Raw genomic sequence first — 113,379 nt, forward strand, 5'->3', positions numbered from 1 at the left:
CCGACGCGCGCGGCCAGACGCGAACCGCGTCCGGCCTGCTGCGCGTGAACGCGCCGGTGGCGCTGGGCCAGTTCCGGCTCAACGCGCTGGTGCAGGAGTTCCTGCGGCGCTATCCGGAGATCGAAATCGAGCTGATATTGAACGACCGCATGGCCGATCTGGTGGAAGAGGGCGTGGACGTCGCGCTGCGGCTGGGCGGCGATCTGCCACCGAACGCCATCGCGCGCAGGCTGGGCGCATCGCCGCGCTATCTGGTCGCCGCGCCGTCCTACCTGAAGGGCCGCGCGCCCCTGCGCCGGCCGGAAGACCTGGCCGCGCACGACTACATCCGCTACGCCTGGCTGGCCAGCGGCGACAAGGTGGAACTGGGCGACGGGGCGCGGACGGTGGCGGTCGAAACGCGTGGCCGCTTCCGCGTCAACAACGCGCTGGCGATAAGGGAAAGCCTGGCGCTGGGCGCCGGCATCGGCCTATGCCCGGCGTGGCTGGTGCAGGACCTGCTGGATGCGCGCAAGCTGCGGCGCGTGCTGCCGAAGTGGCGGGGGACGCCGCAGGAATTGAACCTGCTCTACCCGTCGCGCCGCTACCAGCCCCTGCGCGCGCGGCTGTTCATGGACTTCGTGCGGGAGCGCCTGGCGGGATTCGAGGGTTAGCCGCGCCGCTTCGCGGCGCCCGCGCCATCGCCATTCACTCCCTGCCACGGAACGGTTTGTCATTCTTGAACTGGCAGGGGCCCGGCACTTCACGGACGTCGGTCCCGCGGCACACGCCTTTGCCGTGCCGCTGGCCGTCCGCGTTCGCCGGCCCGCGGAAGACGATGCCGTCCGCCGCCGGCCATTCGATGCCGCCGCGCAGCCATTTTCCGCTGAGCGTGAGCGCCGTCTTCGCGGCGGTGAACTCGCCCGCGCCATGCATGCTGCCGTCCTCGAACTCGCCCACGTAGCGGCCGGCGGTGGTCAGCAGCTCCCCCTTGCCGGACGGCTTCATATGATCGACCCGGCCCTTGTACGAGATCGCCTCGCTGCCGGCCGGGAAGGTCACCTCGCCTTGGCCGCGCGCGATGCCGCGTTCGAATTCGCCTTGGTACACCAGGCCGCTGTCGCTAACCAGCTTCCCCCTGCCATGCGGCAGCCCCCGCGCGAAAGCCCCCTCGTAGTAGGAGCCACTGGGCATGGTCATTTTTCCCACGCCTTCCGGCTTGTTGTTGGCGACCGGGCCGGCGTACAGCGTGCCGCTGGGGTACTCGAGCCCGGCGCCGCTGGTCTTGGCGTCGTTGGCCAGATCGCCCAGCAGTTCGAAATTGTCGAGCAGCAGCGCTTCGGTATCGCGCAGTGGAGGCTTGCTGAACGCCACCGCGCTGCGCAAGGCCGACAGCGCCTCCATGGGTTTGTTCATGCGTATCAAGGCGCTCGCCAGATGGCTGAACGTCTCAGGGGCCCGCGTGTAGATGGACGCGGTATCGAAGCCCGCCACGGCTTCCTCCAGCGGTTCGCCGGCCGGCAGCAGCCGATACACCATGCCCAGGCCGTGGTAGGCCGCCGGGTAGTCGCGGTCGATCCCGATCGCGCCGCGGTAGTGGCCGCGCGCCTCGCGCGCCAAGGGCAGCCAGCCGGCGTCGCCCATGTCCTTCATGTGCTCGGCCTGCCACCGCAGCAAATCGGCGCGCAAGGTCAGCAGCCTGGGATGCCTGGGGAAGCGCTTCCCCAGTTCCGCGATGGTGGCGCCGCTTGCCATCCCGTGCAGCAGGGGCAGGACTTGGGCGTCGGCGTCGTCCGGATTGAGCTCGCGATTCTTGACCAGCAAGTCTTGGATTTCCTTACGCGAAAAACTGCCGTACGAGGGCAGGATGCGCGCGAGGTTGGCATAGAGTCCCGGCGTGTCCAGACGGGTGACGACGGGATCGACCTTGGGGAAGTTGAACGAAGTCTTGGCCGTCAGTATCCGCACCGCCAGGCGGCGGGTGACGTAATAAATGATGTCCTTGTTCAGCTCTTCGTAGGACTTGTTGAACGCCAGCTCGGCCGCGCGGTCCTGGCGATAGCCCAGGTTGATCATTTCGATGTAGTTGCCGAGGGCGGTGCGCAGCGCGGGCGTGGAGTTGAAGTAGTGCACCGCGTAGTAGGCGGACGAGTAAAACTTCCCCATCTCGTATCGATCGTTGTTGTTGTCGCTGTCGAGCGCCAACTCGGTCGTATTGAAGATCTTGCGCGTGTCGATCGCGGCCCGGCCGGTCAGGCTGTACAAGTCGTTATCCCGGCTGCCGCCGTTGATCGTCACTCGGTCGCCCAGCCTGACGCTGGGGCCGTCGATATTGAAGGTGGCCCAGTAGTCGGCCATCCCCTCGTCCACCCAGCGCGGATAGGCCTGCGTTTTTTCGGTGAGGCGCACCATGAAGTGAAAGTACTCGTGCAGCAGGGTGGTGCGCGCCCAGCTGTCCGTTTTGTCCTCGCCGGCGTAATCGCTGATGTTGGCCAGCGCGGAGTAGCCGTCCAGCTCCATATGGAACACGCCCGCCCACAGCTTGGGCAGCCCCAGTTGGGCGAACGCGTCCTCATTGCCGATGGCGATGATGGTCAGCGGTTTGGACACCTTCAGCGCCTTCATGCCGCCCACTTCGGTTCTGAAGTAGCGCAGCGCCTCCAAGTCGTTCACCACCTGCCTGGCGGTCGCCTCCGGCTGCTCGGTGATGACGCTGAAGTTCGGGGTGTCGACCTTGATCCAGCCGCGCTTGGCGAGGGCGTTCAAGTCGGCGGCGCCGGCGGACGAGGAAAGGCAGGCGGCGCACAACAGCGCGCAAAGGGAACGGAGGGGGGGGGGCATGTTCGAAGTTGAGAAATAGGCAACCTCGAATGCTATCACCAACAGTTGAGGAATGGGCCAACTTGAGATCACGGAATGTGATCCCAAGTTCAAACGCGGCGTGGGGCCTACTTCTTCCTGCGCTCGTGCTGCCACAGCACGTCGCTGCCGCCGGCGTGGCGGTTCAGCACGCGGGCCAGCACGAACATCAGGTCCGACAGCCGGTTCACGTACTGGCGCGGATGGTCGTGGATGGTTTCGGCCTTGCCCAGGCCGACGATGGCGCGCTCGGCGCGGCGGCAGATGGTGCGGCACACGTGCGCGATGGAGGCGGCGCGCGAGCCGGCCGGCAGGATGAACTCGGTCAGCGCCGGCAGCGTCGCGTTGTACCTGGCCAGCAGCGCGTCCAGCTTCTCCACGTGCGCCTCCAGGATCATCTGGTGGCCGGGGATGCACAGCTCGCCGCCCAGGTCGAACAGGTCGTGCTGGATGCCCACCAGCTCGTCGCGCGTCTCGTCCGGCATGTCCTCGCACAGCAGCAGGCCCAGGTGCGAATTGAGCTCGTCGACGTCGCCGATGGCGTGGATGCGCAGGCTGTCCTTGCCGGTGCGGCTGCCGTCGCCCAGGCCGGTGGTGCCGTTGTCGCCGGTGCGGGTGGCTATTTTTGAGAGTCGGTTGCCCATGATGATCGTCCCTTCTTCTAGAATGCAGCGAGCATACGATATATCCCTGCCCGGCGCTCGGGATTTCGCACGCTCGTGCGGGGATAGACCTACAATCACCCGTACAATCAGGGCGTTAACCGGTGAACAACATGACCACAGCCAAATCCGATCCGACCTTCCGCCCAGAACGCCAGCGCGAAGTGGCCGAGGCGCTGCGCGCGGTGCTGCCGCCGTCCAGCGTGCTGTCCGACCTGGAGGACACCCGCCCCTACGAGTGCGACGGCCTGTCGGCCTACCGCCAGCCGCCCATGGTGGTGGCGCTGCCGGACTGCGAACGGCAGGTCATCGCGGTGCTGGACGTGTGCCGCCGGCTGAACGTGCCCATTGTGCCGCGCGGCGCCGGCACCGGCCTGTCCGGCGGCGCCATGCCGATCGCGGACGGCGTGGTGCTGTCCACCGCGCGCCTGAACCAGATCGTGCGCATGGACGCCTATTCGCGCACGGCGGTGGTGCAGCCCGGCGTGCGCAACCTGGCCATCTCCGAGGCGGCCGCGCCGCACGCGCTGTACTACGCGCCCGACCCCTCGTCGCAGATCGCCTGCACCATCGGCGGCAACGTGGCCGAGAACTCGGGCGGCGTGCATTGCCTCAAATACGGCCTCACGGTGCACAACGTGCTGCGCGTGCGCATGGTCACCATCGACGGCGAGGTGGTGGAGCTGGGCGGCGAGGCGCTGGACGCGCCCGGCCTGGACCTGCTGGCCGCCTTCATCGGCTCCGAAGGCATGCTGGGCATCGTCACCGAGGTGACGGTCAAGCTGGTGCCCAAGCCGGCCAGCGCGCGCGTCATCATGGCCTCGTTCGACGACGTGGTCACCGGCGGCAACGCGGTGGCCAGGGTGATCGCGGCCGGCATCATCCCGGCCGGGCTGGAGATGATGGACCGCACCTCGTCGCGCATGGTGGAGCCCTTCGTGAAGGCCGGCTACGACACCGACGCCGCCGCCATCCTGCTGTGCGAGGCGGACGGCACGGCAGAGGAGGTGGACGAGGAGATCGCGCGCATGACGGCGGTGCTGGAGGCGGCCGGCGCCAGCGCCATCCAGGTGTCGCAAAGCGAGGCGGAGCGGCTGCGGTTCTGGTCCGGCCGCAAGAACGCCTTCCCGGCGGCGGGCCGCATCTCGCCGGACTACTACTGCATGGACGGCACCATCCCGCGCAAGCACCTGGCGCGCGTGCTGACCGGCATCGCGCAAATGGAGGGCAGGCACGGCCTGCGCTGCGCCAACGTGTTCCACGCGGGCGACGGCAACCTGCATCCTTTGATCCTGTTCGACGCCAACCGGCCGGACGAGCTGGAACGCGCCGAGGCCTTCGGCGCGGAGATCCTGGCGCTGTGCGTGGAGGTGGGCGGCACCATCACCGGCGAGCACGGCGTGGGCATCGAGAAGATCGACTCCATGTGCGTGCAATTCACCGCCGCCGAGCTGGAGGCCTTCTTCGGCGTGAAGCGCGCCTTCGATCCGCCCATGCTGCTCAACCCGAACAAGGCCATCCCCACGCTGAACCGCTGCGCCGAATTCGGCAAGATGCGCGTCAGCGCGGGCCTGCTGGCGCATCCCGACCTGCCGCGTTTTTAACGGAGCCACCTTGCAAGCGATCCTGGAACAATACCGCGCCCAGATAGTGGCGGCCACCGAGGCGAAGTCCCCGCTGCGTCTGCGCGGCGGCGGCAGCAAGGACTGGTACGGCGACGAGCGCGCCGGCGCCGTGCTCGACACGCGCGCCTACAGCGGCGTGGTCGATTACGAGCCCACCGAGCTGGTGATCACGGCGCGCTGCGGCACGCCGCTGGCGGACATCGAGGCGCTGCTGGCGCGCCATGGCCAGATGCTGGCGTTCGAGCCGCCGCGCCATGGCGAGGCCTCGACCATAGGCGGCGTGGTGGCGGCCGGACTGTCCGGCCCGCGCCGCGCCAGCGCCGGCGCCGTGCGCGACTTCGTGCTGGGCGCGAAGCTGGTCAACGGCAAGGGCGAGCTGCTCAACTTCGGCGGCCAGGTCATGAAGAACGTGGCGGGCTACGACGTCTCGCGGCTGCTGGCCGGGTCGATGGGGACGCTGGGCCTGATCGCCGAGGTGTCACTGAAGGTGCTGCCGCTGCCGGTGCGCGAGGCCACGCTGCGCTTCGCGATGGACGAGATCGAGGCGCTGCGCCGCCTGAACCAGTGGGCCGGCCGGCCCTTGCCGCTGTCGGCCAGCTGCTGGCTGGGCGGCGTGCTGTATCTGCGCCTGTCGGGCGCCGAGGCGGCGGTGACGGCGGCCGTGGCCGGGCTGGGCGCCGAGGCGGGCGGCGTGGCCGTGGGGGAGGAGGACGCGGCCGTGTTCTGGAGCCGCCTGCGCGACCAGGCCAACGTCTGGTTCGAGGGCGGCGCCTTGTGGCGCCTGTCCGTGCCGCCGGCGGCCAGCGCCATCATCCTCAGGGGCGAGCAGCTGATCGAGTGGGGCGGCGCGCAGCGCTGGCTGAAGGCCGACACGGCCGACACGGCGAGCGCCGCGGACATCCGCCGCGCGGTGGCGGCGGCCGGCGGCCACGCCACGCTGTACCGCGGCGACAAGCGCGCCGGCGTGTTCCACCCCATGGCGCCGGCCGTGGCGCGCATCAACCAGCGCCTGAAACAGGCCTTCGATCCCGCAGGCATCTTCAACCCCACACGGACCTAGACGGCATGCAGACCAACCTGGCGGACTTCATCAAGAACACGCGCGAAGGCGACGAGGCCGAGGCGATCCTGCGCGCCTGCGTGCACTGCGGCTTTTGCACGGCCACCTGTCCCACCTACCAGCTGCTGGGCGACGAGCTCGACGGCCCGCGCGGCCGCATCTACCTGATCAAGCAGGTGCTGGAGGGCGCGCCCGTCACGGCCAAGACGCAGACCCACCTGGACCGCTGCCTGACCTGCCGCAACTGCGAGAGCACCTGCCCGTCCGGCGTGCAGTACGGGCGCCTGGCCGACATCGGCCGCAAGGTGGTGGAGCAGCGCGTGCAACGCCCCCTGTTGGAGCGCGTGCAGCGCTACGTGCTGAAGGAGGCCTTGCCGCGGCGCTGGCTGATGACGCCCGCGCTGCGCGCCGGGCGGCTGTTCCGGCCCCTGCTGTCCAGGGATTTGCAGGACAAGCTGCCGCCCGCCGCGGACGCCGGCCTCTGGCCGCGGCGCGAGCACGCGCGCCGGATGCTGGTGCTGGACGGCTGCGTGCAGCCGGGCATGGCGCCCAACATCAACGCGGCCGCCGCGCGCGTGCTGGACGCCCTGGGCGTGCGGCTGCTGGCCGCGCCCAAGGCCGGCTGCTGCGGCGCGCTGCGCTACCACATGAACGACCAGGACGGCGGCCTGGACGACATGCGCCGCAACGTGGACGCGTGGTGGCCGTACGTGTCCGGCGAGGGCGGCGCGCCGGTCGAGGCGATCGTGATGACGGCGTCCGGTTGCGGCGTGACGGTCAAGGAATACGGTCATCTGCTGGCGCACGATCCGGCCTACGCGGACAAGGCGCGACGGATATCTGAACTGACGCGCGACCTGTGCGAGGTCATGCCGGCGTTCGAGCAGGAACTGGCGCGGCGCATGGGGGGCAAGGTGCGCGAGCGCATCGCCTACCATCCGCCGTGCACGCTGCAGCACGGGCAGCAGATCCGCGGCAAGGTCGAGGGCCTGCTGCGCGCGGCGGGCGTGGATGTGGTGCTGTGCGCGGACAGCCACCTGTGCTGCGGCTCGGCGGGCACGTATTCGATGCTGCAGCCGGAGTTGTCGCGCCAGCTGCGCGAGCGCAAGGTGGCGAACCTGGAGGCCACGGGCGCGCGGGCCATCGTGTCGGCCAACATCGGCTGCCTGACGCACATCCAGTCCGGCACCGAACTGCCGGTGCGGCACTGGATCGAACTGGTGGACCAGGCGCTGGCGGGCCCCTAGGGCAACCGGGCGGGGAGGGGGCTGGGGGCGTGGCCGCCGTCCTCGGCCAGTTGCGCGGCGCGCCGCCACGCGGGCGTGGGGGCGAAGCCGGCCGCCCAGTCGAGCACCTGGTCCGCCGGCATGGGGCGCGCGATGCCGTAGCCCTGCGCCAGCGTGCAGCCCAGCCGCAGCAGCTGGGCGCCGTGCTCCACCGTCTCCACGCCCTCGGCGATCACGCCGCGGTTGAAGGCGCGCGCCAGACTGACGACGGCCGACACCAGGTGCAGGTCGTCGCGGTCGATCAGCATGTTGCGCACGAAGCTCTGGTCTATCTTCAGCGTGTCCGCCGGCAGCCGCTTCAGGTAGGACAGCGACGAGTAGCCGGTGCCGAAATCGTCCAGCGCGAAGCGGATGCCGATGGCCTGGCATTCGAGCATGATGGCGCGCACCTGGTCGATGTCCTGCAGCGCCGACGATTCCAGGATCTCCAGCTCCAGCATGCTCGGCGGCACCTCGGGGAATTCGTCCAGGATGGTCCTCAGGCGCGCGACGAAGTCCGGTTTCTGGAAGTGGCGGGCGGCGATGTTAACGCTAACCACCCAGTCCGCGTGAAGGCCGCGCCAGGCGTCGAGCTGGCGCAGCGCCTGCCGCAACACCTGATCGCCGATGTCGGCGATCAGGTCGGAGTGTTCCACCACGGGCAGGAAGTCCGCCGGTCCCACCACGCCGCGCCGCGGGTGGTTCCAGCGCAGCAGCGCCTCCATGCCGACGATGCGGCCGGCGCGCATGTCGAGCTTGGGCTGGTAGTACAGGCACAGTTCCCCGTTGCGCAGCGCGCCGCGCACCTCGGTGCGGCGGTTGTGGTGGGTGCGCACCTGCTCGTCGAGCTCCGCGTCGAAGTAATGCACCTTGTTGCGGCCGGTGAGTTTGGCCTGGTACAGCGCCTGGTCGGCGTGGCGCAGCAGGCTGTCGGCGCTGATGTCGCCGCCGGCGTGCAGCGCCACGCCGGCGCTGGCGGACACGGACAGCGCGCGCGGCCCGGCGCGGTAGCCGTCCGCCATCAGCAGCATCAACCGCTCCAGCGCGCGCTCCACGGCGGCGCGGTCGGGCAGGTCGGGCAGCAGCAGCACGAATTCGTCGCCGCCCAGCCGCGCCGCGTAGTGCCGGGGGCCGGCGAAGTCGTGCAGGCGGCTGGCGGCTTGCTTGAGCACCTCGTCGCCCAGCGCGTGGCCGCCCTGCTCGTTGACGCGCTGGAAGTGGTCCAGGTCGAACAGGCACACGGCCAGCAGCCCGCCGCCGTCGCGCGCCAGCGCCAGTTCCTGCTCCAGCTGCGCGGCCAGCGCGGCGCGGTTCGGCAGGCCGGTCAGCACGTCGTGCTGGCTTTGCCAGGACATCTGCTGGATCAGCTGGCGCTTCTCGCTGACGTCGCGGAACACCAGCACCACTCCCTCGACCGCGTCCTCGGCGCGGTCCGGATCCAACCCGCCGCCGCCGCCGCGGCGCCGTATCGCCGCCGCCGTGTATTCGATCACATAGCTGACGCCCTCGCGCTGGCGCAGCGTCTGGTTCTTGGCGCGCACCACCGGGCCGCCGGCGCGGATGTCGCGCATGGCGTTGGCCAGCGTGCGCGAGCCGAAGTTGTTGGACAGCGTGAACACCTGCTCCAGCGGCAGGCCGCAGGCGCGCGCCCCGTGCCAGCCGGTGAGCGCCTGGGCGGCGTCGTTCATGCTGTCGATGCGGCCGTCGAGGCCGGTGGTGATGACGGCGTCGCCGATCGACGCCAGGGTCACCTCGATGCGCTCCTTCTGCTCGTGCAGCGAACGCACCAGCGCCTGCACCTGGGCGGCCATGCTGTTGAAGGTGGTGGCCACGGCGCGCCACTCGGCCGAGCCGCGCACCGCCATCCGCACGGCGTGCTCGCCGTTCTGGAAGCGCGTGGTGGCCTCGTCCAGGCGGCGCAGCATGCGGCGGTTGGCGAAGATCAGCAGGCCCAAGAGCGTATAGATGATGACCACGTTCAGCAGCGACAGCTTGGCCTGCTGCAGCAGCGCGCGCCAGACCCGGTTCAGCGGGTGCACCGGGTGGTACCACAGCGTCAGCGTGCCGGCCGCGCCGCCGGCCAGCGGCACGCGCAGGCGCTGGTGCAGCGGCTGCAGCCCGGCCAGCGGCGCCAGCCAGTCGGGGTAGTCCGGCAGGGCTTGCCGCGGCGGGGGGGCGGCGGCCAGGTCCGGGCCGTCTTCGCGGCGCCAGCGCGCGTGGGCCAGGTCGGCGTTGCGTTCGAAGGCGCGGTTCAGCAGGGCGGCGGCGGCGGCCTGTCCGGAGCGGCCCGTCAGCTCCGGCAGCGTGGCGGCGAGGTTGGCGGCCAGCTGAGCGGCGCGTTCCTCGTAGCGCAGGCGCGCGTCGGCGGATTCGGTCTCGATCAGCAGCGAATAGCGCGCGCCGATGACGACGGCGATGACGGCGAAGATGGGGATGAACAGGCGGGAATAGCTTCCCATCCGCATCCAGGATGACGAGAGTGTCCCCAAGAATGGCATAGAGGTTCCGCTGGGCTGGCAACTGTTGTCATTATTACTTAAAAGTTAATTCTTGGACACTGCTGTTACACAGTTTATACAATGAGGGCCGCCGCGCGCCCGGCCGCGGGGGGAAATCCCGGGCTAGCGCTCGGCCCATTTCTCCATCACCTCCGCCGCCTGCGGCATCAGCTCCAGGAACAGGTCCACCAGCTCCGGGTCGAAATGCAGGCCGCGCTGGGCGCGCAGGTAGTCGCAGGCCTGCTCGACGCTCCAGGCCTGCTTGTACGGGCGCACCGAGGTCAGCGCGTCGAACACGTCGGCGATGGCGACGATGCGCCCGGCCAGCGGGATGGCCTCGCCCCGCAGCCCGGCCGGGTAGCCGCTGCCGTCCCATTTCTCGTGGTGGGTGCGGGCCACGTCGTAGGCCATGGCCAGCATGCCGATCGACTCCGCGCCGATGATGTCGGCGCCGATGCTGGGGTGGGTCTGCATCACCGCCCACTCCTCGGGGTCCAGCCTGGCGGGCTTTTGCAGGATGCGGTCGGGGATGCCGATCTTGCCGATGTCGTGCATGGGGGCGGCGTTGAACAGGTCGTCCACGTCGTCCTCGTCCAGGCCTGCGGCCTGGCCCAGCATGCGCGCGTAGTGGCTCATGCGGATCACGTGCAGGCCGGTCTCGTTGTCCTTGTACTCGGCGGCCAGCCCCAGCCGGCGCACGATCTCCAGCCGGCTGGCCTTGAGCTCGTCCATGCGCACCAGCGACAGGTGCAGCTGCACGCGCGCCTTCACCACCGCCGGGCTGACCGGCTTGGTGATGTAGTCGACCGCGCCGGCCTCGAAGCCGTCCACCTCGTCGGTGGCGTCGGTCAGCGCGGTGACGAAGATGACCGGGATGGCGGAGGTGGCGGGGTCCGCCTTCAGGCGCCGGCACACCTCGTAGCCGGTCATGTCGGGCATCATCACGTCCAGCAGGATCAGGTCCGGCTGCTCCTTGGCAGCCAGTTCCAGCGCCCGCGGGCCGTCCTTGGCGAACAGCAGTCGGTAGCGCTCCTGCAGGATCTGGCGCAGCAACTGCAGGTTGGTGGTTTCGTCGTCCACCGCCAGGATGGCGGGCTGGCGTTTCGCTGGTTTGGCTGTGTCGCTCATGTGGGGCTCCCGGCGGATGGCGGCTGGCAGGACGCCAGCAGGGCCTCCAGCCGCGCGTGCGCCGTGCTGAAATCGAAATCGTCGACCGCCTGCTGCAGCTCGCTCACGCGCTGCGGATCGACATGGCCCGACAGCGCCCGCGCCAGCGCGTGCATGGTCTGGTCGTCGAAGCTGCCGCTGTCGATCGATTGGTGCAGGGTGGTGGCCAGGCCGCGCACGCGGGCCAGGTCCAACGATACCGCATGCGCGGCCGCGGCGGCGTCCGCCTGGCCGGCCGGGGCCGTCCTGGCGCCGTCGCCGCCGGCGGCGGCCAGCGCGATGGCGATGGCGCCGCAGGCGGCCGCCATCTGTTCGGCCACGGCGTGCAGCAGCGGCCCGAGGTCGGGCGGGGCGGACGCGGCGTTCCCGGCCGCGCCCCCGGCGTCGCCGCTGGCGCTGTCGGCCGCCTGCAGGGTCTGCCAGGCGTGCTCCAGCTGGCCCAGCGCGGCGGCCAGCTGTTCCAGGCCCAGGTTGCCGGCCGCGCCCTTGACCTGGTGCGCCAGCGCCGCGCCGTCGGCGTGGCGCTCGCCGGCGGCCAGCGCGGCCAGCTCCTCGGCCACGCCGCCGCGCTCGGCGGCGAACATGCGCAGCGAGCGGTGGTAGACGTCCTCGTGGCCGGCCCAGCGCCGCAGCGCCAGCGCGCCGTTCAGCACCTGCGGGCCGTCCGCCGCGCCGCCCGGGCCGGGCGCCTCGGCGATCTCCAGCCCCAGCACGCGCGCCAGTTCGCGCGACAGCACGTTCATGTCCACCGGCTTGGGCGCGAAGCCCTCCATGCCGGCCTCGCTGGTGGCCTCGCGGTCCTTGTCGAGCACGCTGGCCGTCATGGCGATGATGGGCACCCGGGGCCGGCCGCGCGCGGCCTCGTCGGCGCGGATGCGGCGGGTCGATTCCAGCCCGTCCACCGACGGCATCTGCACGTCCATCAGGATCACGTCGAAGCTGCCCTCGGCGGCCAGTTGCGCCGCCACCGCGCCGTCGCTGGCGGTGATGATGGTGTGGCCGCGCTTGCCCAGCAGCAGCGTCAGCAGCTCCAGGTTCTGCGGCACGTCGTCGGCCGCCAGGATGCGCAGCGGCGGCAGCGCCAGCGGCGTGGCGGTGTCGCGCCGCAGCCAGGGCTGGGTGGTGGCCGGCGCCAGCGGCAGCACCACGTGGAAGGCGCTGCCCTCGCCCTCGACGCTGGCGGCCCAGATGCGTCCGCCCATCAGCTCGGTCAGCTGCTTGCAGATGGTGGTGCCCAGGCCGGTGCCGCCGTAGCGCCGGTTCATCGACGCGTCGGCCTGCATGAAGGGCTCGAAGATGGACGCCATGCGGTCGGCCGGGATGCCGATGCCGGTGTCGCTGACGGTGAAGTGCACCACGTCGCGCCCGTCCTCGGTCTCCTTCTCCACGTCCAGCTCCACGCTGCCCTTGCCGGTGAACTTGATGGCGTTGCCCAGCAGGTTGGTCAGCACCTGGCGCACCCGCAGTTCGTCGCCGTGCAGGCCGTGCGGCAGCGCGCTGCTGTAGGCGATGGTCAGCGTCAAGCCCTTGGCGCTGGCGTTGCTGCCCATGGTCGAGGACAACTCGTCGATCAGGGCCAGCAGGTTGTAGTCGTTCAGCTCCAGCTCCACGGCGCCCTTGTCCAGCTTGGCCGTGTCGAGGATCTCGTTGAGCAGGCGCAGCAGCGAGCGCGCCGAGTTGCGCACCGTGTTCAGGTGGCGCCGCTGGTCGGCCGCCAGCTCGCCCTGCAGCAGCACGTCGGTGAAGCCGAGGATGGAGTTCATCGGCGTGCGGATCTCGTGGCTCATGTTGGCCAGGAAGGCCGAGCGCGCGGCGGCGGCCTGCTCGGCGCGCTCCTTGGCCGCCCGCAGGTCCTCCTCCATCTGGCGCCGGCCGCTGATGTCGAGGATCACGCCGTCCAGCCATTTCACCTTGCCGCGCTCGTCGAAGATGGCGCTGCCGTTCTCCCACATCCAGCGGATGCTGCCGTCGCGGTGGCGCAGCCGGTATTCCAGCACGAAGGGCTCGCCGGCGGCGATCGCCGCCTCCAGCCCCTGCGCCACCTGGGCGTGGTCGTCCGGGTGGATCAGGTCGCTATACGTGCGCCGCGGCGGCGTGCCCAGGAACTCCTCGGGCGGGTAGCCGGTCAGCGTCTCGACGGCGGCGCTGATGAACACCATCGGCCAGCCGGGCGCCATCAGGCTGCGGTAGGAGATGCCGGGGATGTTGCCGATCAGGGAGCGGAACTGCTGCTCGCTGTCGCGCAGCGCCTGCTCCATCGCCTTGCGCTCGCTGATGTCGGTGACGAAGATCACGTACAGGTCGAGGTTGGCCAGCCGCGCGTGGCCGTAGGCGTTGCGCACCGGCACCCGCGCGCCGCTCTTGTGCACGCCCAGGATGTCCTGGCTCTCGCCTATCATGCCCTCGCGCCCGTCCTTCAGGTAGCTGAGCAGGCCGTCGCGCAGGGAGCGCACCGGGTCGGCGATCAGCACGCGCACGTGCTTGCCGAGGATCTCCTCGCGCTTCCAGCCGAAGATGCGCTCGGCCGAGGCGTTGAATTCGCGGATGGTGCCGTCCGACTCCACCGTGATGACGCCGTCGACGGCGGTGGCCAGCAGCGCGCGCATCCACGATTCGCTTTCGCGCAGCTGGAAGAACAGCGCGCGGTAGCGCAGCAGGCCGTTGGCCGACACCACCAGCAAGGTGAAGGCGGCGGTGATCAGCGAGATCGCCAGCGCCAGGAAGGGTTCGTTGGCGATGCCGCTGGCCGCGTCCGGCTCGACCCGGCCGACGAAGCGCGCCGCCGCCATGCCGGTGTAGTGCATGCCGGCGATGGCGCAGCCCATGGTGACGCCGGCGATCAGCAGCCGCATGCCGCCGCTCAGGCGGGCGCGCATGGCCGACAGGCCGAAGCGCACCCACAGCGCCAGCGTGGCCAGCGCCACCGCCACCAGGATGGACAGGCCGAACATATAGGGGTCGTAGCGCAGCTCGAGCGTGCTGCGCATGGCGGCCATGCCGGTGTAGTGCATGGCGCCGATGCCGGCGCCCACCAGCACGCCGCCGGTCAGCAGTTGCCAGCCGCCGATTTCCTTGCGCCCGATGATGGACAGCGCCACCGCCGACGCGGCCACGCTGGGCAGCATGGACCAGATGGTCAGGCCGCGGTCGTATTCGACCGCCGTGCACAGGTTGAAGGCCAGCATGCCGATGAAGTGCATGGACCAGACGCCGCTGCCCAGCGCCAGGCTGCCGGTCAGCAGCGAGGCGCGGCGCAGGCTGGGCATGGTGGCGTTGGCCGCCTGGCCCGCCATCTGCAGTCCCATCCACGACGAGAAGCTGGCCACCACCACCGACAGCACCACCAGCCACGGATCGTAGATCCCGTAGGTGAGCAGGGACGGATCGGCGGGCGGCGAAAACAGCTGCGCCAGATAGTCGGTAACCTTGTTCATGGGCTCGCGCTGTTCGGTGACCGTCCGCGGCCGGGAAGGGCCGGGGACGGGTGCGGCGTCACTATTCCGCCAACAGTTTCTCGATGTCGGCGCTCATTTCCTCCGGCTTGGTGGTGGGCGCGTAGCGCTTGTAGACCGTGCCGTCCTTGCGCACCAAGAACTTGGTGAAATTCCATTTGATGCCTTCCGTGCCCAGCAGGCCGGGCGATTCCTTTTTCAGGTGCTGGTACAGGGGATGGGCGCCGTCGCCGTTGACGTCGACCTTGGCGAACATGGGGAAGCTCACGCCGTAGTTCTTTTCGCAGAAGGCGCCGATGTCGTCGGCCGTGCCCGGCTCCTGCGCGCCGAACTGGTTGCAGGGGAAGCCCAGCACCTCCACGCCCCGGTCCTTGAACTGCCGGTAGACCGATTCCAGGCCCTGGTACTGCGGCGTGAAGCCGCACTTGCTGGCCGTGTTGACGATCAACAGCACCTTGCCCTTGTATCGCGACAGGTCGGCCGGCTGGCCGGACAGGGTGTCGGCCTTGAAATCGAAGACGGTGGTCATGGTGTTCCTTTCAGACGATGTTCAGGTGCTCGGTGCCGGCCGCCAGGTCGCGCGTCTTGGCGGCCTTGCCCTCGAGCTTGATGGCCAGGCGCAGGTCGTTGACGGAATCGGCGTTGCGCAGCGCGTCCTCGTAGCTGATCTTGTCGGCCTCGTACAGGTCGAACAGGGCCTGGTCGAAGGTCTGCATGCCCAGCTCGCGCGACTTCTTCATCAGTTCCTTGATCTCGTGCACCTGGCCCTTGAAGATCATGTCGGCGATCAGCGGCGAGTTCAGCATGATCTCGATGGCCACCGCGCGGCCCTTGGCCTCCTTCAGCGGAATCAGGCGCTGCGAGATCATGCCCTTCAGGTTCAGCGACAAGTCCATCAGCAATTGCTGGCGGCGCTCCTCGGGGAAGAAGTTGATGATGCGGTCCAGCGCCTGGTTGGCGCTGTTGGCGTGCAGCGTGGCCAGGCACAGGTGGCCGGTCTCGGCGAAGGCGATCGCGTGGTCCATGGTCTGGCGGTCGCGGATCTCGCCGATCTGGATCACGTCCGGCGCCTGGCGCAGCGTGTTCTTCAGCGCCACTTCCCAGTCCTCGGTGTCGACGCCGACCTCGCGCTGGGTGATGATGCAGTTGCCGTGCGGGTGCACGAACTCCACCGGGTCCTCGATGGTGATGATGTGGCCGTAGCTGTTGGCGTTGCGGTAGCCCACCATGGCCGCCAAGGTGGTCGACTTGCCCGAGCCGGTCGCGCCCACCATGACCACCAGGCCGCGTTTGGACATGATGACGTCCTTCAGCACCTCCGGCAGGCCCAGCTCCTCCAGCTTGGGGATGGAGGAGTTGATGGTGCGCAGCACCATGCCGACCGAGCTCATCTGCACGAAGGCGGACACGCGGAAACGCCCCAGGTCGCCCGGGCTGATGGCGAAGTTGGCCTCCTTGGTCAGCTCGAAGCCGGCGGTCTGCTTGTCGTTCATGATGGAACGGGCCAGGTCCGAGGTGTGGGCGGCCGTCAGCGGCTGGGCCGACACCGGCGTCATCTTGCCGTCGATCTTGATGGCGGGCGGGAAGCCGGCCGTGATGAACAGGTCCGAGCCCTTTTTGCTCACCATCAGGCGCAGCAGGTCGAACATGAATTTGGAGGCCTGGTCGCGTTCCATGCTTTATCCCGGGAAGTTGTCAGGTATCTTGGCCGCGTTGCGGGCGGCGGCGGACGATATCACATTCCGGCGCACCAGGTCGGTCAGGTTCTGGTCCAGGGTCTGCATGCCGACGTTGCTGCCGGTCTGGATGGCCGAGTACATCTGGGCGATCTTGGCCTCGCGGATCAGGTTGCGGATGGCCGGCGTGCCGACCATGATCTCGTGCGCGGCGACGCGGCCGGCGCCGTCCTTGGTCTTGAGCAGGGTCTGCGAAATGACCGCCTGCAGCGACTCGGACAGCATGGCCCGCACCATTTCCTTCTCCTCGGACGGGAACACGTCGACGATGCGGTCGATGGTCTTGGCGGCCGACGAGGTGTGCAGGGTGCCGAACACCAGGTGGCCGGTCTCGGCGGCCGACAGCGCCAGGCGGATGGTTTCCAGGTCGCGCAGCTCGCCGACCAGGATGGCGTCCGGGTCCTCCCGCAGCGCCGAGCGCAGCGCGTTGTTGAACGACAGCGTGTGCGGCCCCACCTCGCGCTGGTTGATCAGGCACTTCTTGGAGTCGTGCACGAACTCGATCGGGTCCTCGATGGTGAGGATGTGGCCGTACTCGTTCTCGTTGAGGTGGTTGACCATGGCCGCCAGGGTGGTGGACTTGCCGGAGCCGGTCGGCCCGGTCACCAGCACCAGGCCGCGCGGGCGCAGCGCGAACTCGGCGAAGATCTTGGGCGCGTTCAGCTCTTCCAGGCTGAGGATCTTGGACGGGATGGTGCGCAGCACGGCCGCCGCGCCCCGTTCCTGGTTGTAGGCGTTGACGCGGAAGCGCGCCAGGCCCGGAATGGCGAAGGAGAAGTCGCACTCCAGCATCTCCTCGTAGGACTTGCGCTGGCCGTCGTTCATGATGTCATAGATCATGCCGTGCACGTCCTTGTGCTCCAGCGGCGGCAGGTTGATGCGGCGCACGTCGCCGTGCACCCGTATCATCGGCGGCAGCCCGGCGGACAGGTGCAGGTCGGAGGCCTTGTTCTTGACGGAGAATGCGAGTAATTCGGAGATGTCCATTTATAATCCTGTGCCTGCGCGGTTTTTGCGTGACGGGCGCCGTCCCGCGGGCCGGCGCGCGCGCGGGCGAGCCTACCCTCAGCCAACTTCCCGCTCGACGATTATGTCCAGAATAGCCCAGAACTTGCAAGCAGTCCTACAGACAATTGTTGCCGCCGAGCACGAAGCGGGGCGCGCGCCCGGATCGGTGCAATTGCTGGCCGTGTCCAAGACCTTCGGCCCGGAGGCGGTGCTGGAGGCGGTGCAGGCCGGCCAGCTGGCGTTCGGCGAGAACTATGTGCAGGAGGGCGTGGACAAGATCCGCGCGCTGGCCGCCGCCACGCCCACGCCCGACCAGGCGCTGGAGTGGCATTTCATCGGACCCATCCAGAGCAACAAGACCCGGCCGATCGCCGAGCACTTCGACTGGGTGCACACGGTGGAGCGCGACAAGACCGCGCGGCGCCTGTCCGACCAGCGGCCGGCCGGGCTGGCGCCGCTGAACGTCTGCATCCAGGTCAACATCAGCGGCGAGGCCAGCAAGAGCGGCGCGGCGCCCGGCGAGGCGCTGGCGCTGGCGCGCGCGGTGGCCGCGCTGCCCCGGCTGCGGCTGCGCGGCCTGATGGCCATCCCCGAGCCGGAGCACGATCTGGACCAACAGCGCGCGGCCTTCCGCCGCGTGCGCGAACTGTACGATACCCTGCGCGCCGAGGGGCTGGCGCTCGACACGCTGTCGATGGGCATGTCCGGCGACATGCGCGCCGCCGTCCTGGAAGGGGCGACCATCGTGCGCGTCGGCAGCGCCATCTTCGGCGCGCGCACCTACCACAAGGAACCACAATGAAAATCGCATTCATCGGCGGCGGCAACATGGCCGCCGCCCTGATCGCCGGCCTGGCCGGCAAACTGACCGCCGGCGCCGACATCCACGTGGTGGACCCCAACGGGGCCGCGCTGGAGAAGCTGCGCGCGCAATACGGCGTGTCCACCTCCGGCGCGCTGCCGGGCGCCCGGCACGCGCCGGGCGAGCCCGGCGAAGGTTCGGCGGCCGGCTACCAGGCCGTGGCCAGCGCCGACGTGATCGTGCTGGCGGTCAAGCCGCAGAGCATGCGCGAGGTGGCCGAACAGCTGCTGCCGCTGCTGCCGGCCAAGGCCGACGCCGCGGCGCCGGCCGGGCCGCTGCTGGTGTCGATCGCGGCGGGCATCCGCGCGGCCGACCTGTCGCGCTGGCTGGGCGGCTACCAGGCCATCGTGCGCTGCATGCCGAACACGCCGGCGCTGATCGGCATGGGCGTCACCGGCATGGCGGCCTCGGCCGGCGTGAGCGCGGCGCAGAAGGCGGCGGCGGACGCCATCATGAAGGCGGTCGGCACCACCGTCTGGCTGGACAGCGAGGACTTGATCGATCCGGTCACCGCCGTGTCCGGCAGTGGCCCGGCCTATGTGTTCTATTTCATCGAGGCGATGCAGCGCGCGGCCGTGGAAATGGGCCTGGACGCCGAGCAGGGCAAGCAGCTGGCGCTGGCCACCTTCACCGGCGCCGCGCAACTGGCGGCGCAATCGGACGAGCCGGTCTCGCTGCTGCGCGAGCGCGTCACCTCCAAGGGCGGCACCACCCACGCGGCGCTGACCAGCATGGCCGCCGACGGCGTGGCCGACGCCATCGTCAAGGCGATGAAGGCGGCCGCCGCGCGCGGCAGGCAGCTGGGCGACGAACTGGGGCAGGCCGGCTAGGGCGGGATAGGGCAAGACGGGCAAGGCAGGGTGGAGGCGGCCGTCAGAACACATGCCGCATGCCCACCGTGGCCAAGCGCCGCGTGCCGCCCGGCAGCATGGCCTGGTAGCTTGCCAGGCTGTCGTTGCGCAGCCGGGAATAGACCAGGTATAGATTGCTGCGCCGCGACAAATAATAATAGTAGCCGGCCGCGACTTGGCTGGCGCCGGCGTTGGCGCGGGCGTGGTCGGCCTTGCGCACATAGCCGGCCGCCAGCGTATGGGGGCCGAGCGGCATGCTGGCGCCGAGCAGCAGGTCGCGCGTGTCCAGCGCGCCATCGTTGCGGCTGCGCGCCGCCACCAGCCAGGCGCGCACGGGGCCGAAATCGTAATTGCCGCCTATCAGCGTGCTGCGCGCCAGCCGGGCGCCCGCCGCGTCGTTGCTGTCGTGCAGGGCCAGCTGGACATTGAGCGGCCCGGCCGCGTAGCCGACATCCATGCTGACCTGCCGCAGCGCGCCGCGGCCGGCGGCGCTTTCGCCGGCGGCGTAGGCCAGGTCGCCGTACCAGCCGTTCAGCGGGGGCAGCGAATATTTCACCGTGTTATCCATGCGCACGCCGGAATCGGCGAACAGCCGGGTGGCGTCGCCCGGCCCCTTGGCGCCGAACGGGTCGTTGGTGGCGATGGCCCCGAAATAGGGCGTGAACATGCGGCCGGCCTTGATGCCGCCCCAGGGGCCGGACAGGCCGACCCAGCTCTGGCTGCCGAAGGCGCGGTCGGCGAAGGCCGAGGCGCCGGTGTCCACATCGATCTGCGCTTCGAGCGCGAAGCTGGCGCTCATGCCGCCTCCCAGGTCTTCCTCGCCGCGGAAGCCGAGCCGGGGCCCGGCGTGCCCGCCGCTCTCGAGCCGCAGCGCCGAGGCGCCCGCATTACGGTCGGCCACCAGTCCCAGGTCCAGCACGCCGTAGATGACGATCCCTTGCTGGGCCATGGCCTGCGCGCAGGTCAGCCCCAGCCCCAGTATCGCCGCCGCGCCCGCCTTATGTGCGTCCATGCCAGCCTCCTGGAAGTGAGCGGTATCCGGTCTATCCGTTGTACGCCTGCCGGCGCCATGCATCAACGACTTATCAACGACTTCTTGATATCCGGTGGCGAAATGCTGCACTTTGGTAACGCTCGGCGGGGCGGCTAGTGGGGCGGGGCGAACCGCGGTATGCTGGTCGGCGCCTGCCGCGGCTGGCGCTGGTGGGCCATATCGATGCGGTGTACGTGAACGTGGATGTGGCCACGCACATGCTGGCCAACGAGATGCGGTTGCCCGGCGGCTTACGCTTCGATCCGGACCTGCCGCACGCGCGCTGCGACTTCCGCCTGTCGACCTTGCTCCATCCGGAGGTGGTGCGCCAGTTCAGCCAGTTCCCGCGGCGCGAGCGGAGCTGGCCGCGGCGGCTGCGCGTCAAATACCAGATAGGCGGGACCGGCGCCCCCTGAGCGCGGCGCCGGTTGCCCCGCCCGCTTGGGCCACGTCCTCAGCGGCGGGTGATCAGCATGCCCAGCGCGAGGCCGACGGCCGCGCCGCAGCCCACGGCGATCCAGGGATTGTCGTGCACATAGCCGTCGGCGGCCTGGGCGGCCAGCTTGCCGCGCGCCAGCACGCTGTCCTCCAGCTTCAGCAGGTCGGTCTTGGCGTTGCGCAGCGTTTCCTGGAACTGGCCCTTGGCGTGCTCGATCTCGGCCGGGCCGTCCTTGACGGCCGAGCTCAGCCATTGTTCGGCGTCGCTGACGGCCTCGCGCAGGTGGCTGAGCAGGCGTTCACGGTCGGCGCTGGAGTCGCTGCGCAGTTGCTGCGGGGAACCCGCGTTCGGGTTTTGCGGGGTGGTCTGGTCCATGGCTTGCCTCCTTCGGGTTGGATGGGGGAGGGCCGCGTCAGCGCAGTGCGTAATCCAGCGCGATGCCGGCGAACACGGCCGCTCCCAGCCAGTTATTGTGCCGGAACGCGGCAAAGCAGGGCGCACGTTCGCGGCCGCGTATCAGCGTGTAGTGGTAGAGCGCGCACGCGGCCGCCACCGCCAGGCCGGCGTGGAACCACAGGCCCAGCCCGAAATGGCGGCCGGCCGCCAGCAGCATGCCCAGGTTGACCGCGTAGCACAGCATGATGGCGGCCACGTCGGCGCGGCCGAAGGTGATGGCCGAGGTCTTGATGCCGATCTTGAGGTCGTCGTCGCGGTCCACCATCGCGTATTCGGTGTCGTAGGCCACGGCCCAGAACACGTTGGCCGCCAGCAGCCACCACGCCACGGCCGGCACCGCGCCCTGCACGGCGGCGAAGGCCATCGGGATGCCGAAGCCGAAGGCGATGCCCAGGTAGGCCTGGGGAATGGCGAAGAAACGCTTGAAATACGGGTAGGTGGCGGCGATGACGACGGCCGCCACGCTGAGTTGCCTGGTCAGCGCGTTCAGCGGCAGGATCAGCGCGAACGACAGCGCGGCCAGCAGGCCGGCGATGGCCAGCGCCTCCTTGCCGCTGACCCGTCCGCTCGTGATGGGCCGTTCGGCGGTGCGCTTGACGTGGCGGTCGAAGTCCTGGTCGGCGTAGTCGTTGACGGCGCAGCCGGCCGAGCGCATCAGCAGGGTGCCGAGGCAGAAGATGAGCAGCAGGCGCCAGTCCGGCACGCCGCCGCTGGCCAGCCACAGCGCGCCCAGCGTGGGCCACAGCAGCAGCACGGTGCCGATGGGTTTGTCGAGCCGCACCAGGCGGAAGTAGAGCTGCAGCTTGTTCATCGCGATGACGTGAGGGGGAAAACCGCGATTATAGTATGGCGGCCGCGGGCCATCGCGGGCGTGGCCGCTAGTCGCAGCCCAGCGGCGAGACGCCGGGCAGGCGGCACTGGGCCACGGCCTCGCAGACGGCGTCGATGGCGGCCTTGCGGGTGAAGCTCTTGCGCCACACCATGACCACGCGGCGCGACGGTTCGGGCTGGTCGAAGTGGCGGAACTGCAGCATGCCGTCGTGGCTGTTCATATCCGGCACCGAGGCGCGCGGCAGCACGGTCAGGCCGATGCCGCTGGCCACCATGTGGCGTATGGTTTCCAGCGAGGAACCCTCGAATGTGCGCTGCATGCCGTTGCCGGGCGAGGAGAAGCGCGCCATCTCGGGGCACACCTCCAGCACCTGGTCGCGGAAACAGTGGCCATTGCCCAGCAACAGCATGGTTTCCGTCTTCAAGTCCTCGGCGGGGATGGTCTTGCGCGCGGTCCAGGCGTGGTTGTGTGGCATGGCGACGACAAAGGGCTCGTCGTACAGCGCGTGCACGGCCATGCCGTGCTCGGGCAGCGGCAGCGCCATGATGGCGGCGTCCAGCTCGCCCTGGCGCAGCATCTCCAGCAGCTTCACGGTGAAGTTTTCCTGCAGGATGAGCGGCATTTGCGGCACTTTGGCGATCATTGCCTTCACCAGCGGCGGCAGCAGGTAGGGGCCGATGGTGTAGATCACGCCCAGCCGCAGCGGGCCGGCCAGCGGGTCCTTGTTTTGCTTGGCGAGTTCCTTGATGGCGGCGGTCTGTTCCAGCACGCGCTCGGCCTGGGCCACGATCTGCGCGCCCAGCGGCGTGACGGAGATCTCGGCGCCGCCCCGTTCGAACAGCACGACACCCAGCTCGTCCTCGAGCTTCTTGATCGCAACCGACAGCGTTGGCTGGGCGACGTAGCAGGCTTCGGCGGCGTGTCCGAAGTGTTTCGCCCGCGCAACAGCGACGATGTATTTCAGTTCGGTCAGTGTCATGAACCTATTTGAACACAGGCAATCGCGGGGCGCAATGCCGGTGTTGCCTTTGTATCTACGCAAGAAAGCGTGGTGGCGCGGGGCAACGCTTATATATAATGGGCCGCATGGGCCGCCTTGGCGGCCGGCGAACAGCGAGGCGCGCATGTCATCCACTTTTGGCCACGACGAGGCCCAGGCCTATATCCACAAGCTGTTGACGGTGATGCACCAGACCGGCGGCTCGGACCTGTTCATCTCCGCCGACTTCCCGCCCAGCATCAAGTCGCAGGGCGCGATGAAGCCGCTCAGCCAGCAGCGCCTGACGGGCGAGGTGACGCGGGCGCTGGCGATGTCCATCATGAACGACAAGCAGCGCGCCGAGTTCCAGGCCGAGATGGAATGCAATTTCGCCATATCCCTGCCCAACGTGTGCCGATTCCGCGTCAACGTCTTCGTACAGCAGCAAAACGTGGCGATGGTGATCCGCACCATCGCGTCCGAGATCCCCAATTTCGAGAAGCTGGACCTGCCCGAGGTGCTGAAGGAGGTCATCATGACCAAGCGCGGGCTGGTGCTGGTGGTGGGCGGCACGGGTTCGGGCAAGTCGACCACGCTGGCGGCCATGATCGACTACCGCAACAGCAATTCGGCCGGCCACATCATCACGGTGGAGGACCCGGTCGAGTACGTGCACAAGAACAAGGGCTGCCTGGTCACGCACCGCGAGGTGGGCGTGGACACGCACTCCTGGCACAACGCGCTGAAGAACACGCTGCGCCAGGCGCCGGACGTGATCCTGATCGGCGAGATCCGCGACACCGAGACCATGGAGCACGCCATCGCGTTCGCCGAGACGGGCCATTTGTGCCTGGGCACGCTGCACGCGAACAACGCCAACCAGACCATGGACCGCATCATCAACTTCTTCCCGGAGGAGCGCCGCAACCAGCTGCTGATGGACCTGTCGTCCAACCTGCGCGCCATCGTCTCGCAGCGGCTGATCCGCACCGAGGACGGCAAGGGCCGCAAGGCCGCCATCGAAATCCTGCTGAACACGCCCACCATCGCCGAGATGATCTTCAAGGGCAACTTCCAGGCCATCAAGGAAATCATGCACAAGTCGCGCGAGCTGGGCATGTGCACTTTCGACCAGGCGCTGTACGAACTCTATAATAAGGGCTACATCGCGTATGAAGAGGCGATACGCAATGCCGACTCGGCCAACGGCCTGCGGCTGCAGATCAAGCTGCGCGGCGACCGCAAGGAGCCGGACGCAGGCGGCGGCGCCAGCACCGCCGGCGAGCTGAGCATGCAGATCGAGGAAGAGGAAGAGGAAGACGAAGCGCCTGGCAAGCAGTGAGTTAGCAACCGTAAAAGGATTTATGCCGTCATTTGAAGAAAAACTCTGCGACCGCGCCGCCCTCAAGGCGCGCGTGGCCGCGCTGCCGCAGCCGGTGGTGCTGACCAACGGCGTGTTCGACATCCTGCACCGGGGCCACGTCACCTATCTGGCGCAGGCGCGCGCGCTGGGCGCCTCGCTGGTGGTGGCGGCCAACACCGACGCCTCCGTCAAGCGCCTGGGCAAGGGCGACGACCGGCCGCTGAACGCCTGCGAGGACCGCATGGCGGTGCTGGCCGCGCTGGAATCGGTCAGCCTGGTGGTGCCGTTCGACGAGGACACCGCGCTGGAAGTGGTGGAGGAATGCCGGCCTGGCATCTACGCCAAGGGCGGCGACTACGACATGACGGCGATACCGGAGGGGCGCGCCGTGCTGGCCTACGGCGGCCGGGCGGTCGCCATCGATTTCGAGCACGACCGCTCGACCACCAAGCTGCTGGCCAAGGTGCGCACTTACGGCGGCTGAGGCCTCACTTCTTCTTGAGGACGGTGATGCGGCCGTCGGCCTCGAGGAAAATGCATTGCATTTCCGACATGTCGCAGTCCTGTTCGCGCATGGCCTGGTCGATCTCCTCGCGGGCCACGCGGTTGCTCTTGAGGACCGCCTCGAAGATGTCCCCGTCCCGTCCCAGCAGCACGGCGCTGCCGTCGATGATGGCGGCCGCCTTGCTGCTGTGGGAGGTGACGAAGGCGATGGCGACGTTGAGCGCGATCAGCGTGCCCGCCAGGACGAGTCCGCCCGGCACCGACTCCTCGCCGCCGGACAGCGAGTTGGACACCGCCTCGCTGAGCAGCATCACGACCAGCAGGTCGAAGGGGGTGAACTGGCCGACCGTGCGCTTGCCGGAAAAGCGCACCATGACCAGCAGCGCCCCGTAAATGATGGCCGCCCGCGCCATGAGCTCCCACCACGGCAACTCCATCTCGAACATGACCGCCTCCACGAATAGCTGATCCGTCCTTATACGACGACCCCCCGCCGCGCGCCCACACCGTAGGCGGCCCACTGCTCACGCCGCTTTGGGGTCAGACCCCTTTTGCGGTTGACGCCGCTTGACCGCGGCCGGATGGATTACTTTTTCGGGGCGGGCAGCATGTCGATCACGCGACGCACTGCTCGCGGCGATATGCCGAAACGGCGCGCGATCGCGCTGATTGAATGCCCCCCGGATAGGAAGGCATGTCGGATCGCCTCGTTTCGTCCATGTAGACGCAAGTCGCGTTGCGCCGCATCGGTTGACGAGGGCAACGCGATAGTCGTCGCTGGACGCGGCAGTAAATCGGCCAACGGGTCGCCATGCCCGATCCCTCGCAACACAAACTCAGCGTATGCCAGCCGTCGAGAGGCAAGGTCGCCCTTGCCAAACTGGCTGAGCATCCATTCCGCGTGGAGCCAGGCTGGCGCGTTGACCTTGCCGGCGAAGGCGGCGTAGCTGCTCCAGCGCCAGGCGACCGGGTGCGCCGTCAGCCTCGCGCGCACCGGATTCAGCGAAATATATCTCGAGGTTTCAAGCAAATGCGCCTCGCGTTCGATCGGCAACGCGTAGTAGCGACCCTGGATGACGTGTCCGGTCAGCTCATGGCGCCAATTGAATTTTTGGCAGTACTTGCCGTTGAGGTAGGCCATCCCGGCGGCGAGATTGGCCTGCGGCGTTTCGACCAGCAAATGAAAGTGATTCGGCATTTGACAATAGCTGTGGACCAGGAAGCCATATTTATCCACGGTTGTGCCAAGCACATCTTGCCAACGCAGGTAATCGTCGTCCGCCCGATAAATCGCCGCGCCACGGTTGCCTCGGGAGGTAACGTGGTACAGGGCGTTGGCGAATTCGTTGCGGGGCGATCTGCTCATGCGCCCAACTTAGCAGCGTGCCATCGCGTCGCGTTGACCATGCTCACGCGAAGGCGCAGCTTGCCGTCAATCAAGCGGCGTCAACAGCGCATGGGGTCTGACCCCAAAGCGGCGTGAACAATAAGTCAGGCGCCGCCGGCGTAGCCGTTCTGGCGCCAGGCTTCGAACACCACCACGGCGACCGTGTTGGACAGGTTGAGGCTGCGGTTGTCGGGACGCATGGGCAGGCGGATGCGCTGGCTCGCGGGGAAGCCGTCGCGCAGCGCCGGATCGAGGCCGCGCGTTTCGGATCCGAACACGAACACGTCGCCGGGCTGGAAGCGGGCCTCGGCGAACGGCGAGGAGCCGTGCGTGGTCATCGCGTACATGCGCGCCGGGTCCGGTTGCAGGTCGGCCAGGAAGGCGTCCCAGCTCTTGTGCACCTTCATGCTGGCATATTCGTGGTAATCGAGGCCGGCGCGCTTCATCTTGCTGTCTTCCAGCGGGAATCCCAGCGGTTCGATCAGGTGCAGCCGCGCGCCCGTGTTGGCGCACAGGCGGATGACGTTGCCGGTGTTGGGCGGGATCTCGGGGTGGACCAGGACTACGTGAAACACTTTCTTCTCCTTCACTATATATAATGCGGCGGCGTGCGCGCGAACACCAGGCAGGTGACGCGCGCGGCGCCGTAGCGCTTGAATGTGGCGGCCAGCGCGTTCAGCGTCTCGCCGCTGGTCATCACGTCGTCCACCAGGCCGATGTGGCGACCCTCCACCAGCGCCCGGTCGCGCAGCGCGAACGCGCGGGCGACGTTGGCGCCCCGCGCCGATGGTTCGACCAGGCTTTGCGCGGCGGTGTCGTGCACCCGCACGGCCAGCCTCGGATGCAGCTCCACGCCCAGCGCCCGCGACAGCGGCCGGGCGATCTCCAGCGCCTGGTTGAAGCCGCGCCCGGCCAGCCGCTTCGGCCCCAGCGGCACGGGGCACAGCAGGGCGGGGCGCGCGAAACCGGGCGCGGCCAGGGCGGCGTCCGCCAGCGCCCGGCCGAACAGCGCGGCGAGCGCCAGACGGCCGCGGAATTTCAGTTGCAGCACCAGCCGGTCCAGCGGCAGCGCGTAATCCACGGCCACGAAGGTGGCGTCGAAGGCGGGACGGTCGGTGACGCAGCGTCCGCACAATCGGGCGCCGGCCGCCCCGTCCGCGCCCTCGGCCAGCGGATTGGCGCAGACCCGGCAGCGCGGACGCGCGCAACGCAGGTGCTCGGCGTGGCAGGACGCGCAGGCGATGCGCCCGCCCGCCGCGCCGCCGCACAGCACGCATTCGCCGGGCAGCAGGACGTCGGCCGCCGCCCCCAGCGCCGCCAGCAGGCGCGCGCTCCACGGCGCGGCCGCGTCGTCCGGTGGAACGGTCGGCATCGCGTATCCTCCCAACCATGTAAACTGCCGCCATTATCTCATTCGCGAAGCGATACCATGCAAGTGCCTGCCAAACCGCCCAAATTGAGCGCGCCCATCGACCTGGAGCGCGTGCGCGCGCTGTTTTCCCGCCCCGAACGCGTCCAACCGTCCGATTTCCTGCGCCGCGAAGTGGCTTCCCGCATGCACGACCGCCTGGACCTGGTGCGGATCACGCCGCGGCGCGTGCTGGACGCCGGCTGCGGCGAGGGTGCCGATTTGTCACTATTGCAGAAAAAGTTCGCCGCCGCCCAGATCGTCGGCATCGACGCCTCCGAGGCGATGGCGCGCGCGGCCAGGGGGCCGGCCGCGCGCGGCCTGAACCAGCTGCTGAGCAGGCTGCTGCCGGCGAAGACCGGCGTCGACCTGCTGTGCGGCGACTACGCCGAGCTGCCGCTGCCGCTGCACAGCGTGGACCTGGTGTGGTCCAACCTGGCGCTGCACTGGCATCCGCAGCCGGACCGCGTGTTCGCCGAGTGGCGCCGCGTACTGGCCGTCGACGGCCTGCTGATGTTCTCCTGCTTCGGCCCGGACACCTTCCAGGAGCTGCGCGCCGCCTTCGCCGATGTGGACCTGGCGCCACATGCGCTGCCTTTCGTGGACATGCACGATTTCGGCGACCAGCTGGTGGAGGCGGGCTTCTCCACGCCGGTGCTGGACATGGAAAAGATCACCGTCACCTACGACGGCGTGCAGGCGCTGCTGGCCGACGCGCGCGCCTGGGGCGGCAACCCGCTGAGCACCCGCCGCAAGGGCCTGCTGGGCCGCGGGGCGCATGGCAGGCTGCTGTCCGCCCTGGAGCGCCAGCGCCGCCCGGACGGCAAGCTGGGCCTGACTTTCGAGGTGGTCTACGGCCACGCCTTCCGTCCCGCGCCGCGCGTCACCAGCGCGGGCGAGTCCATCATTCGCTTCGATCTTCCGCGAAAGCCCAATAAATAAGCACGAATAAGCGTAATATCGCTGCGCGTATGTGGCAAATATCGCCAAAGCGGTCGGCAATGCACTTGCGTAATGGATAATCTTCTTGATGCGTCCAAGGGATGTTGTCTATAATCCTTGACTAATTTTGCCATCATTTCGCCTGGTTTCCAGGACCCGGCGAGGGATTTTAGGTGTTGTAGCGTACGGCGGCTATTCAGAACATCGGACGGCTGCCTTTAAAAAATATTTTATTTCTTGGGTGGTTGGGGAAAACATGAAACATGCAAAGCGATTTCAATCGTTGATGCTCGCGCTGTCGATGACGGCCGCCGCCGTCCCCGCGTGGGCGGCGGAGGCGGCGGCAGCGGCATCGGAATACTCGAAGGCGACAGGCGGCACCGGCGGTCCCATCGCCAACCAGCTGAACCTGGCGCCGCCGGCAACGGCGATCGCTGCGGACATCTACAGCCTGCACAACCTGATGATGTACATCTGCCTGGCGATCTTCGTCGCCGTGTTCGGCGTGATGTTCTATTCCATCTTCAAGCACCGCAAGTCGCTGGGCCACAAGGCCGCCTCCTTCCACGAATCGACCGCCGTTGAAATCGCCTGGACCATCGTGCCCTTCCTGATCGTGATCGGCATGGCGCTGCCCGCCACCCGCACCGTGGTCGCCATGAAGGACACCGCCAACGCCGACGTCACCATCAAGGCCACCGGCATGCAGTGGAAATGGGGCTACGACTACCTGAAGGGCGAGGGCGAGGGCATCAGCTTCGTCTCCAACCTGTCCACCCCGCGCGCGCAGGTCGGCCAGCCCGGCCAGGCCGCCACCGAGAAACGCGGCGAAAACTACCTGATCGAAGTCGACAACGAGGTGGTCGTGCCGGTCAAGAAGAAGATCCGCATCGTCACCACCGCCAACGACGTGATCCACGCCTGGATGATCCCGGCCTTCGGCGTGAAGCAGGACGCCATCCCCGGCTTCGTGCGCGACACCTGGTTCCGCGCCGAGTACACCGGCGTTTATCGCGGCAATTGCGCCGAACTGTGCGGCAAAGAGCACGCCTTCATGCCGATCGTGGTGCGCGTCGTGACCTCGGAAGAGTACAGCGCCTGGGTCGACAAGAAGAAAAAGGAAATGGCCGCGCTGGCCGACGATCCGACCAAGACCTGGACCATAGACGAGCTGAAAACCAAGGGCGAGAAGGTCTACACCGCCAACTGCGCGGTCTGCCACCAGGCGACCGGCAAGGGCGTGCCGGGCGCGTTCGCCGCGCTGGACGGCTCCGAAAACGTGAACGGCCCGAAAGCCGATCAGATCCACGTGCTGCTGAACGGTAAGAAGAGCGGCAAGTTCCCGGCTGAAATGCCAGCCTGGAAACAACTGTCGGACACCGATATTGCGGCTGTCATCACGTACACCCGTAATAGCTGGTCGAACAAGCCGGCCGAAAACATCGTTCAACCAGCCGAAGTCCTGGCTGCACGCAAGTAATTAGGAGCTGCACATTATGAGCACGACTGTCGATCACGCACACGATCACGCCCATGGCCACGACCATGGTCACGACCACGATCACGCACACGATCACCCCAGCGGCTACCAGCGCTGGCTGTTCGCCACCAACCACAAGGATATCGGTTCGCTGTACCTGTGGTTCTCCTTCATCATGCTGCTGTCCGGCGGCGTGCTGGCGCTGATGATACGCACCGAGCTGTTCCAGCCCGGCCTGCAGTTCTTCCAGCCCGAGTTCTTCAACCAGCTCACCACCATGCACGGCCTGGTGATGGTGTTCGGCGCCATCATGCCGGCCTTCGTCGGCTTCGCCAACTGGATGATCCCGCTGCAGGTGGGCGCCTCCGACATGGCGTTCGCGCGCATGAACAACTTCTCGTTCTGGCTGCTGCCGCCGGCCGCGCTGCTGCTGGCCGGCTCCTTCTTCGTGCCGGGCGGCGCCACCGCCGCCGGCTGGACGCTGTACGCGCCGCTGTCGACCCAGATGGGCATCGGCATGGACATGGGCATCTTCGCCATGCACATCATGGGCGCCTCGTCGATCATGGGCTCGATCAACATCATCGTCACCATCCTGAACATGCGCGCGCCCGGCATGACCCTGATGAAGATGCCGATGTTCTGCTGGACCTGGCTGATCACCGCCTACCTGCTGATTGCCGTGATGCCGGTCCTGGCCGGCGCCATCACCATGACGCTGACCGACCGCCACTTCGGCACCTCGTTCTTCAACGCCGCCGGCGGCGGCGACCCGGTCATGTACCAGCACATCTTCTGGTTCTTCGGCCACCCCGAGGTCTACATCATGATTCTGCCGGCCTTCGGCATCGTGTCCCAGATCATCCCGGCCTTCGCCCGCAAGCCGCTGTTCGGCTACGCCTCGATGGTGTACGCCACCGCGTCGATCGCCATCCTGTCGTTCATCGTCTGGGCCCACCACATGTTCACCACCGGCATGCCGGTGACCTCGCAGCTGTTCTTCATGTACGCCACCATGCTGATCTCGGTGCCGACCGGCGTGAAGGTGTTCAACTGGATCGCCACCATGTGGAAGGGCTCGATGACCTTCGAGACCCCGATGCTGTTCGCCGTCGGCTTCATCTTCGTGTTCACCATGGGCGGCTTCACCGGCCTGATCCTGGCCGTCACGCCGATCGACATCCAGCTGCAGGACACCTACTACGTGGTGGCCCACTTCCACTACGTGCTGGTGGCCGGCTCGCTGTTCGCGCTGTTCGCCGGTTTCTACTACTGGGGTCCGAAGTGGACCGGCTTCATGTACAACGAGACCATGGGCAAGCTGCACTTCTGGGCGTCGCTGATCACGTTCAACATCACCTTCTTCCCGATGCACTTCCTGGGCCTGGCCGGCATGCCGCGCCGCTACGCCGACTACCCGGCGCAGTTCACCGACTTCAACTCGATCGCCACCGTCGGCGCCTTCGGTTTCGGCCTGTGCCAGGTGTTCTTCCTGTTCTTCGTGGTGCTGCCTTCGATCCGCGGCGGCAAGCCGGCGGCCGACAAGCCATGGGACGGCGCCGAGGGCCTGGAGTGGACCGTGCCGTCGCCGGCGCCGTTCCACACCTTCGAAACCCCACCGACCGTCAAATAAGCGGGGCGCACCATGAGCGATCGGAAAAAACCCAACAACCTGAAGCTGGCCCTGACCCTGGGTTCGATCGCCGTGGTGTTCTTCGCCGCGGTGTTCGTCAAGCGCAGCCTGATGGGATGATATGAGCGATAGCGGCGGTAACCGTAGCGACAATCTGCGGATGATGCGCAAGCTGCTCGTCATCGCGGTGATGATGTTCGGCTTCGGTTACCTGTTGATCCCGGTGTACAAGCATATTTGCGAAGTACTCGGCATCAACAACATCACCCAGAAGGACGGCACGGCCGGCCTGGAAGCCAACACCCAGGTCGACACGAGCCGCAAGATCACGGTGGAACTGGACAGCAATGCGCACGGGCCGTGGCGGTTCCGCCCCACCCAGCGCAGTGTCGAGGTCCATCCGGGCGAGTTGGTGACGGTGGTGTACGAGGTGGTCAACATCCAGCCGCGCACGGTGCACGCGCAGGCGATACCGAGCTACGCGCCGACCAACGTCTCGGCCTACTTCAAGAAGATGGACTGCTTCTGTTTCAAGCAGCAGACCCTGAAGGCGAACGAGGCGCGGCAGATGCCGGTGGTGTTCTACATCGACCCGAAGTTGCCGCGGGATGTAAAGACGTTTACGCTGTCCTACACGTTCTTTGAGATCGCCGGTCTGGACCAGACGGCGTCGCGTTGACGATGGAACAGAAGAAGGAAGAGGGTCAACCCGGAAAGAAGCACGCTTCTTTCATGTACTCGATGAAGGCGGTGGCGTGGTCGTTCTTCGGCCTGCGCCGCAAGCGCGATTTCGACCAGGACGAGGCCAAGCTGAATCCTGTGCACGTGATCGTCGCGGCCCTGCTGGGCGCCGCCTGTTTCATCGGTTTGCTGATAACAATAGTGAAGTTCGTAGTGGCTAAGTAAATTCTAGGAGATGATGATGAGTTCTCATAACGCGGCACCGTACTACTTCGTGCCTGGCCCTTCCAAGTGGCCCATGCTGGGCGGCATGTCGCTGCTCCTCACCATGATAGGCGCCTCCGCGTGGGTCAACGACGTGTCGTGGGGCCCGGCCGCCAACATCGTCGGCGTGCTCTGCACGCTGGTGGTGCTGTATTTCTGGTTCGGCGACGCCATCAAGGAATCCGAGGCGGGCTTGTACAGCAAGCGCATCGACCACTCCTTCCGCTGGTCGATGGGCTGGTTCATTTTCTCCGAGGTGATGTTCTTCGCGGCCTTCTTCGGCGCGCTGTTCTACGCCCGCACCATTACGCTGCCATGGCTGGGTGACCTGGACCATAAATTCATCTGGCCGGACTTCGCCGCGCAATGGGGCAACACCCCGGCCGGCGTGATCGAGCAATTCACCGCGATGGGCCCGTTCCCGATCCCGACCATCAACACCGCGCTGCTGTTGACCTCGGGCCTGACGCTGACCATCGCCCACCACGCGCTGATCGCTGGCAAGCGCGCCAAGACCGTGACCTGGCTGGCCGCCACCGTGCTGCTGGGCGCCGTGTTCATGGGTTTCCAGGTGTACGAGTATATGCACGCGTACAGCGAACTGAACCTGAAGATGACCTCGGGCATCTACGGTTCCACCTTCTTCATGCTGACCGGCTTCCACGGCTTCCACGTGACCATGGGCGCGATCATGCTGGCGGTGGTGATGTTCCGCGTCATGAAGGGCCACTTCACGCCCGAGCACCACTTCGGCTTCGAGGGCGCCGCCTGGTACTGGCACTTCGTCGACGTGGTGTGGCTGGGCCTGTACGTCGTGGTCTACTGGCTGTAAGGGTATAATCCGCGGCGGTTCCACCGCCGCGCAGTGTCAGCCGCAAAAGAAAAGCCGCGCGCGGGATGGTTCCGCGTGCGGCTTTTTTGTTGGCGCGGGCCGAGGGGACAGACCCGCGATCCGGGACGCTGGCCGTCGCGACGGCGCGTGGCGCGGACGGTCTGTCCCCGGTTTAAGCTAGCGGATGCCGGTCGGCTGGATATAGCCCAACTGGTTGGCGATCAGGATGGCGGCGAACAGCAGGATGGAGAACGCCACCCGCAGGCCCAGCGAGCGCGCCATGCGCGGGTCCGCCTTGTCCTTCTGGCGCATCATGTGGTACAGGGCTGAGCCCAGGCTGCCCAGGATCAGGAGGAAGGCGATGGCGACGACGATTTTCATGATGTGCGGTGTAAGGAAGAAGGCTTCATTGTAATGCGTATCGCCTTTCGTTTTAAACTGATCCCCTTCATCGCCACCGTGCTGCTGGTGGCGCTGGGCGTCGCGCTCGGCCAGTGGCAGGACCGGCGCGCGGCCGAGAAGACGGCGCTGGAGGCGCGCCTGCGCGCCGGCGCCGAGGCCGGCCCGCTGGTGCTGGACGGCGCGCCCGTGCCGGCCGAGCGGGCCGAGTTCCGCAGCGTGCGCGTGACGGGCCAGTTCGTCGCCGGCTGGCCCATTTACCTGAACAATCGTCCGTATCGGAACCGGGCCGGTTTTTATCTGCTGATGCCGTTTAAAATCAGCGGTTCCGGCATGCACGTGCTGGTGGCGCGCGGCTGGCTGCCGCGCGACGCGGCCGATCTGAACAAGATCCCGCCCTACGGCACGCCGGCCGGCACGGTCACGCTGGAGGGCGTGGCGCGCGCCAGGTCCGGCCACGTGATGCAGCTGGGCGAGGCGCCCGCGCTCGCGCCGGGGGCGGTGGTGCAGAACGCCGGCGCGGCCGAGGTGGCCGCCGCCAGCGGGCTGGCGCTGCTGCCCTTCATCGTCGAGCAGGCCGCGCCGGCCGGCGCGGACGACAGCGGCATCGTGCACGACTGGCCGGCGCCCGCGCTGGGCGTGGACAAGCACAAGGGCTACGCCTTCCAGTGGTACGCGCTGGCGGCGATGGCCTTACTCTTTTTCGTAGTGACAGGATATAAACGTGGAACCAAGCCTGGAAAATAAAGCCGACGTGAGGAACGACGCCGAGCGCACCCGCAAGGGCCGCTGGAAGCTGCTGGCCGTGCTGGCCGTGTGCGCTGCGCCGATGATCGCGTCCTATTTCACCTATTACGTCATCAAGCCCGAGGGCCGCACCAACTACGGCGCGCTGCTGGACCCGCGCCAGCATCCGATTCCGCCCATGGCCAGCGCCACGCTGGACGGCAAGCCGGCCACGCTGGAGGGTTTCAAGGGCAAGTGGGTCATGCTGAAGGTGGGCGGCTCCGACTGCCAGCAGGCCTGCCAGGACCAGCTGTTCTCGATGCGCCAGCTGCGCACCATGCAGGGCAAGGAGATGGAGCGCGTCGAGCGCGTCTGGCTGATCACGGACAACGAGCCGCTGGACACCTTGCTGCTGCGCGTGAACGACGGCACCCGCATGCTGCGCGCGCCGGCCGACGTGGTGCAAAAATGGCTGCCGGTGGAGCGGGGTGGCCAAGCGTCCGACCATATCTACCTGATCGACCCGCTGGGCAACCTGATGATGCGCTTCCCGAAGAATCCCGAGCCGGGCAAGGTCAAGAAGGACATCGGCAAGCTGCTGAAGGCCTCGGCCATCGGCTGACGGGGGACCGGCATGCACACCACCATCGCCCAACTCGCGATCACCGGCCTGCTGGTGGCGCTGCTGCCGCTGTCCATGGTCTGGGTCTCGTCCGACGAGAACAAGTACCGCAAGCTGGTCTGGATCAGCGTGTTCCTGACCTTCGACCTGATCGTGTTCGGCGCCTTCACCCGCCTCACCGATTCCGGCCTGGGCTGCCCGGACTGGCCGGGCTGCTACGGCCTGGCCAACCCCTTCCTGGCGCACGAGGAGATCCGCGCCGCCGAGGCGCTGATGCCGACCGGCCCGGTCACCATGTTCAAGGCCTGGGTCGAGATGATCCACCGCTACCTGGCCATGGCCATCGGCGTGCTGATCATGGCCATGATGGCCACCGCCTGGCTGCAGTGGACCAGGCATCGCCGCCCCGGCTTCGAGCCGGCCATGCCGACCGCGCTGTTCTTCTTCGTCTGCCTGCAGGGCGCGTTCGGCGCCTGGACCGTCACGCTCAAGCTGCAGCCGGTGATAGTGACCATTCACTTGCTGCTGGGCATGGGTTTGCTGGCCATGCTGGGCTGGATGGGCTGCCGCCAGGACCGCGTGCACGCCGAACTGCAAGGCGTGTTCGTCCCCGCCTCCGCGCCGCCGCCGGTGCTGAACGCCATCCGCTGGCTGGCCGTGGCCTCCGCCGTGGCGGTGTTGATACAACTGGCGCTGGGCGGGTGGGTGAGCACCAACTACGCCACGCTGGCGTGCACCGAGTTCCCGCTGTGCGCCGGCAAGCTGGTGCCGGAGATGGACTTCGAGCACGGCTTCCACCTGTGGCGCGAGCTGGGCAAGACCGCCGCCGGCCACTACCTGCCGTTCGAGGCGCTGACCGCCATCCACTGGGTGCACCGCAACTTCGCGCTGGTGGTGGTGGCGCTGGCCGGCTACACCGCCCACCGCGCCTGGGGCGTCGCCGGGCTGGCCGGGCTGGCGCGCTGCGCCGCGCTGCTGCTGGCCGCGCAGGCCGCCACCGGCGTGGCCACCATCTACCTGAACTTCCCGCTGGCCATCGCCGTGCTGCACAACGGCGGGGCGGCGCTGCTGGTGCTGGTGCTGGCCATGCTAAACTATAGGGCTAAGCATCAATTCGACACGGCCCAGCAAGGCGCGGACGGCTCATCGCGCCGGCCCGCCACCACTGCGCCAGCCAGGCACCCGCAATGACGACCCAGACAGTTACCCATAAATCGAGCAACCGCATCTCCCAGTACCTGGCGCTGACCAAGCCGCGCGTCACGCAGCTGGCGGTGTTCTGCGCCGTGATCGGCATGTTCCTGGCCAGCGAAACGCTGCCGGACTGGCGCGTCGTGCTCGCGGCCACGGCCGGCATCTGGCTGCTGGCCGGCGCCGCCTTCGCCGTCAACTGCCTGGTCGAGCGGGAGATCGACGCGCGCATGGCGCGCACCGCGCGCCGCCCGATGGCGCAGGGCGAGCTGTCGGTGACGCAGACCGTGGTGTTCTCGGCCGCCATCGGCGGCCTGGGCATGTGGGTGCTGTACGCGCTGGTCAACCCGCTGACCATGTGGCTGACCTTCGTCACCTTCGTCGGCTACGCCGTCATCTACACCATGATATTGAAGCCGGCCACGCCGCAGAACATCGTCATCGGCGGCCTGTCCGGCGCCATGCCGCCGGCGCTGGGCTGGGCCGCGATCGCCAACGACGTGCCGATGCAGGCCTGGCTGCTGGTGCTGATCATCTTCATCTGGACCCCGCCGCACTTCTGGGCGCTGGCCATGTACCGCCGCGACGACTACGCCAAGTCCGGCCTGCCGATGCTGCCCGTCACGCACGGCATGAACTTCACCGGCTTCCACGTGTGGCTGTATTCGATCGCGCTGGCCGCCACCACGCTGCTGCCGTTCGCCGTCAAGATGAGCGGCTTGATCTACCTGGCCAGCGCCGTGGTGCTGAACGCCATCTTCCTGTGGCACGGCTGGCGCGTCTACCGCCACTACAGCGACCTGGTGGCGCGCAAGGCCTTCACCTGGTCCATCGTCTACCTGTCCCTGTTGTTCGCCGCGCTGCTGGTGGACCATTACATCAAGATTTGAGCGCCATGAAAAAACTGATCGCCATGCTCTGCATGGCAGCTGCCCTGGCGGCCTGCGACAAGGGGCCGGCCAAGCAGAGCTTCATCAACACCGACCTGACGGGCCTGAGCTACGCCGAGAAGCTGTCGCTGAACGACCATACCGGCAAGCCGGTCACGCTCGACACCTACAAGGGCAAGGTGCTGGTGGTGTTCTTCGGCTACACCCAGTGCCCGGACGTGTGCCCCACCACGATGGCCGAGATGGCCGGCGTGATGAAGGAGCTGGGGCCGCGGGCGGACCAGGTGCAGGTGCTGTTCATCACGCTGGACCCGCAGCGCGACACCAGGGAACTGCTGGCCCAGTACGTGCCCACCTTCGACAAGCGCTTCGTCGGCCTGTACGGCGACGCCGCGCAGACGGCGGCGGTGGCCAAGGAGTTCAAGGTCATCTACAACAAGGTCGAGGGCAAGACGCCGGACAGCTACACCATCGAGCACACGGCCGGCAGCTACGTGTTCGACAAGAACGGCAAGATCCGCCTGTTCCTGCGCCATGGCCAGGGTCCCGGCCCCATCGCGCACGACCTGAAGCTGCTGCTTTCCTGATTGCCGTTTTTCGAACTTAGCTGCTAAGCTGGGCCCCGACATCATCTGATCGGGGATTCGCATGGAAAAACGCTTTCAACCTTACACGCGCCTGGCGGCCATCGTCTTCCTGGTCATCGGCTGCCTGGCCGTGCTGCATCCCTTCCTCCCGGCCATCCTGTTCGCCTGCGCCATCACCATCTCGAGCTGGCCGCTGTACCTGCATTTGCTGAACCGCTGCAAGCAGCGCAGGACGCTGGCCGCCGCCATCATGACGGTGTCGCTGGTGTTCGTCATCATCCTGCCGATGGCGCTGGTGACCTGGAACATCGCCGACCACGCGGGCGAGGTGATCGAGCACGCGCGCGAGTCCATCGACAGCGGCACCATCGCGCCGCCGGCGTGGCTGAGGGACATTCCGCTGGTGGGCGAGGCCGCCGACACCTATGTGCGCAAGGTGATCGGCAGCAAGGACGAGCTGATGGCGCTGGGCAAGCGCTACATGGAGCCGGCCCGCAAGCTGCTGCTGGGCGGCGGCCTGGTGCTGGGCAGCGGCGTGGCCCAGGTCAGCCTGGCCGCCTTCGTCTGCTTCTTCCTGTACCGCGACGGTCTGGCGCTGGTGGCGGCCTTGCGCACCGGCATGGACAAGATCATGGGCGAGCACGCGCCCGAGGTGGCCGACACGGTCGAGCGCACCGTGCGCGGCGTGATGTACGGCCTGCTGGGCACCGCGCTGGCGCAGGCCGGCGTGGCCGCCATCGGCTTCCTGATCGCCGGCGTGCCCGGGGTGGCGCTGCTGGCCGTGGCCACCTTCCTGTTCTCGCTGGTGCCGGTCGGCCCGCCGCTGATCTGGGGCGGCGCCGCCATCTGGCTGTTCAACCAGGGCAGCACCGGCTGGGCCATCTTCATGGCCGTGTGGGGCATGTTCCTGATCAGCGGGGTCGACAACGTGGTCAAGCCCATGCTGATCAGCCGCGGCAGCAGCCTGCCCTTCCTGCTGGTGCTGCTCGGGGTGATGGGCGGCGTGCTGGCCTTCGGCTTCGTCGGCCTGTTCATCGGCCCGACGCTGCTGGCCGTCGCGCTGGGACTGCTGAGAAACTGGACCGACGCCACGCCCGCCTGACGGGTTCGGCCGCCGGCGCTTATACTGGCGTTTGTTTTATACAGGGGGAAAAAACATGAAAGGCGTCGTTTTCACCGAATTCATGGAACTGGTCGAGTCCCGCATGGGGCTGGACATGCTCGACCGCATCATCACGGAAGCGGACCTGCCCAACGACGGCGCCTACACCTCGGTGGGCACCTACGACCACGCCGAGCTGGTGCGGCTGGTGGTGGCGCTGTCGAACGCCACCGGCATGGACATCCCGGCCCTGGTCCACCTGTTCGGCCAGCACCTGTTCCAGCGTTTTTCCGTCACCTACCCGATGCTGTTCCAGGACGCGCACACGGTGTTCGACTTCCTCAGCCGCATCGACGACGTGATCCACGTCGAGGTGCGCAAGCTGTACCCGGACGCCGAACTGCCGACCCTGCCGTGCGAGCGTCCCGCGCCGGGCGAGCTGGTGTTGCTGTACAGCTCGCCGCGCGGTTTCGCCGACCTGGCCGCCGGCCTGATCGACGGCTGCATCGCCCACTTCAAGGAACCCATCCGGGTCACGCGCACCGATCTGGAGAAAGAGGGTAATCTGCACCGTACCCGCTTCCACCTCGTCTCGGCAACGGCATGACCCCTTCGGATTTCAGCAACAACGCGGCCGTCGACGCCCCGCGGGCGCCGCCGTCCACCGTCGCCTCGCGCAGCCTGCTGCGCGAGCGGGCCGCGCGCAAGGAGGCGGAAACCCTGCTGGAGCAGAAGAGCCGCGAACTGTACGACATCAACCAGAACCTGCGCCGGCTCAACACGCACATCGAGGAGAGCGAGGCGCGCTACCGCACGCTGGTCGAGCTGATCCCCGACGCGATCTGGATCCACACCGACGGCAGGATCGTGTTCATGAACCCGGCCGCGCTGCACCTGTTCGGCGCGCGCGCCGGCGACGAGCTGCTGGGCACCGCGGCCATCGACCGCGTGCCGCCGGAGTCCCGGGCGCAGATGGCCGAGGGCACCTACCACGACATCGCCGCCGCGCAGCTGATGCCGCGCAGCGCGCTGCAGGTGCTGCGCTGCGACGGCGAACCGGTGGACGTGGAGTACTTCGGCTGCCGCATCTGGTTCAACAACGCCGATTCCGTGATGAGCGTGGCGCACGACGTCACCGAGCGGCGCCTGCACGAGAAGGCCATCGAGCACCAGGCCACGCACGACCAGCTGACCGGCCTGCCGAACCGCGCGTTGTTCCTGGACCGGCTGGCGCACGCCATCCCGCGCGCCGAGCGGCGCAAGGAGCGCATCGCCGTGGTGTTCCTGGACCTGGACAAGTTCAAGCAGGTCAACGACACGCTGGGCCACGCCATCGGCGACGAGCTGCTGCGCACCGTGGCCGACACCCTGCGCCACTGCGTGCGCGACTTCGACACCGTGGCGCGCCTGGGCGGCGACGAGTTCGTGCTGCTGCTCGACAGCCCGCTGGGCGACACCACGCCCGGCATGATCGCCGAGCGCATCGGCGCGCGCCTGGCGCGGCCGGTGATGCTGGCCGGGCAGGAGCACGTGATCACCGGCAGCATGGGCCTGAGCCTGTTCCCCGACGACGGCAACGATCCGGAGAACCTGCTGCGCCAGGCCGACATCGCCATGTACCGCGCCAAGGAGGCCGGCCGCAACGGCTTCCAGTTCTTCACGCAGGAGATGCAAAGCCGGCTGGACGCGCGCGTGACGCTGGAGCGGGGCCTGCTGCGCGCGCTCGAGCGCGACGAGTTCGTGCTGCACTACCAGCCGCAGGTGGACCTGGCCAGCGGCCGCATCGTCGGCCTGGAGGCGCTGCTGCGCTGGCAGTCGCCCGAACTGGGGCTGGTGCCGCCGATGCAGTTCATCCCGGTGGCCGAGGAGAGCAACCTGATCACGGCGATCGGCACCTGGGTGCTGGACAAGGCCTGCGCCACGCTGCGCGCCTGGCGGGACGCCGGCCTGCCCGTGGTGCCGGTGGCGGTGAATGTGGCCGCGTCGCAGTTCGCGCACCAGGACCTGGAGGCGACGCTGCGCGGCGTGCTGGAGAAGCACGGCGTGGACCCGGCGCTGATCGAGTTCGAGCTCACCGAGAGCCTGTCGATGGAGGACCCGGAGGCGTCGATCGCCATGATGCACAGGCTGAAGGCGATCGGCATCGCGATGGCCATCGACGATTTCGGCACCGGCTATTCCAACCTCAGCTACCTGAAGCGCTTCCCGGTCGACAAGCTGAAAATCGACCAGTCGTTCACGCGCGGCCTGGTCAACGACGCCGAGGACCGCTCCATCGTCACCGCCGTGATACGGCTGGCCCACAGCCTGGGGCTGCGCACCATCGCGGAAGGGGTGGAGACGGAGGGGCAGCTGCGGCTGCTGGCGGCGCAGGGCTGCGACGAGATCCAGGGCTACTACTTCAGCCGTCCGCTGCCGGAGGCCGGCATCGTCGCCATGCTGCGCGACGGGGTGACGATGACCTTGGACGTATTGCGGTAAACCAGCATTGCGGCGCGGGCGCGACGCTCGTATGATGAAACCGCTGCCCGCACCACAACTCATACAAAGGGAGACATCATGAACAAGCTCGCCGCCATCGCCTTCAGCATGGGCGCCCTGTGCGCCGCCACGGCGCAGGCCTCGGACAAGCCGGAGGACGCCATCGCCATGGTCGAAAAGGGACGCGCCTACCTGGCCAAGAACGGCACGCCGGCGCTGATCGCCGAGATCAACAAGAAGAATCCCGACTTCGTCGCCGGCGACCTGTACCTGGTGGTGCGCGGCATGGACGGCACCATCCTGGCCCATCCCGTCAATAACAAGCTGGTCGGCAAGAACATGACGCCGTTGCCGGACGCCGACGGCAAGCTGTTCCGCCAGGAGATCCTGGACCTGGCCAAGAACAAGGGCAAGGGCTGGGTCGATTACCGCTTCAACAACCCGGTCAGCAAGGACATCGAGAAGAAATCGACCTACATCCTGCGCCAGGGCGACGTGATCCTGGAATCGGGCATCTACAAGGGCAAATAAGCGGGGGCCGGGGCCCCGCCCCGGGTCAGTCCTGCTCGTCCGACTCGCGCCGCGGCTGGCGCGGGATCACCTTGACCAGCAGGATGCGCGGCCCGTTCATCTTTTTGACCACGATGTCGAACTCGTGGAACTCCACGCGCTGTCCCTGTTTCGGGATGTCGCCCAGCTTCAGCATCACCAGGCCGCCCACGGACTCGATGTCCTGCAGGCCCATCTCCTCGTTCTCGATGTCGATGCCCAGCGCGCGCTCCAGCGACACGATGGGCAGGCTGGCCTTGCCGATCAGCGCGCCGTCCTCCTGCTTGAGCCAATCGTTCTCGTTGAGGCGGAACTCGTCGTGGATCTCGCCCACCATCGCGCCCAGCAGGTTGTCCAGGGTCAGGAAGCCGATCGGGCGCTTGCCCTTTTCGCCGATCAGCGCGAAGTGCGGCGCGCCGTCCTTGAAGCGGCGGAACAGCTCCAGCGCCGGGGTGCGGGTCGAATAGGTCTCCACCGGGCGCAGGAACTGCGCCATCGACGTGATCGGCTTGCCGGACTGCTGGGCGAAAAAGATGTCCTTCAAGTGCACCATGCCCAGCACGGCCTCGCCGTCCTCGTCGTAATACGGATAGCGGCTGAAGCGGTTGCGCAGCACGGTCTGCATGTTCTCGTCCAGCGGCTTGGACGCGTGCAGCGCGATCACCTCGTGGATGGGGCGCATCAAGTCGGACACCTGCAGCTGGCTGAAGTCCAGCGAATGGGCCAGGATGTTGCGCTCCTCGTGGTTGAACTTCTCGCCGGGCTGGCTGGTGCGCAGGATCAGTTTGAGCTCGTCGGTCGAATAGTGCGAATCGCCATGGCCGCCGGCGCCGGACAGGCCGGCCAGGCGCAGCACCATGTTGGCGCTGGCGTTGAGCACCCAGATCGCCGGATACATGGCCCAGTAAAAGCCGTACAGCGGCAGCGCGCTCCACAGGCCGACCACCTCCGGGGTGCGGATCGCCAGCGACTTCGGCGCCAGTTCGCCGACCACGATGTGCAGGAAGGAGATGGTGACGAAGGCGAACACAAAGGAGATGCCGTGCACCAGCTGCGGCGAATCCACGCCGACGGCGGCGAACACCGGCTCGAGCAGCGAGGCGAAGGCCGGTTCGCCGACCCAGCCCAGGCCGAGCGAGGCGAGGGTGATGCCGAGCTGGCAGGCCGACAGATAGGCGTCGAGCTGGTTATGGACTTTTTCGAGGATGCGGCCGCGCAGGCCCTGGGTTTTCGCGATGGCGCGCACGCGGGTGCGGCGCAGGGTGACGATACCGAATTCCGCCGCGACGAAGAAACCGTTCAGGACGACGAGGAACAGGGCCAGCAGCACCAGCAATGAATTGTACATATGAATCGCGTAACGCGACCGTGGTTGAAACCTCTATCTTATCCGACCGGCACCCCATCCGCCCAAAATCCCCATTTCCGCCAATAAAAAGTTAAAACAATTACATCGGTGTCAGGCGAGACGGTGGCGGAAGAGCCAGGCGGCAAGGGGGAGGGTGAGGGCGGCGATCAGCGCCATCGGCCACAGGTCGTAAGCCACCGCGTCGAGGCCCACGCCTTCGAGGTAGATCCGCCGCGCCAGGTCGATGGCGAAGCGCAGCGGGTTGGCCAGCGTGAGCGCGCGCAGCAGCGGCGGCATGTTGTCGACCGGCGTGGCGAGCCCGGACAGCAGCATCATCGGCATGATCAGCACGAAGGTGTACAGCGTGGCCTGCTGCATGTTGCGCGACACCGCCGAAATCGACAGGCCGATGCCGACGCAGGCCACCGTGAACAGCGCCAGCCCCGCGTACAGCGCCGGCAGCGAGCCGGCCAGCGGCACCTTGAACCACAGCGCCGTCACCAGCAGGATGATGGACGATTGCGCCAGCCCGATCAGCACCGGCGCCAGCGCCTTGCCGGCCATGATCTCCAGCGGCGACATGGGCGTGACGAGCAACTGGTCGAAGCTGCCCTGTTCCCGTTCGCGCGCCACCGACAGGGCGCTCAGCAGCAGCGTTTGCAGCATGCTGAGCGCGGCCATCAGTCCGGGCAGGATGTTCCAGCGCGTCTGCAGAGCAGGGCCGCCTGGCTGGCCAGGAACTGGTTGCGCGTGACCGAGGAGATCAGCAGCCCCATGCCCACCGCCACCAGCGGGTAGAGCATGCAGCTGAGCAGCAGCACGGCCAGCGAGCCCCGCATCGGCACCTCGAACAGCAGGCGCGCCGCCAGCAGGCACAGGATGGAACTGGTCCAGCACTTCGCGCGTGCGCTCGCGCAGCGCGGCGCCGTGCAGGCCGTAGGCGCCGCCGAAGAACCGCATGTTCTCGGCCACCGTGAGGTTGCCGTACAGGGAGAACTTCTGGGCCACATAGCCCACCTTGCGCCTGGCCTCGGCGCGCGCGTCGCGCAGGTTTACGCCGGCCACCCGCAAATGGCCGCTGGTGGCGGGCCGCAGGCCGCGCAGCATGCGGAAGGTGGTGGTCTTGCCGGCGCCTGCTCGGACCGATTGCGACAAGCCCGCCGCCGCGCTGGACGAGGCGTGGAGGCTGGAGCTAGTGGCTGGAGCTAGTGTATACCCTCGAGGATGGCCTCCACCGCCGGGTGCTTGATCTTGCGCTCGTTCGAGATGGCGTAGAACTGCTCGCGCAGCTCGGGCGCCTGGCCCACCAGCGTGGCGCCGAACTGCTCCTCCATGTCCTGCGCCAGCACCGCCGGCGCGAAAAACAGCCCCATGCCGTTGCGGCCGAAGGTGTTCAGCATGGCGTTGTCCTCGAATTCCCCCACCACGTCCGGCCGCACGCCGTGCTGCACGAACCAGGCGTCGATGCGGCCGCGCAGGGCGTTGTTGCGGGTCGGCAGCAGCAGCGGCGCGCCGTTCAGGCTGTTCGGGAAATCGCGCCGGTAGCGCTTCGCCAGCCTGGCGCTGCCGTACAGCTGCATCTGGCTCTCCAGCAACAAGTGGCTGAACACGCGCAGACTGGGCGTGGCGCGCACGGCGCGGTCGGTCAGCACCACGTCCAGCTTGTTCAGCGCCAGGTCGGCCAGCAGCGCGTCGTACTCGTCCTCCATGCAGATCAGCTTGACCGGCTTGGCCAGCCGCTGCGTCATCTCCAGCAAGTGGAAGGCCACCAGCTTGGGCAGCGAGTCGGAAATGCCCACCGTCAGCCGCATGCGGCCGGCGTCCACGTCGTTCAGGGCTTGCTGCAGCTGGTCCTCCAGCTGGAAGATCTGGTCGGCGTAGTCGAGCGCCACGCGGCCGGCCTCGGTGGGCACCAGGCGCCGGCCCTGCTGGGTCAGCAGGGCCTTGCCGACCTGCTGGTCCAGCAGCGACAGCTGGGTGCTGACGGTCTGGATGGCCAGGCCGAGGCGCTCGGCGGCGCGCGTGACGCTGCCCTCCTTGGCCACGGTCCAGAAGAAGTAGAGATGGCGGAAATTGATGCCTGCGGTTTTCATGGTTTCTGTTTTTACGAAGTAATTCTTCTATTATCTTCTATTTTTAATTAAGGGATTTGTCTCTACACTCTGACAATCATCAATACGAAAGGAAAAATCCGATGAAGCACTTCAACGTGTCATTTATCGTCTCCTTCATCTGCCTCGGTATCGCGGCATGGTGGGGTTACGAACACACCGGCTGGTCCGGCGCCCTGACGGCGCTCGGCATCGCCACCATCCTGGCGGTGATGGAGGTGTCGCTGTCGTTCGACAACGCCGTCGTCAACGCTTCCGTGCTGAAGACATGGGACGCGTTCTGGCAAAAGCTGTTCCTGGGCGTGGGCATCATCATCGCCGTGTTCGGTATGCGCCTGCTGTTCCCGCTGGTGATCGTGGCGGTGGCCGCCGACATCGGCATCATGGACGTGTGGACGCTGGCGATCAACGATCCCAAGACCTATTCGCAGCACCTGACCAACCACCACGCTGAAGTGGCGGCCTTCGGCGGCATCTTCCTGCTGCTGGTGTTCCTGAACTTCCTGCTGGACCACGAGAAGGACACCCACTGGCTGGGCGCCATCGAGGAAAAGCTGGGCAAACTGGGCAAGGTCGGTTCGATCTCGGTGATGATCTCCCTGGCCGCGCTGCTGGCGATCCTGCCCTTCGTCGAGGAAGGCCAGAAACTGGTCGTGCTGATCTCCGGCCTGTGGGGTGTGCTGATCTACGTCGGCGTGGACGCCATCAGCGCCCTGCTGGAGCAGGAAGACCAGGGCACCAACGTGGGCGACATGGTCAAGCGCGGCGGTATCGGCGGCTTCCTGTACCTGGAGGTGCTGGACGCGTCGTTCAGCTTCGACGGCGTGATCGGCGCGTTCGCCATCACCAACGACGTGGTCATCATCATGCTGGGCCTGGCCATCGGCGCGATGTTCGTGCGTTCGATGACGGTGTTCCTGGTGCACAAGGGCACGCTGGATGAATATGTCTACCTGGAGCACGGCGCGCACTACGCGATCGGTATCCTGGCGCTGATCATGCTGGCGAGTATCAAGGTCCACATTCCCGAGATCTTCACGGGTCTGATCGGCGTGGCCTTCATCCTGGCCTCGCTGTGGTCCTCGGTGCGGCACCGCAAACAACAAGAGGCGCTCGGCGCACCCGCCTGAGCGTTGTACGGAAAACGAGGCGTGCCTAAAGAACACCGGCCCGCCTCGTGATGCAGCAAGGTGTTCAACCACTCATAGGAGTATCACATCATGGCAATCAGTCTGCAAAAAGGCGGCAACGTCAATCTGAGCAAGGAAGCTCCTGGCCTGTCGAAACTCGTCGTCGGCCTGGGTTGGGACGTGCGCAACACCGATGGTTCGGCGTTCGACATCGACAGCACGGCCTTCCTGCTGAAAGTGGACGGCAAGGTCCGCAGCGACGCCGACTTCATCTTCTACAACAACCTGAAGTCGGTGGACGGCTCGGTCCAGCACTCGGGCGACAACCGCACCGGCGCCGGCGACGGCGACGATGAAACCGTCACCATCGAACTGGGCAAGGTGCCACCGGAGGTCGACCGCATCGCCGTGTGCGTGACGATCCACGAGGCCGACGCGCGCCGCCAGAACTTCGGCCAGGTGAACAAGGCCTTCGTGCGCTGCGTGAACGCGGCCGGCAACACCGAGATCGCCCGCTTCGACCTGTCCGAGGACGGCTCGGTCGAAACCTCGCTGGTGTTCGGCGAGGTGTACCGCAACGGCGCCGACTGGAAATTCCGCGCCGTCGGCCAGGGTTACAAGGGCGGCCTGGGCGCGCTGGCCGGCTCCTTCGGCGTCGCCGTCTAAGCCATGCCAACCTTTACCGTTACAGGGGATGTCGATCCCTTCCTGCACGTGTCGCTGAGGCAGGGCGAGCGGATCTACTGCGAGTCCGACGCGATGGTGATGATGGAATCGACGCTGGAGCTGAAGGGCAAGATGCAGGGGGGCCTGGGCAGCGCGCTGATGCGCACCTTCGCCAACGGTGAATCGTTCTTCCAGCAGCACATCGAGGCGGTCGGCGGCGACGGCGATTGCCTGCTGTCGCCGACCCTGCCGGGCGCGATGCAGATCGTCGACGTCGGCCCGCGCCAGTACATGATCAGCGACGGCGCCTTTGTCGCCGCCGCCTCCAGCGTGCAGCTGAACGTGCGCACGCAAAGCCTGGGCAACGCCCTGTTCGCGCAGAGCGGCGGCTTCTTCATCACCGAGACGTCCGGCTCCGGCCAGCTCGCGGTGTCGGGCTTCGGCTCGATGTCGCAGCTGGAGGTGGAACCGGGCAAGGACGTGGTGATCGACAACGCCCACGTGGTGTGCTGGGACAGCTCGCTGCGCTACGAAATCTCCGTGACCACGGGGCGCAGCGGCGGCTTCCTCAGCAACCTGGTCAACAGCGCCACCAGCGGCGAGGGCATGGTGCTGAAGTTCTCGGGCCACGGCAAGGTGCTGGTCTGCTCGCGCAACCGCAACGGCTTCCTGAGCTGGGTGCGCGCGGGCCAAACGTCTTAAGTTGCAAGTAAAAACCAAGGAGTAGTCATGTCAGTCAATCTGCAAAAAGGCCAGAAGATCTCTCTGGAAAAAGAAGCCGGCGGCGCGCTGTCGCGCGTGGTGATGGGCCTGGGCTGGGACGCCGTGAAGAGCAAGGGCTTCTTCGGCTTCGGCGGCGGCAGCGCCGAGATCGACCTGGACGCCTCGTGCATCATGTTCGACACCAACAACCGTCCGGTGGACGTGATCTGGTTCCGCCAGCTGAAAAGCCGCGACGGCAGCGTCTCGCACAGCGGCGACAACCGCACCGGCGCCGGCGACGGCGACGACGAACAGGTCTCCGTCGCGCTGAACGACGTGCCGGCCGACGTGAAGAGCATCGTCTTCACGGTCAACAGCTTCACCGGCCAAAGCTTCGCGCAGGTGAACAACGCCTACTGCCGCCTGGTGAACGCGGCCGACGGCAAGGAAGTGGCGCGCTTCAACCTGTCCGTGCAGGGTTCGCACTCGGCGCAGATCATGGCCAAGCTGTATCGCCACAACGGCGAATGGAAGATGCACGCGATCGGCGAAAACGGCACCGGCCGCACCTTCGACGACCTGCTGCCGCAGATCGTGCCGCACCTGTAAGCACATCGTTTTCCCGGGGCGCGTTGCCCATGGCGCGTTCCTTTCACGCGGCGGCCCGCCTCCTGGCCGCCGTTTTTTTTCGCCCGCGACATCTGTTAAGCTCTCGCCTTTTCCGGCGACGAGGGCAGGCATCATGAAAAGCGGTTCCAGGGGCGGCCTGGTCTACTCCACCGAAGTCGGGCGCACCTGTCCCGCATGCCGGCGCGCGCTGGCCGAATGCGTGTGCAAGGCGGCCGCGCAGGCCGCGCCGGCGGGCGACGGCGTGGCCAGGGTGTCGCGCGAGACCAAGGGCAGGGGAGGCAAGTGCGTCACCGTCGTCAAGGGCCTGGCGTTGGACGCCGGGGCGCTGGCCGCGCTGGGCAAGCAACTGCGCGCCGCCTGCGGCTCCGGCGGCACCGTCAAGGACGGTGTGATCGAGGTGCAGGGCGACCATCGCGACGCCGTCATGGCGCAGCTCGAAAAGCTGGGACACAAGCCCAGGCGCGCCGGCGCTTGATGATCGCTTGACAACAGGCGTGCGCGGACCTAGAGTGATATCACTTTGATGTCACAACCGGAAGGGAGTCCAGCATGAAGCCAGAGCACATCCGTCGCGAAACGGCGTTTTCGAGCACCAACGGCTACCTGGCGGCGGCCGGCGGCGTCGCGCTGGTCGTCCTGGCGGGGCTGGCGCTGCGGGGCGGCATGCATCCGGCCGTTTGCGGCCTGGCCGGCCTGGCCGGCTTGTTGAGCTTGGCCGGCCTGTACATGCTGCAGCCGAACGAGAGCGCCATCCTCACGCTGTTCGGCAAGTACATCGGCACCGACCGCAGCGAGGGCCTGCGCTGGGCCTTCCCGCTCTACATCAAGCGCAAGCTGTCGGTGCGCGCCCGCAATTTCAACGCGCCCACGCTGAAGGTCAACGACAAGCGCGGCAACCCGGTGGAGATCAGCGCCGCCGTGGTCTGGCGCGTGCGCGACACGGCCCAGGCCCTGTTCGAGGTGGACGACTTCGAGCGCTATGTCGCCGTGCAGGCCGAGGCCGCGCTGCGCCACCTGGCCTCGCAGTACGCGTACGACGAGGGCGAGGACCTGGCCGACGGCGAAACCACGCTGCGCGCCGGCATGGGCGTGGTGGCCGAGGCGCTGCGGCTGGAACTGCAGGCGCGCTTCGAGGCGGCCGGCGTGGAAACGCTGGACGCCAAGCTGACGCATCTGGCCTACGCGCCGGAGATCGCGCAGGTGATGCTGCGCCGCCAGCAGGCCGAGGCCATCATCAGCGCCCGCGCCAAGATCGTGCACGGCGCCGTGAGCATGGTGGAGGCCGCGCTGAAGGGGCTGGCCGAGCGCGACATCGTCGAACTGGACGCCGAGCGCAAGGCCGCGATGGTCAGCAATCTGCTGGTGGTGCTGTGCTCCGACAAGGAGACGCAACCGATCATCAACGCGGGCACGCTCTACAACTAGCGGCGGAACGGCATGGCGAGTCCTGGCAAGAAGGCGTATCCGCTGCGGATCGACCCGGCGCTGTGGGAGGCGTTGCAGCGCCTGGCTGCGCGCGACCTGCGCAGCGTGAACGCCGAGATCGAGTTCCTGCTGCGCGAGGGGCTGGCGCGGCGCGGGGTGAAGATCAACGGCGACGGCGCCGGCCGCGAGTCCGGCGAGCCATAGCGGCCGCCGGGCCGCTATTCGCGCGCCGGCGCGGGGCGGTGGCGCAGGAAGGCCTCGCGGATGGTTTGCTTGAGGATGTCCTCGTCCCAGGGCTTGGTGAGGAAGCGGTAGATCTCGCCGCGGTTGACCGCGTCCAGCACCGATTGCAGCTCCGTATAGCCGCTCAGCACGATACGCATGGTTTCCGGATACATGCGGGCGACGGTCGCCAGCACCGATTTCCGGTCGCGTTTTTGCACCAGCTGGTCGCACAGGATCACCTGCACCGGCTCCATCGCCAGCAAGTCCATCGCCTGGTGCGCGGAGGCGGCGCACAGGATGCGGTAGCCCTCCCCGCGCAGCGCCCGCCGTATGCAGGACAGGAAGGCCTCGTCGTCGTCCACCACCAGCAGCGTGCGCACGGCGGTGGCGGCCGCGTCCGCCGGCGCCAGCTGCCTGCCCTCCTGCACCATGGCGTTGAATTCGGCGGCCGGCACCGGCCTGCTGAAGTAAAAGCCCTGCAGGTAGTCGCATCGCCTGGAGCGCAGGAACTGCATTTGCGCCTCGGTTTCCACCCCTTCCGCGATCACGCCCATGCGCAGGCTGTGCGCCATCGCGATGATGGCGGTGGCGATGGCGGCGTCGTCCGGGTTTTGCGTGATGTCGGTGACGAAGGCGCGGTCGATTTTCACGTATTGGAACGGGAAGCGCTTCAGGTAGGCCAGCGAGGAATAGCCGGTGCCGAAATCGTCCAGCGAGATGCGCAGCCCCAGGTCGCCGAAGTTGCGCATGGTTTGCTGGGCCGCCTGCGGATCGTACATCACCAGCGTCTCGGTCAACTCCACCTCCAGCCAGCGCGGGTCGAGCCCGTGCTCCTTCAGGGAGGCGGCGATGGTTTGCAGCACATTGCCTTCGCGGAACTGCAGGGCCGACAGGTTCAGCGCCACCGGCACGATGCGCTGGCCGTCGTCCCGCCATCGCGCCAGCTGGGCGCAGACGGCGCGTATCACCCAGTCGCCGATCGGCACGATCAGGCCGGTCTCCTCGGCCAGGGGGATGAAGCGGTCGGGCGCCACCATGCCCAGTTGCGGATGCTGCCAGCGTATCAGCGCCTCGGCCCCGGCGATCTGGCCGGTGCACAAATCCACCTTGGGCTGGTAATGCATGGCGAACTGGCCGGCGTCGACGGCCTCCTTCAGCAGGCGCTCGAGATCGACCTTCTCGGCCAGCCGGGTGTTGAGCTCCTGCGAATAGTACTGGAAGCGCGCCAGCACCGCCTTGGTCTGCTTGAGCGCCGCCTCGGCGTTCTTGAACAGCGATTCGGCGTCGCTGGCGTCGGCCGGATAGACCGCCACGCCGAGGCGCGCCGACAACTGCACGGTGCCGCCCTCCAGCTCGATCGGTTCGCCGACCAGCTTGATCAGGGCGGCGCACAGCGCGCTGACATTCTCGTCCAGCCGGCGCTCGCCGGCCAGCGCGAAATTGTCGGCGCCCACCCGCGCCACGGTGCATGGCCGGCCCAGGTCCTCGGTCAGGCGCTTGGCGACCACGCGCAGCACCTGGTCGCCGCCATGGCGGCCCACGGTGTCGTTGACCTGCTTGAAGCGCTCCAGGTTGAGCGCGATGACGAAGGCGCCGCCGCCGCCGTGCAGCGCGCTCTGCTCGATCTGCGCCAGCCGGTCGAGGAACAGTTCCATGTTCGGCAGGCCGGTCAGGGCGTCGTAATACGACAGGAAATTGGCGCGCTGCTCGTTGGCGATGGCCTCCAGCGCGAACGAGATGTCGCCCGCCAGTTCGCCCAGCAGTTTCTGTTCCTCCGCGTCGAAGCTGCCGGAGGCGCGCGCGTACAGCAGCATGGCGCCGATGACGCCGCGCGGCGCGTGCAAGGGCAAGCCCAGCAGCGACTGGAAGCCGCGCGCGCGCGCGTCGGCGCAACCCTGGCCGAAGGCGACGGCGCCGTGCGCGTCGTCGCACAGGGCGGTCCCGCCGCCGGCCAGGATGTGCCCGATCACGTCCGCCGCCGGCCCCTGCGCGCCCGGCGGCGCGCCGCCCGCGCCATCGCTGGCCCACTGGGCGATGCCGCCGTCGGGGCCGGCCAGGCCGATCCAGGCCAGGCCGAAGCCGCCGTGCGCCACCGCGATGCGGCAGGCCTCCTGCAGCAGCGCCTGCGGCTGGCGGATGCGCACGATGGCGCTGTTGGTGCCGCTCAGCACGGCGTGGATGCGGCTCAGGCGCGCGGTCTTGGCCTGTTCCAGCTCCAGTTGCCGCACGTAGTGCTCGAGGGTGGCCGCGCGCACCAGCGACAGCTGGTTGCGCACCCGCGCGTGCACGATGGCCGGCGACACCGGCTTGGTCAGGTAGTCGACCGCGCCGCAGGCGAAACCGGCCGCCTCGTCGCCCACTTCGCCCATCGAGGAGACGAAGATGACGGGCGTGTTCTCGGTCAGGGGATCGCTTTTCAACTGGCGGCACACGGCGTAGCCGTCCATGTCCGGCATTTGCACGTCGAGCAGGACCAGGATGGGCAGGTGCTTGCGCGCGGCGGCCAGGCCGTCGGCGCCGTTGCGGGCGAAGGCCAGCGTGTAGCTGTCGCCCAGGATTTGTTTGAGCACGGCGAGATTGCTCGGCTCGTCATCGACGATCAATATCGGTCCCGGCAACATGGTTACTCCTCCAATTCAAGACCCAGTTCGGTGATCAGCCCCAGCGTCAGCGCCTCGGCGCCGCGGAAATCGAAGTCGTCGACCCGGCCCCTGATCTCCGCGACGACGCCGGCCGGGAGCAGGGGCGCCAGCCGGTCCAGCAGGCCGATGGCGCTATCGGGGGCGTCGGTGTCGAGCGCGATCAGCAGATCGCGCACCAGTGCGGCGGCGTCGGCGTTCCCCGCCGCCGGCGGCGGCGCGGCGGCGGCCTCGCCGCCGGCATAGGCGGCGATCGAGGCGCACGCCGTGTCCAGCGCGTCCCGCAGCGCGCGCAGCGCGGCGCCGACGTCGCCGCCGGTGTGGTCGGCCGCTTCCAGCTCGCCCGCCGCGCGCGCCACCCCGTTCAGCGCCAGGCTGGCCGCGCCGCCTTTGAGCTTGTGCGTCAGCGCGCGCGCGCCGGCGCCGTCGCCGTGCGCGTAGCACGCCTCGAGCCGCGGGCCGCTGGCGCCATAGTCGGCCACGAACTTGCGCAGGAACTTGCGGTAGGCCCCGGCGTCGCGCCAGGTCGCCATGCCCTGCCGCACCGCCAGCCCGGGCAAATCGTGGGCGCCGGCCGGCGGCGCCGGGGCTGCCGTCGCCGCCGGCGCGGCGGCCGGCGCCGGACACCGGGCCAGGCGCAGGATGGCGGCGATCAGCTCGTCCACGTTGAAGGGCTTGGCGACGAAGGCGTCCATGCCGGCCGCGCGCGCCGCGTCCTGCTGGTTCTTGAAGGCGCCGGCGGTGAGCGCGATCACCGGCAGGCCGCGGCAGGCCGGCGTGGCGCGCAGGCGGCGGGTCGCCTCGTAGCCATCCATTTCCGGCATCTGCACGTCCATCAGCACGATGTCGACCGCCCCCGGCCGGGCGCACAGCCACGCCAGCGCGGACGCGCCGTCGTTGGCCAGCTCCACCAGCGCGCCCTCGCCCTCGAGGATGCGGCGCGCCACCTCGCGGTTGATGTCGCTGTCGTCGACCACCAGCACGCGCAGTCCCGGCAGGCGCTGGCCGTCGGCCGCCGCCGGCTCGGGCGCGGCGATCGGCCCTTGGCGGCGCTGCAGCGCGCTGGCCACGCCGTTGTACAGCGCGGAACTGGTGACCGGCTTGCTCAGCACGCCGTCGACGCAGTCGGCGTGCGCCTGCCGGCGCAACTCGTCCTGGGAAAAGGCGGTCACCATCAGCACGATGGGCGTGCTTTCCCCGCGCAGCGTGTCGCGCAGGCGCGTGGCCAGTTCCAGGCCGTCCATGCCCGGCATTTTCCAGTCCACCAGCATCACGTCGTAGCGCGCCTGGCGCGCGCGCCTGGCCATCACCTTTTGCATGGCCGCCTCGCCGCTGTCGACCATGGTGGCGCTCCAGCCCACCGAGCGCGCCGTCTGCTGCAGGTTGTCGCGCGCGATCTCGCTGTCGTCGGCGATCAGGATGTCGAGGTGGGCCAGCTCGGGCGGCGCGTATTCCACGCCGCGCACCCAGGCCAGCGGCACGGTGAACCAGAACTCGCTGCCCTTGCCGGGGGAGCTGATCACGCCGATTTCCCCGCCCATCTTCTCCACCAGGTGGCGGCAGATCGTCAAACCCAGGCCGGTGCCGCCGAAGCGCCGGGTGGTCGAGGCGTCGGCCTGCGAAAAGGCGGAGAAGATATGGGCCTGCTTGTCGAGCGGGATGCCGATGCCGGTGTCGCTGACGGCGAAACGGATGGTGGCCACGCGCTCGTCCTGCGACAGCAGGGTCATGCCGACACTCACGCCGCCGCGCTCGGTGAACTTGATGGCGTTGCCGGTCAGGTTGATCAGCACCTGCTCCAGGCGCAGCGCGTCGCCCAGCACATGGCCGCCGATGTGGGGCGGCGGCGCGATCGCCAGTTCGATCTCCTTGTCGCCGGCGTTGGCGGCCATGATGGCGGCCAGGTTGTCGCAGATGTCGAGCAGGCGGAAGGGCGTGTGTTCGATTTCCAGGCGGCCCGCCTCGATCTTGGAAAAGTCCAGGATGTCGTTGATGATCGCCTGCAGGGAGCGGCCGGCGTTGCGGATCTTGCGCACCATCTCGGCCGCCTCGGCGTCCAGCGGGCGCCGGTCCAGCAGATAGGCCAGGCCCAGTATGCCGTTCATCGGGGTGCGGATCTCGTGGCTCATGTTGGCCAGGAAGTCGGCCTTGGCGCGGTTGGCGCTTTCCGCCTCCGCCGTGCGCGCCAGCAGGTTGTCGTTGACCACCTCCAGTTCGGCGGTGCGCGCGTGCACGCGCCGCTCCAGGTCCGCGTTGAGGGTGCGCACGGCCAGTTCGGCGGCGCCGCGCTCGGCCATCTCATGCTCCAGCGTCTGCAGCATGCCGTTGAAGGCGTCGGCCAGCTGGCCCACCTCGTCCTCCGTGGTCTTGGGCGCGCGCAGCTGGTAGTCGTGCCGCTCCATGACCTCGCGCGCCACCTGGCCGACCGCCAGCACCGGCCCGGAGACCCAGCGCTGCAGCCACGACGAGATGGCCAGCCCGAACGCCAGGCTGGCCAGCAGCACGGCGCCCAGGATGACCAGGTAGTCGCGCAGCCAGCCGGACAGGTCGTGCTTCTCCTTGACGAACACCACGCCCAGCGTTTCCTCGGCGTTGGCGATCGGCTTGAAGATGCTCAGCTCCGCGCCGTCGAAGCGCACGCCCTCGGCCGACGGCCGGGATGGCAGCAGGCGCGCCTGCGCCGGGTCGCGCGCGTAGCTGGCGAACAGCGCGCCCTGGCCGGTGTAGATGGCGGCCGAGGCGATGTTGGGCGCGGCCCGCAGGTGGGCCAGGTTTTCCCTGGCCACCTTGGGGTCGGAGAATTCCAGCGCGGTGATGCTGCCTTGGCCCAGCAGATTGGCCAGCGCGGTCAGTTCGGCGGCGGTCTTGGCGCGGGCCTCCTGGAAGTCGTGGTAGAGCAGGGCGGCGCCCGCCGTCAGCAAGGTGCACAGGTTGGCCACCAGCACCAGCAGCAACAGTTTCTTGCTGATGGAACGCACATGCAATAGCCGTCTCATGGTAGTTTCCCCTCTATCCGGTAGGCCACGTCCAGCAGGCGCGAGCTGATCTTCAGGCGGCGCGCCTCGGCTTGCGGCAGCGATACTTCGAAGCGGATGCGCTCGTCCACCAGCACCAGGTTGATGACGCTGCCGGCCGCCAGCAGGCCGGCCGACTCGGTCACCGTCAGCACCGGCTGCGCGGCCACGTTGTCGAGCAGGCCGCGCGCGCGTCGCGCCGCGCCCTGGCCGATGTACAGCAGTTGCAGGCCGGGCGGGACCGCGCCGGCCGCCAGCAGCCGCACCTGCACCGGGCGGTTTTTCAGCGGGTGGACGGCGCTGAGCTTTTTCAGTTCCTCGGCCAGGCCGTCGGCGTCGACGATGCCGATGACGAAAGGCGCGCCGCCCGCGGCCGTCTCGGCCGGCGGCCAATCGACATAGCTGGCGAATTTATAGACATAGGTGGCCTTGATCTTGTTTTCAGCGTCGGTCTGCGCGTTGTCGCCGGCGCGCGCGACGGCGGCCCACAGCATGGCGGCCAGCATCCACGCCAGGCGTCGCGCGGCGTTCATGGGAAGCGCGCCGTCAGCGCCAGCGTCAGCGTGCGCTGGATGCGCACCGCCGGCGCCGGGACCAGGCCGTTCTCGCGGAACTCGACGTGGCCGCGGCGGTGGAACAGGTCGGCCGCGCTCAGGCGCAAGTCCAGCGCCGGCGACAGGCGCCAGCCGACGCTGGCGTCCACCGCCGTGTAGGCCGGCACCGCCGGCGTGGCCAGCGCGCCCACGCGGCGCGCCGCCACATCCAGTTCCAGCGCGGCGCCGAGATTCCATTTCGAGGCGACGCTGAACTGGTGGCGCGGATCGTTGCCGGGCGGCGCCACCGCCACCGGTCCCCGCAGGCGCTGGCGCTGCAACAGCAGGCCGGCGTCCAGCGTCCAGCCGGGCGCCGGCTGGTAGCTGCCCCACGCCTCCAGCCCGCTGGCGGCGGCCGCGATCTGGTTGTCGAAGACGATGGCGCCGTTGGCGCCCAGGGCCACGCTGCGCAGCCGGTGGTAGCGGCTGTGGAACAGCGTGGCCGAATAGGACAGCGAGGCATGCGCCATGCCGCGCCATCCCAGCTCGGCCTTGTTGGCCAGCTCGGACTTGAAACCGGGGCCGCCGGCGAGCGCGAACGGCGGCTGGGCCGGCGAGTACAGGTCGGTGTCGAGGCGGGACGGGGCCCGCACCACGCGCGCCAGGGTGGCCCACAGCGTGTGCCCGGCGTTCGATTTCCACGCCAGTTTCACGCTGGGCAGCCATTCCAGCCCGGTGTGGTCGTTCGATTCCAGCCGCACGCCGCCGATCAGCCTCAGGCCCCGCGCCAGCTCGCGCTGCTGTTGCGCGTACAGGTTGGCCCAGTGCAGCTTGCGCCGCGCGGGCAGGAAGGCCAGCAGGGGGGAATTGCGCACGTGGTCGCTGGCGAGCCGGTAGCCGCCGCCGAGGATGGTTTCGACGCCGCCCGCGCCGGTCATCGTGTAGCGCAGCTCCGCGTCCGCCGTGGTGAGCGATTCGCCGTAGGCGCCCGGCACGTCGCGTCCGGTGTGGTCCAGATAGGTTTGCATGCCCAGGCGCGCGCCGCCATCCAGCGGGTGGTCCCAGCGCAGCAGCAGGCTGGCGCCCGAAATCGTGGTCTTGCCCGGTCCCGCCTGGCTTTCCGTGCCGCGGTAGAGATCGCCCAGCAGGCTGACGTCGCCGCGCGCGCCGTGCCAGTCGGCGCGGAACCCCGCCTGCTGGCGGCGCCAGGCGTCCGGCACGGCGTCGCCGTTCACGGATTCGGTGTGCCGCCAGCGGTCGGCGCTGGCGTAGAGGCGGTAGTGGCCGTCGCCCAGCGCGCCGCCGTGGCGCGCGGCCACGCCGCTGTTGTCGCCGCCAAATCCGGCCTGCGCGAGCGCCCCGCCGGACTTGGCGGCGTCGCGGGTGATGATGTTGATGACGCCGTTGACGGCGTTGGTGCCCCAGATGGTGCCGCCCGGACCGCTCACCACCTCGATGCGGTCGATATCGGCCAGCATGGTCGCCTGCGCGTCCCAGAACACGCCCGAGTACAGCGGCGTGTACACGGTGCGGCCATCGATCATCACCAGCAGCTTGTTGGCGGTGCTGGAATTGAAACCGCGCGCGCTGATGGCGTAGCGCTGGGCGTCGATGCGCGCCACCTGCAGGTTGGGCGCCAGCCGCAGCGCCTCGGGCAGGCTGCGCGCGCCGGAGCGCCGTATCGCGTCGCCGGTGATCACATAGACCGAAGCGGCGGCGTCGGCCAGCCGCTCCTCCTTTTTCGACACCGAGGTGACGCGGAAGTCGCCCAGCTCCTCCAGCGACATCTGGAAATATTCGTTGGACTGGGCCGCCTCCTGCGCGCGGACCGCCGCCGGAGCCAGCGCGCACAACAGGCCCAATGCGATGCGATACGGCGCGGCGTTGCGCGGCCGTGGCCGCATGGCGCCGCCGCTGGTGCTGTCCTGTGTGGCTCCCGGCATCCCATCCCCCTTCTCATCGGCAATGGCTGCGCAATGCCGTCGGCGGCTGTTTTCGCGACGCTTGCCGCCCTGGCGCGGGAGGCCGGGCCGCGATGCCGTCGTTGTCCATTAAACATGGAAACATGACGCGGATAAAGCCAAAGATGGGGAGTGTGGCTCGGCTGCATGGTTTGTGGGCGCCGTGACAATTGGTGATATTTCCTCGAATGATTTGTGCTTGCTGGAATCGCCGGAGTGCGTGCGCCGGGCCCGCTTTCGAATTGCAATCCAGGCACGCCGGGGATGACAGGAGCGAAGCAATGTGCAACCATCACGGGTTTCCCTCACAGGCCATGGTTCAAGTTTGGTTTCCAACATCAGCGCAAGCCGCGCGCCGGGCCTCGACCTGCTGCGCGCCATCGCCATCATCTGGGTCATGCTCTACCACTACGAGAACTACGGCGGCCGGCTGGCGGCGTTTGTCGGGTACGGCTGGATGGGCGTGGACCTGTTCTTTGTGCTCAGCGGCTATTTGATCGGATGGCAGTTGTTGCGGCCTTACGCCGGCGGCGAGGTGCCGCGCTGGGGCCGGTTCTTCCTGCGCAGGGCGTTCCGCATCCTGCCGCCGTATCTCGCTGTGCTGGGGCTGTACGTCCTGCTGCCGGCGCTGCGGGAGCGCGAGGGCATGCAGCCCTTGTGGATGTTCCTGACCTTCGGCTGGAACCTGTTCGCCAGCTACGGGCCGAACCTGGCGTTTTCCCACGCCTGGTCGCTCTGTGTGGAGGAGCACTTCTACCTGCTGCTGCCGCCGCTGGTGTGGTTGCTGGCGCGCAGGCCGCGCGCCTGGAAGACGGTGTGCGTCATCCTCCTGGTGCTGGCGGGCGGCATGGCGCTGCGCGCCTGGCTGTGGCGGCACCAGGTCGCGCCGGTGCTGGACGTGCACAGCGGGGAGGGCAATATGTTCCAGCGCTATATCGAGTCGATTTACTACCCGACGTATACGCGGCTGGACGGCCTGCTGGCCGGCGTGACGCTGGCGGCGATCCGCGCCTTCCGTCCGGCCTGGTGGGCGTGGGCCATGGCGCGCGGATGGCTGTTCCTCGCGCCGGGACTGGCGATGGTCTTCGCGGCGGGGTGGATATTCAGGGACATCTTCGGCTTCGCCGGCGCCGTGATCGGCTATCCGCTGCTGTCGGCGGGCCTGGCGCTGGTGCTGGTCGCTGCGGCCAGTCCCGCCACTTGGCCGGGCCGCGTGTCCATCCCGGGCGTCCGCGCCATCGCCGGCATGGCGTTCAGCCTCTACCTGATCCACAAGATGGCCTACCACCAGGTCCAACAGCATCTGGGCGCGTATCTGGACGGTTCTCCGTTGCTGGGTTTTCTAGCCTTCAACCTCGCGGCGCTGGCGGCGGGGACCATGCTCTACCTTTTGGTCGAGAGGCCCGCGCTAAGATTGCGGCGCAGAGTCGGCGGGTAGGGCTCACTGCCGGCTATGTAGGACATCGTACAACCGGGCTGCTATAATCCCGACATCCTCCGTCCAATCGCTCACCCCATGACTGAATCCGCCGCCGTCGCTCCGTTCCAGGCCCCGAAAAAGCGCCATCGCAACCTCGCGCAGGGGGTGGTGGAGAGCATCACCGCGAGCATCCAGGGCGGCCAGTTGAAGCCGGGCGACAAGCTGCCGACCGAATCGGTCATCATGGACATGCACGGCGTCAGCCGCACCGTGGTGCGCGAGGCGATCTCGCACCTGCAGGCGGCCGGACTGGTCGAGACCAAGCACGGCATCGGCACCTTCGTGCTGGAGCCGAAACCGCAGGCGCTGCGCATCTCGGCCGACACCATCCGCACCATCGGCGACGTGCTGTCCATCCTGGAGCTGCGCATCAGCCTGGAGACCGAGGCGGCCTTCCTGGCGGCCTCGCGCCGCTCCGATCAGCAGCTGCTGGCGCTGGCCGACGCGCTGCGCCGCATCCGCGAGGGCGGCTCGGTGGAGGCGGACGTGCAGTTCCACCTGCTGATCGCGCAATCGACCGGCAACCGCTATTTCACCGACATCCTGACCGACCTGGGCACCCACATCATCCCGCGCGCCCGCGTCAACTCGGCGCAGCTGGCGCACGACGAACCCGCCCAGTACATCGAGCGCGTGAACCGCGAGCACGAGGACATCTACAACGCCATCGCGCGCCAGGACCCGGAGGGCGCCCGCGCCGCCATGCGCACCCACCTGAGCCACAGCCGCGAGCGGCTGCGCAAGGCCCAGGAGGACATTGCCACCGACGGCGCCGCCTAAGAGGCCGCTCAAAATGCGCATGGCTGCGTTGCGGCTCCTCGCCGTGCGGGTGCACTGTCTTCGTCGCCGCGCCTTGCCCTGCGCATTTTGAGCGGCCTCTAGCTCTAGGCGCGGCGGCTAAAAAGGGCGCGGCGGACACAAACCGCTCAAAACGCTTGCGTGGTTTCGCATCTAGTTGTACGATGTCATACAACAAGTCGGCGCGGTGCCGCTTACATTCCTAAATCTGGAGAAGACATGCAACCTAATGACCTCAAAACCATCCTTTCGTCCGGCCTGCTGTCCTTCCCGGTCACCGACTTCGACGCGCAGGGCAACTTCCGCAAGGACACCTACGCCGAGCGTCTGGAATGGCTGGCCCCGTACGGCGCCAGCGCGCTGTTCGCCGCCGGCGGCACCGGCGAGTTCTTCTCGCTGACCACCAAGGAATACACCGACGTCGTCAAGACCGCCGTCGACACCTGCAAGGGCAAGGTGCCGATCCTGGCCGGCGCCGGCGGCGCGACCCGCGTGGCGATCGAATACGCGCAGGAAGCCGAGCGCCTGGGCGCGCAGGGCGTGCTGCTGCTGCCGCACTACCTGACCGAATCGAACCAGGACGGCCTGATGCGCCACGTGGAAGAGGTGTGCGCCTCCGTGGACTTCGGCGTGGTGGTCTACAACCGCAACGTGTGCCGCCTGAACGCGGACTCGCTGGAAAAGCTGGCCGACCGCTGCCCCAACCTGATCGGCTTCAAGGACGGCCTGGGCGACATCGAACTGATGATGCAGATTTGGCGCCGCATGGGCGACCGCTTCAGCTACCTGGGCGGCCTGCCGACCGCGGAAGTTTACGCGGCGGCCTACAAGGCGCTGGGCGTTCCGGTGTATTCTTCGGCGGTGTTCAACTTCATGCCGAAACTGGCCATGGACTTCTACCACGCCATCGCCAACGACGACCACGCCGCGCAGAACAAGATGCTGGACGAGTTCTTCCTGCCGTACCTGGAGATCCGCAACCGCAAGGGCGGCTACGCGGTGTCGATCGTGAAGGCCGGTGCCCGCCTGGTGGGCCATGACGCGGGCCCGGTCCGCGCGCCGCTGACCGACCTGACCGAGGAAGAATGCGCGATGCTGGACGCGCTGATCAAGAAACAAGGCGCACAGTAATAGAACCCAAGGGGCGCAAGCCCCTTTTTACATTTTTAGGAGCGAAACAATGCAAATTTCTGGTGAAATGATCATCGGCCGTACGGCGGTCAAGGGCGAGAACGGTTCCGTCAAGGCGATCGACCCTTCCCGCAACGAGCAGATCGAACCGGCGTTCGGGCTGGGCGGCGACGCGGAACTGCAGCGCGCCTGCGCACTGGCCGACGAGGCCTTCGACCGTTATCGTGAAACCGGATTGGAGCAGCGCGCCCGCTTCCTGGAAACCATCGCCGACCGCATCATGGACATCGGCCCGGCGCTGATCGAGCGCGCGATGCGGGAATCCGGCCTGCCGCAAGCCCGCCTGGAAGGCGAGCGCGGACGCACCTGCAACCAGCTGCGCCTGTTCGCCAAGGTGGTGCGCGACGGCCGCTTCCTGTCCGCGACGCTGGATTCCAAGCTGCCGGACCGCGCGCCGCCGCGCGCCGACATCCGCCTGCGCAAGATCGGCCTGGGTCCTGTGGCCGTGTTCGGCGCCAGCAATTTCCCGCTGGCGTTCTCCGTGGCCGGCGGCGACACCGCCTCCGCGCTGGCCGCCGGCTGCCCGGTGGTGGTGAAGGCCCACTCGGCCCACCTGGGCACCTCCGAGCTGGTGGCCAAGGCCGTGCAGAAAGCGGCCATCGAGTGCGACATGCCGGAAGGCGTGTTCTCGATGGTGATCGGTTCCGGCCAGACCATGGGCCAGAACCTGGTGTCGCACCCGGCCATCAAGGCGGTCGGCTTCACCGGCTCCCGCCAGGGCGGCCTGGCGCTGATGCGCACCGCCTTCGCGCGCCATGAACCCATCCCGGTGTACGCCGAGATGGCCAGCATCAACCCCGTGTTCCTGCTGCCGGGCGCGCTGGAAAACGCCAAGCTGCCGCAAGCCTTCGCCGATTCGCTGACCATGGGCGCGGGCCAATTCTGCACCAACCCGGGCCTGCTGATCTCCGTGGACAGCCCGTCGCTGCAGCAGTTCGTCGACAGCGCGGTCGCCGCGCTGCAAGCGAAACCGCAGCAGACCATGCTGACCCCCGGCATCCACCAGGCCTACGTGTCCGGCGTGGACAAGCTGGCCGGCATCGCAGGCATCAAGAAGCTGGCCGAGGGCCAGACCGCCGGCATGCCGTGCGGCGCGGTCGCCTCGCTGTACGAGGTGAGCGCCGAGGCCTTCCTGGCCAATCCGGAACTGGAGGGCGAAATCTTCGGCCCCTGCTCGCTGCTGATCCGCTGCCGCGACAACGACGAGATGCTGAGCGTGGCCAGGCACCTGGAAGGCCAGCTGACCGCCACCGTGCACGCCACCGGCGCCGACATCGGCATCGCCGGCAAGCTGCTGCCGGTGCTGGAGCGCAAGGCCGGCCGCGTGCTGTTCAACGGCTTCCCGACCGGCGTGGAAGTGTCGCACGCGATGGTGCACGGCGGCCCGTTCCCGTCCACCTCCGACAGCCGCAGCACCTCCGTGGGCGCGTCCGCCATCGACCGCTTCCTGCGTCCGGTGTGCTATCAGGACGTGCCGGCCGAGCTGATGCCGGTCGCCATCGCCGACGGCAACCCGCTGGCGATTCCACGCGTGGAAGACGGCGACCTGGTATGGAACGCGTAGGCGACCTCGTTTGCGGCGTGGGGGAAAGCCCGGTCTGGGACGCGGTCGACGCGGCCTGGTACTGGGTGGACATCCCCGCCAGGCGCGTGTGGCGCATGGACGGTTCCAGCGGCGCGCTGCGCCATTGGGACACGTCCGAGATGGTGGCCTGCGTCGCGCCCAAGGCGAGCGGCGGCCTGATCGCCGGTATGGAAAGCGGCTTGTTCAGCCTGGAGCTGGGCGACGCGCGACAAGCCGGGGAGACGCGCCTGTCCGGCGCCGAAGGGCTGGGCCCCGGCCTGCGCTTCAACGACGGACGCTGCGACCGCCAGGGTCGCTTCTGGGCCGGCACCATGTTCATGGACATGGCGGCGGCGCGCGCCGTAGGGCGCTTGTTCCGCTACGAAGCCGGCGCCGGCATTTCGGCGCCGGTGGTGTCCGAACTGTTGACGCAGAACGGCCTCGCGTTCTCGCCGGACAGCCGGGTCATGTACCTGTCCGATTCGCATCCGCAGCGCCGGCTGGTGTGGGCCTTCGATTACGACGCCGAAACGGGCGTGCCGTCCAACCGCCGCCTGTTCGCGGACCTGAACCAGCACGTGGGCCGTCCCGACGGCGCCGCGGTGGACGCCGACGGCTGCTACTGGATCTGCGCCAACGACGCCGGCTGCCTGCTGCGCTTCACGCCCGAGGGCAGGCTGGACCGCCGGGTGGACGTGCCGATGCTGAAGCCCGCCATGTGCGCTTTCGGCGGCGACGACCTGCGCACGCTGCTGGTCACGTCCATCCCGTCCGGCAAGCCGGAGGACGCGGACTGGGGCGGGGCGGTGGTGACGCTGCGGCCCGGCGTGCAGGGTGTGGCCGAGGTCCGCTTCAACGGCTGAACGGCTTTGCGAACCACGCCACGGCGGCCCTCAGGGGCCGCTTTTTTTTTGTCCATACCGTAAACTGGTCAGGCCAAAAATATGTATTTGTAATATTGGTCAGTCCAAGTGTTGTATTTTGGCCTGACCATTGACAGCAATGTTGAATAAAGCGCATCCTGGATTCGCAGTTCACAGTCTTCCCATCAAGGTAATAACAATCACATAGGAGATGGACGAATGAAGGTAACGCATCTGAAAACACTATTCGCCGCGGCCGCGCTGGCAGCCGCCACTTGCGCCGTGGCCGGGCCGATCGGCTACGGCGCCGCCACCACGGGCGGCGGCGGCGCCACCCCCGTCAACGTCGCCACGCTGGCCGACATGCAGGCGAAGATCAACGCCTACAACGGCACCAGCGGCCTGGTGCTCAACTACACCGGCAAGTTCGATTACGCCACCATCACCGACGTTTGCGCCCAATGGCAAAAGCCGGCCCAGACGCTGGAGGTGAAGAACAAGAGCAATATCACGATCAAGGGCGCGGGCGACTCGACCGCGAACTTCGGCATCCACATCGCCGGCAACGCCAACAACATCATCGTGCAGAACATGACGATAGGCTTGTTGCAGGGCGGCGAGGCGGCCGATTCGATCTCGATCGAAGGCATGTCGTCGGGCAAACCCAGCAATATCTGGATCGACCACAACACGATCTTCGCCTCGCTCACCAATTGCCCCGGCGCCGGCGACGCCTCCTTCGACGGCGGCATCGACATGAAGAAGGGCGCGCACCACGTCACCATTTCGTACAACCACGTCTACAACTACCAGAAGGTGTCGCTGAACGGCTATAGCGACAGCGACACCCTGAACGCGGGGGCGCGCACCACCTACCACAACAACCGTTTCGAGAACGTCAAGTCGCGCCTGCCGTTGCAGCGCTTTGGCCAGAGCCACATTTTCAATAACTACTTCAACAACGTGCTCTCGTCCGGTATCAACGTGCGCATGGATGGCATCTCGCTGATCGAGGCGAACTACTTCGAAAACGTGAAGAACCCCGTCACTTCGCGCGACAGCAGCAGGATCGGCTACTGGGACCTGCGCGACAACCACGTCGGCGCGGGCATCACCTGGGACGCCACGGGCGACTCGGTGAACGCCACCGACTGGGCCACCACCAAGGCCTATGGCCCCACCGGCTACGCCTATACGGCGATCCCGGCATCGGACGTGAAAGCCAAGGCGATCGCCACCGCCGGCGCGCGCACCAACCTGGCCCAATAGGGCGGGCGGGCCGCCGCGGCGCCAATAGCCGCGGCGGCCTTTCCTACGGACTTAGGCCGACAGCGTGGTGTTGTGCACCGTGCCGCCGATGGTCACGTTCTTCAGCTTCAATCCCTTCACGTTGTACAGCCACCATGGCGCCTTGTCGTTGACCGGGGTGCCGAAGTCGCAGTCGGTGATGGTCACGTCGGTCACCGGCACCACGACCGGCATGGGTTGCGGACCGTTGTAGTCCGAGGCCACCGGCCCCAGTATCACGATCGCCTGGAAGCAGGACGCCGGCTTGCCGTCCTTGGTCTTCACGTTCCCCACCTTCACGTTCGAGATCTGCACATTGGTGACGATGGGCGGGCGGGTGCGCACGCTGTCGGCGATGGGCGCGTAGTCGCAGTCGAAGGTCACCACCGCGCCGGCCGCCGTGGCCACGGTGCGCGACTGGATCGGCGATCCGGGCAGCGAGGCGTAGAACGAGGGGCTGGTCTGCACGCCGTTCGGGATGCTGACGTTGCGCACGTAGAAATTGCGCAGGTAGCCGCCGCGGTTCAAATTGGTCTTCAGGCGGATCGCGGTGTTGAGCGGATTGGTGGCCCAGTTGATGTTCTCGAACACCAGGTCCTGCGCGTACACGTTCTGGATGCCGCCGGCCATCTCGCTGCCCAGCGTGACGGCGCCGTGGCCGCTCTGCATGACGCACTTCTGGATGACGATGTTTTGCGAGGGGCCGAAGTGCGTGTCCTGGTTCTTGCCGGCCTTGATGGCGATGCAGTCGTCGCCGCTGTCGAAGGTGCAGCCCTCGACCAGCACGTGGTCGCAGGCCTCGGGGTCGAAGCCGTCGCTGTTCGGTCCCAGGCTGTTGCAGAACACGTTGCGGATCACCAGGTTGCGGCAGTGCACCGGGTGGTGCTGCCAGAACGGCGTGTGCGTCACCTGGTAGCCCTGCAGCAGCACGTTGGTGCAGCCGATGATGTGCACCATCGAGGGACGCAGGTAGTGGCCCAGGCCGAACACGCGGCGCGCCAGCGGCACGCCCGCCTCGGACAGCGCCGGCAGGTAGTGCTCGTCCGCGCGCCATTTGCCGCCTTCTCCCTGGATCAGCAGGCGTTCCTCTTCCGTCAGGTTCGGCGCCACCTCGATCATGGATTTCGGATTGAGCGCGTTTTCCGCATTGCCCGCCGGTTTGCCCGCCACGTAGTTCGGCGTGCTGCCCTGGGCGATGGAGTTCATCGTGCGCTGCTTGCCCTTCCAGGTCCACCAGCAGTCGTTGCCGCCCTCGAAGGGCAGGCCGCCTTGGCCGTTGATGACGCTGGTCCAGTCCTCGCCGGTGAAGGCGATGTTGTCCTGGCCGTAGGCGTAGACCATGGAGGCGAAATTGAGGCAGTCGTTGGATTGCCAGCGCGTGATCACCAGCTTGCCGTTCTTGCCGCAATCGAAGTCGCCGTATTTGGCGTAGTCGCCCGGGTTGTTGCTGAAGTAGATGTGCGCGCCTTTTTTCAGGTGCACGTGCACGTTCGACAGCAGCACGATGGGACCGGCGCAGTACCAGTCGCCGGCCGGGATGACCACGCGGCCGCCGCCGGCCTTGTGGCAGGCCGCGATGGCCGCCGCGAAGGCGGAGTAGCAGTCTTTCGCGCCCAGGACGGGCGTGTCCAGCAACTTCTCGTCCTCGAACGAGATCCAGCCCTTCACCTTGCGCAGCTTGCATGGCGCCGCGCCGTATTTGGTGACCGGGAAGTCCTCCTTGCGGAAGTTGAGCGGCTTGGACAGGCGCTTGACGATTTCCGCCGCGCGCTCCCACGGATCGGGCTCGCTCGCCGCCTGCGCGGCGGCGGGCACGCCGCCCGCGAGGGCCGCGCCTGCCGCCGAGGCGGCCTTCATCAGGTTGCGGCGCCGCTGGTTGATGTTGATGCTCATGCTGTCTTCCTCAGTCGTGTGTGTTGTTGTATTCGGTCAGGAATGGCTCCGCCGGTCGCGGTTGGCCGGTGTAGCCCAGGTGCAGGACGGGATCGATGCCGGCCGCCTTCAGGTTGGTCCAGTAATCGTCCGAGTTGAATTGCGCGGGACGGTAGTTCAGCGTGCCGTTTCGGTTCCAGTCGGACCAGGGGCGTTCCCGGTTGATGTGCGGTCCGATGCGCGAATTGAGAACGGCCATCTTGCCCACCGTCTCCAGCACCGTGGGCGTGATGGTGCCGGCCGGCGCCTTGAACACGCTGGTCTCGCCCAGCGTGCAGGAATAGCCTTCCAGCGGCACCTTGCCGTAGGGCGTGCAGCGCTGGTTGTGGAACCATTGGCGCGCCAGGTAAAACTGTCCCGCCAGCGCGTTGGGCTTGCCGTCGCTGGTGAAGCGGCACTGGTCGAACACCAGGCCGTATCTGGTCTTGTGGTTGGTGTTGGCCGCGCCCACGTAGGACGTGCTGCGGTCGCCCAGCGATTTGATCTCGCTCTGGCGGAAGAAAGCCGTGGTGTCGCCGAAGATGAAGTCGACGTCGCCCTCGATATAGGATTTGTTGAAGAAGCTGCGCACGGTGTGACGCGCCTCGGCGGATTTGAGGTACAGCGTGTCCTGGAAGCCGATCAGGCGGATGTCCTCGAACTGCACCTTGTCCGCGCCCTCGACCAGCAGCGCAACGGCCTGGTGGTGGACCACGCCTTTCTGGGGATTGATGTCGGCGCGGCCGCAGGGGCGTTCGCCGCATTCCTCGCGCGCGTTGCCGGTGTCCTTGTTGTAGCCGTTCTCGAAGGTGATGTTGCGGGCCTGGAAGCCGTTGTTCCGCACCCACACCGTCATCGAGCCGCCGGTGCTGATGTTGGGACGGTCCTTCACCAGCGCGTGCATGGCTTGCACGGCCGGGTGGGCCGAGGCGAACTGCGGGCCGTATTGCGCCGTGTAGCTGGCGCCGCTGACGGCGGCGTCCAGGCGGGCCGTGATTGTCGTGTCGGCGGCGCTGGCGCCTTCGCCGTACAGCGTGATCGGCGCGGCCTCGGCCGGGATGTAGACCAGCTCCTTGTACACGCCCGGCTTGACCAGGATGTGGATGCGCGGCCGGGCCACGGCGGCATCGCCGCCTTGGCTGTCGGCGACCGCGCGGCTGACCGCCGCCTGCACCGTGTTGAACGTGGCGACGCCGTCGGCCTTCGCGCCCGCGTCCACGGTGTAGGCGGGTTTGAAACGCGCGCCTTTGGCCAGCGGGTCCGCCAGCGGGTCCCACGGGTCGACCCGCTCGGCGCCAGTCGGGCCGACGTACTTCAGCACTTCCTTGTAGTCGTAGCGCTTCGCGTCGGCCGCGCTCAGTTGCGGGCGGGCGGTGCCGGTGCTGGCGCTGGGGCCCGCGCCGGTGCCGGCGTCGCGGATCGTCGCGGCCGGTTGAGTCGCCGGTAGCACTGCAGGTTGAGCCGCCGGTAGCGCAGCCGGTTGAGCCGGCGAATGCGCGGCTGCCGGCGCGGCAGGTTGCGCGGCCGCGCCGGGCGATGCGGCGAGACCGGCGAGACTGGCGAGGGCGGCGAAGGCACCGAAGTTGGCGACCTTGGCGAAGGCGGCGATTCCGTCCGTGCCGCGGTTCGGCTGACGGGCGCCCGCCGCGCCGCGGCGGAATCGCCGCGCGGTCATTGCTGGCCCTCCGGCTTGAACTCGCCGGCGATCTCGGGAATGGCCGCCTTCAGTTCCCGCTCCACCATGCGCGCGAACAGCGCCGCGCCCTTGGCGCCGAGGTGGGTGCGGTCGAAGCTGGTCTTGGCCGCGCCGGCGGGCTCGATGTTCGCCATCGCGGCGCCCGCGGCGACGGGCGTGCCGGGGAGGACGGCGGGCGCCTTGTAGTTGGCCGGACGCGGCTCCATCGCCAGCGTGTCCGCCTCGTCCTGGCCCATGGCTTGCACGGCGGCGTGGCTGTCGGCGTTCAGGTCCAGCAGCGGCGCCTTTTCCTGCGCAGCGACCTTGCGGGTCGCGTCGGCCCAGGGCTGGAGGTTGTTCTCCAACACGCCATCCTTGAAGGTGCGCCGGGTCAGTGGCGTCAGCAGCACGGGCACGCCGCCCAGCGCCTTCACTTCCTGCGCGTAGCGCGCGATATTGACGGGGAATTCGGTGGCCAGGTCGGTGGAGCGGCCCGGCTTGCCCGGCTGGTCGTTGTGGCCGAACTGGATCAGCACATAGGTGGCGCGATAGGCGGCGCTGCCGCGCAGCAGGCCTTGCACCTCGTCCCAGCGGCCCTCGGCGCGGAAGCTGGCGGAGCTGCGGCCGCCGCGCGCCAGGTTGATGCAGGTGTCGCCGCGCGAGATGCGCGCGCACAGCGCGTCGCCGTAGCCGCTGTTGTTGGCCATGGTGGAGTCGCCCACCAGGATGAAGCGGACGGGTTTTTTCTCGACGGCCGGCGCGGCGTTCTGCGCCGAGGCCACGCCCGCTTGCAGCGCGAGCGCCGTTGCCGCCAGTGCCGCCGCGGCGGCGAGTTGTTGTCTCATGGTTGTCCTTGTTTGAAAGTGCGTTCTTCGATGGATAAGGTGACGCGGCCGGCGGCGCGGCCTGCCGCGCCGCCGCCGTGCGTCAGAAATTATAGGTCGCGCGAAGATTGTAGGCACGTCCCACCGGGCTGGCCGCGCTGCTCAGGTAGCCGAAGGAATAGCCGCTGTGGTTGGTCACCGGCGGGTTCTTGTCGAACAGGTTGGTCACGCCGGCCACGATCTGCACGTTCTTGATGCCCTTGTAGGTCGCGGTCAGGTTCCACACCTTGTAGGCCTCGATGTCGCGCCAGTACTGCTGCGCCACCAGGTTCTGGTCCTCGTACGAGGAGTTGTAGTTCTGCGTCGCCTGCGCCGACCAGTCGCCCTTGGCCCAGGACAGTTTCAACGTGTGCTTCCAGCGGTAGGTGATGATGGGGAAGCTGCTGGTGGTGCCGTTGCTGGCCAGGCCGAAGCGGCCGACGTTGGACACGAAGGGGCTGTCCGCCTCCAGCTGGTTGTCGAACTGCGTCAGGTAGGTGCCGTCCAGCTGCACTTTGAAGTCGCCGGCCACGTTGCGCGGGAAGGCGTAGGTGGCCGAGATGTCGACGCCGGCGGCCTTCTGGCCGCCCAGGTTCATGGTCACGTTGCGGATGTAGTTGATGGTGCGGTCGGCGTTGCGCACCACCAGGTGCGCGTATTTGTCCGGGTACAGGAAGTACACCTGCTGCGGCAGGTTGGCCAGCATGTCGGTCATGCGCACGTTCCAGTAGTCGGCCGACACGGTCAGGGACTTCATCGGCTCGAACACGGCGCCCAGGGTCCAGCCGCGCGACTTCTCCGGTTTCAGGTCGGCGTTGGAGCCCACCTGCACCGGCAGCGTGACGTTGCAGACCTCGGAGGCCACATAGCCGGGCAGCGCCTTGCCGGTGCCGGCCGCGCCGGGCGTGCCGCCGGGGCACAGCACCGGGTCGTCCCAGCGCGCGGAGGTGCGGCCGGTGGCGCCGGGCAGGCGGTAGCCGTAGGCGTCGAACAGGGTCGGCGCGCGGAAGCCGGTGTTGGCCGAGCCGCGGAACATCATGCTCTTGGTCGGCTCCCAGCGGAAGCTGACCTTGGGGTTGACGGTGTTGCCGAAGTCGCTGAAGTAGTCGTCGCGGGCGGCGAAGTTCACGTTCAGCGTCTTGGTCAGCGGCATGTCCAGCTCGACGTGGGCGGCCACCACGTTGCGCGCGCCCTCGCCGTGCGAGGCGGTCGAGTTCAGGTAGGTGACCTCGTTCTGGATCGCCAGCTTGTCGTCGCGCGTGGTGTCGCGGTGCAGGTCGCCGCCGATGGCGACGGTCATCGGGCCGCCGGACAGCTGCATCAATTCGCGGCTGGCGCTGATGTCCACGCCGGTGAAGGTGCTCTTGGAGTCGCGGTTCTTCTGGCCGTCCACGGACACCGATTTCAGGTAGTCCAGGCCGGCCTGGTCCTGCAGGCCGAAGGGATTGAGCGCGCCGGACTTCAGGCCGTCCAGCAGGCCCTGGCCGCGGAAGAAGCCGTTCTGGTAGTGGTTTTCGCGCTCGCTCACGCCGAGCACCAGGCCGGTGCGCACGTCCCACTCGCCGAAGCGGTTCTCGTCGCTGACGGCCAGGCGCTGGTTGACCTGCGTGTCCTTCTGCACGGCCGCGCCGTAGTCGGCCACGGCCCAGGTCACGGTGAGCGGGGCGTTGTTCAGGCCCGTCATGGCGGGCACGCCGCCGCTGGCGCCGGGGTACCACTTGCTGGTGGACGGCAGGCTGGCGGTCACGCCGTTGACGGCCACCGCGTTGGTGGGATTGCGGGCCGCGAAGATCGAGGCCTGGCCGCGCACGTAGTCGATGGTCAGCGTGTGGTCGTCGTTGAAGCGCTTGGTGCCGCGCGCGTAGAAGGTCACGCGCTCGTTGGCGTGCAGCGCGGTGCCGTATTCGTTGTTGTTCAGGATGCAGCTGGTGCCGCCGCCGACGATGGAGTAGGGCGCCTGGCAGCCGGTGGCGAAGTAGGGGTTGCGGGCGGTGCGGTTGGCCGCGGTGGTGAAGTTGGCCGGGGTGGCGTTGCCGCCGCTGCCCAGGGTGGGCGAGCGGCCGATGCTGGTCAGCAGTTCGGCGGAACTCAGGTCGGCGCGGTCGCGCGCGTTCAGGCGGCTGCGGCGGTGCGCGTCGATGGTGGCGTACACGTTCCAGCCGTCGGTGGCCAGGCTGCCCAGGCCGTAGGTGACGGACACGCGCTGCTCGTCGCCGCCGCCCTTGCGCTCCGGTTCGATGTACTGGGCGGTGACGGAGCCGCCCTGCACGTCGCGCTTGGTGATGAAGTTGACCACGCCGCCGATGGCGTCCGAGCCGTAGATGGAGGAGGCGCCGTCGCGCAGGATCTCGACACGCGACAGGGCGCTCATCGGGATCACGTCCAGGTTGGCGTAGCCGTCCGAGATCGCCTCGTTGGCCAGGCGGCGGCCGTTCAGCAGCACCAGGGTGCGGTTCACGCCCAGGCCGCGCAGGTTGATGTTGGTGCCCGAGCCGGCGTTGGACGGCGCCAGCGAGGCCGATTGCGGCAGCGCCATCATCACGTCGGCCAGCGTGGTCATGCCGCGCTCGGCGAATTCCTCGGCCTTGATGGTCGATACCGGCAGCGCCGCCTCGCTGGCCAGGCGCTTGATGCTGGAGCCGGTGACCTCGACGCGGGTCATGTTGTCCTGGGCGTGGACCTGCGCGGCGCCCGTCAGCGTCAGGACCGCGATGGCGATGGAGGTGAGCAGTGGGCGTGGCTGGGCCGCGAGGCACTGGCTGGTGTGCTTGGTCATGGTGTCGTCTCTGGTTGTTTTAAAAAAGGTCGCGCGGCCGGGAGTCGGCCGCGATGGTTGCGGGTTCTGGTATCCGGTTTATGGCGCGGGGCTATCCCCGCGAGAAGGTCCGGGTCACGCGCTCCAAGTGGGAGCGCATGGCCTTCCTGGCGGCGGCCGGGTCGTGCGCGGCGATGGCCTCCAGGATGCGGCGGTGGTCCTTCAGCGTCTCCTGGCGCAGCTCCTCGGTCTGGAAGTGCTCCTTCAGCTTGTGCCACAGGCGGCCGCGCTGGTCCCACAGGTAGTTCAGCGATCCCACCAGCGCGCTGTTGCCGGTGGCGCGGGCGATGGCCAGGTGGAAGTTGCGGTCGGCCTGCTCGTTGCTGGACTTGTTGGCGTGGCTGGCCTCCATCTCCAGCACCGCCTGCAGGATGGCGTCCACCGCGCCGTCGGTCGCCACGCGGGCGGCGATGGCGGCGATTTCGGCCTCGATCATGCGGCGCGCGGACAGCACCTCGAACGGGCCGGCGCCCGCCTCCGGCAGCGCGATGTCCGGCTCGGCGCGGGAACTGACGTAGACGCCGGAGCCGCCGCGCACCTCGATCACGCCGCCCAGTTCCAGCGCGATCAGCGCCTCCCGCAGCGAGGCGCGGCTGACACTGAGCTTGGTGGCCAGGTCGCGTTCGGAGGGCAGCCGCTCGCCGGCGTGGATGCCCTCGTCCAGGATCAGCCGCTGGATGCGGTCGGCGACCAGACGGTACAGCCGGGGCTCGTGGCTGGCTGCGTCGTGCGGCGTATGTGTCTTCTTCTGGATCAAGATGTGTCCCCGGTGTCGTTGCTTTTTTGCGATCTGGTCAGGCCATTCTAAGGTGGTCAGGCCAAATAATCAATCTGGACTAGCCAAATTTTTCATAATCTGCCATACTCGTTTGAACGGGAAACAACAGCAAGTAACTCAACAAGGACGCGAAAAAATGACGACAGAGCCGAGCGCAAACAGCCCGCGCTACATCCTCATGCACGACAACGACAATGTGGCGATCGTCGTCAACGATGGAGGGCTGCCGGCGGGGACCGTGTTCCCGAACGGACTGGTGCTGCGCGAAGCGGTGCCGCAGGGGCACAAGGTGGCGCTGCGCGCCTTCGCCAAGGGCGACCCCGTCATCCGCTACAACGTGACTATTGGTTATGCCGCGCTGGATATCGAAGAGGGAAGCTGGATCGCCGAACCGCAGGTGGAGATGCCGCCGGCGCGCGAGTTGGTCAACCTGCCGATCGCCACCGTGAAGCCGCCGCCGATGGAGCCGCTGGAGGGCTACACCTTCGAGGGCTACCGCAACGCGGACGGCAGCGTGGGCACGCGCAACATCCTGGCCATCACCACCACCGTGCAGTGCGTGGCGGGCGTGGTGGAGCACGCGGTCAAGCGCATCAAGGACGAGCTGCTGCCCAAGTATCCGCACGTGGACGACGTGGTGGGCCTGGAGCACACCTACGGCTGCGGCGTGGCGATCGACGCGCCGGGCGCCAACATCCCCATCCGCACCGTGCGCAACATCAGCCTGAACCCGAATTTCGGCGGCCAGGCCATGGTGGTCAGCCTGGGTTGCGAGAAGCTGCAGCCGGCGCGCCTGTTCCCGCGTGGCTCGATTCCGATCCAGAACAACGGCGGCGCCGACCCGGCCCACGTGTGCCTGCAGGACCAGGGCCACGTCGGCTTCCAGTCGATGATAGCTTCCATCATGAAGACGGCGGAATCGCAGCTGGCGGTGCTGAACCAGCGCCGCCGCGAGACGGTGCCGGCGTCCGAGCTGGTGGTGGGCGTGCAGTGCGGCGGCAGCGACGCCTTCTCCGGCGTGACGGCCAATCCGGCCGTCGGCTACGCCACCGACCTGCTGGTGCGCGCCGGCGGCACCGTGATGTTCTCGGAGGTGACCGAGGTGCGCGACGGCATCGACCAGCTCACCTCGCGCGCCGTGAACGCGGAGGTGGCGGCGGCGATGATACGCGAGATGGACTGGTACGATCAGTACCTGAAGCGGGGCGGCGTGGACCGCAGCGCCAACACCACGCCGGGCAACAAGAAGGGCGGCCTGTCCAACATCGTCGAGAAGGCCATGGGTTCCATCGTCAAGAGCGGCAGCAGCCCGATCTCCGGCGTGCTGTCGCCGGGCGAGAAGCTGACGCAGAAGGGCCTGATCTACGCGGCCACCCCGGCCAGCGATTTCATTTGCGGCACGCTGCAGGTGGCGGCCGGCATGAACCTGCACATCTTCACCACCGGCCGCGGCACGCCCTACGGCCTGGCCGAGGTGCCGGTCATCAAGGTGGCCACCCGCAACGAGCTGGCGGCGCGCTGGCACGACCTGATGGACGTGAACGCGGGCCGCATCGCCAGCGGCGAGGCCTCGATCGCCGACGTGGGCTGGGAGATGTTCCGTTTGATGCTGGACGTGGCCAGCGGCCGCAAGACCTACGCCGAGCAATGGAAGCTGCACAACGCGCTGGTGCTGTTCAATCCCGCCCCTGTCACCTGAGTTGGCGTATCATACGACATCGTACAACTTTATTCGCACCGGACTAGATATGAGCAAACCATTCAAACGCATACTGCTGACCGGCGCCGCCGGCGGCCTGGGTAAAATCCTGCGCGACCGCATCAAGCCCTGGGCGGACGTGGTCGTGCTGAGCGACATCGGCGACATGGGCGAGGCCCGCGAGGGCGAGGAGATCGTGCGCTGCGACCTGTCCGACAAGGCGGCCGTGATCTCCCTGCTGGAGGGCGTGGAGGCGGTGCTGCACTTCGGCGGCATCTCCACCGAGAGCAATTTCGAGGCCATCATGGCGGCCAACATCCAGGGCACGTACAACCTGTACGAGGCCGCGCACAAGGCCGGCACCCGCCGCATCGTGTTCGCCAGCTCCAACCACACGATCGGTTTCCACAAGGTGACCGAGGTGCTGGACGCCGACAGCCCGACCCGCCCGGACAGCATGTACGGCATCAGCAAGGTGTTCGGCGAGCAGCTGGCGCGCTATTACTTCGACCGCACCGGCATCGAGACCGTGTGCCTGCGCATCGGCTCCTCCTTCCCCGAGCCGAAGAATCCGCGCATGATGCGCACCTGGCTGAGCTACGACGACCTGGTGGAGGCGCTGCGCTGCTCGCTGATGGCGCCGCGCGTCGGCCACGCCATCCTGTACGGCCAGTCGAACAACGAGGCGGTGTGGTGGGACAACAGCAAGGCCGCCTTCATCGGCTTCAAGCCCAAGGACAGCTCGGAGCAGTTCAAGCACCTGTTCCCGGACACCGGCGCCTATCCCGAGAAGGACGACGCCGCGACCCTGTACCAGGGCGGCGGTTTCGTCAACGACGGTCCGCAGTACGTCTAAGCCCGCGCTCCGGCGCCGGGGCGGTCAGCCGGCCTGGATGGCCAGCACCGCCCCGTTGTACGCCGCGTGCACCAGCATCGGCGCCAGCAGCGACTTGCAGCGCTCGTAGGCCCAGGCGGTGCACAGGCCCAGCACGAACACGGGCATGATCGCCGTCGAGGGATGGACGATGGCGAACAGCGCCGCGCTGCCCAGCGCGGCCGGCCAGGCGCCCGCCAGGCGGCGCAGGCCGTTGTGGATCAATCCCCTGAAAATGAATTCCTCGAACACCGGCGCCGCGCACACCGAGAGCGCGACCAGCCAGCGCAGCTCGGACGGCGGCTTCGCCGGCCACCATTGGGTCTCGCGTATCAGCGCCAGGTAGCCCGCCCCGAACAGCACGGCCACCGCCGCCGCCGCCAGGCCGTGGCGCGTCGCCGCGCCCAGCGCCGCCGCCTTGCCGCCCGCGTCCGCGTGCAGCACCTCGGGCACGCCGCCGGTCTTGTGGCGCCAGTAGACCAGCCGCGTGAGCGCGTACACGGCGGCGCCGGCGATGGCGAAGGCGTACACCGTGTGGTACAGGCCCGTGTGCCCGTCCCGGGCCAGCAACATCCGCCCCAGGGCCTGCAGCACGAAGAACAGCGTGGCCGCGATCAGCCCGTCGGACAGCGCCACGCGCGCCGGCGGCGAGGCCGCCGGATCGAGCAGGTAGGGCAGCTCGTCGCGCGCCTTCTGCCACAGGGCCAGCGACAGCGAACCGGTGAGGATCACGATGGTCACGCTTTGTATCCATTCCGGCGCGTACAGCGCGTAGACATACAGGCTGCACAGCATCAGGTAGAGGTAGGAGTAGCTGGGGCGGATGCGCGCCTGCAGTTCCTGCGCCATGGGATCGCAGGCGAAGATGCCCAGCGAGACGGCGATGCCGGTGTAGATGGGGATGCCGGCCAGCGCGATGGCCGCCAGGCCCGCCAGTCGCCAGTCGAAGACGGGCGAGTAGGCCAGGCCGACGCCGAACACGATCAAGGGGTAGAGCAGGGCCAGCGCGCCCCACAGCTGCGCCTTCTCCTTCAGCATGGCCTCGATGGAGCGGGGGAAGGTGTACAGCATCCACAGCGCGTTGCCCTCCGTGTTCAGCGTCTGGAAGGCCGACAGCATCAGCACATAGCTGCCGATGCCGAAGGCGATCGCCGCCATCAGCTGCTGGTTTTCGCCGATCAGCGTGACGCTGCTGAGCTGACCGTTGAACAGCAGCTGGCTGCCCACGATCACCACCGGCACCAGCAGGCTCTGGACCAGGAAGGCGCGGTCGCGGCCGAGCAGGCGCAGTTCGCGCCGCTGCAAGGTGGTGCCGACGCGCCAGCGGGGCGCGGCGGCGTCGTCCAGCGCCGCCTGGCCGCCGGCCGCCGCGCGGCCGGCCTCGCGCGCGCCGCTGGCCACCACGCCGTGGCGCAGCTGGTGCTTCAGCAGCGCCACCCCGGCCCACAGCAGCGCGGCGCTTTGCGCCAGCAGCAGCGCGGCGGCGCCCCACGCCTGCGCCGCGCCGCGGTCGGTCAGCGCCCGCACGGCCAGGCCGGGCGGGGTCCACAAGGTCCAGGCGGGGAAGGCGCGCGCCCAGTCCATGGTGAAGGAATTGTTGGACCAGATCGAATACGAGATCGCCATGTACATCAGCGGCATGCACAGCAGCGACGCCATGGCCTGCAGGTTGCGCAGCTGCGACGGCGGCAGCGACAGGCGCAGGCCGGTGTCGGCCAGCGTGCGCGCCAGCGCGGCGAGCCCCAGCAGCACGAAGGCGACGGCGGCGCCCATCGGCGGCGCCAGCCAGCCGTGGCCCGCGTACCAGGCCAGCATGGAGCAGGTGGGCCATAGCGCCAGGATGCCGCCGGGGTTGGCGACGCTGCGCTCCAGCAGCCGGCCCCACAGCAGCGTGCCGCGCCGCACCGGCAGCGTGACCAGCCACTCCAGGTCCCAGTCGGCCTGGGCCAGTTCGCGGCTGCCCAGCGGCAGCAGGAAGCTCACCAGCCAAAGCAGCAGCAGCACCAGCGTGGCGGCGGCCGCCAGCGCGGGGCTGAAGGGCGCCGCGTGCAGGCTGGCGCCGATGGCGGCCATGGCCTGCTCCCGCGGCGCCTGGGACAGGGCCGCCGCGCAGTGGCCGGCGTGGTCGATCTTGCAGTGCAGGTTCAACAGCGAGGTGCGCGACACGTTGGCGAAGGTGAACAGCATGCCGAACGCCACCAGCGGCGCCAGGATCCAGCGCGCGCCGCGCTTGCCGCCGGTGGCCGAGCGGCTCTTGGCGTTGGCGCCCTTGCGGCCCTGGAAGGCCGAGAACATGTTCAGGATGCGCAGCAGGCGCAGGCGCGCCAGCAGCCACATGGCGCCGGCGGCGCCGGGGGCGCCGGAGGGGACGGGGCCGCTCATCGCGCCGGCTCGCCGGCTTCGTCGGTGATCTTCAGGAACACCTCCTCCAGCGAGCCGTCGTCGGAGGCCGCGGCGCGCAGCTCCTCCAGCGTGCCGCTGGCCACCAGCGCGCCGCGGTGGATGATGCCCACGCGGTCGCACATGCGTTCGGCCATGTCCAGCAGGTGGGTGGAGACGAAGATGGTGGTGCCCGAGGCGGCCGCCGCCAGCAGGCGTTCCTGCACGTCGCGCGAGGCGCGCGGGTCGAGGCCGTTGATCGGCTCGTCCAGGATCAGCACCTTGGGATTGTGGATCAGCGCGCACGCCAGGCCGAGCTTCTTCTTCATGCCCATCGAATAGTTGACGGCGAATTCCTCGGTCACCTCCTCCAGGCCCAGTTCGCGCAGCAGGCGGTGCGCGCGGCCGGCCGCCTCGGAGCGCGAGAAGCCGTGCATCTCGCCGACGAATTGCAGGATCTCGCGGCCGCGCAGGTAGTCGTAGAAGATGGGCGTGTCGGGCAGGTAGCCGACGTGGCGCTTGACCTCGGCCGCGTCGGCGTGGCAATCGAGGCCGTCCACCAGCACCCGGCCCGCGCTGGGCTGCAGTATGCCCATCAGCATGCGGATGGTGGTGGTCTTGCCGGCCCCGTTGGGACCGAGGAAGCCGAACACCTCGCCGCGCTTCACGCTCAGCGTGAAGGGTTTGACGGCCTCGTAGCCGCCGTAGGATTTGGACAGTCCCTGGAATTCGATCATCGCCGCCTCGCCGCATGCTGAAAAGTTTGCATGGATTATAAGGGCGGGGCGGCGCCCCGGTGACCGGCCGGGGAATTAATCTCCCAGCGCCATGCCGAAACGCTCGGTGCGCGGCAGCCAGTTGCCCTGGATGTCGGCCGACACCAGCACGCGCTCGGCGCGGCCGATCAGCAATTCGCGCGGCACCAGGCCGATGTAGCGCGAATCGACGCTGTTGTTGCGGTTATCGCCCAGCATCAGGTACTGGCCGGCAGGCACTTGCATGGCGGGGAAGTCGCGCTTGGCGCTGGCCACCTGCGGCAGCAGCTGGATGCGGCGTTCGCTGCCGCCGGCGCTCTCGGTCAGTTGCACGGCCTGCAGCTGGCCGACGTTGGCGATGGCCTCCAGCGCGTCGGCCGGCATGCTGTAGGAAGCGGGCTTGCCGTTGATGGTCAACTGGTCGTCCCGCATCGAGATGGTGTCGCCGGGCAGGGCGATCACGCGCTTGATCAGGCGGGTCTTGTCCTTGGGCGAGGAGAAGGTGACGATGTCGCCGCGCTGCGGCTCGCCCAGGTGGGTCACGACCACGTCGGTCAGCGGCACTTTCAGGTCGTAGGCGAGGCGGTTCACGAACACCACGTCGCCCTCCAGCAGGTTGGGGTGCATGGAACCGGACGGGATCGGGTTCCAGTCGGCGACGGCGGTGCGGAACAGGCCAAACAGCATCAGGAACATGATGAAGCCTTTGTTGGCGCGCATCCAATTTTTCATTGTTATCTCCGCAATGGGTTTGTGTTGGAACATCATCTGCGGCCAATCTTAATTGGCGCTTAGGCGTCCGGGCCGAAGGCCCGCAGCATCTTGCGCTGGCCGTTGGGCGGCACGGACAGCGCGCGGCTGTCCAGGTCCCGCTCCACCCAGCCGCGCTCGAGCGCCAGCCGCAGCAGGGCCGCGCCCAGCGCGCCGCCGATGTGCGGGGTGCGCTCGCTCCAGTCCAGGCAGGGACAGGCGAAACGGCGGCGCAGCTTGCGCAGCGAGGGCACGTCCATGCCGAGGCCTTCGCAGCCCCGTTCGCCCAGCGGCGTCAGCGTGTACTCCTTGCCGGCGGCGGGCGCCAGCCAGCCCTGCGCGGCGAGTTGGTCGTGCAGCCGCACGGCGACGGCGCCTGCCATGTGGTCGTAGCAGGTGCGCGCGTGGCGCAAACGGTCCGGCGTGTTGGGCTTGAACGGCGCGCGCGGCACGCCCGCCACCACCAGCAGCGCCTCCAGCGCGGCGGCCACCTCGGCGTCCGCCAGCTGGTAGTAGCGGTGCTTGCCCTGCGCCAGCAGCCGCACCAGGCGCTCGTCCCTCAGGCGCGCCAGGTGGGCGCTGGCGGTGGAGGGGCTCACCTCGGCCACGATGGACAGCTCGGTGCTGGTGCGGGCGTGGCCATCGAGCAGGCAGCACAGCATGCGCGCGCGAGCCGGTTCGGCGATGGCGCCGGCGATGCGGGCCAGGTGATTGTCTGCATCCATGATTCGGTCCGGGGCGAATTGTTGTTGCGGTTTTCGCAGGATACTGCACACATCGACATATGCAAAGGAGGGCGGGATGCACGCCATGGACGACGACATTCCACACGCGATCGCCGCGGTCACCCATCGGGACCCCTATCCCTGGTACGCGCGGCGGGCTGCGCGTGACGGGCTGTTTTACGACCGCGAGTTGCGGCTGTGGGTCGCGGCCAGTGCGCGGGCGGTGGGCGAGGTGCTGGCGCACGCGGATTGCCGCGTGCGTCCGCCGGCCGAGCCGGTGCCCGCCGCGATCGCGGGCGGCGCGGCGGGACAGGTGTTCGGGGCGCTGGTGCGCATGAACGACGGCGAGCGGCACGCCGTGCCCGGGCTGGCACTGCGGCGCGCGCTGGCGGCGCTGGACGCGGCCGCGGCGCGCCAGCGGGCCGCGCGGGTGGCCGCCGGGCTGGCGTCCGTGCACGACTTGCGCGCGCCGGATGGCTTGTCGGCCTGGATGTTCGGCGTGCCGGTGCGCACCGTCGCCAGCCTGCTGGGTTTTCCCGACACGGAGTTGCCGCGGGTGGCGGTGTGGATGGGGGAGTTCGTCGCCTGCCTGTCGCCGCTCAGCGGCGCCGAACAGATAGACCTCGCGCACGGCGCGGCGCTGGCGCTGCTGGACGGTTTCAGCGCGCTGACGCGGTCCGGCGCCGCCGCGCCGGGCAGCCTGCTGGCGCTGGTGGCCGCCGAGGCCGAGGCGGCGGGCTGGGACCATGGTCGGGCGATACTGGCCAACCTGGTCGGCTTGCTGTCGCAGACCTACGAGGCGACGGCGGGGCTGATCGGCAACAGCGTCGTGGCGCTGCTGCGCGAGCCGGGGCGGGCCTCGGCCGGCTGCGACGCGCTGGTCCTCGGCGTGATGCGCGACGATCCGCCTATCCAGAACACGCGCCGCTTCATGGCGTGCGCGACTCAAGTGTGCGGCGTCCAGCTCGAGGCCGGGCAGGCCATCTTGCTGCTGCTCGCCGCGGCCGGCCGCGACGTCGCCGGCGCCGCGCATTCCCAGGGCGGCTCGTCGCGTCCATACGGCTACGGCCGGGGCGTCCACGCGTGCCCCGGCGACGCGCTGTCGCTGAACATCGCCTCGGCCGCGCTGGAGGCGCTGCTGGAGCGCGCGCCGCCGGCCAATATGGACTGGCGCTACCGGCCCTCGGTCAACGCCCGCGTCCCTGAATTCATCCACCGCAAGGAGACAGCATGATCGCCGTTATTTTCGAAGTCTGGCCGCGCGCTGAGCGCAAGCAGGAATACCTCGACATCGCCGCGTCGTTGCGGCCCTTGCTGGAAGAGGTGGACGGCTTCATTTCCATCGAGCGCTTCGAGAGCCTGAGCCAGCCCGGCAAGCTGCTGTCGCTGTCCTTCTTCCGCGACGAGGCGGCCGTCGCGCACTGGCGGCGGCTGGAGGCGCACCGCGCGGCGCAGTCGGCCGGCCGCGCGTCCATCTTCGACGACTACCGCCTGCGCATCGCCGGCGTGGTGCGCGACTATGGCCTGCGCGAGCGCGAACAGGCCCCCGCCGACAGCCGCGAGCGGCATCAGGCGCCGCCGCCGCGCGGGTGAGTCCGCGTCAATACTTCCAGCTCAGCGTGGCGCTGGCGTTGCGCGGGGCCGCGTAGTAACCCTGGCTCCAGTAAAGGCTGGTCAGGTACTTCTTGTCCGTGACGTTGTTCAGGTGGACGGCCAGGCTGACCTGCTTGCCCAGCTCGTACTGCGCCATCAGTCCCAGCGTGGCGTAGGCGTCCTGACGGATGACGGTGCCGCCGCCCTCGTCGCGGTGGATGTCGTCCTGCCAGTTGGCATTGGCGCCCACCTTCAGTTGGGGCAGCGCCTGGTAGGTCGCCGACAGGCGCAGCGTGCGGCGCGGCAGATAGGTCTTGACGGCCTGGCCGGCGGCGTCCTCGATCGACAGCACGGTGAAGCCGGCGCTGGCCTGCAGCCCCCGCGCCAGTTCGCCGGACAGGTCCAGTTCCACGCCTTGCGATTCCGCGTCCACGCCACGGTAGTAGGCCTTGGCGCCTGTCATGCCGGCCTGCTCGGCGGTGTTGCGCTGGCGCGTCTTGAACACGGAAGCGGCCGCGTTCAGGCGCTGCTCGAACCACGCGGCCTTCACGCCCACTTCGGCGTTCTTGCCGTGCATGGGCCGCAGCGTCTGGCCGGCGGCGTCGGTTTCGCTCTGCGGGTTGAAGATCTCCGTGTAGCTGCCGTACAGCGCAACGTCCCGGCCCAGGTCGTAGACCAGGCCCGCGTAGGGCGTGCTCTTGCTGGCGGACTTGAACTGGCTGGCGCCATAGGCGGTGCCGGCGCTGTCGGCCTTGGTGCGGTTGATGCCGGCGATCAGCTTGACGCCGTCGGAGAGATTGAAGCGCGCCGCCGCGAAGGCGCTCTTGCGCTTGTCCTCGTAGGCGCTGCCGTCGGTGTAGGCGTCCCACGCCGGTTCCGGGTAGGCGCCGGTCCAGTCCCGCAGCGACGGCAGCGGCGTGCCTATGCCCTGGCCGTAGTGCGAAATGTCCTGGATGGTGGATTTGGACCAGGCGCCGCCGAAGCTGACCTCGTGCTGGCGGCCGCCCAGCGAGAACGGGCCGCCGGCGCTGGCGTTGAACAGGGTCTGCTTGTTGTCCGAGTCGTACAGCGAGGGATAGGCGTACAGGCCCAGGCCGGTCGCGCGGTCGGGCGTGCCGTACACGTAGAACAATTTGCCGCGCTGCTCGGCCGTGTTGCGCGACAGCGTGGCGCGCGCCCGCCAGCCGTCGCCGAACTGGTGTTCCAGCTCGGCGAAGCTGCGCTTGTCGCCGGTCTTGTTGCGGGCCCAGGTGGTGGAGGTGCTGGTTCCCGTGTCGTAGTCGGTGGCGCCGCCGTCGGTGTAGTACAGCGGCAGCGCGCCCCACAGGCCGCCGCGGGTCTTGTTGGTCTGGCTGGCGTGGCCGACGGTCAGGGTGCCGCCGGGAGCGAAGCGCGCCTCGACGACGCCGTAGACCACGTCGCGCTCGGCCGAGTAGCGGTCCAGGTGCGAGTCGCCCTCTTGGCGCACCGCCACCACGCGGCCGGACACGGTGCCGGACTCGTTCAGCGCGCCGGAAATGTCGGCCTGCACGCGGCGCTTGTCCCACGAGCCGATGGTGGCGGCGGCCGAGGCCTGAAGCATGCCGGTGGGGCGCTTGCGGATGAAGTTGACGGTGGCGGACGGATTGCCGGTGCCCGACATCAGGCCGTTGGCGCCGCGCACGATGTCGATGCGCTCGTACAGGGCGGTGTCGATCTCGCCGCCCACGTTGCCGAACACGAAGGGCACGCCGACGCCGTCGTACTGGAAATTGGTCACGTCGAAGCCGCGCGCGGTGTAGTAGGTGCGGTCCGTTTCGATCTTCTCCACGGTGACGCCGGTGCCCTGTTGCAGCACGTCGCTGATGCTGTTGAGCTGGAAGTCGTCCATTTGCGCACGCGTGACCACGGACACCGCCTGCGGCGTGTCGCGCAGCGACAGGTCCAGCGGGGCCGACGAGGCGGTCTTGCGGACGGTGTAGCCATCCGCCGCCTCGCCCTTGACGACCACGGTGGGCATCACGCCCGCGTCCGGCGCGGCGGGCTCCTCGGCGGCGAGGGCGGCGCCGCACAGCAGGGCGGCGGCGAGGGCGAACGGATGGAGGCGGAGCTTCGGCATGGTTTTCTATAAATACAAATGATAATGATTCGCATTATATATGAAACCGGAGAGCGAGCTGAGCCCCATTTGGGGCCTGGCCCTAAATGGGGCTCAGCTCGCTTGGTTCGCGCGGGTTAGTGGGCTTTTTTCTGGACCAGGGCGCTGCCGACGCCGTGGCGCTTGCCTTCGCTGACGGCGGTGACGGTGCCGTCGGCGTTGAACACCAGAGCGTTGGCGGCGCCGATCTCTTCCTGGCCGGCGCTCCAGCGCTGGCCGTATTTCGCCAGCGCCTGGGCCGCCGCCGTGCCGGTGTAGCCGGGCTCGACGCTGGTGGCGGCGCCGTTGCGCTCGGACAGGCGCGGCGCGTCCACCGCCTGGTCCATGGACATGCCGAGGTCGACGTGGTTGACGATGGTTTGCAGCACCGTCGTGATGATGGTGGCGCCGCCCGGGCTGCCGATCGAGAACGCGGGCTTGCCGTTCTTGAACGCCAGGGTCGGCGACATGCTGCTGCGTGGCCGCTTGCCGGCCTCGGGCACGTTGGGGTGCGGGCCGCTGAAGTCGAAGTCGGTCATCTCGTTGTTCAGCAGGAAGCCGTAGCCCGGCACCGTGATGCCGCTGCCGCCCCAGGATTCGATGGTGAAGGTGTAGGCGACGATGTTGCCGTCCTTGTCCGAGACCGTCAAGTGGGTGGTATGCGCGCCCTCGGCCAGTAGCTTGCTGGCCGGCGGACGCAGCGGCACGCTCTGGTCCTGCTGGAAGGGATAGGGATCGCCCGCCGCCGCGTGGCCGGCGGCGGCGCGGTCCGGGGCTATCAGCTCGCGGCGGCGCGCGGCGTAGTCCTTGCTGGTCAGGCCCTGCACCGGCGCCTCGACGTATTCCGGATCGGCCAGATAGGCGTTGCGGTCGGCGAAGGCCAGCCGGCTGGCTTCCAGGTAGAGGTGTTCGACCTTGTCGCGCGGCATGGATTTCAGGTCGTAGCCTTCCAGGATGTTGAGCGCCTCGGCCACGGCCACGCCGCCGCTGCTGGGCAAGGGCATGCCGTACAGCTCGTAGCCGCGATAGGTCGAGCGCAGCGGCTGGCGCAGGCGCGCCTCGTAGTTGGCCAGGTCGGCCATCGTCATGCCGCCGGGACGCGCGCCGCCGCCCGGCTGGTTGACGGTGTCGACGATGGCGCGCGCGATTCTGCCCTCGTAGAAGACCTTGACGCCGCCTGCGGCCAGTTCGCGGTAGGCCTGCGCCAGTTCCGGATTGCGCAGCGTGCTGCCGGCCGGCAGCGGCTTGCCGCTTTTCAGGTAGAGCTTGGCGCTGGCGGGAAAGCGCGACAACTTGCGCTCATTCTCCGCGATCATGCGCGTAAAGTTGCCGTTCACCGTGAAACCCTCGGAGGCGATCCGGATCGCCGGCTGCAGCACCCGTTTCATGGTCATGGAGCCGTAGCGGTCCAGCGCCTCGTGCCAGCCGCGCACCGTGCCCGGCACGCCCACCGACATGCCGCTCTCGACCACCTCGTCGAACGGCAATTCCTTGCCGTCCCGCTGGAACTCGGTGGGCTTGAAGCTGGCCGGCGCGGTTTCGCGGTGGTCGATGGTGATCACGCGCTTGTCCTTGGCCAGGTAGATCATCATGAAACCGCCGCCGCCGATGCCGCAACTGAAGGGATCGGTCACGCCCAGCGCCGCGGCGGCGGCGACCGCCGCGTCCACGGCGTTGCCGCCCTGGTTCAGGATGGCGAGCGCCGCCTGCGACGCGGGATCGCTGATGGTGGCGACGGCGCCGCCGAAACCGGTCGCGACCGGGCTTTTGGCCCAGGCGGCCGGCGCGCAGGCCTGCGCGACGATGATGGTGGAAACGAGGAGGGTGGGGAGGATACGGTGTGGAGTGCTGGTTCTCTGCATGGTGCTCACTTGGGCTCACTTATGGTGGCTAGGAAATATCCACCCTGAAGCTTACCCGATAAGCCGGCGGCGGCGCATGCATCGCCGGGGGCTCGGCCGGTTCCACCGTGCCCAGGGTGAAGCGCAAGCCCTGCTGCGTCACGGTGTTGCTGCCTCCCGGCATGTCCTCGGCCAGCACGAAGTTGCTGCTGACTCCGTTGTTTGTGAGTACAAAACTGTAGCTGACATAGCCGGCCCACACGCAGACGGCGCCCTTCTTGCAGCGGCTGTCGTTCACGCGCTCCAGCTTGACGCTGACGTTGGGGCCCAGTTCCACGCTCTGGCCCGGCGTCAACACATAGGTGGCGCTGGTGCGCTGGGCGGGGGCCGTCGGCGGCGTGGCTTCCGCCGTGCTTTGGCTGATGCCGCAGGCGGCGACGATGGCCGCGCAGACGAGCGCGACGGTCAGGCTGATGATTCTATGCTGCATATGGTTCTCCTGGCTGGCCGGATGAAAACGGCTGTCGGGCAGAAATATTAGCTAAAACACATCAAACATGGCGCACGCTTGCGCAAAAACAAAAGGGGCCGGGGTCATTGTGCATGACCCCGGCCCCTTTGAACATACGTCATTAAACGTAGGCGGCGAGCGCGCCTTTCATTTTCTTCAGCGCGGCCGCTTCGATCTGGCGGATGCGCTCGGCCGACACGCCGAACTCGTCGGCCAGCGTGTGCAGCGTGGCGCCGGAGCCGTCGTCGTTGGCCAGCCAGCGCGCTTCGACGATGCGGCGGGAGCGCGGATCGAGCTTGCCCAGCGCGGTTTCCAGCCCTTCCGATTGCAGGCGGGTCACTTGTTCCGCCTCCAGCACGCGGGTCGGCTCGCTCTGCTCGGACGACAGATAGGCGATGGGGGCGAATTTGTCGTCCTCGTCGTCGGTCGGCGATTCCAGCGCGATGTCGCGGCCGCTCAAACGCGTTTCCATCTCGATCACTTCCTCGCGCTTCACGTCCAGCACCTTGGCCAGCTGGTCGATCTGGGCCGGCGTCATCGCGTCCAGGCCTTGCTTGTGGCTGCGCAGGTTGAAGAACAGCTTGCGCTGGGCCTTGGTGGTGGCCACCTTGACCAGGCGCCAGTTCTTCAGGATGTATTCATGGATCTCGGCCTTGATCCAGTGCATCGCGTACGACACCAGGCGCACGCCCTGGTCGGCGTCGAAACGCTTGACCGCTTTCATCAGGCCGATATTGCCTTCCTGGATCAGGTCGGCGTGCGGCAGGCCGTAGCCGAGGTAGCCGCGCGCGATCGACACCACCAGGCGCAGGTGCGACAGCACCAGTTCCTGGGCGGCGCCCAGATCGTTGTTGTTCTTCAGGTTGCGGCCCAGGCGGACCTCTTCTTCCTGGGTGAGCATAGGCAGGCGGTTCACCGCCGAAATGTAGGCGTCCAGGTTACCCAGGTTGCCAGTGAACCCGAGGCCGAGTGCGTTTTTGCTGGCAGGTACCAGCGCGGCAGGTGCGGTCATCGTCGTCATTTTCATTTCCTCGCTCTAGGTATTGCTTTTTTTGTACGTCCACCGCGGCGGAGTGCCGGGCATAGACAGTTACGGAGTGCATACTGCTCCACACTTCTTAAAGCATGCTTAACTTGCTTGTAAGCATGTAAAGTCGTGATGTCGGACATATATTAGCACTCTCGATCGATGAGTGCCAATCCCAGAATCTATGACCTTGATAGCAATAATGCTATTAGTTGAACGCACCCGATGCTTTGCATTAAACGCCGACACAAATGCACGAGCTTTGCGCTGAATCAAACACGGTCAGAATAGTGGCGGAAGGGCTTGAAAACTGTGCGGGAACGCACGCAGCGGCGGATTGCGCCGCGCCGCGTGGTGGGCACTTGCTTGGGATTAATTCAGGCGGGCCAAATGGCGTTGCACGGACAGCACGGCGCCCACCAGGCCCAGGCTGGCGGACAGGGCCAGCAGCAGGACCATGGGCGCCGGTTCCAGCGGCGCCAGCTGGAATTCGGACGCGTACAGCCGCGCGAACTCGGCGATGGCCGTGTTCAGCGGCCGCAGCGCCAGCGCCACCGCGCCCAGCGCCACGGCGCCCGCGCACAGGCCCAGCAGCGCGCCGGTGTAATAGAAGGGCCGGTGGATGAAGGTGTCGGTGGCGCCGATCAGCTTGGACACCAGGATTTCCTCGCGCTGCGTCAACACCTGCAGGCGGATGGTGTTGAACACCACGGCCACCACCACCGTGCCCAGGGTCGCGGCCAGCAGCAGCAGCGCCAGCTTGAGCACGCCGATCAGCGCGGCCAGGCGCTTGACCCAGGCCGAATCGATCTGCACCGTGTCCACGCCCGGCAGGGCGCGCATGCCGTCGGCCAGCAGGTCGACGTCGATGCCGGCGGCCGCGCTGCGGAAGGCGTCCAGCTTGACGATGTAGCTGTCCGGCAGCGGATTGTCGCCCAGCGTGGCCAGCACCTCGGCCAGGCCGCTCTTGTCCTTCAGGCTGTCCAGCGCCTTTTCGCGCGGCACGAAGATGATCTTGGCGTCCCGCGCCAGCTCGCGCAGCGGCGAGGCGAGGGCGGCGGCCTGCTCGCGCGGCGTGTCCTGCTTGAGGAAGATGCTGATTTCCGGATCGACCGACATCTGCTCGGACAGCGGACGCACATTGTCCAGCAAGGTCATGCCCATGAAGGGCAGGGCCAGCGCGATCGCCACCACCAGGATGTTGAACAGGAAACTGCCCGGCGCGCGGCGCAGATGCACCAGCGCGGCGGCCAGTGCGAAGCCGTGTTGGCGGAACCAGTTGCTCATGCCGCCGCTCCCGCGCCAGCTCCGGCGGCGCTGGCCGCGCCGGCGTCCTCCAGCTGGCCCTGCCGCAGGTGGATCACCCGCGCGGCGGCGTCCAGCACCTGCTCGTCGTGGGTGGAGATCAGGCAGGTGACGCCCACCGAATGGAAGGCCTTCAACGCGTCGAACACGCGTTCGGCGCTGGCGCGGTCCAGGTTGGCGGTGGGCTCGTCGGCCAGGATGATCTGCGGCCGGTTGACGATGGCGCGCGCGATCGACACGCGCTGCTGTTCGCCGCCGGACAGGGCCAGCGGCGAGGCGCCGGCGCGGTCGGCCAGGCCCACCTTGTCGAGCGCGGCGCGGGCGCGCTGCTCGGCCTGGGCGCGCGGGGCGCCGGTCACCATCAGCGGCATCATCACGTTGGCGAGGATGGAGCGGTCGGCCAGCAAGCGCTGCTCCTGGAAGATCAGGCCCAGGTTGCGCCGCAGGAAGGGCACGCCGGCCGCTTTCAGCTTGCCGATGTCCTGGCCGTTGACGATGACCTTGCCCGAGCTGGGGCGTTCCATCGCGGCGATCATTTTCAGCAGGGTGGACTTGCCGGCGCCCGAGGGGCCGGCCAGGAACACCAGTTCGCCTTTTTCCACCGTCAGCGTGACGTCGCGCAGGGCGGTGGCGTCGGCCGAGTACTGTTTCGAGACATGCTGGAATTCAATCATGCGCGCTTCCCTTAGCCCAGCAGGGCTTCGACGAATTCCGTGGCGTTGAACGGCTGCAAGTCCTCGATGCGCTCGCCGATGCCGATGAAGTACACGGGCACCGGACGCACGCGGGCGATGGCGGCGATCACGCCGCCCTTGGCCGTGCCGTCCAGCTTGGTGATGATCAGGCCGGACAGGCCCAGCGCGTCGTCGAAGGCCTTCACCTGGGCCAGCGCGTTCTGGCCGGTGTTGCCGTCGATTACCAGCAGCGTCTCGTGCGGGGCGCCCTCCATGCCCTTGCCGATCACGCGCTTGACCTTCTTCAGTTCCTCCATCAGGTGCAGCTGGGTCGGCAGGCGGCCGGCGGTGTCGATCATGACGACGTCGATGCCGCGCGCCTTGGCCGACTGCACCGCGTCGTACGACACGGCGGCCGGATCGCCGGATTCCTGCGAGATCACGGTGACATTGTTGCGTTGACCCCACACCATCAGTTGCTCGCGCGCGGCGGCGCGGAAAGTGTCGCCCGCGGCCAACAGTACCGACTGGTTGTGCGTCTGCATGTGCTTGGCCAGCTTGCCGATGGTGGTGGTCTTGCCGGCGCCGTTGACGCCGGAAATCATCATCACCAGCGGCTGGTGGCGGCCCAGCTCGAACGGCTTTTGCAGCGGGCTCAGCAGGTCGATCATCAGCGTTTTCAGCGCGGCCTTGACGGCGGCCGCGTCCAGCAGCTTGTCCTCCTTGACCTTGCGCCTGAGCGCGTCCAGCAGGTACTGGGTGGCGTCGATGCCGGCGTCGGACATCAGCAGGGCCGCCTCCAGCTCGTCGTACAGGTCCTCGTCGATCTTGGCGCCGACGAACAGCACCGACAGGTTGGCCGAGGTTTTGGACAGGCCGGCCTTCAGGCGCGTCATCCACGACGGCTTGTCCTGCTCGGTGGCGGGGGCGGCGAAGGGGGCGAAGGGGGCGGACACCGAAGCGGGCGCCTGGCTGGGCGCGGGCGCCGGCGCGGCGGGCGCTACGGTGGGGGCGGCGGTGGCCGCGGCCGCTTCTGGCGCGGCGGCGGGCGTTTCTGGCTGGGCAGGTTTTTTCTTGAAGAAACTGAACATGGGTGTGCGGTAGAGGGCTTCAAGCGGAAAGTCCGGCCAAGGCCGGACTGGAGATCAGCCGGTATTCTACCAGAGCGCGCGGCCGCGTCCCGGGGCGCGGCGGCTCAGACCTGGCCGCGCACCCGCTGGCGCCAGTCCGCGATGCCGCCGGCGATCTCGGGCAGGTGATAGACGCGGATGAACGCCGGGGGACGCTTGCGCAGGGCGGAGCAGCTGCCGCCGGCCCAGATCTCGACCGAATCGGGCAGCCGGGCGCGCAATTCCTTCAGGCCGTCCAGCGCCTGGCGGGGATTCATCGAGGCCGACAGCGACAGCGCCACGATGTCAGCGCCCAGGCTGGAGGCGGCGTCGGCGATGTCCGGCACCGGCGTCTGGATGCCCAGCGAGATCGCGTGCGCGCCCTCGGCGGCGAACAATGCCTCGGCCATCAGCAGGCCCAGGCCATGGCGTTCCTGCGGCAGCGTGGTCAGCAGGATGCGGGGACGCGGCGCGCCGTTGTGGCTGGCGTTCGCCTGCGGCACCGAGAAGATCGCGCTACGCATCACCATCTGCAGCGATTCCGCGAACAAATGCTCCTCGAACACCGCGAAGCGGCCGGAGGCCCAGGCGTCGCCCACCAGCACGGTGAGCGGCGTGACGAGGTCGATGACGAAGCTTTTCAAGCCCATCACCAGCAGCGCCTGCGACAGCTTGCGGCGCAAGGCGTCCATCTGGTGCGATTTGCACAAGTCGAGGTAGACCTGGAGTTCGGGATGCTGGGTGCGGGCGCGCGCCTTGCCGCTGTCGGCGACTTTTTCCGCCAGCGCCTGCAATTCCTCGGGGCTGTACTGGATGACCTTGCCCGGACGGAAACCGAGGTCGATCAGCCGCTTGACCAGGCGCAGTTTGACCACCTGTTCCGTCGGGTAGACGCGCTCGCCGAACGGATCGCGCAGCGGCTGAGGGAAGTCGTAACGGCGCTCCCAGACACGCAAGGTTTCCTTGGCGACGCCGGTATCGCGCTCAACGTCACTGATCGTACTGGGGACTGTCAAAGATGGGGCCTCAGTGTTCATATTGCTCGAATGCGGCCACCGGCTTCATGGTCGCGCTGTGTTACGGGGGGCGGAGCCCTTGTTGGGAGTGCATTCTACATTCGTTTCGAGCGGGAAAGTGGCGCGTCCAAATGCGGTTTTCCACCATGAGCGTCCCTATGAAACCCCTTGTCCACGACACACGGTGGCCATCGATACCAATCTGCAAGAATATGCGGAATGTCATCATTTTGTCATAGACAAGAAACTTCAAAAATAAGCGAAAAAATTTGGAAAATTGTTGTTCTACGTCAATAAAACGGCGGGTGGGATGCGCGTGGTCGCTGATGGGCTCAATTACACGATAGGACGCGCGCGGCGGCCGTCAAGGGGGCACGCACTATATTTGTCGAATGATGGGCCGAACGGCCCAAAACCCATGCCTGAACGGCCTAGCATTGCTATTGCGGAAAATACTTATAACAAATGAATACAAGCAAAAATGCTAGGTTTGAGGTATAAATAATGCGATTTAGCTCAATTTGCCGATTGGTCTACAGTTCCTCGACGACTCGCAAAACGGGCGAAAACAGTGGCCGCAAGGGGCACACCGGTGAAATGTTGACACTTGATTCAATGTCGAAGCGCCAGTATAGTGCCGCCTCCGGAGCCTTGGAGCTCCGTACGAAAAAGCCGGAATCGATGGCGACGGCCACCAAAAAAAGTGAGTGTGTGTTTCATATCCGAGACAGCACAGAGGCAACCGGGGAGTGCCCTCACGCATAAGTAGCTCCCGCATAACGGGTGCTGAGAAAAGTACAGAATTTAAGCCGTGGCAGTCTGGCTTTACCTATTTTTGCAACACAAACTGAAGGAAACTCTAATGAAAAAAACTCTGATCTCCATCGCAGTTCTGGGTGCAATGAGCAATGTCGCTCTCGCGCAAACCAACGTGACCATCTACGGTATCGTCGATGCCGGCCTGGTGAGCGAGCGCGGCGGCAAAGCCGGTAATGTAACCAAGGTAAGCAGCGGCGTGGGCAGCGCTTCCCGCATCGGCTTCCGCGGCACCGAAGATCTGGGTGGCGGCCTGTCCGCAGTGTTCGTGCTGGAATCGGGCTTCGCCGCCGATACCGGCGTGGGCGACGCCGCTGGCCTGTTCCAGCGTCAATCGTACGTTGGCCTGTCGTCGAAAACGGCCGGTTCCGTGACCCTGGGCCGTCAGTACACCCCTGCCTACCTGACCCTGGCGACCGTGGCCGACCCGTTCGCCGCTGGCCTGGCCGGTTCCGCTAAAAACCTGTTCGGCGCTTCGGGCGGCAACGTTCGCTTCAGCAACGCCGTGAACTACAAATCGCCTAACGTGAACGGCTTCTCGGGCGAGTTCCAATACGGCGTGGGCGAACAAGCCGAATCGAACGCCGGCCGTCAACTGGGCCTGGGCGTGGGCTACGAAAACAAAGGCCTGAACGTGCGCGTTGCCTACAACAACCGCAACAACGACACCGCGACCGGCCTGGCCCCAGTGGTGAACCGCGACAGCGCGCGCACCACCATCGTGGCCGCGAACTACAACTTCAACGTCGTCAAAGCCTTCGCCGCCTACAGCAAGGACAAGGGCCCAGGTTCGTCGCCTCTGCCTAACGCCACCGCCTACACCGCGACCGCCGTTGCCGCTTCGAACGACAGCGACACCGTCCTGGTCGGCGCAACCGCGCCTATCGGCGCCGCTGGCACCCTGATCGCTTCGTACATCCGCAAGGACGACAACGAAGTGGCGAACCGTGACGCCAACCAGTGGGCACTGGGCTACTCGCACGCCCTGTCCAAGCGTACCAGCTCCTACGTTGCATACGCCAAGATCAAAAACAAGCGCGGCGCCAGCTACACCGTTGGCAACAACTCCGAAGCCGGTTCGGGCGACAAAGCCTTCAACGTGGGCGTGAAACACATGTTCTAATGCGCTTTAGCGGCATTTGAACGCTGAACGGCGGCCTTCGGGCCGCCGTTTTTGTTTATGGCGATGCTAGAATGCGGGCATGAGAATCGCCCACCAGATCGCCTGCTTCGCCCTGATGGCCTCCTGCGCCGCCATCGCCGCGCCCAGGGTGGCCCAGAATCCGGCACAGAAACCGGCACAGAAACCGGCCGCCGCCAAGCCGCCCGCCGGCAAGGGCTTGCAGCGCTACGGCATGGCCGTGTATTCCGACCTGTGCGTGCACCCGGGCAGCGGCGAGTTCGGCGGCCAGCGCATCAGCGTGCAGCGTTTCGCCGAGGTCGACACGGTGATCTACGAATTCACGGCCGGCGGCCTGAGCTGGCCCATCGTGGCCAGCGACGTCAATATCGGCCCGAACGGCGCGCAGATGTACTTCACCGTGGAGCTGGACGGGGAGGAGCGCACCATCAGCGGCAAATTCAAGGACAATGGCGCCACCTTGGTGCTCGATGGCGGATTTTGCGGCCAGCCCGGCGCGCCCGCCACGCTGCGGAAGGTGACCGATTTCGGCCGCCAGCCGGCGGCCTGCAAACCGTGCCCGGAAGCGCCGCCGGCGCCCCTGGAAGAGGCGCCCGAACAGCCGGAGCGGCCGGAGCGGACCAGGCCCGGCCAGCCGACGGTGCCGCAGGAAAGCCCGGTCAAGCAGGCCGCGCCGGCCACGCAGAGCACCTGACCCGCCCGCCTGACACAGCTGACCATTGGCCGCTAGGATTTCGCGGCCAGCGCCGCCTCGGCCTGCTTGCGTATGGTCTCCAGCGTCGCTCCAGGCGTGATCAGGTTGCCGTCGTAGCGCAGCTCGATCACCGCCGGCAGTTTCTTGTCCCGCGTGTGCGCCAGCGCGCGCGCCAGCGCCGGCGCGAACGCCGCCGTCGTTTCCACCACCTCGCCGCTGGCGCCGTAGGCCCTGGCCAGCGCCGCGAAATCCGGATTGCGCAGGCTGGTGCCGGACACCCGTCCCGGATAATTTTTCTCCTGGTGCATCCGTATGGTGCCGAACATGCCGTTATTGAACACGATAATGATGACACCCGCGTCGTACTGCACGGCCGTGGCCAGTTCCTGGCCGTTCATCAGGTACTCGCCGTCGCCCGCGAAGGTGATCACGGTGCGGGCGGGATCGACGATCTTCGCCGCCACGCCGGACGGCACCGAGTAGCCCATCGCCCCGCTGGTGGGCGCCAGCTGGGTGCGCATGCCGCCGTAGCGGTGGAAGCGGTGCGCCCAGGTCGCGTAATTGCCCGCGCCGTTGGTGATGATGGTGTCGGCCGGCGCCAGCGCGCCGATGTCCCGCACCACTTGCCACAGGTTCAGCGGCGCCTTGCCGTCCTGGAAGATGGGCGGCTGTTCCTGGTAGGCCAGCAGCTCGGCCTTCGCCTCCGCCACCGCGCCGTGCCAGGCGGCGCTGTCCACCGGCGCCATTGCGGCCAGCATGGAGGCCGCCTGCGGCATGCCGCTGGCGATCATCAATTCGGCCTGGTACACGCTGCCCAGCTCCTCCGTTCCCGCGTGGATGTGCACCAGGCGCTGCGTCGGCACCGGCGACGACAGCAGCGCGTAGCCGCCGGTGGTCATCTCGCCCAGGCGCGGGCCGATGGCGATCAGCACGTCGGCGTCGCGCACGCGCGCGGCCAGTTTCGGATTGATGCCGATGCCCACGTCGCCAGCGTAGTGGGGGTGCGCGTTGTCCAGCAGGTCCTGGAAGCGGAAGGCGCAGGCCACCGGCAGCGCGTTGGCCTCGGCGAAGCGCTGGATGTCGGCGCAGGCCCCGGCGTTCCAGCCGCCGCCGCCCAGCAGCAGCAGCGGGCGCCGGGCGCCCGCCAGCATCTCCCGCAGCCGTGCGATCTGCGCGGCGGAAGGGGACGCTTGCACCGGCTGGTAGCGGCCCGTGTCGGCCACGGCGGCGGTGGCGGTCAGCATGTCCTCCGGCAGGGCCAGCACCACGGGGCCGGGACGGCCGCTGGTGGCCACCTGGAAGGCGCGCGCCATGTATTCCGGGATGCGGTCGGCGCGGTCGATCTGCGCCACCCATTTGGCCATCTGGCCGAACATGCGGCGGTAGTCGATCTCCTGGAAGGCCTCGCGGTCCATGAAGTCGCCGCCGACCTGGCCGATGAACAGGATCATCGGGGTCGAGTCCTGGAACGCCGTGTGCACGCCGATGGACGCGTTGGTGGCGCCGGGGCCGCGGGTGACGAAGCAGACGCCGGGCCGGCCGGTCATCTTGCCGTAGGCGTCGGCCATGAAGGCGGCGCCGCCCTCCTGGCGGTTGATGATGAAGCGGATGCCCGATTCGTGCAGCGCGTCGAGCACGTCCAGGTAGCTTTCGCCGGGTACGCCGAACGCGGTGTCCACGCCATGGATCTTCAGGGCGTCGACGAGTATCTGGCCACCGGTACGTGAGGGATGTGTCATGTCCTTGCCTTCTTGTGGTTGTCTCCGATCCGCATTCTATGCCCGTGGCGCGGCGCGCGGCTTTTGAAATCGCGACACCAATTTACACGCACGGGCCATGGGGCGGGCCGATAAGGTACAATATGCCCTGAAGCAAGCCAGACAGCCGCTGGCCGATGCAGCAATGCAAAGGCGGGAGGAAGGTCCGGACTCCATAGAGCGGGGTGACGGTTAACGGCCGTCCGCTGAAAGCCTTCCGGCGCGAGCCGGGGGTATAAGGCGAGGAATAGGGCCACAGAGACGAGCGTATTAAGTTACGGTGAAACGCGGTAACCTCCACCTGGTGCAATTTCAAATAGGCACGCGATGATGCTGCTCGCGGAGCGTGCGGGTAGAAAGCTTGAGCGGCGGAGTAATCCGTCGCCTAGAGGAATGGCTGTCATAGCGCGGACCCGCAAGGGCGAGCGCCGTAACAAAATCCGGCCTATCGGCTTGCTTCAACTACATACACAGGTTGTGTTCCTTCACCAGGACTACCGCCGATGAAAAAATACATCCTGGCCCTCGATCAGGGCACGACCAGTTCCCGGGCGATCCTGTTCGATCACCAGGGGCGCATCGCCGGATGCGCGGCGCAGGAGTATCCGCAGCACTATCCCCGTCCGGGCTGGGTCGAGCACGACCCGAACGACATCTGGAACAGCCAGATCACCGTCGCCCGCAAGGTCCTGCAGGACAACCATGTCGACGCCCGCCAGGTCCAGGCCATCGGCATCGCCAACCAGCGCGAGACCACGCTGGTCTGGGACCGCAAGAGCGGCGAGCCGATCGCCCCCGCCATCGTCTGGCAAGACCGCCGCACCGCCGACCTGTGCGAGCGCCTGCGCGCCGACGGCAAGGCCGGCATGATCGCCGAGCGCACCGGCCTCGAACTGGACGCCTATTTTTCCGCCACCAAGCTCAAATGGCTGCTCGACCATGTGCCCGGCGCGCGCGAACGGGCGCGGCACGGGGCGCTGGCCTTCGGCACCATCGACAGCTGGCTGGCCTGGAAACTGTGCGGCGCGCACGTCACCGACGTCAGCAACGCCTCCCGCACGATGCTGTTCAATATCCACCTGATGCGGTGGGATGCCGACCTGTTGCAGCTGTTTGACATCCCCGAGCAGCTGCTGCCGCAGGTGGTCTCGTCCAGCGAGGAGATCGGCGTCACGCGCGCCAACTGGTTCGGCGCCGCCATTCCCGTGGCCGGCATCGCCGGCGACCAGCAGGCCGCCACCTTCGGCCAGGCCTGCCACAGCCCCGGCATGGTCAAGAACACCTACGGCACCGGCTGCTTCATGCTGATGCATGTGGGCAAGCAGCCCGCCGTGTCGCGGCACCGCTTGCTGTCCACCGTGGGCTGGCGGGTGGACGGCCGCACCGAGTACCTGCTGGAGGGCGGCGTGTTCATGGGCGGCGCCACCGTGCAATGGCTGCGCGACGGCCTGGGCATCATCAAGCGGTCCAGCGACGTGGAAGCGCTGGCGTCCAGCGTGCCGGACAGCGGCGGCGTGCTGCTGGTGCCGGCCTTCGCCGGGCTGGGCGCGCCGCACTGGGACCCGTACGCGCGCGGCGCGCTGCTGGGGCTGACGCGCGGCAGTGGCGCCGGCCACATCGCCCGCGCGGCGGTGGAATCGATCGCCTACCAGAGCGCCGAACTGCTGGAGGCGATGCAGAGGGACGTGGCCGCCTCGCACCGCGCCATCCCGCTGGCCGAGGTGCGCGCCGACGGCGGCGCCGCCCGCAACGACCTGCTGATGCAATTCCAGGCCGACCTGCTGGGCGTGCCCGTGCTGCGGCCCAGGGTCACCGAGACCACGGCGCTGGGCGCGGCCCACCTGGCGGGGCTGGCGGTCGGCTATTGGGAGAGCCGGGAGGAGATCGCCGCGCAGTGGCAATGCGAGCGCCGCTTCGACCCCGCCATGGGCGCCGACCAGCGGCAATCGCTGCTGGCGCGCTGGGGCCGCGCGGTCGAGCGCGCCAAGGCCTGGGACGCGCCCGTTTGAACGTCGCTATCGCGCGTTGGGCGTATAATCGGGCATGGATGGCCCGCCCTCGTGGGTCATAATTTGTCTATACAAGTTGTCGCGGTTGCCGTGTTAATGTATCACTTTAAGTTGTCGCAGGTCGTACCTCCGCTGTCTTGCCTGGCCGCGCGCAAAGCGTGCCAGCGTGCCGGATTCCGCCCGATCCTCCCGTTTCAGCCCGTTTTCCCACCTTCACGGACCGCCAACTCCATTGTTGTCATTTAATCACGCCTTTGTTGTCATCGGGCAACTATATACATTTGTTTCATTTTTTTCTTGACATCATTTCTTACTCGATGACATGCGAAATGACAGTCACACTGATGAGGTTGCACTTTCAGTATCTTTCATAAGTACCTAATTTCACGGCACATTTTGATTAGAGGCTGGATAAGGTATCGGCGCTAAGTCCTTAATTTCATTAATAAATTCACCCTTTTTCCAATTGGAAAGCGCTTGACCACCATCTTGCCATCCTCTAAAGTGGGCAACTGTGTGAAAAAGTGTGGTTTTGTGGGATTTCTGGACGAGACTTTTGCATCACGGCGCCGCTGAACCGGCAAAAACATTTCTATTAGGTCAACAAAGGTAAACCCGTGTTTCAAGGCGCTTCCGCGATCACTCTCGATGCGAAAGGCAGGATGTCTATTCCCGCCAAGCATCGCGACGCACTGGCTATCCAGTGCGAAGGCCGCCTCACGCTCACCAAACACCCGGACGGTTGCCTGTTGATGTACCCCCGCCATGTCTGGGAAGCCAAGCGCGACCAGATCGCCGCCTGGCCGATGTCGGCCCGCGGCTGGCAACGCATTCTGCTGGGCAACGCCAGCGACGTGGAAATGGACAGCGCCGGCCGCATCCTGGTCGCGCCCGAGCTGCGCGACGCCGTCGGCCTGGGCCGCGAGGTGATCCTGTCCGGCATGTTCACGCATTTCGAAATCTGGGATCCGGCCAAGCGCGCCGAGAACGAGCTGCAAACCATCGACGCCGGCATGCCCGACGCACTCAACGATTTTTCTTTCTAAGGCCCGCCAGATGACGATTTCCGCGGTGCCCGAATTCCAGCATCGTACTGTGCTGTTGGATGAAGCGGTCGATGCCCTCGACCTGACCGGCCCCCGCGCCGACGGGATTTACATAGACGGCACCTTCGGCCGCGGCGGCCACAGCCGCCTGATCCTGTCGCGCCTGGGCGCCGCCGCGCGCCTGATCGCTTTCGACAAGGATCCGCAGGCCATCGCCACCGCCGAACAGATCGCCGACCCGCGCTTCCAGATCGTGCACGACAGCTTCGCCACCATGGCCGACGCGCTGGCCGAGCGCGGCATCGGCAAGGTGGACGGCATTTTGCTGGACCTGGGCATTTCCTCGCCCCAGGTGGATGACGCCGCGCGCGGCTTCAGTTTCCGTAACGATGGGCCGCTGGACATGCGGATGGACACCACGCGCGGCCAGTCGGCGGCGGAGTGGGTGGCCACCGAAACCGTGGAAAACTTGGAAAAGGTGATCAAGGAATATGGGGAAGAACGGTTTGCTTTTCAGATTGCAAAGGCGATTGTTGCTCGCCGGGCAGTCGAGCCAATTTCAAGCACACGACAGCTTGCCGCAATCGTGGCAGGCGCGGTCAAGACTCGGGAAAAGGGCAAGGATCCGGCCACCCGCACCTTTCAGGCTATCCGGATTCACATCAATAAGGAACTTGAGGACCTCGAGGCAGGACTGACGCACGCCTACGACTGCGTGGCGCCGGGCGGCATCCTGGCCATCATCAGCTTCCACTCGCTGGAGGACCGCATGGTCAAGCGCTTCTTCGCCTCCAAGGCCAACGTGCCGCAGCCGGACCGCCGCCTGCCGATCCGCGCGGTCGACCTGCCGCGGCCGGAGCTGAAGCTGCTGGCCAAGATCAAGCCGTCCGACGCCGAGGTCGACGCCAACCCGCGCGCCCGCTCGGCGGTGATGCGAGTGGCGCGCCGCCTGCCGTATGTGGCCACGGCCGCCGCCGGGGGCGCGCGATGAGCTTCAAGATCAACGCCATCCTGGCCGCGATCCTGGTCGGCTGCGCGCTGTCGCTGGTGAACGCGCAGTACCAGGCGCGCCACCTGTTCCGCGACCTGGAGCGCGCCCAGGCCCAGGCGCGCCAGCTCGACATCGACTGGGCGCAGCTGCAGCTGGACCAGTCCACGCTGGGCAAGCACGCCCGCATCGAGGAAATCGCCCGCCGCGACCTGAACATGACGCAGCTGACGGCCAACCGCACCCAATACCTGACGGAAGGTGGCCAATGATGCGCTCCGGCGGCGGCGCCAGCGGCGCGCGCGTGGCACGTTCCAAGGGCGTGCCGTTCTCGAAAAGCCCGATGCTGGCGGTCAGCCTGCCGGTCTGGCGTTCGCGCGTGGTGCTGTTCGTGCTGTTCGCCGCCTTCGCCGCGCTGGCCATCCGCGCGCTGTGGCTGCAGGGCCTGTCCACCCAGTTCCTGCAGGCGCAGGGCGAGATCCGCTACGCCCGCACGCTGGAGCTGCCGGCAACGCGCGGCAAGATCATGGACCGCAACGGCCAGGTGCTGGCCTCCTCGGTGCCGGTGAAGGCCATCTGGGCGATCCCGGACGACGTGCTGCAGGCCCCGCCGGAGAAGATCGCGGCGCTGGCCGGCCTGCTCGAGATGAGCGAGGCGGACCTGCGAAAGAAGCTCGATTCGGACCGTAACTTCGTCTACCTGAAACGGCAGGTGGAGATGGACATCGCCGACAAGATCGCCGCGCTGAAGATCGACGGAATCGACGCGCGCAAGGAATACAAGCGCTTCTACCCGCAGGGCGAGGTGATGACGCACGTGGTGGGCTTCACCAACGTGGAGGACATCGGCCAGGAAAGCATGGAGCTGGCGCAGCAAAAGACGCTGCAGGGCACCACCGGCAGCCGCCGCGTGATCAAGGATCGCCTGGGCCACATCGTCGAGGACATCGGCTCCATCCACGAGCCGCACGACGGCAAGGACCTGACGCTGTCGGTCGACAGCAAGATCCAGTACATCGCCTTCACGCACCTGAAGGGCGCGGTGGAGAAGTTCAAGGCCAAGGCCGGCGGCGCCGTGGTGCTGGACGTGCACACCGGCGAGGTGCTGGCGCTGGCCAACTACCCGAGCTACGACCCGAACGACCGCCGCGCGCTGACCGGCGCGCAGCTGCGCAACCGCGTGATGACGGACACCTTCGAGCCCGGCTCCACGCTCAAGCCCTTCACCGTGGCGCTGGCGATGGACACCAACCGCGTCAACCCCAACACCTATATAGACACGGGCAACGGCCGCTACACCATCCTGGACCGCACCATCAGCGACACCAAGGGCCACGGCACCATCAACGTCAGCCAGATCATCGAGATGTCGTCCAACATCGGCACCTCCAAGATCGCGCTCAGCATGCCGTCCCAGGAAATGTGGGAGATGTTCACCAAGGTCGGCTTCGGCCAGCAGCCGAAGTGGGGCTTCCCCGGCGCGGTGGCCGGCCGCGTGCGCCCCTACAAATCGTGGCGCCCGATCGAGCAGGCCACCATGAGCTACGGCAACGGCATTTCCGTGTCGCTGATCCAGCTGGCGCGCGCCTACATGATGTTCGCGCGCGACGGCGACACCATCCCGCTGTCGTTCCAGAAGGTCAAGGAACTGCCGGCGGGCCAGCAGGTGATCAAGCCGCAGACCGCGCGCCAGATGCGCGAGATGCTGGAGCTGGTGGTGTCCGGCAAGGACGGCACCGCCAAGCAGGCGCAGATTCCGGGCTACCGCGCCGGCGGCAAGACCGGCACCGCCTACAAGGTGGAGAACGGCCGCTACGCCATTCCGCGCAAATACATCGGCTCCTTCGTCGGCATGGTGCCGATGTCGAACCCGCGCTTCATCATCGCCGTCATGATCGACGAACCGACCCAGGGCGGCCATTACGGCGGCCAGGTCGCCGCGCCGACTTTCGCTGCCGTCGCAGCCAACGCGCTACGTTCCATGAACGTGCCGCCGGATTCGTCCGTCACCGAAATCGTCGTTCCCGCCGATAGCGGACCGGAGGCCATGTAATGAGCGCCATGACACCTACAGAAATCAGCAACTGGATCAAGCAGGCCGCTCCCGACGGGCAGTTGGCCTCGGACTCGCGCCGCGTGAAGGCGGGCGATGTCTTCTTCGCCTATCCGGGCGACGGCAAGGACGGCCGCGACTACATCGCCGCCGCCATCGCGCAGGGCGCGGCCGCCGTGGTGCTGGAGGCCGAAGGTTCGGCATGGGACCCCGCCTGGACCGTGCCGCGCCTGGAGGTGGCCGGCCTGAAGCCGGCCTCCGGTCCGATCGCGCACGCCTATTACAACCAGCCCGACGCCGCCATGTATACGGTCGGCGTGACCGGCACCAACGGCAAGACCTCCTGCGCCGTGTGGCTGGGCCAGGCCATGAGCCGCCTGGGCAGCCAGACCGCCGTCATCGGCACGCTGGGCGTGGGCATGTTCCGCGCGCGCGGCGAGGTGGAATACGACCCCACCGGCTACACCACGCCGGACGCCGTGCTGCTGGCGCGCAAGCTGGCCGAGACGCGCGACGCGGGCGCGCAGGCGCTGGCGATCGAGGTGACCTCGATCGCGCTGGACCTGGGCCGCACCGAGGGCATGCACTTCGACACCGCGCTGTTCACCAACCTCACGCGCGACCACCTGGACCACCATGGCGACATGGCGGCCTACGAGGCCGCCAAGACCAAACTGTTCGACTGGCCCGGCTTGAAGACCGCCGTCGTCAACCTGGACGACGCCATGGGGATGCGCCTGGCGCAGCGCATGCTCGCGCGCGGCACGCCAGTCATGGGCTACACGCTGGCCGACGCCGCCGCCCGGCCGGACATCGCCGGTGTCGCCATGCTGCGCGCCAGCCAGTTCCGTACCCGCAGCGCCGGCACCGAATTCCACCTGGACAGCCCGCGGGGCCAGGCCCACGTGAAGACCCGCCTGGTGGGCCAGTTCAACATCAGCAACGCGCTGGCCGTGCTGGGCGCGCTGCTGGCCAAGGGCGTGGCGCTGCGCGCCGCCGTGGACGCCATCGAGGCGCTGACGCCGGCCCCCGGCCGCATGCAGCAGGTGGGCGGCCAGGACGCGCCCATGGTCGTCATCGACTACGCCCACACGCCGGACGCGCTGGAAAAGACGCTGGAGACCCTGCGCCAGGTGGCGCGGGAGCGCGGCGGCCAGCTGTGGTGCGTGTTCGGCTGCGGCGGCGACCGCGATCCGGGCAAGCGTCCGCAAATGGGCCGCATCGCGCAGGCGGCGGACCATGTGCTGGTCACCAGCGACAACCCGCGCAGCGAGGATCCGCACGCCATCATCGCGCAGATCGTCGCCGGCATGGAACAGAACCACCCCACCTCGGTATTCCAGACCGTGGAAGACCGCGCGGCCGCCATCCTGTCCGCCATCAAGCACGCCGCCAAGCCGGACGTGATCCTGCTGGCGGGGAAGGGCCACGAGCCCTACCAGGAAATCAAGGGCCGCAAGATGCCGTTTTCAGACGCGGACCATGCGCAACTGGCGCTGTCCGCGCGTTTGACCATGATGAGGACCAATTGATGCACGCAACACTGGCACAGCTGCTGGCGGCAATTCCGGGCGCGACTTTCGTGCCCGGCGCCGGCGCGCACGCCACGAATTTCGCTCAACCTGACGCCGTCGCGATAAGCGGCGTTTCCACCGACAGCCGCACCGTGGCCGCCGGTGCGCTGTTCGTCGCCCTGCGCGGCGAAACCTTCGACGCCCACGACTTCCTGGAGCAGGTGGCCGGGAAGGGCGTCGCCGCCGTCGTGGCGGAACAACTGCCCGAGGGCTGGACCTTGCCCGCACTGCTGGTTCCCGACACGCTGCACGCACTGGGCCGCATCGCCAACCACTGGCGCAAGCGCTTCGCGCTGCCCGTCATCGGCGTCACCGGCAGCAACGGCAAGACCACGGTGAAGGAAATGATCTCCTCCATCCTGGCCGCCGCCCACACCGAGGACGGCCGCCTGGCCACGCGCGGCAACCTGAACAACGAGATCGGCGTGCCGCTCACGCTGTTCCGCCTGGACGCGTCGCACAAGTCCGCCGTGGTGGAGCTGGGCATGAACCATCCCGGCGAGATCGGCCGCCTGGCCGCCATCGCCGAGCCCACCATCGCCATGGTCAACAACGCGCAGCGCGAGCACCAGGAATTCATGCACACCGTGGAAGCGGTGGCGCGCGAGAACGGCGCCGTGCTGTCCGCGCTGGCCGCCGACGGCGTGGCCGTGTTCCCGCATGGCGACGAGTTCACGCCGGTCTGGCGCGAGCTCGCCGGCGAACGCCGCGCGCTGACCTTCGGCCTGACCAAGGAAGCCAACGTCTCCTGCACCTACCGCGCGGGCGACTTCGGCAACCAGATGTTCATCACCGTGCGGGAAGGCGGGGGCGAGCCCCTGCAGTTCTTCGTCGCCCTGCGGGCGGCGGGCGACCACAATGTGCTGAACGCGCTGGCCGCCGTCGCCTGCACGCACGCCGCGGGCATCGCCGCCGAGCATATCAAGCTGGGCCTGGACACCTTCGCGCCGGTCAGCGGCCGCCTGCAAAAGAAGGCCGCCGCCAACGGCGCCGTCGTCGTCGACGACAGCTACAACGCCAACCCGGACTCGGTGCGCGCCGCCATCGACGTGCTGGCCAAGGCCGCCGCGCCGCGCGTGCTGGTGCTGGGCGACATGGGCGAGGTCGGCACCCAGGGCCGCGAGTTCCACGAGGAGATCGCCGCCTATGCCGCAGGCAAGAACATCGAACACGTGCTGGTGACGGGCGACCTGGCGGGCCACATGGCCGCCATCGGCCGCACCCGCCACTTCAAGGAATTCGACGCGCTGCTGTCCGCACTGGATGCGGTGGCGACGCCGGATGCAACCGTATTGATCAAGGGCTCCCGCTTCATGAAGATGGAACGGGTCGTGCAGCATTTGATTGGATCGCAACAAGCTAACAAGGAATCACACTAATCATGCTGCTTTGGCTCGCACAACATTACCAGGACGTCTTCGGGCCCCTTCGCGTTTTCAATTTCATCACCGCACGCGCCGTATTCGCCACCATCACCGCGCTGGTCATCGGCCTGTGGGCCGGCCCCGCCGTGATCCGCAAGCTGACCGCCATGAAGTACGGCCAGGCCGTGCGCACCGACGGTCCGCAAACCCACCTGAAAAAACACGGCACCCCCACCATGGGCGGCGTGCTGATGCTGATCGCGATCGGCGTGTCCACCTTGCTGTTCTGCGACTGGTCCAACCGCCTGATCTGGCCCGTCATGGTCGTCACGCTGGGCTTCGGCGCCGTGGGCTGGGTGGACGACTACCGCAAGGTGGTGCGCCAGGACCCTGAAGGCATGCGCTCGGCCGAAAAATACTTCTGGCAGTCGCTGGTCGGCATCGGCGCCGCGCTGTACCTGGCGTTCTCGGTGTCCGCGCCCACGCCGGCCAAGGTGTTCGAGCTGTTCTTCGCCTGGGTGCAGTCCGGCTTCTCCATGGACCTGCCGCCCAAGGCCGACTTGATCGTCCCCTTCTTCAAGACCATCAGCTACCCGCTGGGCGTGTGGGGCTTCATCGCGCTGACCTATTGCGTCATCGTCGGCAGCAGCAACGCCGTCAACTTCACGGATGGCCTGGACGGCCTGGCCGTCATGCCGACCGTGATGGTCGGCTCCGCGCTCGGCCTGTTCGCCTACCTGACCGGCAGCTCGGTGTACTCGAAATACCTGTTCATCCCCTACATCCCCGGCGCCGGCGAGTTGATCATCTTCTGCGGCGCGATGGCGGGGGCGGGCCTGGCCTTCCTCTGGTATAACACGCACCCCGCGCAAGTGTTCATGGGCGACGTCGGCGCGCTGGCGCTGGGCGGCGCGCTCGGCACCATCGCCGTCATCGTGCGCCAGGAGATCGTGCTGTTCATCATGGGCGGCATCTTCGTCGCCGAGACGGTGTCGGTGATCATCCAGGTGGGCTGGTTCAAATACACCAAGAAGCGTTACGGCACCGGCCGCCGCGTGTTCCTGATGGCGCCGCTGCACCACCACTTCGAACAAAAAGGCTGGAAAGAAACCCAGGTCGTCGTCCGCTTCTGGATCGTGACGATGATGCTGGTCCTGATCGGCCTCTCCACGTTGAAACTGCGTTGACATTGCGATGAGCTACGAAGGCAAACGAGCACTGGTACTCGGACTGGGCGAATCCGGCCTGGCGATGGCGCTATGGCTGGCCCGCAGCGGCGCGCGCGTGCGCGTGGCCGACACCCGCGACGCCGCCGGCGTGGCGGACCGCCTGGCCGCGCTGCAAGCGGCCGTGCCGGACGCCGAATTCGTCTCCGGCCCGCTGGTCATGGATCTGCTGTACGGCATGGACTTCGTCGCCGTTAGTCCCGGCCTGGCGCCGGAGCGCGAGCTGAAGGACATCGTCGCCGCCACCAACGCCGCGAAAATCCCGGTGTGGGGCGAGATCGAGTTGTTCGCCCAGGCGCTGAAGGCGCTGAGGGAGGAGCGCGGCTACGCGCCCAAGGTCATCGCCATCACCGGCACCAACGGCAAGACCACCGTCACCAGCCTGACAGGCCTGCTGTGCCGCCGCGCCGGCAACAGCGTGCGCGTGGCGGGCAATATCAGCCCGGCCGCGCTGGACGTGCTGCGCGAGGTGATCGAGGCCGACGAGCTGCCGCAGGTTTGGGTGCTGGAGCTGTCCAGCTTCCAGTTGCACACCACCTTCACGCTGGAGGCCGACGCCGCCACGGTGCTGAACGTGACCCAGGACCACCTGGACTGGCACGGATCGATGGACGCCTACGCCGCCGACAAGGCGCGCATCTTCGGCGCCAACACCGTGCGCGTGCTGAACCGCGACGACGCGGCCGTGATGCGAATGGCCGCGCCGGCCGGCGTGAACGTCAGCTTCGGCACCGATGAACCGCGCGAGGCGGACAGCTTCGGCCTGCACAACGAGCGCGGCGTGTTCTGGCTGGCCACGGCCGTGCCGGGCGAGGAAGTCGAAGTAAAGAAGCGCCGGAAAAACGAGGCCGCGCCCGAGCCGGTGGAATGCCTCGTCAAGAACCTGATGCCGGCGGACGCGCTGCAGATACGCGGCCAGCACAACGCCTCGAACGCGCTGGCGGCGCTGGCCCTGTGCCGCGCCATCGGCCTGCCGTTCGCGCCGCTGCTGCACGGCCTGCGCGAATACCGCGGCGAGCCGCACCGGGTGGAAATGATCGCCGCCATCAACGGCGTCGATTACTACGACGACAGCAAGGGCACCAACGTGGGCGCCACCGTGGCCGCGTTGAATGGCCTGGGCAAGAGCTTCGCCGGCGCCAGCCAGCGCCTGGTGCTGATCGCCGGCGGCGACGGCAAGGGCCAGGCCTTCGATCCGCTGGCCGAGCCGGTGTCGCGCTACGTGCGCGCCGTGCTGCTGATCGGCCGCGACGCGCCGGCGCTGCGCGCCGCGCTGGAGCCGTCCGGCGTGGAACTGGTCGATTGCGGCGCCGACCTGCCGGCCGCCGTGAAAATGGCCGCCAAGCTGGCCCGCCCTGGCGACAGCGTGCTGCTGTCTCCGGCCTGCGCCAGCCTGGACATGTTCAAGAACTACGCGCATCGCGCCCAGGTGTTTGTCGACACCGTGCGCGACGTGGCGCTGGACGCCGGACAGGAGCTCTGATCCATGGCCTTCCAGCTGCCATTCCGCTTCTCCTCCTCGACCGGTTCCACGGCGATAGACAGCCGCGCGCGCCCGTCGAAGATGATGGAGTACGACCAGCTGCTGGTGTGGGTGGTGCTCATCCTCATGCTGCTGGGGATGGTGATGGTGTACTCGGCCTCGATCTCGCTGCCCGATTCGCCCAAGTACGCCGCCTACAAGAACAACTACTTCCTGACGCGCCAGGCGACCTTCATCGCGGTGTCGATGCTGGCCGGGCTGCTGGCCTTCCGCATTCCCATCGCCACCTGGCAGAAGACCGCGCCCTACCTGTTCATCGGCACGCTGGTGCTGCTGCTGGCGGTGCTGATCCCGGGGCTGGGCGTGGTGGTGAACGGCGGCCGCCGCTGGCTGTCGCTCAAGCTGTTCAACTTCCAGCCGTCCGAGCTGATGAAGGTGGTGATCGTGCTGTACGCGGCCGACTACACCGTGCGCAAGCAGGAATACATGCACAAGCTGACCAAGGGCTTCATGCCGATGGCGCTGGCGGTCAGCTTCGTCGGCCTGCTGCTGCTGCTGGAGCCGGACCTGGGCGCCTTCGGCGTGATCGTCTGCATCGCCATGGGCATCCTGTTCCTGGGCGGGATCAACGCGATCTGGTTCGGTGGCATCGGCGCCATGCTGGTCACGATCTTCGTCTCCATCATCGCGCTGTCGAAATTCCGGCGCGACCGCTTCTTCGCCTACCTCAATCCCTGGGAGGAGGAGAACGCGCTGAACAAGGCCTACCAGCTGACGCACTCGCTGATCGCTTTCGGGCGCGGCGAGATTTTCGGCGTTGGCCTGGGCGGCAGCCTGGAGAAGCTGCACTACCTGCCGGAGGCGCACACCGACTTCCTGCTCGCCGTGATCGGCGAGGAACTGGGCCTGGCCGGGGTGCTGATCGTGATCGCCATGTTCTACTGGCTGGTCAAGCGCGCCTTCGACATCGGCCGCCAGGCCATCGCCATCGACCAGACCTTCGCCGGCCTCACCGCCAAGGGCATCGGCATCTGGATCGGCGTGCAGACCTTCATCAACATGGGCGTGAACCTCGGCCTGCTGCCGACCAAGGGCCTGACCCTGCCGCTGATGAGCTATGGCGGCACGGGTATTTTGATCAACTGCGTCGGACTCGCGATCCTGCTTCGGATCGACTACGAGAACCGGGTCCTGATGCGCGGCGGCAGACTATGAAACGACTGATGATCATGGCGGCCGGCACCGGCGGCCACATTTTCCCCGGCTTGGCGATCGCCCAGACCATGCGCGCGCGCGGCTGGGAAGTGAGCTGGCTGGGCACGCGCCACGGCATGGAGCAGGACCTGGTGCCGAAACACGGCATCGCGATGGACGCCATCGATTTCTCCGGCATGCGCGGCAAGGGCCTGGGCCACACCGTGGGCGGCGCCTTCAAGATGATGAAAGCCTTCGCCGACTGCTTCGGCTTCCTGGGCCGCCGCAAGCCGGACGTGGTGCTGGGCATGGGCGGCTACGTGACCGTGCCGGGCGGGCTGATGTCGCGCCTGCGCGGCGTGCCGCTGGTGCTGGTCAACGCCGACGCGGCGCTGCTGCTGTCGAACAAGACGCTGGCGCCGGTGGCCAAGCGGGTCTGCTTCGGCTTCCCGGCGGACTTCGGCAGCGCGGCCGGCAAGGCCACCGTCACCGGCAACCCGGTGCGCCAGGAGATCCTGGACATGGCCGCGCCGGCGCAACGCTACGCGGGCCGCGACGGCGCGCTGCGCATCCTGGTGGTGGGCGGCAGCCTGGGCGCCAAGGCGCTGAACGACAACCTGCCCGCCGCGCTGGCGCTGATCCCGGAGCACAAGCGCCCGGTCGTGACACACCAGTCGGGCAAGAAGAACATCGAGGCGTTGCGCGCGGCCTACGACGAGGCGCGCGTGAAGGCCAGCGTGGTGGACTTCATCGACGACATGGCGCGCGCCTACGCCGACGCCGACCTGGTGATCTGCCGCGCCGGCGCGATCACCGTGTCCGAACTGACGGCGGCCGGCGTGCCCAGCGTGCTGGTGCCGCTGGTGGCATCGACCACCAGCCACCAGCGCGACAACGCGCAATGGATGGCGAAACAGAACGCGGCGATCCACATGCCGCAAACCGAAATGAACCCGCACAGCGTGGCGGCCCTGCTGGAAACGCTGACGCGCGGCGCCTGCCAGACCATGGCGGAGGCCGCGCGCAATGCTGGAAAACGCGACGCGAACGACGCGATCGCCAAAGTACTGGAACAACTCACATGAAGCATAAAGTCAAAAACATCCATTTCGTCGGCATCGGCGGCAGCGGCATGAGCGGCATCGCCGAGGTGCTGCTCACGCTGGGCTACAACGTCAGCGGTTCGGACCTGGGCGCCAACGCCGTGACCCAGCGCCTGATCGACATGGGCGCCGTGGTCCACCAGGGCCACGCCGAGACCCACATCGGCGACGCGGACGCGGTGGTGACCTCCACCGCCGTGAAGGCGGACAATCCGGAAGTGGTCGCCGCGCGCGCGCGCAAGATCCCCATCGTGCCGCGCGCGGTCATGCTGGGCGAGTTGATGCGCCTGAAGCGCGGCATCGCCATCGCAGGCACCCACGGCAAGACCACCACCACCAGCCTGGTGGCCTCCGTGCTGGCGCAGGGCGGCCTGGACCCGACCTTCGTGATCGGCGGCCGCCTGACCGCCGCCGGCGCCAACGCCAAGCTGGGCACCGGCGACTACCTGGTGGCCGAGGCCGACGAGTCGGACGCCTCCTTCCTGAACCTCACCCCCATGATCGAAGTCATCACCAACATCGACGCCGATCACATGGAGACCTACGAGCACGACTTCGAGAAGCTGAAGCAGGCCTTCGTGCACTTCACGCACCGCCTGCCGTTCTACGGCCGCGCCATGCTGTGCATCGACGACGAGCACGTGCGCAGCATCATCCCGCACGTGACCAAGCCGATCACCACCTACGGCTTCCACGAGGACGCGGAGGTGCGCGCCGTGAACGCCCGTGCCGACGGCGTGCAAATGCGCTTCACGGTGCTGCAGGAAGGCTATCCGGACCTGGACGTGGTGCTGAACCAGCCCGGCATGCACAACGTGCAGAACGCCTGCTCGGCCATCGCCATCGCGCGCGAGATCGGCATTCCGGACACGGCGACGCAGGCCGGCCTGGCCGGCTTCGCCGGCGTCGGCCGCCGCTTCACCCGCTATGGCGACATCGCCATCAAGAATGCCGGCGCCGCCGAGGGAACGTTCGCCCTGGTCGACGACTTCGGCCACCACCCGGTGGAAACGGAAGTGACCGTGGCCGCCGCGCGCGCCGCCTATCCGGGCCGCCGACTGGTGCTGGCCTTCCAGCCGCACCGCTACACCCGCACCCGCGACCTGTTCGAGGACTTCGCCCGCGTGCTGTCCACCGTGGACGTGCTGGTGCTGGCCGACGTGTACGCGGCCGGCGAGCAGCCCATCGTGGCGGCGGACGGCCGCTCCCTGGCGCACGCCATCCGCGCGCGCGGCAAGACCGAGCCGGTGTTCGTGGAGAACATCGCCGACATGCCGGAAACCATCATGAACGTGGTGCGCGACGGCGACGTGGTGCTGACCATGGGCGCGGGCTCGATCAGCGGCGTTCCCAACAAACTGACTACCTATCAGAAGGTGTAAGACGTGACCCTTTCCACACAAGAGATCCAGGCCTTCGGCAAGGTCGGCGTGCTGTTCGGCGGCAGTTCCGCCGAGCGCGAAGTGTCCCTCATGTCCGGCACCGGCGTGCTGCAGGCCTTGCAATCGAAGGGCGTCGACGCCCACGGCTTCGACCCCGGCCAGCGCACGCTGGCCGAACTGGCGGCCGAGAAGTTCGACCGCGTGTTCATCGCGCTGCACGGCCGCTACGGCGAGGACGGCAGCATCCAGGGCGCGCTGGAATTGCTGGGCGTTCCCTACACCGGCAGCGGCGTGATGGCCAGCTCGGTGGGCATGGACAAGATCACCACCAAGATCCTGTGGCTGGCCGAGGGCCTGCCGACGCCGCGTTACGCGGTGCTGGACGCGCGGTCGGACCTGGCGCAAGTGGCCGCCGACCTGGGCCTGCCGCTGATCGTCAAGCCGCCGCACGAGGGCTCCACCATCGGCATCACCAAGGTGGGCGAGACCGCCGCCTTCCAGGCCGCGTACGACGCCGCCGCCGCGCTGGACGACGCCGTGCTGGCCGAGGAATTCGTGACCGGCCGCGAGTTCACCGTGGCGGTGCTGGGCGGCGGCGCGGGCGCGCGCGCGCTGCCCGTGGTGGAGATCGTGGCGCCCGAGGGCAACTACGACTACCAGAACAAATACTTCACCGACGATACCAAGTATTTCTGCCCGGCGGTGCTGGACGCGGCGATCACTGCTGAAATGCAGCGCATCGCGGTGGCGGCTTACCGCGCGGTCGGCTGCGAGGGCTGGGGACGGGTCGACGTGCTGCTGCGCGAGGCCGACAACAAGCCCTTCCTGCTGGAGGTGAACACCTCGCCCGGCATGACGGGCCACTCGCTGGTGCCGATGGCGGCGCGCGCCGAAGGCGTGAGCTACGAGGACCTGTGCGTGGAGATCCTGCGCTCGGCGCGGTTGAAGATGGCCCGGGTTAAGGAGTAAGGAAAGATGTGGCAAGACGCGAAAGCCTTGAACGCAACCGCCAGCGGCATCTTCGCCGCGGTGGCGCTGGCTTGCGCGGCTTCCGGCGTGTGGTGGCTGTCGCAGCGTCCGATGTTCGACCTGCGCACCATCCGCGTGGAGACGGTGGACCAGGCGGACCTGCGCCATGTGAACCACCTGACGCTGCGCGCGGGCACGGCCGGCCGCATCAAGGGCAACTTCTTCACCGCGAACCTGGACAGCGTGAGGCAGGCCTTCGAATCGGTGCCGTGGGTGCGCCGCGCCAGCGTGCGCCGCGAATGGCCGGACCAGCTGATCGTGGCGCTGGAGGAGCACGAGGCGCTGGGCACCTGGGGCGAGGACGGCCGCCTGCTCTCGACCAAGGGCGACGTGTTCACCGCCAACCTGGCCGAGGCGGAGGAGGACCACGAGCTGCCGGCGTTCTCCGGGCCGGAGGGCAGCGAGAAGGAGGTGCTGTCGCGCTTCGGCGAGCTGCGTTCCTGGTTCTCGCCGGTGAAGCTGGAGCCGAAGGGGCTGGACCTGTCGGGCCGCTACGCGTGGACGGTGAAGCTGGACAACGGCATGAGCGTGGAGCTGGGGCGCGAGCAGAGCCGCACCATGCTCAAGGAACGGGTGGACCGCCTGGTGCGCATCTGGCCGCAGCTGGCGGCGCGGGTGCAGAGCATAGAAACGATAGACATGCGCTACCAGAACGGACTGGCCTTGAGCGCGACGGGGTTGAAGATCCCGCCCGAAGGCAAGAAAAAGTAGCACACGAAGAATTCAAAAGCAT

100 protein-coding genes and 1 other RNA gene (1 of these 101 cut by a window edge) are annotated in these 113,379 nt (G+C 67.7%); 59 read left to right on the plus strand and 42 right to left on the minus strand.

Annotated features, from left to right (window positions below; genetic code table 11):
* On the plus strand, positions 1-653 hold the 3' portion of the coding sequence (locus tag BM436_RS00795; RefSeq protein ID WP_093552450.1) for a LysR family transcriptional regulator. Its footprint begins 241 nt before the window's first position; 653 of the gene's 894 nt are visible here — the last part of the coding sequence; its start codon lies off the left edge, out of view; it ends in the stop codon at positions 651-653.
* Positions 654-687: 34 nt separating this feature from the next.
* Here the strand turns inward: BM436_RS00795 and BM436_RS00800 are convergent, their stop codons facing one another.
* Both BM436_RS00800 and BM436_RS00805 read right to left on the minus strand, forming a co-directional pair.
* A complete protein-coding gene (locus tag BM436_RS00800) occupies positions 688-2,820 on the minus strand; it encodes an MORN repeat-containing protein (RefSeq protein ID WP_143132881.1) in 2,133 nt (710 codons plus the stop codon).
* Between the two features lie 107 nt (positions 2,821-2,927).
* Positions 2,928-3,482 (minus strand): cob(I)yrinic acid a,c-diamide adenosyltransferase, encoded by a 555-nt coding sequence (locus tag BM436_RS00805; RefSeq protein ID WP_093552455.1) that lies wholly within the window; start codon positions 3,480-3,482, stop codon positions 2,928-2,930.
* 131 nt (positions 3,483-3,613) lie between these two features.
* Here BM436_RS00805 and BM436_RS00810 point away from each other — a divergent pair, with 131 nt between their 5' ends.
* The 3 genes from BM436_RS00810 to glcF are packed head-to-tail and all read left to right on the plus strand — an operon-like array spanning position 3,614 to position 7,432.
* The gene (locus tag BM436_RS00810) at positions 3,614-5,104 is read left to right on the plus strand and encodes an FAD-linked oxidase C-terminal domain-containing protein (RefSeq protein WP_093552986.1); all 1,491 of its coding nucleotides are present in this window, start codon (positions 3,614-3,616) and stop codon (positions 5,102-5,104) included.
* 10 nt (positions 5,105-5,114) lie between these two features.
* The gene (gene glcE, locus BM436_RS00815) at positions 5,115-6,185 is read left to right on the plus strand and encodes a glycolate oxidase subunit GlcE (protein WP_093552458.1); all 1,071 of its coding nucleotides are present in this window, start codon (positions 5,115-5,117) and stop codon (positions 6,183-6,185) included.
* Between the two features lie 5 nt (positions 6,186-6,190).
* Positions 6,191-7,432, plus strand: a complete 1,242-nt coding sequence (gene glcF, locus BM436_RS00820) for a glycolate oxidase subunit GlcF (RefSeq protein WP_093552462.1) — start codon at positions 6,191-6,193, stop codon at positions 7,430-7,432.
* On the opposite strand, the gene BM436_RS00825 is transcribed toward glcF, so the two are convergent.
* The 6 genes from BM436_RS00825 to BM436_RS00850 form a co-directional block, all read right to left on the minus strand.
* Positions 7,429-9,909 carry a putative bifunctional diguanylate cyclase/phosphodiesterase gene (locus BM436_RS00825; protein ID WP_093552464.1) on the minus strand — a complete coding sequence of 827 codons (2,481 nt, stop codon included), beginning with the start codon at positions 9,907-9,909 and terminating at the stop codon, positions 7,429-7,431. The two genes, glcF and BM436_RS00825, sit on opposite strands and share 4 nt — an antisense overlap.
* 162 nt (positions 9,910-10,071) lie before the next feature.
* On the minus strand, positions 10,072-11,076 hold the full coding sequence (locus BM436_RS00830) for an HD domain-containing phosphohydrolase (protein ID WP_093552466.1): 1,005 nt from the start codon (positions 11,074-11,076) through the stop codon (positions 10,072-10,074).
* The gene (locus BM436_RS00835; RefSeq protein WP_093552468.1) at positions 11,073-14,549 is read right to left on the minus strand and encodes an MHYT domain-containing protein; all 3,477 of its coding nucleotides are present in this window, start codon (positions 14,547-14,549) and stop codon (positions 11,073-11,075) included. The genes BM436_RS00830 and BM436_RS00835 overlap by 4 nt, the downstream gene beginning before the upstream one ends.
* Positions 14,550-14,610: 61 nt before the next feature.
* Positions 14,611-15,096 (minus strand): glutathione peroxidase, encoded by a 486-nt coding sequence (locus BM436_RS00840; RefSeq protein ID WP_093552472.1) that lies wholly within the window; start codon positions 15,094-15,096, stop codon positions 14,611-14,613.
* 10 nt (positions 15,097-15,106) lie between these two features.
* Complete coding sequence (locus BM436_RS00845; RefSeq protein ID WP_093552474.1) at positions 15,107-16,243, minus strand: PilT/PilU family type 4a pilus ATPase; 1,137 nt, start codon at positions 16,241-16,243, stop codon at positions 15,107-15,109.
* 3 nt (positions 16,244-16,246) lie between these two features.
* Positions 16,247-17,290 (minus strand): type IV pilus twitching motility protein PilT, encoded by a 1,044-nt coding sequence (locus BM436_RS00850; RefSeq protein WP_093552478.1) that lies wholly within the window; start codon positions 17,288-17,290, stop codon positions 16,247-16,249.
* 103 nt (positions 17,291-17,393) lie between these two features.
* Between BM436_RS00850 and BM436_RS00855 the strand changes: the two genes are divergently transcribed.
* Both BM436_RS00855 and proC read left to right on the plus strand, forming a co-directional pair.
* Positions 17,394-18,113: a YggS family pyridoxal phosphate-dependent enzyme gene (locus BM436_RS00855; RefSeq protein WP_093552480.1), complete on the plus strand. Its 720-nt coding sequence runs from the start codon at positions 17,394-17,396 to the stop codon at positions 18,111-18,113.
* Positions 18,110-19,003, plus strand: coding sequence for a pyrroline-5-carboxylate reductase (proC, locus tag BM436_RS00860; protein WP_093552482.1), 894 nt, complete (start codon positions 18,110-18,112; stop codon positions 19,001-19,003). The genes BM436_RS00855 and proC overlap by 4 nt, the downstream gene beginning before the upstream one ends.
* Positions 19,004-19,046: 43 nt before the next feature.
* Here proC and BM436_RS00865 read toward each other — a convergent pair whose 3' ends face one another.
* Positions 19,047-20,036: a porin gene (locus tag BM436_RS00865; RefSeq protein WP_177306870.1), complete on the minus strand. Its 990-nt coding sequence runs from the start codon at positions 20,034-20,036 to the stop codon at positions 19,047-19,049.
* Between the two features lie 191 nt (positions 20,037-20,227).
* On the opposite strand from BM436_RS00865, the gene BM436_RS00870 reads away from it, so the two are divergent.
* On the plus strand, positions 20,228-20,473 hold the full coding sequence (locus BM436_RS00870) for a hypothetical protein (protein ID WP_093552487.1): 246 nt from the start codon (positions 20,228-20,230) through the stop codon (positions 20,471-20,473).
* Positions 20,474-20,511: 38 nt separating this feature from the next.
* Here the strand turns inward: BM436_RS00870 and BM436_RS00875 are convergent, their stop codons facing one another.
* The 3 genes from BM436_RS00875 to BM436_RS00885 form a co-directional block, all read right to left on the minus strand.
* Positions 20,512-20,871: an ElaB/YgaM/YqjD family protein gene (locus BM436_RS00875; protein WP_093552492.1), complete on the minus strand. Its 360-nt coding sequence runs from the start codon at positions 20,869-20,871 to the stop codon at positions 20,512-20,514.
* Between the two features lie 37 nt (positions 20,872-20,908).
* Positions 20,909-21,763, minus strand: coding sequence for a 4-hydroxybenzoate octaprenyltransferase (ubiA, locus tag BM436_RS00880; RefSeq protein ID WP_093552496.1), 855 nt, complete (start codon positions 21,761-21,763; stop codon positions 20,909-20,911).
* 67 nt (positions 21,764-21,830) lie between these two features.
* Positions 21,831-22,763 carry a hydrogen peroxide-inducible genes activator gene (locus tag BM436_RS00885; RefSeq protein WP_093552498.1) on the minus strand — a complete coding sequence of 311 codons (933 nt, stop codon included), beginning with the start codon at positions 22,761-22,763 and terminating at the stop codon, positions 21,831-21,833.
* A 145-nt stretch (positions 22,764-22,908) separates the two neighbouring features.
* On the opposite strand from BM436_RS00885, the gene BM436_RS00890 reads away from it, so the two are divergent.
* Together BM436_RS00890 and BM436_RS00895 are read left to right on the plus strand one after the other, a co-directional pair.
* The gene (locus tag BM436_RS00890) at positions 22,909-24,105 is read left to right on the plus strand and encodes a PilT/PilU family type 4a pilus ATPase (protein ID WP_093552500.1); all 1,197 of its coding nucleotides are present in this window, start codon (positions 22,909-22,911) and stop codon (positions 24,103-24,105) included.
* 22 nt (positions 24,106-24,127) lie between these two features.
* The gene (locus BM436_RS00895; RefSeq protein ID WP_093552501.1) at positions 24,128-24,610 is read left to right on the plus strand and encodes an adenylyltransferase/cytidyltransferase family protein; all 483 of its coding nucleotides are present in this window, start codon (positions 24,128-24,130) and stop codon (positions 24,608-24,610) included.
* Between the two features lie 4 nt (positions 24,611-24,614).
* Here the strand turns inward: BM436_RS00895 and BM436_RS00900 are convergent, their stop codons facing one another.
* The 4 genes from BM436_RS00900 to BM436_RS00915 all read right to left on the minus strand — a co-directional run bounded on the left by BM436_RS00900 (position 24,615) and on the right by BM436_RS00915 (position 27,389).
* Complete coding sequence (locus BM436_RS00900) at positions 24,615-25,076, minus strand: DUF421 domain-containing protein (RefSeq protein WP_093552505.1); 462 nt, start codon at positions 25,074-25,076, stop codon at positions 24,615-24,617.
* A 140-nt stretch (positions 25,077-25,216) separates the two neighbouring features.
* Positions 25,217-25,996: a transposase gene (locus BM436_RS00905; protein WP_218164792.1), complete on the minus strand. Its 780-nt coding sequence runs from the start codon at positions 25,994-25,996 to the stop codon at positions 25,217-25,219.
* 125 nt (positions 25,997-26,121) lie between these two features.
* Positions 26,122-26,592, minus strand: a complete 471-nt coding sequence (gene trmL / locus BM436_RS00910; protein WP_093552990.1) for a tRNA (uridine(34)/cytosine(34)/5-carboxymethylaminomethyluridine(34)-2'-O)-methyltransferase TrmL — start codon at positions 26,590-26,592, stop codon at positions 26,122-26,124.
* Between the two features lie 14 nt (positions 26,593-26,606).
* Positions 26,607-27,389, minus strand: a complete 783-nt coding sequence (locus BM436_RS00915) for a ComF family protein (protein WP_093552507.1) — start codon at positions 27,387-27,389, stop codon at positions 26,607-26,609.
* A gap of 57 nt (positions 27,390-27,446) precedes the next feature.
* Here BM436_RS00915 and BM436_RS00920 point away from each other — a divergent pair, with 57 nt between their 5' ends.
* From BM436_RS00920 to BM436_RS00945, 7 genes are all read left to right on the plus strand, one after another.
* Positions 27,447-28,367, plus strand: coding sequence for a methyltransferase domain-containing protein (locus BM436_RS00920; RefSeq protein WP_093552509.1), 921 nt, complete (start codon positions 27,447-27,449; stop codon positions 28,365-28,367).
* Positions 28,368-28,623: 256 nt separating this feature from the next.
* Complete coding sequence (gene coxB / locus BM436_RS00925) at positions 28,624-29,847, plus strand: cytochrome c oxidase subunit II (protein ID WP_093552510.1); 1,224 nt, start codon at positions 28,624-28,626, stop codon at positions 29,845-29,847.
* A gap of 16 nt (positions 29,848-29,863) precedes the next feature.
* Positions 29,864-31,480, plus strand: a complete 1,617-nt coding sequence (ctaD, locus tag BM436_RS00930) for a cytochrome c oxidase subunit I (protein ID WP_093552515.1) — start codon at positions 29,864-29,866, stop codon at positions 31,478-31,480.
* A 12-nt stretch (positions 31,481-31,492) separates the two neighbouring features.
* Positions 31,493-31,600 carry a cytochrome oxidase small assembly protein gene (locus BM436_RS37480; RefSeq protein WP_218164793.1) on the plus strand — a complete coding sequence of 36 codons (108 nt, stop codon included), beginning with the start codon at positions 31,493-31,495 and terminating at the stop codon, positions 31,598-31,600.
* A 1-nt stretch (position 31,601) separates the two neighbouring features.
* Positions 31,602-32,159, plus strand: a complete 558-nt coding sequence (locus tag BM436_RS00935) for a cytochrome c oxidase assembly protein (RefSeq protein WP_093552518.1) — start codon at positions 31,602-31,604, stop codon at positions 32,157-32,159.
* Positions 32,160-32,161: 2 nt separating this feature from the next.
* Positions 32,162-32,386: a DUF2970 domain-containing protein gene (locus tag BM436_RS00940; protein ID WP_093552520.1), complete on the plus strand. Its 225-nt coding sequence runs from the start codon at positions 32,162-32,164 to the stop codon at positions 32,384-32,386.
* A gap of 13 nt (positions 32,387-32,399) precedes the next feature.
* Positions 32,400-33,257, plus strand: coding sequence for a cytochrome c oxidase subunit 3 (locus BM436_RS00945; protein WP_371859613.1), 858 nt, complete (start codon positions 32,400-32,402; stop codon positions 33,255-33,257).
* 177 nt (positions 33,258-33,434) lie between these two features.
* Here BM436_RS00945 and BM436_RS00950 read toward each other — a convergent pair whose 3' ends face one another.
* Positions 33,435-33,638: a twin transmembrane helix small protein gene (locus BM436_RS00950; RefSeq protein WP_093552524.1), complete on the minus strand. Its 204-nt coding sequence runs from the start codon at positions 33,636-33,638 to the stop codon at positions 33,435-33,437.
* 33 nt (positions 33,639-33,671) lie between these two features.
* On the opposite strand from BM436_RS00950, the gene BM436_RS00955 reads away from it, so the two are divergent.
* The 9 genes from BM436_RS00955 (at position 33,672) to BM436_RS00995 (ending at position 41,786) form a co-directional block, all read left to right on the plus strand.
* Positions 33,672-34,403 (plus strand): SURF1 family protein, encoded by a 732-nt coding sequence (locus BM436_RS00955; RefSeq protein ID WP_093552526.1) that lies wholly within the window; start codon positions 33,672-33,674, stop codon positions 34,401-34,403.
* On the plus strand, positions 34,381-35,004 hold the full coding sequence (locus tag BM436_RS00960) for an SCO family protein (RefSeq protein WP_229488692.1): 624 nt from the start codon (positions 34,381-34,383) through the stop codon (positions 35,002-35,004). Before BM436_RS00955 ends, BM436_RS00960 begins: the two co-directional genes overlap by 23 nt.
* A gap of 12 nt (positions 35,005-35,016) precedes the next feature.
* Positions 35,017-36,195, plus strand: a complete 1,179-nt coding sequence (locus tag BM436_RS00965; protein ID WP_093552527.1) for a COX15/CtaA family protein — start codon at positions 35,017-35,019, stop codon at positions 36,193-36,195.
* The gene (cyoE, locus tag BM436_RS00970) at positions 36,192-37,085 is read left to right on the plus strand and encodes a heme o synthase (protein WP_093552529.1); all 894 of its coding nucleotides are present in this window, start codon (positions 36,192-36,194) and stop codon (positions 37,083-37,085) included. The genes BM436_RS00965 and cyoE overlap by 4 nt, the downstream gene beginning before the upstream one ends.
* 5 nt (positions 37,086-37,090) lie before the next feature.
* Positions 37,091-37,672, plus strand: a complete 582-nt coding sequence (locus BM436_RS00975; protein ID WP_093552531.1) for an SCO family protein — start codon at positions 37,091-37,093, stop codon at positions 37,670-37,672.
* A gap of 61 nt (positions 37,673-37,733) precedes the next feature.
* Entirely contained in the window at positions 37,734-38,774 is a 1,041-nt protein-coding gene (locus tag BM436_RS00980; RefSeq protein ID WP_093552534.1) for an AI-2E family transporter, read from the plus strand.
* A 55-nt stretch (positions 38,775-38,829) separates the two neighbouring features.
* The gene (locus BM436_RS00985; RefSeq protein ID WP_093552539.1) at positions 38,830-39,381 is read left to right on the plus strand and encodes a heme NO-binding domain-containing protein; all 552 of its coding nucleotides are present in this window, start codon (positions 38,830-38,832) and stop codon (positions 39,379-39,381) included.
* Positions 39,378-41,255: a putative bifunctional diguanylate cyclase/phosphodiesterase gene (locus BM436_RS00990; protein WP_093552542.1), complete on the plus strand. Its 1,878-nt coding sequence runs from the start codon at positions 39,378-39,380 to the stop codon at positions 41,253-41,255. The genes BM436_RS00985 and BM436_RS00990 overlap by 4 nt, the downstream gene beginning before the upstream one ends.
* A 78-nt stretch (positions 41,256-41,333) precedes the next feature.
* Positions 41,334-41,786 carry a cache domain-containing protein gene (locus tag BM436_RS00995; RefSeq protein ID WP_093552544.1) on the plus strand — a complete coding sequence of 151 codons (453 nt, stop codon included), beginning with the start codon at positions 41,334-41,336 and terminating at the stop codon, positions 41,784-41,786.
* Positions 41,787-41,811: 25 nt separating this feature from the next.
* On the opposite strand, the gene BM436_RS01000 is transcribed toward BM436_RS00995, so the two are convergent.
* The 3 genes from BM436_RS01000 to nhaR form a co-directional block, all read right to left on the minus strand.
* A complete protein-coding gene (locus BM436_RS01000; RefSeq protein ID WP_093552546.1) occupies positions 41,812-43,152 on the minus strand; it encodes a hemolysin family protein in 1,341 nt (446 codons plus the stop codon).
* A gap of 111 nt (positions 43,153-43,263) precedes the next feature.
* Positions 43,264-44,307: an ABC transporter permease gene (locus tag BM436_RS01005; RefSeq protein WP_229488694.1), complete on the minus strand. Its 1,044-nt coding sequence runs from the start codon at positions 44,305-44,307 to the stop codon at positions 43,264-43,266.
* 50 nt (positions 44,308-44,357) lie between these two features.
* Complete coding sequence (gene nhaR / locus BM436_RS01010) at positions 44,358-45,245, minus strand: transcriptional activator NhaR (RefSeq protein ID WP_093552548.1); 888 nt, start codon at positions 45,243-45,245, stop codon at positions 44,358-44,360.
* A gap of 101 nt (positions 45,246-45,346) precedes the next feature.
* Here nhaR and BM436_RS01015 point away from each other — a divergent pair, with 101 nt between their 5' ends.
* The 7 genes from BM436_RS01015 to BM436_RS01045 all read left to right on the plus strand — a co-directional run bounded on the left by BM436_RS01015 (position 45,347) and on the right by BM436_RS01045 (position 50,020).
* Positions 45,347-46,393: a DUF475 domain-containing protein gene (locus BM436_RS01015; protein WP_093552550.1), complete on the plus strand. Its 1,047-nt coding sequence runs from the start codon at positions 45,347-45,349 to the stop codon at positions 46,391-46,393.
* Between the two features lie 90 nt (positions 46,394-46,483).
* The gene (locus tag BM436_RS01020; RefSeq protein ID WP_093552553.1) at positions 46,484-47,059 is read left to right on the plus strand and encodes a TerD family protein; all 576 of its coding nucleotides are present in this window, start codon (positions 46,484-46,486) and stop codon (positions 47,057-47,059) included.
* A gap of 3 nt (positions 47,060-47,062) precedes the next feature.
* Positions 47,063-47,761, plus strand: coding sequence for a TIGR00266 family protein (locus BM436_RS01025; RefSeq protein ID WP_093552555.1), 699 nt, complete (start codon positions 47,063-47,065; stop codon positions 47,759-47,761).
* A 27-nt stretch (positions 47,762-47,788) separates the two neighbouring features.
* The gene (locus tag BM436_RS01030; protein WP_093552557.1) at positions 47,789-48,370 is read left to right on the plus strand and encodes a TerD family protein; all 582 of its coding nucleotides are present in this window, start codon (positions 47,789-47,791) and stop codon (positions 48,368-48,370) included.
* Between the two features lie 133 nt (positions 48,371-48,503).
* The gene (locus BM436_RS01035; RefSeq protein ID WP_093552559.1) at positions 48,504-48,866 is read left to right on the plus strand and encodes a translation initiation factor Sui1; all 363 of its coding nucleotides are present in this window, start codon (positions 48,504-48,506) and stop codon (positions 48,864-48,866) included.
* 74 nt (positions 48,867-48,940) lie between these two features.
* On the plus strand, positions 48,941-49,816 hold the full coding sequence (locus BM436_RS01040; protein ID WP_093552561.1) for an SPFH domain-containing protein: 876 nt from the start codon (positions 48,941-48,943) through the stop codon (positions 49,814-49,816).
* 12 nt (positions 49,817-49,828) lie between these two features.
* Entirely contained in the window at positions 49,829-50,020 is a 192-nt protein-coding gene (locus tag BM436_RS01045) for a type II toxin-antitoxin system antitoxin (protein ID WP_093552563.1), read from the plus strand.
* A 14-nt stretch (positions 50,021-50,034) separates the two neighbouring features.
* On the opposite strand, the gene BM436_RS01050 is transcribed toward BM436_RS01045, so the two are convergent.
* Genes BM436_RS01050 through BM436_RS01065 form a run of 4 tightly spaced genes read right to left on the minus strand, consistent with a single transcriptional unit; the run spans position 50,035 to position 58,170 of the window.
* Positions 50,035-52,662, minus strand: coding sequence for an EAL domain-containing protein (locus BM436_RS01050; protein ID WP_093552565.1), 2,628 nt, complete (start codon positions 52,660-52,662; stop codon positions 50,035-50,037).
* Between the two features lie 2 nt (positions 52,663-52,664).
* A complete protein-coding gene (locus tag BM436_RS01055; RefSeq protein ID WP_093552567.1) occupies positions 52,665-55,676 on the minus strand; it encodes a sensor histidine kinase, YfiR-like protein-associated in 3,012 nt (1,003 codons plus the stop codon).
* Positions 55,673-56,227 carry a TOL_0243 family YfiR-like periplasmic protein gene (locus tag BM436_RS36890; protein WP_177306872.1) on the minus strand — a complete coding sequence of 185 codons (555 nt, stop codon included), beginning with the start codon at positions 56,225-56,227 and terminating at the stop codon, positions 55,673-55,675. Before BM436_RS36890 ends, BM436_RS01055 begins: the two co-directional genes overlap by 4 nt.
* Positions 56,224-58,170, minus strand: a complete 1,947-nt coding sequence (locus tag BM436_RS01065) for a TOL_0244 family TonB-dependent receptor (protein WP_093552569.1) — start codon at positions 58,168-58,170, stop codon at positions 56,224-56,226. Before BM436_RS01065 ends, BM436_RS36890 begins: the two co-directional genes overlap by 4 nt.
* A 343-nt stretch (positions 58,171-58,513) precedes the next feature.
* On the opposite strand from BM436_RS01065, the gene BM436_RS01070 reads away from it, so the two are divergent.
* The 6 genes from BM436_RS01070 (at position 58,514) to BM436_RS01095 (ending at position 65,353) form a co-directional block, all read left to right on the plus strand.
* On the plus strand, positions 58,514-59,626 hold the full coding sequence (locus BM436_RS01070) for an acyltransferase family protein (protein WP_218164794.1): 1,113 nt from the start codon (positions 58,514-58,516) through the stop codon (positions 59,624-59,626).
* A 78-nt stretch (positions 59,627-59,704) separates the two neighbouring features.
* On the plus strand, positions 59,705-60,448 hold the full coding sequence (locus tag BM436_RS01075; protein ID WP_093552571.1) for a FadR/GntR family transcriptional regulator: 744 nt from the start codon (positions 59,705-59,707) through the stop codon (positions 60,446-60,448).
* A gap of 237 nt (positions 60,449-60,685) precedes the next feature.
* Positions 60,686-61,597 (plus strand): 5-dehydro-4-deoxyglucarate dehydratase, encoded by a 912-nt coding sequence (gene kdgD, locus BM436_RS01080; RefSeq protein ID WP_093552573.1) that lies wholly within the window; start codon positions 60,686-60,688, stop codon positions 61,595-61,597.
* Between the two features lie 49 nt (positions 61,598-61,646).
* A complete protein-coding gene (locus BM436_RS01085) occupies positions 61,647-63,221 on the plus strand; it encodes an aldehyde dehydrogenase (NADP(+)) (protein WP_093552575.1) in 1,575 nt (524 codons plus the stop codon).
* On the plus strand, positions 63,209-64,084 hold the full coding sequence (locus BM436_RS01090) for an SMP-30/gluconolactonase/LRE family protein (protein ID WP_093552577.1): 876 nt from the start codon (positions 63,209-63,211) through the stop codon (positions 64,082-64,084). The genes BM436_RS01085 and BM436_RS01090 overlap by 13 nt, the downstream gene beginning before the upstream one ends.
* Positions 64,085-64,303: 219 nt before the next feature.
* Positions 64,304-65,353, plus strand: coding sequence for a pectate lyase family protein (locus BM436_RS01095; protein WP_093552579.1), 1,050 nt, complete (start codon positions 64,304-64,306; stop codon positions 65,351-65,353).
* A gap of 51 nt (positions 65,354-65,404) precedes the next feature.
* Here the strand turns inward: BM436_RS01095 and BM436_RS01100 are convergent, their stop codons facing one another.
* The 5 genes from BM436_RS01100 to BM436_RS01120 all read right to left on the minus strand — a co-directional run bounded on the left by BM436_RS01100 (position 65,405) and on the right by BM436_RS01120 (position 73,389).
* Positions 65,405-67,264, minus strand: a complete 1,860-nt coding sequence (locus tag BM436_RS01100; RefSeq protein WP_093552581.1) for a glycoside hydrolase family 28 protein — start codon at positions 67,262-67,264, stop codon at positions 65,405-65,407.
* Between the two features lie 10 nt (positions 67,265-67,274).
* Positions 67,275-68,957 (minus strand): pectinesterase family protein, encoded by a 1,683-nt coding sequence (locus BM436_RS01105; protein ID WP_093552583.1) that lies wholly within the window; start codon positions 68,955-68,957, stop codon positions 67,275-67,277.
* A complete protein-coding gene (locus BM436_RS01110; RefSeq protein ID WP_093552585.1) occupies positions 68,954-69,802 on the minus strand; it encodes a rhamnogalacturonan acetylesterase in 849 nt (282 codons plus the stop codon). Before BM436_RS01110 ends, BM436_RS01105 begins: the two co-directional genes overlap by 4 nt.
* An 82-nt stretch (positions 69,803-69,884) precedes the next feature.
* Complete coding sequence (locus BM436_RS01115; protein WP_093552587.1) at positions 69,885-72,596, minus strand: TonB-dependent receptor; 2,712 nt, start codon at positions 72,594-72,596, stop codon at positions 69,885-69,887.
* 91 nt (positions 72,597-72,687) lie between these two features.
* Positions 72,688-73,389 (minus strand): FadR/GntR family transcriptional regulator, encoded by a 702-nt coding sequence (locus tag BM436_RS01120; protein WP_177306884.1) that lies wholly within the window; start codon positions 73,387-73,389, stop codon positions 72,688-72,690.
* A 160-nt stretch (positions 73,390-73,549) separates the two neighbouring features.
* Between BM436_RS01120 and garD the strand changes: the two genes are divergently transcribed.
* Positions 73,550-75,112: a galactarate dehydratase gene (garD, locus tag BM436_RS01125; protein ID WP_093552591.1), complete on the plus strand. Its 1,563-nt coding sequence runs from the start codon at positions 73,550-73,552 to the stop codon at positions 75,110-75,112.
* Between the two features lie 49 nt (positions 75,113-75,161).
* Entirely contained in the window at positions 75,162-75,968 is an 807-nt protein-coding gene (locus BM436_RS01130) for an NAD-dependent epimerase/dehydratase family protein (RefSeq protein WP_093552593.1), read from the plus strand.
* A 24-nt stretch (positions 75,969-75,992) separates the two neighbouring features.
* Here BM436_RS01130 and BM436_RS01135 read toward each other — a convergent pair whose 3' ends face one another.
* From BM436_RS01135 to BM436_RS01150, 4 genes are all read right to left on the minus strand, one after another.
* Entirely contained in the window at positions 75,993-78,368 is a 2,376-nt protein-coding gene (locus BM436_RS01135; protein WP_093552595.1) for a CPBP family intramembrane glutamic endopeptidase, read from the minus strand.
* Positions 78,365-79,102, minus strand: coding sequence for an ABC transporter ATP-binding protein (locus BM436_RS01140; RefSeq protein ID WP_093552597.1), 738 nt, complete (start codon positions 79,100-79,102; stop codon positions 78,365-78,367). Before BM436_RS01140 ends, BM436_RS01135 begins: the two co-directional genes overlap by 4 nt.
* 75 nt (positions 79,103-79,177) lie before the next feature.
* Positions 79,178-79,852, minus strand: coding sequence for a signal peptidase I (lepB, locus tag BM436_RS01145; protein WP_093552599.1), 675 nt, complete (start codon positions 79,850-79,852; stop codon positions 79,178-79,180).
* A 59-nt stretch (positions 79,853-79,911) separates the two neighbouring features.
* Positions 79,912-80,595 (minus strand): ArsR/SmtB family transcription factor, encoded by a 684-nt coding sequence (locus BM436_RS01150; protein WP_093552601.1) that lies wholly within the window; start codon positions 80,593-80,595, stop codon positions 79,912-79,914.
* A 76-nt stretch (positions 80,596-80,671) separates the two neighbouring features.
* Here BM436_RS01150 and BM436_RS01155 point away from each other — a divergent pair, with 76 nt between their 5' ends.
* Positions 80,672-81,829, plus strand: a complete 1,158-nt coding sequence (locus BM436_RS01155; RefSeq protein ID WP_093552603.1) for a cytochrome P450 family protein — start codon at positions 80,672-80,674, stop codon at positions 81,827-81,829.
* Positions 81,826-82,188 carry an antibiotic biosynthesis monooxygenase family protein gene (locus BM436_RS01160; protein WP_093552605.1) on the plus strand — a complete coding sequence of 121 codons (363 nt, stop codon included), beginning with the start codon at positions 81,826-81,828 and terminating at the stop codon, positions 82,186-82,188. Before BM436_RS01155 ends, BM436_RS01160 begins: the two co-directional genes overlap by 4 nt.
* Positions 82,189-82,195: 7 nt before the next feature.
* On the opposite strand, the gene BM436_RS01165 is transcribed toward BM436_RS01160, so the two are convergent.
* The 8 genes from BM436_RS01165 to BM436_RS01200 form a co-directional block, all read right to left on the minus strand.
* Positions 82,196-84,286 carry a TonB-dependent siderophore receptor gene (locus BM436_RS01165; protein ID WP_093552607.1) on the minus strand — a complete coding sequence of 697 codons (2,091 nt, stop codon included), beginning with the start codon at positions 84,284-84,286 and terminating at the stop codon, positions 82,196-82,198.
* 116 nt (positions 84,287-84,402) lie between these two features.
* Entirely contained in the window at positions 84,403-86,166 is a 1,764-nt protein-coding gene (gene ggt / locus BM436_RS01170) for a gamma-glutamyltransferase (RefSeq protein WP_093552609.1), read from the minus strand.
* A 28-nt stretch (positions 86,167-86,194) separates the two neighbouring features.
* Positions 86,195-86,635: a hypothetical protein gene (locus BM436_RS01175; RefSeq protein ID WP_093552611.1), complete on the minus strand. Its 441-nt coding sequence runs from the start codon at positions 86,633-86,635 to the stop codon at positions 86,195-86,197.
* 142 nt (positions 86,636-86,777) lie between these two features.
* Complete coding sequence (gene rpoH / locus BM436_RS01180) at positions 86,778-87,677, minus strand: RNA polymerase sigma factor RpoH (protein WP_093552613.1); 900 nt, start codon at positions 87,675-87,677, stop codon at positions 86,778-86,780.
* Between the two features lie 378 nt (positions 87,678-88,055).
* Positions 88,056-88,970 carry a permease-like cell division protein FtsX gene (ftsX, locus tag BM436_RS01185; RefSeq protein WP_093552615.1) on the minus strand — a complete coding sequence of 305 codons (915 nt, stop codon included), beginning with the start codon at positions 88,968-88,970 and terminating at the stop codon, positions 88,056-88,058.
* Entirely contained in the window at positions 88,967-89,662 is a 696-nt protein-coding gene (locus BM436_RS01190; protein WP_093552617.1) for a cell division ATP-binding protein FtsE, read from the minus strand. The genes ftsX and BM436_RS01190 overlap by 4 nt, the downstream gene beginning before the upstream one ends.
* Before the next feature lie 11 nt (positions 89,663-89,673).
* Positions 89,674-90,753 carry a signal recognition particle-docking protein FtsY gene (gene ftsY, locus BM436_RS01195; protein ID WP_093552619.1) on the minus strand — a complete coding sequence of 360 codons (1,080 nt, stop codon included), beginning with the start codon at positions 90,751-90,753 and terminating at the stop codon, positions 89,674-89,676.
* Positions 90,754-90,857: 104 nt separating this feature from the next.
* Entirely contained in the window at positions 90,858-91,808 is a 951-nt protein-coding gene (locus BM436_RS01200) for a MerR family transcriptional regulator (protein ID WP_093552621.1), read from the minus strand.
* Between the two features lie 841 nt (positions 91,809-92,649).
* On the opposite strand from BM436_RS01200, the gene BM436_RS01205 reads away from it, so the two are divergent.
* Both BM436_RS01205 and BM436_RS01210 read left to right on the plus strand, forming a co-directional pair.
* Positions 92,650-93,726 (plus strand): porin, encoded by a 1,077-nt coding sequence (locus tag BM436_RS01205; protein ID WP_093552623.1) that lies wholly within the window; start codon positions 92,650-92,652, stop codon positions 93,724-93,726.
* A gap of 79 nt (positions 93,727-93,805) precedes the next feature.
* On the plus strand, positions 93,806-94,438 hold the full coding sequence (locus BM436_RS01210; RefSeq protein ID WP_177306874.1) for a hypothetical protein: 633 nt from the start codon (positions 93,806-93,808) through the stop codon (positions 94,436-94,438).
* Positions 94,439-94,470: 32 nt separating this feature from the next.
* Here BM436_RS01210 and BM436_RS01215 read toward each other — a convergent pair whose 3' ends face one another.
* Positions 94,471-96,177 (minus strand): thiamine pyrophosphate-binding protein, encoded by a 1,707-nt coding sequence (locus tag BM436_RS01215; RefSeq protein WP_093552625.1) that lies wholly within the window; start codon positions 96,175-96,177, stop codon positions 94,471-94,473.
* A 129-nt stretch (positions 96,178-96,306) separates the two neighbouring features.
* Between BM436_RS01215 and rnpB the strand changes: the two genes are divergently transcribed.
* From rnpB to BM436_RS01290, 15 genes are all read left to right on the plus strand, one after another.
* Positions 96,307-96,659: RNase P RNA component class A (rnpB, locus tag BM436_RS01220), an RNA gene on the plus strand.
* Positions 96,660-96,698: 39 nt separating this feature from the next.
* Positions 96,699-98,204: a glycerol kinase GlpK gene (glpK, locus tag BM436_RS01225; protein WP_093552627.1), complete on the plus strand. Its 1,506-nt coding sequence runs from the start codon at positions 96,699-96,701 to the stop codon at positions 98,202-98,204.
* Between the two features lie 617 nt (positions 98,205-98,821).
* Positions 98,822-99,250, plus strand: a complete 429-nt coding sequence (mraZ, locus tag BM436_RS01230; RefSeq protein WP_093552629.1) for a division/cell wall cluster transcriptional repressor MraZ — start codon at positions 98,822-98,824, stop codon at positions 99,248-99,250.
* 10 nt (positions 99,251-99,260) lie between these two features.
* Positions 99,261-100,241, plus strand: coding sequence for a 16S rRNA (cytosine(1402)-N(4))-methyltransferase RsmH (gene rsmH / locus BM436_RS01235; RefSeq protein ID WP_093552631.1), 981 nt, complete (start codon positions 99,261-99,263; stop codon positions 100,239-100,241).
* Positions 100,238-100,510: a cell division protein FtsL gene (ftsL, locus tag BM436_RS01240; protein ID WP_093552633.1), complete on the plus strand. Its 273-nt coding sequence runs from the start codon at positions 100,238-100,240 to the stop codon at positions 100,508-100,510. Before rsmH ends, ftsL begins: the two co-directional genes overlap by 4 nt.
* Positions 100,510-102,291: a peptidoglycan D,D-transpeptidase FtsI family protein gene (locus tag BM436_RS01245; RefSeq protein WP_093553000.1), complete on the plus strand. Its 1,782-nt coding sequence runs from the start codon at positions 100,510-100,512 to the stop codon at positions 102,289-102,291. Before ftsL ends, BM436_RS01245 begins: the two co-directional genes overlap by 1 nt.
* Entirely contained in the window at positions 102,291-103,823 is a 1,533-nt protein-coding gene (locus BM436_RS01250) for a UDP-N-acetylmuramoyl-L-alanyl-D-glutamate--2,6-diaminopimelate ligase (protein ID WP_093552635.1), read from the plus strand. The genes BM436_RS01245 and BM436_RS01250 overlap by 1 nt, the downstream gene beginning before the upstream one ends.
* Positions 103,823-105,244 carry a UDP-N-acetylmuramoyl-tripeptide--D-alanyl-D-alanine ligase gene (locus BM436_RS01255; RefSeq protein ID WP_093552637.1) on the plus strand — a complete coding sequence of 474 codons (1,422 nt, stop codon included), beginning with the start codon at positions 103,823-103,825 and terminating at the stop codon, positions 105,242-105,244. Before BM436_RS01250 ends, BM436_RS01255 begins: the two co-directional genes overlap by 1 nt.
* Positions 105,245-105,246: 2 nt before the next feature.
* Positions 105,247-106,416: a phospho-N-acetylmuramoyl-pentapeptide-transferase gene (gene mraY, locus BM436_RS01260; protein ID WP_093552639.1), complete on the plus strand. Its 1,170-nt coding sequence runs from the start codon at positions 105,247-105,249 to the stop codon at positions 106,414-106,416.
* A gap of 7 nt (positions 106,417-106,423) precedes the next feature.
* Positions 106,424-107,938, plus strand: a complete 1,515-nt coding sequence (gene murD / locus BM436_RS01265) for a UDP-N-acetylmuramoyl-L-alanine--D-glutamate ligase (protein ID WP_093552641.1) — start codon at positions 106,424-106,426, stop codon at positions 107,936-107,938.
* A gap of 3 nt (positions 107,939-107,941) precedes the next feature.
* Entirely contained in the window at positions 107,942-109,153 is a 1,212-nt protein-coding gene (gene ftsW / locus BM436_RS01270; RefSeq protein ID WP_093552643.1) for a putative lipid II flippase FtsW, read from the plus strand.
* Positions 109,150-110,217, plus strand: a complete 1,068-nt coding sequence (gene murG / locus BM436_RS01275; RefSeq protein WP_093552645.1) for an undecaprenyldiphospho-muramoylpentapeptide beta-N-acetylglucosaminyltransferase — start codon at positions 109,150-109,152, stop codon at positions 110,215-110,217. The genes ftsW and murG overlap by 4 nt, the downstream gene beginning before the upstream one ends.
* Positions 110,214-111,617, plus strand: a complete 1,404-nt coding sequence (murC, locus tag BM436_RS01280) for a UDP-N-acetylmuramate--L-alanine ligase (RefSeq protein ID WP_093552647.1) — start codon at positions 110,214-110,216, stop codon at positions 111,615-111,617. Before murG ends, murC begins: the two co-directional genes overlap by 4 nt.
* Positions 111,618-111,620: 3 nt before the next feature.
* Positions 111,621-112,586 carry a D-alanine--D-alanine ligase gene (locus BM436_RS01285; protein ID WP_093552649.1) on the plus strand — a complete coding sequence of 322 codons (966 nt, stop codon included), beginning with the start codon at positions 111,621-111,623 and terminating at the stop codon, positions 112,584-112,586.
* 6 nt (positions 112,587-112,592) lie between these two features.
* Positions 112,593-113,357, plus strand: coding sequence for a cell division protein FtsQ/DivIB (locus BM436_RS01290; protein WP_093552651.1), 765 nt, complete (start codon positions 112,593-112,595; stop codon positions 113,355-113,357).
* The last annotated feature ends 22 nt before the right edge of the window (positions 113,358-113,379 follow it).

The sequence above is a fragment of the Pseudoduganella namucuonensis genome (assembly GCF_900116645.1).
Classification (GTDB): domain Bacteria; phylum Pseudomonadota; class Gammaproteobacteria; order Burkholderiales; family Burkholderiaceae_D; genus Rugamonas; species Rugamonas namucuonensis.

What these genes read in the sequence shown, in the direction of transcription:
- BM436_RS00800 (WP_143132881.1), bottom strand. Translation starts at nt 2,820, where the DNA reads ATGCCCCCCCCCCTCCGTTCCCTTTGCGCGCTGTTGTGCGCCGCCTGC.
- BM436_RS00805 (WP_093552455.1), bottom strand. Translation starts at nt 3,482, where the DNA reads ATGGGCAACCGACTCTCAAAAATAGCCACCCGCACCGGCGACAACGGC.
- BM436_RS00810 (WP_093552986.1), top strand. Translation starts at nt 3,614, where the DNA reads ATGACCACAGCCAAATCCGATCCGACCTTCCGCCCAGAACGCCAGCGC.
- glcF (WP_093552462.1), top strand. Translation starts at nt 6,191, where the DNA reads ATGCAGACCAACCTGGCGGACTTCATCAAGAACACGCGCGAAGGCGAC.
- BM436_RS00825 (WP_093552464.1), bottom strand. Translation starts at nt 9,909, where the DNA reads ATGGGAAGCTATTCCCGCCTGTTCATCCCCATCTTCGCCGTCATCGCC.
- BM436_RS00830 (WP_093552466.1), bottom strand. Translation starts at nt 11,076, where the DNA reads ATGAGCGACACAGCCAAACCAGCGAAACGCCAGCCCGCCATCCTGGCG.
- BM436_RS00835 (WP_093552468.1), bottom strand. Translation starts at nt 14,549, where the DNA reads ATGAACAAGGTTACCGACTATCTGGCGCAGCTGTTTTCGCCGCCCGCC.
- BM436_RS00840 (WP_093552472.1), bottom strand. Translation starts at nt 15,096, where the DNA reads ATGACCACCGTCTTCGATTTCAAGGCCGACACCCTGTCCGGCCAGCCG.
- BM436_RS00845 (WP_093552474.1), bottom strand. Translation starts at nt 16,243, where the DNA reads ATGGAACGCGACCAGGCCTCCAAATTCATGTTCGACCTGCTGCGCCTG.
- BM436_RS00850 (WP_093552478.1), bottom strand. Translation starts at nt 17,290, where the DNA reads ATGGACATCTCCGAATTACTCGCATTCTCCGTCAAGAACAAGGCCTCC.
- BM436_RS00855 (WP_093552480.1), top strand. Translation starts at nt 17,394, where the DNA reads ATGTCCAGAATAGCCCAGAACTTGCAAGCAGTCCTACAGACAATTGTT.
- proC (WP_093552482.1), top strand. Translation starts at nt 18,110, where the DNA reads ATGAAAATCGCATTCATCGGCGGCGGCAACATGGCCGCCGCCCTGATC.
- BM436_RS00865 (WP_177306870.1), bottom strand. Translation starts at nt 20,036, where the DNA reads ATGGACGCACATAAGGCGGGCGCGGCGGCGATACTGGGGCTGGGGCTG.
- BM436_RS00875 (WP_093552492.1), bottom strand. Translation starts at nt 20,871, where the DNA reads ATGGACCAGACCACCCCGCAAAACCCGAACGCGGGTTCCCCGCAGCAA.
- ubiA (WP_093552496.1), bottom strand. Translation starts at nt 21,763, where the DNA reads ATGAACAAGCTGCAGCTCTACTTCCGCCTGGTGCGGCTCGACAAACCC.
- BM436_RS00885 (WP_093552498.1), bottom strand. Translation starts at nt 22,763, where the DNA reads ATGACACTGACCGAACTGAAATACATCGTCGCTGTTGCGCGGGCGAAA.
- BM436_RS00890 (WP_093552500.1), top strand. Translation starts at nt 22,909, where the DNA reads ATGTCATCCACTTTTGGCCACGACGAGGCCCAGGCCTATATCCACAAG.
- BM436_RS00895 (WP_093552501.1), top strand. Translation starts at nt 24,128, where the DNA reads ATGCCGTCATTTGAAGAAAAACTCTGCGACCGCGCCGCCCTCAAGGCG.
- BM436_RS00900 (WP_093552505.1), bottom strand. Translation starts at nt 25,076, where the DNA reads ATGTTCGAGATGGAGTTGCCGTGGTGGGAGCTCATGGCGCGGGCGGCC.
- BM436_RS00905 (WP_218164792.1), bottom strand. Translation starts at nt 25,996, where the DNA reads ATGAGCAGATCGCCCCGCAACGAATTCGCCAACGCCCTGTACCACGTT.
- BM436_RS00915 (WP_093552507.1), bottom strand. Translation starts at nt 27,389, where the DNA reads ATGCCGACCGTTCCACCGGACGACGCGGCCGCGCCGTGGAGCGCGCGC.
- BM436_RS00920 (WP_093552509.1), top strand. Translation starts at nt 27,447, where the DNA reads ATGCAAGTGCCTGCCAAACCGCCCAAATTGAGCGCGCCCATCGACCTG.
- coxB (WP_093552510.1), top strand. Translation starts at nt 28,624, where the DNA reads ATGAAACATGCAAAGCGATTTCAATCGTTGATGCTCGCGCTGTCGATG.
- ctaD (WP_093552515.1), top strand. Translation starts at nt 29,864, where the DNA reads ATGAGCACGACTGTCGATCACGCACACGATCACGCCCATGGCCACGAC.
- BM436_RS37480 (WP_218164793.1), top strand. Translation starts at nt 31,493, where the DNA reads ATGAGCGATCGGAAAAAACCCAACAACCTGAAGCTGGCCCTGACCCTG.
- BM436_RS00935 (WP_093552518.1), top strand. Translation starts at nt 31,602, where the DNA reads ATGAGCGATAGCGGCGGTAACCGTAGCGACAATCTGCGGATGATGCGC.
- BM436_RS00940 (WP_093552520.1), top strand. Translation starts at nt 32,162, where the DNA reads ATGGAACAGAAGAAGGAAGAGGGTCAACCCGGAAAGAAGCACGCTTCT.
- BM436_RS00945 (WP_371859613.1), top strand. Translation starts at nt 32,400, where the DNA reads ATGATGAGTTCTCATAACGCGGCACCGTACTACTTCGTGCCTGGCCCT.
- BM436_RS00950 (WP_093552524.1), bottom strand. Translation starts at nt 33,638, where the DNA reads ATGAAAATCGTCGTCGCCATCGCCTTCCTCCTGATCCTGGGCAGCCTG.
- BM436_RS00955 (WP_093552526.1), top strand. Translation starts at nt 33,672, where the DNA reads ATGCGTATCGCCTTTCGTTTTAAACTGATCCCCTTCATCGCCACCGTG.
- BM436_RS00965 (WP_093552527.1), top strand. Translation starts at nt 35,017, where the DNA reads ATGCACACCACCATCGCCCAACTCGCGATCACCGGCCTGCTGGTGGCG.
- cyoE (WP_093552529.1), top strand. Translation starts at nt 36,192, where the DNA reads ATGACGACCCAGACAGTTACCCATAAATCGAGCAACCGCATCTCCCAG.
- BM436_RS00975 (WP_093552531.1), top strand. Translation starts at nt 37,091, where the DNA reads ATGAAAAAACTGATCGCCATGCTCTGCATGGCAGCTGCCCTGGCGGCC.
- BM436_RS00980 (WP_093552534.1), top strand. Translation starts at nt 37,734, where the DNA reads ATGGAAAAACGCTTTCAACCTTACACGCGCCTGGCGGCCATCGTCTTC.
- BM436_RS00985 (WP_093552539.1), top strand. Translation starts at nt 38,830, where the DNA reads ATGAAAGGCGTCGTTTTCACCGAATTCATGGAACTGGTCGAGTCCCGC.
- BM436_RS00990 (WP_093552542.1), top strand. Translation starts at nt 39,378, where the DNA reads ATGACCCCTTCGGATTTCAGCAACAACGCGGCCGTCGACGCCCCGCGG.
- BM436_RS00995 (WP_093552544.1), top strand. Translation starts at nt 41,334, where the DNA reads ATGAACAAGCTCGCCGCCATCGCCTTCAGCATGGGCGCCCTGTGCGCC.
- BM436_RS01000 (WP_093552546.1), bottom strand. Translation starts at nt 43,152, where the DNA reads ATGTACAATTCATTGCTGGTGCTGCTGGCCCTGTTCCTCGTCGTCCTG.
- nhaR (WP_093552548.1), bottom strand. Translation starts at nt 45,245, where the DNA reads ATGAAAACCGCAGGCATCAATTTCCGCCATCTCTACTTCTTCTGGACC.
- BM436_RS01015 (WP_093552550.1), top strand. Translation starts at nt 45,347, where the DNA reads ATGAAGCACTTCAACGTGTCATTTATCGTCTCCTTCATCTGCCTCGGT.
- BM436_RS01020 (WP_093552553.1), top strand. Translation starts at nt 46,484, where the DNA reads ATGGCAATCAGTCTGCAAAAAGGCGGCAACGTCAATCTGAGCAAGGAA.
- BM436_RS01025 (WP_093552555.1), top strand. Translation starts at nt 47,063, where the DNA reads ATGCCAACCTTTACCGTTACAGGGGATGTCGATCCCTTCCTGCACGTG.
- BM436_RS01030 (WP_093552557.1), top strand. Translation starts at nt 47,789, where the DNA reads ATGTCAGTCAATCTGCAAAAAGGCCAGAAGATCTCTCTGGAAAAAGAA.
- BM436_RS01035 (WP_093552559.1), top strand. Translation starts at nt 48,504, where the DNA reads ATGAAAAGCGGTTCCAGGGGCGGCCTGGTCTACTCCACCGAAGTCGGG.
- BM436_RS01040 (WP_093552561.1), top strand. Translation starts at nt 48,941, where the DNA reads ATGAAGCCAGAGCACATCCGTCGCGAAACGGCGTTTTCGAGCACCAAC.
- BM436_RS01045 (WP_093552563.1), top strand. Translation starts at nt 49,829, where the DNA reads ATGGCGAGTCCTGGCAAGAAGGCGTATCCGCTGCGGATCGACCCGGCG.
- BM436_RS01050 (WP_093552565.1), bottom strand. Translation starts at nt 52,662, where the DNA reads ATGTTGCCGGGACCGATATTGATCGTCGATGACGAGCCGAGCAATCTC.
- BM436_RS01055 (WP_093552567.1), bottom strand. Translation starts at nt 55,676, where the DNA reads ATGAGACGGCTATTGCATGTGCGTTCCATCAGCAAGAAACTGTTGCTG.
- BM436_RS36890 (WP_177306872.1), bottom strand. Translation starts at nt 56,227, where the DNA reads ATGAACGCCGCGCGACGCCTGGCGTGGATGCTGGCCGCCATGCTGTGG.
- BM436_RS01065 (WP_093552569.1), bottom strand. Translation starts at nt 58,170, where the DNA reads ATGCCGGGAGCCACACAGGACAGCACCAGCGGCGGCGCCATGCGGCCA.
- BM436_RS01075 (WP_093552571.1), top strand. Translation starts at nt 59,705, where the DNA reads ATGACTGAATCCGCCGCCGTCGCTCCGTTCCAGGCCCCGAAAAAGCGC.
- kdgD (WP_093552573.1), top strand. Translation starts at nt 60,686, where the DNA reads ATGCAACCTAATGACCTCAAAACCATCCTTTCGTCCGGCCTGCTGTCC.
- BM436_RS01085 (WP_093552575.1), top strand. Translation starts at nt 61,647, where the DNA reads ATGCAAATTTCTGGTGAAATGATCATCGGCCGTACGGCGGTCAAGGGC.
- BM436_RS01090 (WP_093552577.1), top strand. Translation starts at nt 63,209, where the DNA reads ATGGAACGCGTAGGCGACCTCGTTTGCGGCGTGGGGGAAAGCCCGGTC.
- BM436_RS01095 (WP_093552579.1), top strand. Translation starts at nt 64,304, where the DNA reads ATGAAGGTAACGCATCTGAAAACACTATTCGCCGCGGCCGCGCTGGCA.
- BM436_RS01100 (WP_093552581.1), bottom strand. Translation starts at nt 67,264, where the DNA reads ATGAGCATCAACATCAACCAGCGGCGCCGCAACCTGATGAAGGCCGCC.
- BM436_RS01105 (WP_093552583.1), bottom strand. Translation starts at nt 68,957, where the DNA reads ATGACCGCGCGGCGATTCCGCCGCGGCGCGGCGGGCGCCCGTCAGCCG.
- BM436_RS01110 (WP_093552585.1), bottom strand. Translation starts at nt 69,802, where the DNA reads ATGAGACAACAACTCGCCGCCGCGGCGGCACTGGCGGCAACGGCGCTC.
- BM436_RS01115 (WP_093552587.1), bottom strand. Translation starts at nt 72,596, where the DNA reads ATGACCAAGCACACCAGCCAGTGCCTCGCGGCCCAGCCACGCCCACTG.
- garD (WP_093552591.1), top strand. Translation starts at nt 73,550, where the DNA reads ATGACGACAGAGCCGAGCGCAAACAGCCCGCGCTACATCCTCATGCAC.
- BM436_RS01130 (WP_093552593.1), top strand. Translation starts at nt 75,162, where the DNA reads ATGAGCAAACCATTCAAACGCATACTGCTGACCGGCGCCGCCGGCGGC.
- BM436_RS01135 (WP_093552595.1), bottom strand. Translation starts at nt 78,368, where the DNA reads ATGAGCGGCCCCGTCCCCTCCGGCGCCCCCGGCGCCGCCGGCGCCATG.
- BM436_RS01140 (WP_093552597.1), bottom strand. Translation starts at nt 79,102, where the DNA reads ATGATCGAATTCCAGGGACTGTCCAAATCCTACGGCGGCTACGAGGCC.
- lepB (WP_093552599.1), bottom strand. Translation starts at nt 79,852, where the DNA reads ATGAAAAATTGGATGCGCGCCAACAAAGGCTTCATCATGTTCCTGATG.
- BM436_RS01150 (WP_093552601.1), bottom strand. Translation starts at nt 80,595, where the DNA reads ATGGATGCAGACAATCACCTGGCCCGCATCGCCGGCGCCATCGCCGAA.
- BM436_RS01155 (WP_093552603.1), top strand. Translation starts at nt 80,672, where the DNA reads ATGCACGCCATGGACGACGACATTCCACACGCGATCGCCGCGGTCACC.
- BM436_RS01160 (WP_093552605.1), top strand. Translation starts at nt 81,826, where the DNA reads ATGATCGCCGTTATTTTCGAAGTCTGGCCGCGCGCTGAGCGCAAGCAG.
- BM436_RS01165 (WP_093552607.1), bottom strand. Translation starts at nt 84,286, where the DNA reads ATGCCGAAGCTCCGCCTCCATCCGTTCGCCCTCGCCGCCGCCCTGCTG.
- ggt (WP_093552609.1), bottom strand. Translation starts at nt 86,166, where the DNA reads ATGCAGAGAACCAGCACTCCACACCGTATCCTCCCCACCCTCCTCGTT.
- BM436_RS01175 (WP_093552611.1), bottom strand. Translation starts at nt 86,635, where the DNA reads ATGCAGCATAGAATCATCAGCCTGACCGTCGCGCTCGTCTGCGCGGCC.
- rpoH (WP_093552613.1), bottom strand. Translation starts at nt 87,677, where the DNA reads ATGACGACGATGACCGCACCTGCCGCGCTGGTACCTGCCAGCAAAAAC.
- ftsX (WP_093552615.1), bottom strand. Translation starts at nt 88,970, where the DNA reads ATGAGCAACTGGTTCCGCCAACACGGCTTCGCACTGGCCGCCGCGCTG.
- BM436_RS01190 (WP_093552617.1), bottom strand. Translation starts at nt 89,662, where the DNA reads ATGATTGAATTCCAGCATGTCTCGAAACAGTACTCGGCCGACGCCACC.
- ftsY (WP_093552619.1), bottom strand. Translation starts at nt 90,753, where the DNA reads ATGTTCAGTTTCTTCAAGAAAAAACCTGCCCAGCCAGAAACGCCCGCC.
- BM436_RS01200 (WP_093552621.1), bottom strand. Translation starts at nt 91,808, where the DNA reads ATGAACACTGAGGCCCCATCTTTGACAGTCCCCAGTACGATCAGTGAC.
- BM436_RS01205 (WP_093552623.1), top strand. Translation starts at nt 92,650, where the DNA reads ATGAAAAAAACTCTGATCTCCATCGCAGTTCTGGGTGCAATGAGCAAT.
- BM436_RS01210 (WP_177306874.1), top strand. Translation starts at nt 93,806, where the DNA reads ATGAGAATCGCCCACCAGATCGCCTGCTTCGCCCTGATGGCCTCCTGC.
- BM436_RS01215 (WP_093552625.1), bottom strand. Translation starts at nt 96,177, where the DNA reads ATGACACATCCCTCACGTACCGGTGGCCAGATACTCGTCGACGCCCTG.
- glpK (WP_093552627.1), top strand. Translation starts at nt 96,699, where the DNA reads ATGAAAAAATACATCCTGGCCCTCGATCAGGGCACGACCAGTTCCCGG.
- rsmH (WP_093552631.1), top strand. Translation starts at nt 99,261, where the DNA reads ATGACGATTTCCGCGGTGCCCGAATTCCAGCATCGTACTGTGCTGTTG.
- ftsL (WP_093552633.1), top strand. Translation starts at nt 100,238, where the DNA reads ATGAGCTTCAAGATCAACGCCATCCTGGCCGCGATCCTGGTCGGCTGC.
- BM436_RS01245 (WP_093553000.1), top strand. Translation starts at nt 100,510, where the DNA reads ATGCGCTCCGGCGGCGGCGCCAGCGGCGCGCGCGTGGCACGTTCCAAG.
- BM436_RS01250 (WP_093552635.1), top strand. Translation starts at nt 102,291, where the DNA reads ATGAGCGCCATGACACCTACAGAAATCAGCAACTGGATCAAGCAGGCC.
- BM436_RS01255 (WP_093552637.1), top strand. Translation starts at nt 103,823, where the DNA reads ATGCACGCAACACTGGCACAGCTGCTGGCGGCAATTCCGGGCGCGACT.
- mraY (WP_093552639.1), top strand. Translation starts at nt 105,247, where the DNA reads ATGCTGCTTTGGCTCGCACAACATTACCAGGACGTCTTCGGGCCCCTT.
- murD (WP_093552641.1), top strand. Translation starts at nt 106,424, where the DNA reads ATGAGCTACGAAGGCAAACGAGCACTGGTACTCGGACTGGGCGAATCC.
- ftsW (WP_093552643.1), top strand. Translation starts at nt 107,942, where the DNA reads ATGGCCTTCCAGCTGCCATTCCGCTTCTCCTCCTCGACCGGTTCCACG.
- murG (WP_093552645.1), top strand. Translation starts at nt 109,150, where the DNA reads ATGAAACGACTGATGATCATGGCGGCCGGCACCGGCGGCCACATTTTC.
- murC (WP_093552647.1), top strand. Translation starts at nt 110,214, where the DNA reads ATGAAGCATAAAGTCAAAAACATCCATTTCGTCGGCATCGGCGGCAGC.
- BM436_RS01290 (WP_093552651.1), top strand. Translation starts at nt 112,593, where the DNA reads ATGTGGCAAGACGCGAAAGCCTTGAACGCAACCGCCAGCGGCATCTTC.